Annotated in this window: 93 protein-coding genes, 17 pseudogenes and 1 riboswitch (2 of these 111 running past the window's edge); of the genes and pseudogenes, 49 read left to right on the forward strand and 61 right to left on the reverse strand. The window is 70.6% G+C overall.

Going from position 1 to position 114,815, the window contains the following annotated elements:
* Together OG306_RS02505 and OG306_RS02510 are read right to left on the reverse strand one after the other, a co-directional pair.
* On the reverse strand, positions 1-368 hold the 5' portion of the coding sequence (locus OG306_RS02505; RefSeq protein WP_266907474.1) for a hypothetical protein. Its footprint begins 571 nt before the window's first position; the window shows 368 of its 939 coding nt (coding positions 1-368); it begins with the start codon at positions 366-368; its stop codon lies beyond the left edge, outside the window.
* Positions 369-527: 159 nt separating this feature from the next.
* Complete coding sequence (locus OG306_RS02510) at positions 528-1,325, reverse strand: tyrosine-protein phosphatase (RefSeq protein WP_266744417.1); 798 nt, start codon at positions 1,323-1,325, stop codon at positions 528-530.
* A gap of 616 nt (positions 1,326-1,941) precedes the next feature.
* On the opposite strand from OG306_RS02510, the gene mutA reads away from it, so the two are divergent.
* The 5 genes from mutA (at position 1,942) to OG306_RS02535 (ending at position 9,783) form a co-directional block, all read left to right on the forward strand.
* On the forward strand, positions 1,942-3,807 hold the full coding sequence (gene mutA / locus OG306_RS02515) for a methylmalonyl-CoA mutase small subunit (protein ID WP_266907472.1): 1,866 nt from the start codon (positions 1,942-1,944) through the stop codon (positions 3,805-3,807).
* Positions 3,807-6,008: a methylmalonyl-CoA mutase gene (gene scpA, locus OG306_RS02520; RefSeq protein ID WP_266744419.1), complete on the forward strand. Its 2,202-nt coding sequence runs from the start codon at positions 3,807-3,809 to the stop codon at positions 6,006-6,008. The genes mutA and scpA overlap by 1 nt, the downstream gene beginning before the upstream one ends.
* 12 nt (positions 6,009-6,020) lie before the next feature.
* Positions 6,021-7,040 carry a methylmalonyl Co-A mutase-associated GTPase MeaB gene (meaB, locus tag OG306_RS02525; protein ID WP_266744420.1) on the forward strand — a complete coding sequence of 340 codons (1,020 nt, stop codon included), beginning with the start codon at positions 6,021-6,023 and terminating at the stop codon, positions 7,038-7,040.
* Between the two features lie 520 nt (positions 7,041-7,560).
* The gene (gene rho / locus OG306_RS02530; protein ID WP_266744421.1) at positions 7,561-8,700 is read left to right on the forward strand and encodes a transcription termination factor Rho; all 1,140 of its coding nucleotides are present in this window, start codon (positions 7,561-7,563) and stop codon (positions 8,698-8,700) included.
* An 84-nt stretch (positions 8,701-8,784) separates the two neighbouring features.
* Positions 8,785-9,783, forward strand: coding sequence for an aldo/keto reductase family protein (locus tag OG306_RS02535; RefSeq protein ID WP_266744422.1), 999 nt, complete (start codon positions 8,785-8,787; stop codon positions 9,781-9,783).
* A 102-nt stretch (positions 9,784-9,885) separates the two neighbouring features.
* Here the strand turns inward: OG306_RS02535 and OG306_RS02540 are convergent, their stop codons facing one another.
* The 8 genes from OG306_RS02540 to OG306_RS02575 form a co-directional block, all read right to left on the reverse strand.
* Positions 9,886-11,247 carry an NAD(P)/FAD-dependent oxidoreductase gene (locus tag OG306_RS02540; protein WP_266744423.1) on the reverse strand — a complete coding sequence of 454 codons (1,362 nt, stop codon included), beginning with the start codon at positions 11,245-11,247 and terminating at the stop codon, positions 9,886-9,888.
* Positions 11,248-11,380: 133 nt separating this feature from the next.
* Positions 11,381-11,722 carry a hypothetical protein gene (locus tag OG306_RS02545; protein WP_266744424.1) on the reverse strand — a complete coding sequence of 114 codons (342 nt, stop codon included), beginning with the start codon at positions 11,720-11,722 and terminating at the stop codon, positions 11,381-11,383.
* A 29-nt stretch (positions 11,723-11,751) separates the two neighbouring features.
* Positions 11,752-13,452 carry an aa3-type cytochrome oxidase subunit I gene (ctaD, locus tag OG306_RS02550; RefSeq protein ID WP_266744425.1) on the reverse strand — a complete coding sequence of 567 codons (1,701 nt, stop codon included), beginning with the start codon at positions 13,450-13,452 and terminating at the stop codon, positions 11,752-11,754.
* 454 nt (positions 13,453-13,906) lie between these two features.
* Positions 13,907-14,644 carry a glucose 1-dehydrogenase gene (locus OG306_RS02555; protein WP_266744426.1) on the reverse strand — a complete coding sequence of 246 codons (738 nt, stop codon included), beginning with the start codon at positions 14,642-14,644 and terminating at the stop codon, positions 13,907-13,909.
* A 256-nt stretch (positions 14,645-14,900) separates the two neighbouring features.
* On the reverse strand, positions 14,901-17,123 hold the full coding sequence (locus tag OG306_RS02560) for an NADP-dependent isocitrate dehydrogenase (protein WP_266744427.1): 2,223 nt from the start codon (positions 17,121-17,123) through the stop codon (positions 14,901-14,903).
* A 115-nt stretch (positions 17,124-17,238) separates the two neighbouring features.
* On the reverse strand, positions 17,239-18,351 hold the full coding sequence (locus OG306_RS02565; RefSeq protein ID WP_266907470.1) for a glutathione S-transferase family protein: 1,113 nt from the start codon (positions 18,349-18,351) through the stop codon (positions 17,239-17,241).
* Positions 18,348-19,862, reverse strand: coding sequence for an MFS transporter (locus tag OG306_RS02570; RefSeq protein WP_266744429.1), 1,515 nt, complete (start codon positions 19,860-19,862; stop codon positions 18,348-18,350). The genes OG306_RS02565 and OG306_RS02570 overlap by 4 nt, the downstream gene beginning before the upstream one ends.
* A 282-nt stretch (positions 19,863-20,144) precedes the next feature.
* The gene (locus OG306_RS02575; protein ID WP_266744430.1) at positions 20,145-20,867 is read right to left on the reverse strand and encodes a hypothetical protein; all 723 of its coding nucleotides are present in this window, start codon (positions 20,865-20,867) and stop codon (positions 20,145-20,147) included.
* Between the two features lie 339 nt (positions 20,868-21,206).
* Between OG306_RS02575 and OG306_RS02580 the strand changes: the two are divergent.
* The 3 genes and pseudogenes from OG306_RS02580 to OG306_RS02590 all read left to right on the forward strand — a co-directional run.
* A pseudogene (locus tag OG306_RS02580) lies at positions 21,207-21,419 on the forward strand (DUF2267 domain-containing protein); the annotation flags it as partial.
* 123 nt (positions 21,420-21,542) lie between these two features.
* The gene (locus OG306_RS02585) at positions 21,543-22,322 is read left to right on the forward strand and encodes a VOC family protein (protein ID WP_266744431.1); all 780 of its coding nucleotides are present in this window, start codon (positions 21,543-21,545) and stop codon (positions 22,320-22,322) included.
* A gap of 138 nt (positions 22,323-22,460) precedes the next feature.
* Positions 22,461-22,763 (forward strand): annotated as a pseudogene (locus tag OG306_RS02590) (IS110 family transposase); the annotation flags it as partial.
* 109 nt (positions 22,764-22,872) lie between these two features.
* Here OG306_RS02590 and OG306_RS02595 read toward each other — a convergent pair.
* Positions 22,873-24,273: a cytochrome P450 gene (locus OG306_RS02595; protein WP_371665090.1), complete on the reverse strand. Its 1,401-nt coding sequence runs from the start codon at positions 24,271-24,273 to the stop codon at positions 22,873-22,875.
* Positions 24,274-24,565: 292 nt separating this feature from the next.
* Here OG306_RS02595 and OG306_RS02600 point away from each other — a divergent pair.
* Positions 24,566-24,832: pseudogene (locus tag OG306_RS02600) on the forward strand (integrase core domain-containing protein); the annotation flags it as partial.
* A gap of 1,293 nt (positions 24,833-26,125) precedes the next feature.
* Here OG306_RS02600 and OG306_RS02605 read toward each other — a convergent pair.
* Positions 26,126-27,304 (reverse strand): DUF418 domain-containing protein, encoded by a 1,179-nt coding sequence (locus OG306_RS02605; protein ID WP_266744433.1) that lies wholly within the window; start codon positions 27,302-27,304, stop codon positions 26,126-26,128.
* A gap of 244 nt (positions 27,305-27,548) precedes the next feature.
* Between OG306_RS02605 and OG306_RS02610 the strand changes: the two genes are divergently transcribed.
* Both OG306_RS02610 and OG306_RS02615 read left to right on the forward strand, forming a co-directional pair.
* Positions 27,549-28,070: a hypothetical protein gene (locus OG306_RS02610; protein WP_266744434.1), complete on the forward strand. Its 522-nt coding sequence runs from the start codon at positions 27,549-27,551 to the stop codon at positions 28,068-28,070.
* A 309-nt stretch (positions 28,071-28,379) separates the two neighbouring features.
* Positions 28,380-29,711: a hypothetical protein gene (locus OG306_RS02615; RefSeq protein ID WP_266744435.1), complete on the forward strand. Its 1,332-nt coding sequence runs from the start codon at positions 28,380-28,382 to the stop codon at positions 29,709-29,711.
* A gap of 313 nt (positions 29,712-30,024) precedes the next feature.
* Here OG306_RS02615 and OG306_RS02620 read toward each other — a convergent pair.
* Together OG306_RS02620 and OG306_RS02625 are read right to left on the reverse strand one after the other, a co-directional pair.
* Positions 30,025-30,660, reverse strand: a pseudogene (locus OG306_RS02620) (site-specific integrase); the annotation flags it as partial.
* Between the two features lie 137 nt (positions 30,661-30,797).
* A pseudogene (locus OG306_RS02625) lies at positions 30,798-31,340 on the reverse strand (ARMT1-like domain-containing protein); the annotation flags it as partial.
* A 177-nt stretch (positions 31,341-31,517) separates the two neighbouring features.
* Here OG306_RS02625 and OG306_RS02630 point away from each other — a divergent pair.
* Positions 31,518-31,799, forward strand: a complete 282-nt coding sequence (locus tag OG306_RS02630; protein WP_266744436.1) for a hypothetical protein — start codon at positions 31,518-31,520, stop codon at positions 31,797-31,799.
* A gap of 132 nt (positions 31,800-31,931) precedes the next feature.
* Here OG306_RS02630 and OG306_RS02635 read toward each other — a convergent pair whose 3' ends face one another.
* From OG306_RS02635 to OG306_RS02650, 4 genes are read right to left on the reverse strand one after another with little or no spacing between them, the layout of a single operon-like run.
* Positions 31,932-32,600, reverse strand: a complete 669-nt coding sequence (locus OG306_RS02635; protein ID WP_266744437.1) for a response regulator — start codon at positions 32,598-32,600, stop codon at positions 31,932-31,934.
* On the reverse strand, positions 32,597-33,886 hold the full coding sequence (locus OG306_RS02640; protein WP_266744438.1) for a sensor histidine kinase: 1,290 nt from the start codon (positions 33,884-33,886) through the stop codon (positions 32,597-32,599). The genes OG306_RS02635 and OG306_RS02640 overlap by 4 nt, the downstream gene beginning before the upstream one ends.
* A 31-nt stretch (positions 33,887-33,917) precedes the next feature.
* A complete protein-coding gene (locus tag OG306_RS02645) occupies positions 33,918-34,757 on the reverse strand; it encodes an ABC transporter permease (RefSeq protein WP_266744439.1) in 840 nt (279 codons plus the stop codon).
* Complete coding sequence (locus OG306_RS02650) at positions 34,754-35,701, reverse strand: ATP-binding cassette domain-containing protein (protein WP_266744440.1); 948 nt, start codon at positions 35,699-35,701, stop codon at positions 34,754-34,756. The genes OG306_RS02645 and OG306_RS02650 overlap by 4 nt, the downstream gene beginning before the upstream one ends.
* A 202-nt stretch (positions 35,702-35,903) precedes the next feature.
* On the opposite strand from OG306_RS02650, the gene OG306_RS02655 reads away from it, so the two are divergent.
* From OG306_RS02655 to OG306_RS02685, 7 genes and pseudogenes are all read left to right on the forward strand, one after another.
* Positions 35,904-36,695: a COG4705 family protein gene (locus OG306_RS02655; protein ID WP_266744441.1), complete on the forward strand. Its 792-nt coding sequence runs from the start codon at positions 35,904-35,906 to the stop codon at positions 36,693-36,695.
* A gap of 101 nt (positions 36,696-36,796) precedes the next feature.
* Positions 36,797-37,452, forward strand: a pseudogene (locus OG306_RS02660) (nucleotidyl transferase AbiEii/AbiGii toxin family protein).
* A 325-nt stretch (positions 37,453-37,777) separates the two neighbouring features.
* Positions 37,778-40,021 carry a plasmid pRiA4b ORF-3 family protein gene (locus OG306_RS02665; protein WP_266744442.1) on the forward strand — a complete coding sequence of 748 codons (2,244 nt, stop codon included), beginning with the start codon at positions 37,778-37,780 and terminating at the stop codon, positions 40,019-40,021.
* A gap of 116 nt (positions 40,022-40,137) precedes the next feature.
* Positions 40,138-42,966, forward strand: a complete 2,829-nt coding sequence (locus tag OG306_RS02670; protein ID WP_327259698.1) for a DEAD/DEAH box helicase — start codon at positions 40,138-40,140, stop codon at positions 42,964-42,966.
* Positions 42,963-44,225, forward strand: a complete 1,263-nt coding sequence (locus tag OG306_RS02675; protein ID WP_266744443.1) for an SWIM zinc finger family protein — start codon at positions 42,963-42,965, stop codon at positions 44,223-44,225. The genes OG306_RS02670 and OG306_RS02675 overlap by 4 nt, the downstream gene beginning before the upstream one ends.
* 25 nt (positions 44,226-44,250) lie before the next feature.
* A pseudogene (locus OG306_RS02680) lies at positions 44,251-44,445 on the forward strand (LLM class flavin-dependent oxidoreductase); the annotation flags it as partial.
* Between the two features lie 222 nt (positions 44,446-44,667).
* Complete coding sequence (locus OG306_RS02685) at positions 44,668-45,528, forward strand: serine/threonine-protein kinase (RefSeq protein ID WP_327350216.1); 861 nt, start codon at positions 44,668-44,670, stop codon at positions 45,526-45,528.
* 211 nt (positions 45,529-45,739) lie between these two features.
* Here OG306_RS02685 and OG306_RS02690 read toward each other — a convergent pair whose 3' ends face one another.
* Positions 45,740-45,913 carry a hypothetical protein gene (locus OG306_RS02690; RefSeq protein ID WP_266744445.1) on the reverse strand — a complete coding sequence of 58 codons (174 nt, stop codon included), beginning with the start codon at positions 45,911-45,913 and terminating at the stop codon, positions 45,740-45,742.
* A 790-nt stretch (positions 45,914-46,703) separates the two neighbouring features.
* Complete coding sequence (locus OG306_RS02695) at positions 46,704-47,147, reverse strand: GtrA family protein (protein ID WP_266744446.1); 444 nt, start codon at positions 47,145-47,147, stop codon at positions 46,704-46,706.
* A gap of 370 nt (positions 47,148-47,517) precedes the next feature.
* On the opposite strand from OG306_RS02695, the gene OG306_RS02700 reads away from it, so the two are divergent.
* The 5 genes from OG306_RS02700 to OG306_RS02720 all read left to right on the forward strand — a co-directional run bounded on the left by OG306_RS02700 (position 47,518) and on the right by OG306_RS02720 (position 52,512).
* Positions 47,518-48,783, forward strand: a complete 1,266-nt coding sequence (locus OG306_RS02700; RefSeq protein ID WP_266752051.1) for a molybdopterin-dependent oxidoreductase — start codon at positions 47,518-47,520, stop codon at positions 48,781-48,783.
* Positions 48,784-48,785: 2 nt separating this feature from the next.
* On the forward strand, positions 48,786-49,289 hold the full coding sequence (locus OG306_RS02705) for a hypothetical protein (RefSeq protein WP_266744447.1): 504 nt from the start codon (positions 48,786-48,788) through the stop codon (positions 49,287-49,289).
* Positions 49,286-49,960: a class I SAM-dependent methyltransferase gene (locus tag OG306_RS02710; RefSeq protein WP_266744448.1), complete on the forward strand. Its 675-nt coding sequence runs from the start codon at positions 49,286-49,288 to the stop codon at positions 49,958-49,960. The genes OG306_RS02705 and OG306_RS02710 overlap by 4 nt, the downstream gene beginning before the upstream one ends.
* Positions 49,961-50,167: 207 nt before the next feature.
* Positions 50,168-52,066 (forward strand): glycoside hydrolase family 15 protein, encoded by a 1,899-nt coding sequence (locus tag OG306_RS02715; RefSeq protein WP_266744449.1) that lies wholly within the window; start codon positions 50,168-50,170, stop codon positions 52,064-52,066.
* A gap of 221 nt (positions 52,067-52,287) precedes the next feature.
* Complete coding sequence (locus tag OG306_RS02720) at positions 52,288-52,512, forward strand: hypothetical protein (protein ID WP_266744450.1); 225 nt, start codon at positions 52,288-52,290, stop codon at positions 52,510-52,512.
* 259 nt (positions 52,513-52,771) lie between these two features.
* Here OG306_RS02720 and OG306_RS02725 read toward each other — a convergent pair.
* Positions 52,772-52,870, reverse strand: a pseudogene (locus OG306_RS02725) (alpha/beta fold hydrolase); the annotation flags it as partial.
* Between the two features lie 413 nt (positions 52,871-53,283).
* Between OG306_RS02725 and istA the strand changes: the two are divergent.
* Positions 53,284-54,879 carry an IS21 family transposase gene (gene istA, locus OG306_RS02730; protein ID WP_371666206.1) on the forward strand — a complete coding sequence of 532 codons (1,596 nt, stop codon included), beginning with the start codon at positions 53,284-53,286 and terminating at the stop codon, positions 54,877-54,879.
* Complete coding sequence (istB, locus tag OG306_RS02735; RefSeq protein WP_266745168.1) at positions 54,876-55,646, forward strand: IS21-like element helper ATPase IstB; 771 nt, start codon at positions 54,876-54,878, stop codon at positions 55,644-55,646. Before istA ends, istB begins: the two co-directional genes overlap by 4 nt.
* A gap of 76 nt (positions 55,647-55,722) precedes the next feature.
* Here the strand turns inward: istB and OG306_RS02740 are convergent, their stop codons facing one another.
* From OG306_RS02740 to OG306_RS02750, 3 genes and pseudogenes are all read right to left on the reverse strand, one after another.
* Positions 55,723-56,265: a DUF6882 domain-containing protein gene (locus tag OG306_RS02740; protein WP_266745167.1), complete on the reverse strand. Its 543-nt coding sequence runs from the start codon at positions 56,263-56,265 to the stop codon at positions 55,723-55,725.
* 113 nt (positions 56,266-56,378) lie between these two features.
* A pseudogene (locus tag OG306_RS40870) lies at positions 56,379-56,597 on the reverse strand (transposase); the annotation flags it as partial.
* Between the two features lie 255 nt (positions 56,598-56,852).
* The gene (locus OG306_RS02750) at positions 56,853-57,068 is read right to left on the reverse strand and encodes a DUF6243 family protein (RefSeq protein ID WP_179879016.1); all 216 of its coding nucleotides are present in this window, start codon (positions 57,066-57,068) and stop codon (positions 56,853-56,855) included.
* Between the two features lie 552 nt (positions 57,069-57,620).
* Between OG306_RS02750 and OG306_RS02755 the strand changes: the two genes are divergently transcribed.
* Together OG306_RS02755 and OG306_RS02760 are read left to right on the forward strand one after the other, a co-directional pair.
* Positions 57,621-58,283: a hypothetical protein gene (locus tag OG306_RS02755; RefSeq protein ID WP_266744451.1), complete on the forward strand. Its 663-nt coding sequence runs from the start codon at positions 57,621-57,623 to the stop codon at positions 58,281-58,283.
* Positions 58,284-58,753: 470 nt separating this feature from the next.
* A complete protein-coding gene (locus OG306_RS02760; RefSeq protein WP_353963819.1) occupies positions 58,754-59,410 on the forward strand; it encodes a transposase in 657 nt (218 codons plus the stop codon).
* Here OG306_RS02760 and OG306_RS02765 read toward each other — a convergent pair.
* Positions 59,320-60,477: an IS30 family transposase gene (locus OG306_RS02765; protein ID WP_432762227.1), complete on the reverse strand. Its 1,158-nt coding sequence runs from the start codon at positions 60,475-60,477 to the stop codon at positions 59,320-59,322. The two genes, OG306_RS02760 and OG306_RS02765, sit on opposite strands and share 91 nt — an antisense overlap.
* A 49-nt stretch (positions 60,478-60,526) precedes the next feature.
* Between OG306_RS02765 and OG306_RS02770 the strand changes: the two are divergent.
* Positions 60,527-61,273: pseudogene (locus OG306_RS02770) on the forward strand (IS256 family transposase); the annotation flags it as partial.
* 292 nt (positions 61,274-61,565) lie between these two features.
* Here the strand turns inward: OG306_RS02770 and OG306_RS02775 are convergent.
* Positions 61,566-63,557: pseudogene (locus OG306_RS02775) on the reverse strand (hypothetical protein); the annotation flags it as partial.
* A complete protein-coding gene (locus OG306_RS02780; protein WP_266744459.1) occupies positions 63,554-64,414 on the reverse strand; it encodes a DUF4132 domain-containing protein in 861 nt (286 codons plus the stop codon). The pseudogene OG306_RS02775 and the gene OG306_RS02780, both read right to left, overlap by 4 nt.
* Before the next feature lie 967 nt (positions 64,415-65,381).
* Between OG306_RS02780 and dhaK the strand changes: the two genes are divergently transcribed.
* From dhaK to OG306_RS02800, 4 genes are all read left to right on the forward strand, one after another.
* Positions 65,382-66,374 carry a dihydroxyacetone kinase subunit DhaK gene (dhaK, locus tag OG306_RS02785; RefSeq protein WP_266744460.1) on the forward strand — a complete coding sequence of 331 codons (993 nt, stop codon included), beginning with the start codon at positions 65,382-65,384 and terminating at the stop codon, positions 66,372-66,374.
* Between the two features lie 21 nt (positions 66,375-66,395).
* Positions 66,396-67,010 carry a dihydroxyacetone kinase subunit DhaL gene (dhaL, locus tag OG306_RS02790; RefSeq protein ID WP_266744461.1) on the forward strand — a complete coding sequence of 205 codons (615 nt, stop codon included), beginning with the start codon at positions 66,396-66,398 and terminating at the stop codon, positions 67,008-67,010.
* Positions 67,007-67,417 (forward strand): PTS-dependent dihydroxyacetone kinase phosphotransferase subunit DhaM, encoded by a 411-nt coding sequence (locus tag OG306_RS02795; RefSeq protein WP_266744462.1) that lies wholly within the window; start codon positions 67,007-67,009, stop codon positions 67,415-67,417. The genes dhaL and OG306_RS02795 overlap by 4 nt, the downstream gene beginning before the upstream one ends.
* 524 nt (positions 67,418-67,941) lie before the next feature.
* On the forward strand, positions 67,942-68,469 hold the full coding sequence (locus OG306_RS02800; RefSeq protein WP_266744463.1) for an NUDIX domain-containing protein: 528 nt from the start codon (positions 67,942-67,944) through the stop codon (positions 68,467-68,469).
* A gap of 85 nt (positions 68,470-68,554) precedes the next feature.
* On the opposite strand, the gene OG306_RS02805 is transcribed toward OG306_RS02800, so the two are convergent.
* Together OG306_RS02805 and OG306_RS02810 are read right to left on the reverse strand one after the other, a co-directional pair.
* Positions 68,555-69,499, reverse strand: coding sequence for a M56 family metallopeptidase (locus OG306_RS02805; protein ID WP_266744464.1), 945 nt, complete (start codon positions 69,497-69,499; stop codon positions 68,555-68,557).
* Complete coding sequence (locus OG306_RS02810) at positions 69,496-69,945, reverse strand: BlaI/MecI/CopY family transcriptional regulator (RefSeq protein ID WP_266744465.1); 450 nt, start codon at positions 69,943-69,945, stop codon at positions 69,496-69,498. Before OG306_RS02810 ends, OG306_RS02805 begins: the two co-directional genes overlap by 4 nt.
* Positions 69,946-70,059: 114 nt before the next feature.
* Here OG306_RS02810 and OG306_RS02815 point away from each other — a divergent pair, with 114 nt between their 5' ends.
* The 4 genes from OG306_RS02815 to OG306_RS02830 are packed head-to-tail and all read left to right on the forward strand — an operon-like array spanning position 70,060 to position 73,174.
* Entirely contained in the window at positions 70,060-70,728 is a 669-nt protein-coding gene (locus OG306_RS02815; RefSeq protein ID WP_266744466.1) for a DedA family protein, read from the forward strand.
* Positions 70,728-71,330, forward strand: coding sequence for a phosphatase PAP2 family protein (locus tag OG306_RS02820; protein ID WP_266744467.1), 603 nt, complete (start codon positions 70,728-70,730; stop codon positions 71,328-71,330). Before OG306_RS02815 ends, OG306_RS02820 begins: the two co-directional genes overlap by 1 nt.
* A complete protein-coding gene (locus OG306_RS02825) occupies positions 71,327-72,031 on the forward strand; it encodes a phosphatase PAP2 family protein (protein WP_327259522.1) in 705 nt (234 codons plus the stop codon). The genes OG306_RS02820 and OG306_RS02825 overlap by 4 nt, the downstream gene beginning before the upstream one ends.
* Positions 72,032-72,079: 48 nt before the next feature.
* Positions 72,080-73,174: a bile acid:sodium symporter family protein gene (locus tag OG306_RS02830; RefSeq protein ID WP_266744469.1), complete on the forward strand. Its 1,095-nt coding sequence runs from the start codon at positions 72,080-72,082 to the stop codon at positions 73,172-73,174.
* Here the strand turns inward: OG306_RS02830 and OG306_RS02835 are convergent.
* The 10 genes and pseudogenes from OG306_RS02835 to OG306_RS02880 all read right to left on the reverse strand — a co-directional run bounded on the left by OG306_RS02835 (position 73,162) and on the right by OG306_RS02880 (position 80,772).
* Positions 73,162-73,483 (reverse strand): annotated as a pseudogene (locus OG306_RS02835) (DUF6191 domain-containing protein). The gene OG306_RS02830 and the pseudogene OG306_RS02835 sit on opposite strands and share 13 nt — an antisense overlap.
* A gap of 123 nt (positions 73,484-73,606) precedes the next feature.
* Positions 73,607-74,647, reverse strand: a complete 1,041-nt coding sequence (locus OG306_RS02840) for an NAD(P)-dependent alcohol dehydrogenase (protein ID WP_266907450.1) — start codon at positions 74,645-74,647, stop codon at positions 73,607-73,609.
* Between the two features lie 57 nt (positions 74,648-74,704).
* A complete protein-coding gene (locus tag OG306_RS02845; protein WP_266907448.1) occupies positions 74,705-75,478 on the reverse strand; it encodes an SDR family NAD(P)-dependent oxidoreductase in 774 nt (257 codons plus the stop codon).
* Positions 75,475-76,146 carry a TetR family transcriptional regulator gene (locus tag OG306_RS02850; protein ID WP_266744472.1) on the reverse strand — a complete coding sequence of 224 codons (672 nt, stop codon included), beginning with the start codon at positions 76,144-76,146 and terminating at the stop codon, positions 75,475-75,477. The genes OG306_RS02845 and OG306_RS02850 overlap by 4 nt, the downstream gene beginning before the upstream one ends.
* 99 nt (positions 76,147-76,245) lie before the next feature.
* Positions 76,246-76,493: pseudogene (locus OG306_RS02855) on the reverse strand (serine/threonine-protein phosphatase); the annotation flags it as partial.
* A gap of 233 nt (positions 76,494-76,726) precedes the next feature.
* A pseudogene (locus OG306_RS02860) lies at positions 76,727-76,945 on the reverse strand (GNAT family N-acetyltransferase); the annotation flags it as partial.
* Complete coding sequence (locus OG306_RS02865) at positions 76,942-77,862, reverse strand: NADP-dependent oxidoreductase (protein ID WP_266744473.1); 921 nt, start codon at positions 77,860-77,862, stop codon at positions 76,942-76,944. The gene OG306_RS02865 and the pseudogene OG306_RS02860, both read right to left, overlap by 4 nt.
* 205 nt (positions 77,863-78,067) lie before the next feature.
* The gene (locus OG306_RS02870) at positions 78,068-78,967 is read right to left on the reverse strand and encodes a TIGR03619 family F420-dependent LLM class oxidoreductase (RefSeq protein ID WP_266744474.1); all 900 of its coding nucleotides are present in this window, start codon (positions 78,965-78,967) and stop codon (positions 78,068-78,070) included.
* 93 nt (positions 78,968-79,060) lie between these two features.
* A complete protein-coding gene (locus OG306_RS02875) occupies positions 79,061-79,798 on the reverse strand; it encodes an SAM-dependent methyltransferase (RefSeq protein ID WP_266744475.1) in 738 nt (245 codons plus the stop codon).
* Between the two features lie 134 nt (positions 79,799-79,932).
* Positions 79,933-80,772, reverse strand: coding sequence for a hypothetical protein (locus tag OG306_RS02880; RefSeq protein WP_266744476.1), 840 nt, complete (start codon positions 80,770-80,772; stop codon positions 79,933-79,935).
* Between OG306_RS02880 and OG306_RS02885 the strand changes: the two genes are divergently transcribed.
* Positions 80,771-81,541, forward strand: a complete 771-nt coding sequence (locus tag OG306_RS02885; protein WP_371665093.1) for a cupin domain-containing protein — start codon at positions 80,771-80,773, stop codon at positions 81,539-81,541. The two genes, OG306_RS02880 and OG306_RS02885, sit on opposite strands and share 2 nt — an antisense overlap.
* An 85-nt stretch (positions 81,542-81,626) precedes the next feature.
* A complete protein-coding gene (locus tag OG306_RS02890) occupies positions 81,627-82,601 on the forward strand; it encodes a SigB/SigF/SigG family RNA polymerase sigma factor (protein WP_371665094.1) in 975 nt (324 codons plus the stop codon).
* A gap of 156 nt (positions 82,602-82,757) precedes the next feature.
* On the opposite strand, the gene OG306_RS02895 is transcribed toward OG306_RS02890, so the two are convergent.
* The 3 genes from OG306_RS02895 to OG306_RS02905 all read right to left on the reverse strand — a co-directional run bounded on the left by OG306_RS02895 (position 82,758) and on the right by OG306_RS02905 (position 84,632).
* Positions 82,758-83,666: an NAD(P)-dependent oxidoreductase gene (locus OG306_RS02895; protein ID WP_266744477.1), complete on the reverse strand. Its 909-nt coding sequence runs from the start codon at positions 83,664-83,666 to the stop codon at positions 82,758-82,760.
* A 53-nt stretch (positions 83,667-83,719) separates the two neighbouring features.
* Positions 83,720-84,427, reverse strand: coding sequence for an adenosylcobinamide amidohydrolase (locus tag OG306_RS02900; RefSeq protein WP_371666207.1), 708 nt, complete (start codon positions 84,425-84,427; stop codon positions 83,720-83,722).
* 67 nt (positions 84,428-84,494) lie between these two features.
* Positions 84,495-84,632: a hypothetical protein gene (locus OG306_RS02905; RefSeq protein WP_266752731.1), complete on the reverse strand. Its 138-nt coding sequence runs from the start codon at positions 84,630-84,632 to the stop codon at positions 84,495-84,497.
* A 356-nt stretch (positions 84,633-84,988) separates the two neighbouring features.
* Here OG306_RS02905 and OG306_RS02910 point away from each other — a divergent pair, with 356 nt between their 5' ends.
* Positions 84,989-86,020: a PRC and DUF2382 domain-containing protein gene (locus OG306_RS02910; RefSeq protein WP_266744478.1), complete on the forward strand. Its 1,032-nt coding sequence runs from the start codon at positions 84,989-84,991 to the stop codon at positions 86,018-86,020.
* A gap of 84 nt (positions 86,021-86,104) precedes the next feature.
* Here OG306_RS02910 and OG306_RS02915 read toward each other — a convergent pair whose 3' ends face one another.
* The 8 genes from OG306_RS02915 to OG306_RS02950 all read right to left on the reverse strand — a co-directional run bounded on the left by OG306_RS02915 (position 86,105) and on the right by OG306_RS02950 (position 94,294).
* Complete coding sequence (locus OG306_RS02915; RefSeq protein WP_266744479.1) at positions 86,105-86,890, reverse strand: ABC transporter ATP-binding protein; 786 nt, start codon at positions 86,888-86,890, stop codon at positions 86,105-86,107.
* The gene (locus OG306_RS02920; protein WP_266752054.1) at positions 86,887-87,921 is read right to left on the reverse strand and encodes a FecCD family ABC transporter permease; all 1,035 of its coding nucleotides are present in this window, start codon (positions 87,919-87,921) and stop codon (positions 86,887-86,889) included. Before OG306_RS02920 ends, OG306_RS02915 begins: the two co-directional genes overlap by 4 nt.
* Positions 87,922-88,001: 80 nt before the next feature.
* Positions 88,002-89,042 carry an ABC transporter substrate-binding protein gene (locus OG306_RS02925; protein WP_266744480.1) on the reverse strand — a complete coding sequence of 347 codons (1,041 nt, stop codon included), beginning with the start codon at positions 89,040-89,042 and terminating at the stop codon, positions 88,002-88,004.
* A gap of 61 nt (positions 89,043-89,103) precedes the next feature.
* A riboswitch (cobalamin riboswitch) is annotated at positions 89,104-89,293 on the reverse strand.
* A gap of 79 nt (positions 89,294-89,372) precedes the next feature.
* Positions 89,373-90,596: a beta-ketoacyl-[acyl-carrier-protein] synthase family protein gene (locus tag OG306_RS02930; RefSeq protein ID WP_266744481.1), complete on the reverse strand. Its 1,224-nt coding sequence runs from the start codon at positions 90,594-90,596 to the stop codon at positions 89,373-89,375.
* A complete protein-coding gene (locus OG306_RS02935; RefSeq protein WP_266744482.1) occupies positions 90,593-90,871 on the reverse strand; it encodes an acyl carrier protein in 279 nt (92 codons plus the stop codon). Before OG306_RS02935 ends, OG306_RS02930 begins: the two co-directional genes overlap by 4 nt.
* 86 nt (positions 90,872-90,957) lie before the next feature.
* Positions 90,958-91,125, reverse strand: a complete 168-nt coding sequence (locus OG306_RS02940) for a hypothetical protein (RefSeq protein WP_327350028.1) — start codon at positions 91,123-91,125, stop codon at positions 90,958-90,960.
* Positions 91,126-91,130: 5 nt separating this feature from the next.
* Complete coding sequence (locus OG306_RS02945; protein WP_371665095.1) at positions 91,131-93,002, reverse strand: acyl-CoA dehydrogenase; 1,872 nt, start codon at positions 93,000-93,002, stop codon at positions 91,131-91,133.
* Between the two features lie 14 nt (positions 93,003-93,016).
* A complete protein-coding gene (locus OG306_RS02950; RefSeq protein WP_266744483.1) occupies positions 93,017-94,294 on the reverse strand; it encodes a beta-ketoacyl-[acyl-carrier-protein] synthase family protein in 1,278 nt (425 codons plus the stop codon).
* A gap of 198 nt (positions 94,295-94,492) precedes the next feature.
* On the opposite strand from OG306_RS02950, the gene OG306_RS02955 reads away from it, so the two are divergent.
* Positions 94,493-95,800, forward strand: a complete 1,308-nt coding sequence (locus tag OG306_RS02955; protein WP_266744484.1) for a hypothetical protein — start codon at positions 94,493-94,495, stop codon at positions 95,798-95,800.
* 31 nt (positions 95,801-95,831) lie between these two features.
* On the opposite strand, the gene OG306_RS02960 is transcribed toward OG306_RS02955, so the two are convergent.
* The 4 genes from OG306_RS02960 to OG306_RS02975 all read right to left on the reverse strand — a co-directional run bounded on the left by OG306_RS02960 (position 95,832) and on the right by OG306_RS02975 (position 99,151).
* Positions 95,832-96,764, reverse strand: a complete 933-nt coding sequence (locus OG306_RS02960) for a carbohydrate kinase family protein (protein ID WP_266907444.1) — start codon at positions 96,762-96,764, stop codon at positions 95,832-95,834.
* 289 nt (positions 96,765-97,053) lie between these two features.
* Positions 97,054-97,317 carry a type B 50S ribosomal protein L31 gene (locus tag OG306_RS02965; protein WP_266744486.1) on the reverse strand — a complete coding sequence of 88 codons (264 nt, stop codon included), beginning with the start codon at positions 97,315-97,317 and terminating at the stop codon, positions 97,054-97,056.
* A 145-nt stretch (positions 97,318-97,462) separates the two neighbouring features.
* Entirely contained in the window at positions 97,463-98,350 is an 888-nt protein-coding gene (locus OG306_RS02970) for an ABC transporter substrate-binding protein (protein WP_266907442.1), read from the reverse strand.
* Positions 98,351-98,524: 174 nt separating this feature from the next.
* Positions 98,525-99,151, reverse strand: coding sequence for a GNAT family N-acetyltransferase (locus OG306_RS02975; RefSeq protein ID WP_266744488.1), 627 nt, complete (start codon positions 99,149-99,151; stop codon positions 98,525-98,527).
* Between the two features lie 76 nt (positions 99,152-99,227).
* Between OG306_RS02975 and OG306_RS02980 the strand changes: the two are divergent.
* Positions 99,228-99,428: pseudogene (locus OG306_RS02980) on the forward strand (RNA polymerase sigma factor); the annotation flags it as partial.
* A gap of 117 nt (positions 99,429-99,545) precedes the next feature.
* Here the strand turns inward: OG306_RS02980 and OG306_RS02985 are convergent.
* A complete protein-coding gene (locus OG306_RS02985; RefSeq protein WP_266744489.1) occupies positions 99,546-100,421 on the reverse strand; it encodes a LysR family transcriptional regulator in 876 nt (291 codons plus the stop codon).
* A gap of 80 nt (positions 100,422-100,501) precedes the next feature.
* Here OG306_RS02985 and OG306_RS02990 point away from each other — a divergent pair, with 80 nt between their 5' ends.
* Entirely contained in the window at positions 100,502-101,767 is a 1,266-nt protein-coding gene (locus OG306_RS02990; RefSeq protein WP_266744490.1) for an MFS transporter, read from the forward strand.
* Here the strand turns inward: OG306_RS02990 and OG306_RS02995 are convergent.
* Positions 101,757-102,074 (reverse strand): cupin, encoded by a 318-nt coding sequence (locus OG306_RS02995; protein ID WP_266744491.1) that lies wholly within the window; start codon positions 102,072-102,074, stop codon positions 101,757-101,759. The genes OG306_RS02990 and OG306_RS02995 overlap by 11 nt on opposite strands.
* A 164-nt stretch (positions 102,075-102,238) precedes the next feature.
* Here OG306_RS02995 and pgm point away from each other — a divergent pair, with 164 nt between their 5' ends.
* Together pgm and OG306_RS03005 are read left to right on the forward strand one after the other, a co-directional pair.
* Positions 102,239-103,879: a phosphoglucomutase (alpha-D-glucose-1,6-bisphosphate-dependent) gene (gene pgm / locus OG306_RS03000; RefSeq protein ID WP_266744492.1), complete on the forward strand. Its 1,641-nt coding sequence runs from the start codon at positions 102,239-102,241 to the stop codon at positions 103,877-103,879.
* Positions 103,880-104,073: 194 nt separating this feature from the next.
* Positions 104,074-106,179 carry a SpoIIE family protein phosphatase gene (locus tag OG306_RS03005; protein ID WP_371665096.1) on the forward strand — a complete coding sequence of 702 codons (2,106 nt, stop codon included), beginning with the start codon at positions 104,074-104,076 and terminating at the stop codon, positions 106,177-106,179.
* A 414-nt stretch (positions 106,180-106,593) separates the two neighbouring features.
* On the opposite strand, the pseudogene OG306_RS03010 reads toward OG306_RS03005, so the two are convergent.
* Positions 106,594-107,049 (reverse strand): annotated as a pseudogene (locus OG306_RS03010) (lamin tail domain-containing protein); the annotation flags it as partial.
* Positions 107,050-107,498: 449 nt separating this feature from the next.
* Between OG306_RS03010 and OG306_RS03015 the strand changes: the two are divergent.
* Both OG306_RS03015 and OG306_RS03020 read left to right on the forward strand, forming a co-directional pair.
* Positions 107,499-108,110, forward strand: coding sequence for a TetR/AcrR family transcriptional regulator (locus OG306_RS03015; RefSeq protein ID WP_266907440.1), 612 nt, complete (start codon positions 107,499-107,501; stop codon positions 108,108-108,110).
* 68 nt (positions 108,111-108,178) lie between these two features.
* Positions 108,179-109,879, forward strand: coding sequence for an acyl-CoA dehydrogenase family protein (locus OG306_RS03020; RefSeq protein WP_266907438.1), 1,701 nt, complete (start codon positions 108,179-108,181; stop codon positions 109,877-109,879).
* 61 nt (positions 109,880-109,940) lie between these two features.
* On the opposite strand, the pseudogene OG306_RS03025 reads toward OG306_RS03020, so the two are convergent.
* From OG306_RS03025 to OG306_RS03035, 3 genes and pseudogenes are all read right to left on the reverse strand, one after another.
* Positions 109,941-110,156: pseudogene (locus OG306_RS03025) on the reverse strand (DUF6629 family protein); the annotation flags it as partial.
* Entirely contained in the window at positions 110,153-111,247 is a 1,095-nt protein-coding gene (locus OG306_RS03030; RefSeq protein ID WP_266907436.1) for an XdhC family protein, read from the reverse strand. The gene OG306_RS03030 and the pseudogene OG306_RS03025, both read right to left, overlap by 4 nt.
* Before the next feature lie 87 nt (positions 111,248-111,334).
* Positions 111,335-111,634 carry a DUF1876 domain-containing protein gene (locus OG306_RS03035; RefSeq protein ID WP_266744496.1) on the reverse strand — a complete coding sequence of 100 codons (300 nt, stop codon included), beginning with the start codon at positions 111,632-111,634 and terminating at the stop codon, positions 111,335-111,337.
* A 194-nt stretch (positions 111,635-111,828) separates the two neighbouring features.
* Here OG306_RS03035 and OG306_RS03040 point away from each other — a divergent pair, with 194 nt between their 5' ends.
* Both OG306_RS03040 and OG306_RS03045 read left to right on the forward strand, forming a co-directional pair.
* Positions 111,829-112,659 (forward strand): PP2C family protein-serine/threonine phosphatase, encoded by an 831-nt coding sequence (locus OG306_RS03040; RefSeq protein ID WP_266907434.1) that lies wholly within the window; start codon positions 111,829-111,831, stop codon positions 112,657-112,659.
* Positions 112,660-112,740: 81 nt separating this feature from the next.
* Positions 112,741-113,736, forward strand: coding sequence for an MASE1 domain-containing protein (locus tag OG306_RS03045; RefSeq protein WP_371666208.1), 996 nt, complete (start codon positions 112,741-112,743; stop codon positions 113,734-113,736).
* A gap of 51 nt (positions 113,737-113,787) precedes the next feature.
* Here OG306_RS03045 and OG306_RS03050 read toward each other — a convergent pair whose 3' ends face one another.
* A protein-coding gene (locus OG306_RS03050; protein WP_266744499.1) for an FAD-binding protein crosses the window boundary here: on the reverse strand, positions 113,788-114,815 show its 3' portion. The gene runs 232 nt beyond the window's last position; only the last 1,028 of its 1,260 coding nucleotides appear in the window; the start codon falls outside the window, past its right edge — the gene reads right to left on this strand; it ends in the stop codon at positions 113,788-113,790.

Consider the following 114,815-nt stretch of genomic DNA (forward strand, 5'->3'; position numbering starts at 1 on the left):
CGGAATTCGGTGAGATCGGTCGAGGCGAGGATGAAATGCAGTTCCTTGCCGTGCTCCCGCTGATAGGCCGTGACCTTGCGGCCGGTGTCGTCCACGACGGCGAACCTGATCGCGGTCGGGGCTCCGGCTCGCACCGTGGGCGTTTCGAGGGCCAGCGTGTAGCCGCCGTCGGAGATCTGCAGCCCGGCCGCACGGTCTGCCCCACCGGTCGCTCCGCCCTCCTCCCCCTCACTGTGGCCGGCGTGCTGCCCTGCGGGACGGTCCTCCGCGGCCACCAGCGGGTCGACGCCCCTGCCCACGCCGTACGCAGTCCCGAAGGTCGCGGCGAGCGCAGCGGCGAAGGCGGTGATCCTCAGTGCGTTGTTCATGACGGTGTCCTCCATCGGGTCCATCGGAAGGCAGCGCTTCCCGATGAGTCACAACATACCCCCTAGGGGTATCCAGTCAAACCGGGAGTGCATCAACTACCGCCGCCTCCACGAGAAACCGGCCGGGGCGCCGGGGAGGAAACCGGAGGGCCGTTCGACTCAGACGGACACCATGAGTCCGCCGCGCAGCCGCTCCAGCGCGGCCTCGGGAATCCTCAGTCCGTCGCGCACGTATCCGTCGAGCCCGCCCCACCGCTCGTCCATGGCGTCCAGCGCCATGTCGAGATAGCGGGGGCGGACCTCGATGATCGCGGAGGCGATCTCCGGGTCACCGCCCGCGTCCAGAAAGCCCTGTACGTACGGGGCGTAGGCGACCCGCACGACCGGATTCACCGCAAGGAACTCGGCCCGCACCACGTCCCGTTCCGCACCGAGCATCATCAGCAGCAGCGCCGTGGCCCAGCCGGTGCGGTCCTTGCCGGCCGTACAGTGGAAGAGCACCGGGCGGGCTCGGTCGTCGGCGGCCATCTCGACGAAGGCCCGGTACGCGGCGGCGGCCCCCGGCGAAAGCACCATCTGCCGGTAGGTCTCGGCGAACATCTCCTCCGCCTTTCCACTGCCCAGCAACTGCTCCGCCTCGACCGGATCGGCGAGCAGCGCGCGCAGCCGGGCGGGCGCCACGCCCGGGTTGTCGCCGAGCACGTCGGCGACGAAGAGCCGCGCGCCCGGAGGCAGCCGGTCGGGGGCCGCCTTCCGCTCGTCGGCGGTCCGCAGATCGACGACGGTACGGATGCCGAGCTCGGCCACCGCCACGTCCAGCGCCGCGTCCAGCCCGCTGAGCTGGCCTGAGCGCAGTACGGCGCCCGGCCGGACCCGGTGGCCGGAACCCAGAGAAATGCCGCCCAGATCGCGCAGATTGACGACGGTGGATGCCGGGACGGCCCTGGCGGTCTGCACGATGAACTTCCCCTTTTCCCGACACGTATCCGAATTGATTCGACAGCTGGCCGGATCAAACGTCGCACGCGGCCGGGAATTCGACAAAGTAAAACGCCGCAGGGACGCGGATAGAGGACACCGAGGGAGACAGCGAGAATGTGAAATCGCCAGCTCTTCTCTTCAGTTCTCCCCCGCTCCTTCCGGTCGGAAATACTTCTCCAGGCCAGCGGTGCGGGAGCCGGTTGCCTGCCGCGATTCCCGGTACACCGCGACCAGGAACAGTTGCCCGCGCGCGACGGGGCGGCGGTTCCCCCGGGTCCGACCTCCTGCACGGAGACCGCTTCCGGCGCGGTGATCGCGAGGGCTTGCGGGCCGACGTGTACGAGGCGTCGCCCCGCGCCGCCTGCCCGATTGCGCAGGACTGCATGTGCCACAAGATATTCGAATGACTCTCGCAGTTGCAATCAATTCGGGTGATTCATGGAGCAAATGCCAGCCTCACTGGAGGAAGCACCAAGGAGTGGATCCGGGCCGGCTACGCGACCGTGTGTGAAGGATCAAGTGCGTTCGGAGAGGGCAAGGTCACAGACGGAGCCCCTGCTGCTCGTCCGAGACCTGACCTAGCATCTGGGCCATGACGGTCCAGCCTGCCGACGGGCTTTCGTTGGCCGCCGAATTCCCTCACCCCGCCCACGAGCAGTGGCAGAGCCTCGTAGAAGGCGTGCTGCGCAAGTCGGGCAAGGATGTTGCGGGTCCGGCCGCCGAGGAAGCACTGTCCACCACGGTGGAGGACGGGCTCATCACCCACCCCCTCTACACCTCGCGCGACAGCGCGCCCGATGCCGGATATCCGGGCTTCGCCCCCTTCACCCGCGGCGGCAAGGCCGAGGGCAACGCGGCGGGCGGCTGGGACGTACGACAGCGGCACTCCCTGCCGGATGCCGCCCGCCTCAACGAGGCGGTGCTCGCCGATCTGGAGAACGGTGTCACCTCACTGTGGCTGACCGTGGGCGGAGCCGGAGGCATTCCGGTGGCCGCTCTGGCGGCGGCGCTGGACGGCGTCTATCTGGATCTCGCTCCCGTGACACTCGACGCTGGAGGTGAACTCGAAGCAGCGGCAACCGAGTTGCTCCGGATCTACGCCGAGCGGGGCGTCGACGCGCAGGCCGCGCGCGGCAACCTCGGCGCCGACCCGCTCGGGCAGGCCGCCCGCAGCGGCGCCGGACCCGACCTCACGGCGGCGGTCCACTGGGCCGGGCGGTGCGCCCGGGAGTATCCCGGTCTGCGGGCGCTGACCGTCGACGCCCTGCCGTACCACGAGGCCGGCGGCTCGGCCGCCGAGGAGCTGGGTGCTTCGCTGGCGACCGGAGTCGCTTATCTGCGGGCACTGACGGAGGCCGGGCTCGGCGTCGATGAGGCCTGTGCCCAGCTGGAGTTCCGGTACGCGGCGACGGCCGATCAGTTCCTGACCATCGCCAAGCTGCGGGCGGCGCGGCGGCTGTGGGCCCGGGTCGCCGAGGTGTGCGGGGCCGCCGGCGCCGGGGCGCAGCGCCAGCACGTGGTGACGTCGTCGGTGATGATGACGCGGCGCGACCCGTGGGTGAACATGCTGCGGACGACGCTGGCCTGCCTGGGGGCGGGGGTCGGCGGGGCCGACTCCGTCACCGTGCTGCCGTTCGATCACGCCCTGGGTCTGCCGGACGCCTTCGCCCGGCGTATCGCCCGTAATACGTCGACGATCCTGCTGGAGGAGTCGCATCTGGCCCGGGTGATCGACCCGGCGGGCGGTTCCTGGTACGTGGAGCGGCTCACCGCCGAACTCGCCGACGCCGCCTGGGCGTTCTTCCAGGAGATCGAGCGCTCGGGTGGCCAGGCGGCCGCCCTGCGCTCGGGAATGATCGGGGAACGGCTCGCGGCGACCTGGGCGGCCCGCAGCAGGGATCTGGCCCGGCGCAAGGAGCCGGTCACCGGGGTCAGTGAGTTCCCGCAGCTGGCGGAGCGCCCGGTGGAGCGCGAGGCGGCCCCCGCCGAGGTGTCCGCCACGGCGCCGGGCGGTCTGCCCAGGGTCCGTCGTGACGAGGCGTTCGAGGCGCTGCGCGCCCGGTCGGACGCCCATCTCGCGGCGACCGGGCAGCGGCCGCGGGTGTTCCTCGCCGCGCTCGGCCCGGCCGCGGCGCACACCGCGCGGGCGTCGTTCGCCTCGAACCTGTTCCAGGCGGGCGGGATCGAGCCGGTCCACGACCCGGTCCCGGTCGACGCCGCGACGGCCGCCGACGCGTTCAAGGCGAGTGGGGCCACCGTGGCGTGCCTCTGTTCCAGCGACGCGCTCTACGCCGAGCAGGCCGGGGCGGTCGCCGAGGCACTGGGTTCGGCGGGCGCGCTGCGGGTGTTCCTCGCCGGCCGGCCCGGCGGGTACAGCGGCGTCGACGAGTACGTCTTCGCGGGCTCCGATGTGGTGGCTGTGCTCTCTTCCGTCCTCGACCGTATGGGTGTGGCGTAATGCGTATCCCTGACTTCTCCGACATCGGGCTCGGACCGGGCGGCGCCGCCGAGGTGTCCGAGGACCAGTGGCGCGATTGCGTAAAGGAGTCCTCCGGCAGTTCCGACGGCGATCTGCTGTGGGAGACCCCGGAAGGCATCACGGTCAAGCCGCTGTACACCGGCCGTGACCTGGAGGGGCTCGATTTCCTCGGTACGTATCCGGGCATCGCCCCGTACCTGCGGGGCCCGTACCCGACGATGTACGTCAACCAGCCCTGGACGATCCGGCAGTACGCCGGGTTCTCCACCGCCGAGGAGTCCAACGCCTTCTACCGCCGCAACCTCGCGGCCGGGCAGAAGGGCCTCTCCGTCGCCTTCGACCTGCCGACCCACCGCGGCTACGACAGCGACCATCCGCGGGTGACCGGCGACGTCGGCATGGCGGGTGTGGCGATCGACTCGATCTACGACATGCGCCGGCTCTTCGACGGCATCCCGCTGGACCGGATGTCGGTGTCGATGACGATGAACGGCGCGGTGCTCCCCGTGCTCGCGCTGTACATCGTCGCCGCCGAGGAACAGGGCGTGCCGCCCGAGAAGCTGGCCGGGACCATTCAGAACGACATTCTGAAGGAGTTCATGGTCCGCAACACGTACATCTATCCGCCGAAGCCCTCGATGCGGATCATCTCCGACATCTTCGCGTACACCTCGCAGAAGATGCCGCGCTACAACTCGATCTCCATCTCCGGCTATCACATCCAGGAGGCGGGGGCGACCGCCGATCTGGAGCTGGCGTACACCCTGGCGGACGGGGTGGAGTATCTGCGGGCCGGGCGGGACGCCGGTCTCGACGTGGACACGTTCGCGCCGCGGCTGTCGTTCTTCTGGGCGATCGGCATGAACTTCTTCATGGAGATCGCGAAGTTGCGGGCGGCCCGCCTGCTGTGGGCCAAGCTGGTGCGGGAGTTCGAGCCGAAGAACGCCAAGTCGCTGTCCCTGCGCACCCATTCGCAGACGTCCGGGTGGTCGCTGACCGCGCAGGACGTGTTCAACAACGTCACCCGGACCTGCGTGGAGGCGATGGCCGCCACCCAGGGCCACACCCAGTCGCTGCACACCAACGCGCTCGACGAGGCGCTCGCCCTGCCGACGGACTTCTCGGCGCGCATCGCCCGGAACACCCAGCTACTGCTTCAGCAGGAGTCGGGCACCGGCCGGGTCATCGACCCGTGGGGCGGCAGTGCGTACGTGGAGAAGCTGACGTACGACCTGGCGCGGCGGGCGTGGCAGCACATCGAGGAGGTCGAGGCAGCGGGCGGTATGGCGCGGGCCATCGACGCGGGCATCCCCAAGCTCCGGGTCGAGGAGGCCGCGGCCCGTACGCAGGCGCGGATCGACTCCGGACGCCAGCCGGTGATCGGGGTCAACAAGTACCGGGTGGAGACCGACGAGCAGATCGATGTGCTCAAGGTCGACAACTCCTCGGTGCGCACCCAGCAGATCGAGAAGCTGCGCCGGCTGCGCGAGGAGCGCGACGAGTCGGCCTGCCAGGAGGCTCTGCGCGCGCTGACCGTGGCGGCCGGGCGGAACCCCGGACCCGGCCTCGAAGGCAATCTGCTGGCACTCGCCGTCGACGCGGCACGTGCGATGGCGACCGTGGGCGAGATCTCGGACGCCTTGGAGAAGGTGTACGGGAGGCACGCCGGCCAGATCCGTACGATCTCCGGTGTGTACCGCAACGAAGCAGGTGAATCCCCCTCCGTGGACCGTACCCGGGCACTGGTGGAGCAGTTCGAGGAGGCCGAGGGGCGTCGGCCGCGCATCCTGGTCGCCAAGATGGGGCAGGACGGTCACGACCGCGGCCAGAAGGTGATCTCGACGGCCTTCGCCGACCTGGGCTTCGACGTCGACGTCGGCCCGCTGTTCCAGACGCCCGCCGAGGTGGCGCGGCAGGCGGTGGAGGCGGATGTGCACATCGTGGGCGTCTCCTCACTGGCCGCCGGGCACCTCACACTCGTCCCGGCGCTCCGCGAGGAGCTCGCCGCCGAGGACCGCGACGACATCATGATCGTGGTGGGCGGGGTGATTCCGCCGCAGGACGTCCAGGCGCTGCACGAGGCGGGGGCGGCGGCCGTGTTCCCGCCCGGCACCGTGATCCCGGATGCCGCGTACGACCTGGTGACGCGGCTCGGTGCCGCGCTCGGCCACGAGTTGTGAGCCGCTGAACCGATGGCTCCGCAGATCGACATCGACAGCTACGCGAAGGGTGTGCTCGACGGGAAGCGGGCGTACATCGCGCGCGCCATCACGCTCGTCGAGTCCACCCGCCCCGATCACCGGTCGCTGGCCCAGCAGTTGCTGCGCGAGCTGCTGCCGCACTCCGGCCGGGCCCGGCGCATCGGCATCAGCGGCGTGCCCGGGGTCGGGAAGTCCACGTTCATCGACGCCCTCGGCACAATGCTCACCGGGCTCGGCCACCGGGTCGCGGTGCTGGCCGTCGATCCCTCCTCCAGCCGTACCGGCGGCTCCATCCTGGGCGACAAGACCAGGATGGAGCGCCTCGCGGTGGACCCCGCCGCGTTCGTACGTCCCTCCCCCACTGCGGGGACCCTCGGCGGGGTCGCCAAGGCGACCCGGGAGTCCATCGTGGTGATGGAGGCCGCGGGGTACGACGTGGTGCTGGTGGAGACGGTCGGCGTCGGCCAGTCGGAGACGGCGGTCGCCAACATGGTCGACACGTTCCTGCTGCTGACACTGGCCCGTACCGGCGATCAGCTCCAGGGCATCAAGAAGGGCGTCCTGGAACTGGCGGACGCCATCGCCGTCAACAAGGCGGACGGTCCGCACGAACGCGACGCGCGAGCGGCCGCCCGCGAACTGGCGGGCGCGCTACGGCTGATGCACCCGGTGGACGCGGCGTGGACACCTCCGGTCCTCACCTGCAGCGCCCGGGAGTCGACCGGCCTCGACACGCTGTGGGAGCGGCTGGAGCAGCACCGTGCGCTGCTCGAATCGACCGGGCGGCTCGCGGCGAAGCGGCGTGCCCAGCAGGTCGACTGGACCTGGACGATGGTGCGGGACGAGCTGCTGGAGAGTCTGCGGGCCCATCCGGAGGTACGTGCCCTCACCCCGGGGCTGGAACAGCGGGTACGGGACGGAGAGTTGACGGCCACGCTGGCGGCCGAGCAGATCCTGGGCGCGTTCCGGGGCACGGCCTCGGCGGCGGAGGCCGGTGACGCCGCGGGCTGACGGGTGACGGCAGTTCGGCGGCCGGGTCCGGCCCCTGCCCGCGAAGTCCCGCCGCACGCCCGAGGGGCGTGACCCGCGGCGTCCGGTGCGGGCACTCGCAAGGGGAGGATCGTCCTCGTACGCGACGTACCCGGCCGGCTCCGGCTACAGATCGAGCTGATACGGCGGTCGGAACGGCGAGTGGGCGGGCCGGCGGCCCGGAGAACCACATCACTCCACGCGCCCCACGGCAACCGGATATCGTGGCCGCCGTCGCCGACCCGGTGCGCGTACGCCGTGGTACGGTGCAGTTGGTACATGTGTACGCCTCGATTCGGGGCGCCGGTGCCGTTTCACCTTCACAGAGCCGCTGCGCCCGTCCTTTCGCGACCGGCGATCCGGTTTTCCCGCACCACTTCTTCCAGTCCGGTTCGGGCTTTCACCGTCCGGGCTTTCCCGCCCGTCGTCCGGGGCGTGATCTCTTCCGCCCCCATGCCATCCGGGCCCCTTCATTCGCCATGTCCGCGAAAGGACCACTCGCATGACCAGCACCCTCGAACACCCCGTAGCCCAGCGGGAATTGACCACCGAAGCCGTCGGCGTCCTCGACATCACGCACCAGGGGCACGGCGCGTTGCGGGTCCGTGGCGGCCTCCCCTCCCCCGGCGACGTACAGGTATCCACCGCCCTGATCCGCCGGCACGGCCTGCGCAAGGGCGATGCCGTCGAAGGCTCCTGCGACCGGCCCCGCATCCTGTCCGGGGTCGTACGGGTCAACGGCCGCTCCCCGCAGGCACTGCGCGGCCGGCCCCACTTCGGTGATCTCACCCCGCTCCACCCTCGGGGCCGGCTGCGCCTGGAAACACCGTCCACCAGCCCGGCGACGCGCCTCGTCGACCTGGTCACCCCGATCGGCAAGGGACAGCGCGGACTCGTCGTCGCGCCGCCCAGGACCGGTAAGACCGTGCTGCTGCAACAGATCGCGGCAGCCGTCGCCGCCAACCATCCCGAGTGCCACCTGATGGTGGTGCTGCTCGACGAACGCCCCGAGGAGGTCACGGACATGCGCCGCTCCGTGCGGGGCGAAGTGCTCGCCTCGACGTTCGACCGGCCCGCGAAGGAGCACATCGCGCTCGCCGAACTCGCGGTCGAGCGCGCCAAGCGTCTGGTCGAGCAGGGCCAGGACGTCGTCATCCTGCTGGACTCCCTCACCCGGCTGTGCCGCGCCCACAACAACGCGTCGGCCGCGGGCGGACGCACCCTCAGCGGTGGCGTCGACGCCACCGCCCTGCTCGGCCCCAAGCGTCTCTTCGGTGCCGCCCGGCTCACGGAGGAGGGCGGCTCCCTCACCATCCTGGCCACCGCCCTGGTGGAGACCGGCTCCCGCGCCGACGACTACTTCTTCGAGGAGCTGAAGAGCACCGGCAACATGGAGCTCCGGCTCGACCGCGCGCTGGCGGACCGGCGCACCTATCCGGCCGTGAACATCCAGGCATCCGGCACCCGGCGCGAGGAACTCATCGTCCCGGCAAGCGAGTTGAGAGTGGTACGCGGACTGCGGCGCGCGCTGCACTCCAGGGATCCGCAGACCGCGCTCTCCACGTTCCTGGACCGCATCCGGAGCACTCCGGACAACGCGGCCTTCCTCCGTACGGTTCACCGCACCGTCCCGGACGCCTGAGCCTGCCCGTGCCGCGCGGGACGGCGCAATAGCATGGGCACCCTCGCATGATCCGTCCCCCACGAGCACAGGGAGAGCAGGCACATGGAATTCCGCCGACTCGGCCGCAGCGGCCTGACCATCAGTGAGATCGCCTACGGAAACTGGCTCACCCACGGCTCCCAGGTGGAGGAGGACGCGGCGATCGCCTGTATCCGTGCGGCACTCGATGCCGGGATCACCACCTTCGACACGGCGGACGTCTATGCGGAGACCCGGGCCGAAGCCGTCCTGGGCCGGGCTCTCAGGAACGAGCGCCGCGAGGGACTGGAGGTGTTCACCAAGGTGTACTTCCCGACCGGTCCCGGACACAACGACCGGGGACTCGGCCGCAAGCACATCATGGAGTCCATCGACAACTCGCTGCGCCGCCTGCAGACGGATTACGTGGACCTGTACCAGGCACACCGTTACGACCACTCGACGCCGCTGGAAGAGACCATGGAGGCGTTCGCCGACGTCGTCCGCTCCGGCAAGGCCCTGTACATCGGCGTTTCGGAATGGACGGCCGACCAGCTCCGGGACGGCCACACGCTGGCCCGCGAGCTGCACGTCCCGATGGTTTCCAACCAGCCGCAGTACTCGGCGCTGTGGCGGGTCATCGAGAGCGAAGTGGTGCCCGCGTCGGAGGAGCTGGGCATCGGTCAGATCGTCTGGTCGCCGGTGGCGCAGGGCGCCCTCACGGGCAAGTACAAGCCCGGCGCGCCGCTTCCGGCGGGCTCCCGGGCCACGGACGACAAGGGCGGCGCGAGCATGGTCGCCGGCTGGCTCCGCGACGACGTGCTGGAGCGCGTGCAGCAGTTGCGGCCGCTCGCCGACCAGGCCGGTCTGAGTCTCGCCCAGCTCGCGGTCGCCTGGGTGCTGCAGAATCCCAACGTATCCGCCGCGATCATCGGCGCCTCCCGGCCCGAGCAGGTGACGGAGAACGTCGGGGCGGCGGGTGTGACACTCGACGCGGAGCTGCTGAAGAGCATCGACGACATCCTTGAGCCGGTGGCGGAACGGGACCCGGGGCTGACGGCCGGGCACGAGGGCAACGGCTGATTCGGCCGGGAGTGCGCGCACGGGTCACGCCGCCCCGGAGCGGATGACCGTCCCGAGGCCTTCGGGCCTGGCATACCCCGCGTCCTGCCGAGCGGTTACGGGTCAGGTGCCGGTGTGCAGCGAGGCGGTGTGCTGGCGGACCTGTGCCGGGGTGAGGTAGGAGTCCGTGTACTCGAAGTCACGGAGCTTGGCCGGATTCCGGGCCTGGAAACCGGTGCGTACGAAGTCGTCGCCCGCGACGGCGTTGAGCATCCAGTTGGTCATCACCCGCACCTTGGCCACATTGGTGCGCAGCGCCGACCAGTGGTAGCCGCGGGCGACGGCCTGGGCGGCGATTCCGTGCATTTCGAAACCGACCGGCTTGGAGACCGCGTCCTTGCCGCCGAGGTCCACGACCAGGCCGAGGTCCTTGTGGACGTACGGCTTCAGCGGCTGGTGCCGCAGCGTGGCGATGAGGTTGTCGGCGAGCCTGCGGCCCTGGCGCGTGGCGTGCTGCGCGGTGGGCGGGCAGACCGCCCCGTCGCCCTTGCTCAGGTCCGGTACGGCCGCGGCGTCACCGAGCGCGAAGATGCCGTCGAAGCCCGGCAGGACCATCTCGGGCGTCACGGCCAGCCGGCCGCGTACCGTCTCCGCGTCGAAGGTGGAGACCAGCGGGCTCGCGGCGACTCCCGCCGTCCAGATCAGGGTGCGGCAGGGCACGACCCGGCCGTCGGTGAAGGTCACCTTCTCCGGTCCGGCCTCGGCGATGGACACCCCGAGCGACACCTCGATGCCGCGTCCGCGCAGCACCTCCAGGGCGCTCCGGCCGAGCTTGTCCCCGAGTTCGGGCATCAGCTTCGGGGCGATGTCGATGAGATGCCACTTGATCAGCTTCGGGTCGAGCCGCGGGTACTGTCTGAGCGCGTTCGTGGTGAGGCGCTGCAGACAGGCGGCCGTCTCGGTGCCGGCGTAGCCACCGCCGACGACCACGAACTGCAGGCGCGAGGCCCGCTCGTTCTCGTCGTGGCTGGCGTCCGCGAGGTCGAGCTGCGCGATCACATGGTCTCGTACGTACGCCGCCTCGGCGAGCGTCTTCATGCCGCGGGCGTGGTCGACCAGGCCGGGGATGTCGAAGGTACGGGTGACGCTCCCGGGGCTGAGGACGAGGTAGTCGTACGGCGTGTAGACGATCTCGTCGGTGATCTTGCGAATGACGCAGATCTTCGCCTTCGGGTCCACTCCGATGGACCCGCCCGGGATGATCCGGGTGCGGTGCTTGCGGCTGCGGCGCAGCGACACCGCGACCGACTGCGGGGTGAGGACTCCTGCCGCCACCTGGGGCAGCAGGGGCAGATAGAGCTGGTACGAGAACGGGGCGACGAGCGCGATCTCCGCCTCGCCGGGGATGAGCCCGCGCTCCAGGCGGCGTACGCATTCCACCCCCGCGAATCCGGCGCCGACAACGAGAATCCTGGGTCGTGCCACGGTATTCGTCCCTTCTCGGGCCTGCACGGTCGTCCGTTCGCCTGCCCCGTCGCACGCGCCCGTCATTTCTCATCTTCACGAGCCGCGTCCGACTTCGCCTGCTGAGGACGGCGGACGGACGACGTGACCGGGGTCAGCGCACCAGGAGCGTGACGGCCGTACAGGTGCCGCCGACCGCGCCGACGAGCACGACACCGGCGGCTGTACAGCGCGCCCGCAGCCTGCGGTATCGCGCATCGTATTCATCGCGCAGTTCGGCGGCGCGGACACAGATCCGGCAGAGCATGGCCCGCGACGCGGCGACATGGTCCGCGGTGTAGACCCGCTGCACGTCCTCGCGCTGTGCCGTGGTGAGCCAGGGCAGCTCGTCGGTGAAGCGGCCCGCCCGTCGTCGTGCCTCCTCGACCTCGGCGTTCCACAGCAGATAGCCCTCCAGCTGTGCCAGACCGCGGGCGGTTTCCTTGTCGTGGTCCACACGCTCCTCCTCTGCGGGTGCCACTGTGCTCACGCCTGCCGGTCACGGTGGACGGCTTCGTCGATGGCACGCACCGTGGGATGGTGCAGGTCGAACGCCGGGGATTCGGAACGGATCCGCGGCAGGGTGAGGAAGTTGTGCCGCGGCGGCGGGCAGGACGTCGCCCACTCCAGCGAACGGCCGTAGCCCCACGGGTCGTCGACCTCGATCTTCTTGCCGTACTTGGCGGTCTTCCACACGTTGTAGAAGAACGGCAGCATCGACAGGCCGAGCAGGAACGAGGAGATCGTCGAGATCGTGTTCAGCGCGGTGAAGCCGTCCGCGGCGAGGTAGTCCGCGTAACGACGCGGCATGCCCTCCACACCCAGCCAGTGCTGCACCAGGAACGTGCCGTGGAAGCCCACGAACAGCGTCCAGAACGTGATCTTGCCGAGCCGCTCGTCCAGCATCTTGCCGGTGAACTTCGGCCACCAGAAGTGGAACCCCGCGAACATCGCGAAGACCACGGTGCCGAAGACGACGTAGTGGAAATGCGCGACGACGAAGTACGAGTCCGAGACGTGGAAGTCCAGCGGGGGCGACGCCAGGAGCACACCGGTCAGACCGCCGAAGAGGAAGGTGACCAGGAAGCCGATCGACCAGAGCATCGGCGTCTCGAAGGACAACGACCCCTTCCACATCGTGCCGGTCCAGTTGAAGAACTTCACCCCGGTGGGCACCGCGATGAGGAAGCTCATGAACGAGAAGAACGGCAACAGCACACCGCCGGTGACGAACATGTGGTGCGCCCACACGGTCGCCGAGAGACCCGCGATGGAGATCGTCGCCCCGATCAGACCGAGATAGCCGAAGACCGGCTTGCGGCTGAAGACCGGAAGGATCTCGGTGACGATCCCGAAGAACGGCAGAGCGATGATGTACACCTCCGGGTGGCCGAAGAACCAGAAGAGGTGCTGCCAGAGCAGCGCGCCGCCGTTGGCCGGGTCGAAGACGTGCGCACCGAACTTGCGGTCCGCCTCCAGCACCAGCAGGGCCGCCGCGAGGACCGGGAACGCCAGCAGGACCAGTACGGCGGTCAGCAGGACGTTCCAGACGAAGATCGGCATGCGGAACATCGTCATGCCGGGGGCGCGCATGCAGATGATCGTGGTGATGAAGTTGACCGAACCGAGGATCGTGCCGAAGCCGGAGAAGGCCAGACCCATGATCCACATGTCGCTGCCGATGCCCGGGGAGCGGACCGCGTCGGTCAGCGGGGAGTAGGCGAACCAGCCGAAGTCGGCCGCGCCCTGCGGGGTGAGGAATCCGGCCACGACGATGATCGAGCCGAAGAGATACGCCCAGTAGGCGAACATGTTCAGCCGCGGGAACGCCACATCGGGGGCGCCGATCTGCAGCGGCATGATCCAGTTCGTGAAGCCCGCGAACAGCGGGGTGGCGAACATCAGCAGCATGATCGTGCCGTGGATCGTGAACGCCTGGTTGAACTGCTCGGTCGAAATGATCTGGATCCCGGGACGGGCCAGCTCGGCGCGCATGACCAATGCCAGCACACCACCGACGACGAAGAAGGCGAACGACGTGACGAGGTAGAGCGTGCCGATCGTCTTGTGGTCCGTGGTGGTCAGCCACTTGATGACGACGTTGCCCGGTTGCCTGGCGCGAACCGGAATCTCGTTCGCGTACGTCTCCTCTTCGTCGGCTGCCCCTGTTGTGCCCGTCGTCGTCACTGGGACGCTCCTTCGATTGTCATTCGCGGGTGGACCGCGCACCCGCCAGGGCGCCGCCTCCACCGGCCGGCCGACCGGCCGCTCCCGCGCACGTCACGCCAGATTCCAGGTGCAGCAAATCAGCCGCGGGGCCGCTCTGTGCGGCCCTGCGCCCGCCGTCGCGTGACTTTCACTCGTCAGGGCGCCCTCCGGTCCGGGCCCCCGCTCCGCACGCCCCCGCTCACCTTCGCGCGCTCCCGACGCGGGATGTCGGCGGGGGCGACGGACGACGGCATAGTCCGCGGCGCGGGATGCGGAGTTCTCCCGCTCAACCGGCCACGACCGCGCGCCGGTTCACTCCACCGGTTCGCCGCGGCGCCTCGGGGCAGCCCGAACTGCCTCACCGGGCAAAGTTGTTACCGGAGAGGGCGGTTAACGCCTGGACCGGGGACCGGTCCGGGCGCCCCGGCGTGCCTCAGACCAGCCCGCCCGTCGCGCGCACGTTCTGGCCGGTGATCCACCGGCCGTCGTGGCCGGCCAGGAAGGCAACCACATCGGCCACGTCCGCGGGTTCGCCCAGTCGGCCGAGGGGGGTCGTACCGGCGACTGCTTCGAGCGCCTCCGGCGGATTGGTGCCGCGCAGCAGCTCGGTGTCGGTCGCGCCGGGCGAGACGGTGTTGACCGTGATCCCGCGTGCTCCGAGTTCGCGGGCGGCGATGGCGGTGAGCTGCTCGACGGCACCCTTGCTGGCGGCGTACGCGGAGATGCCGGGGCCCGGCCGCACGGTGTTCGCGGTGGAGATGTTCACGATGCGGCCGCCGTCGCGCATCCGCACAGCCGCGTGACGGATCGTCATGAAGACCGCTCTGGTGTTGACCGTCATCACCTTGTCGAACACCTCCGGGTCGGTGTCCGCGATGAGGGCCGGGGGGAGACACAGTGCGGCGTTGTTGACCAGGATGTCGAGTCCGTCCAGCCGCTCCTCGGCGGCTTCCATCAGCTGCCGGGCCCCGTCCGGGTCCGCGAGGTCGAGACGGATGGCCGTGGCCGTACCGCCGTTGTCCCGCACCGTGCGAACGACCTCCTCGGCCGCTTCGTCGCTGGTGGCGTAGTTGAAGACCACGTGCGCCCCGTCGCGGCACAGGCGCTCGACGATCGCGCGGCCGATACCCCGCGATCCTCCGGTGACCACCGCGTTCTTGCCTGCCGGCACGGTCCCTCCCCCTCGACGAGCAGTTGATCCGGTCGTTCGAACCTACCGGCGCGGCGGCTCGTCGTACGCGATTACGCGGAGAACGAACGGCCGCGTACGCGACAGCGCGGCGCTCGTTTGGCGCCGGACGAGCGCCTTCGGCCGTTCAGGCCCCCGACACGCGACCGCCCCGGCCGGGCGTGATGCCGGCCGGGGCGGAAGGGGCGAGGGGTGAGGGGTGAGGGGCGCCGGGACGCCCCCTCCCGTACCGGTCTCGTCAGCTCAGGCCGGCGATGGCCTGGGTGAACGTCGCCGACGGACGCATGACGGCCGACGCCTTGGCCGGGTCGGGCTGGTAGTAGCCGCCGATGTCGACCGGCGAGCCCTGCACCGCGATCAACTCGTCGACGATGGTCTGCTCCTGCTCGCCCAGCGTCTTCGCCAGCCCGGCGAACGCCTGCGCCAGCTGGGCGTCGTCGGTCTGCGCCGCCAGCTCCTGGGCCCAGTAGAGGGCCAGGTAGAAGTGGCTGCCGCGGTTGTCGATGCCGCCCAGCTTGCGGCTCGGCGACTTGTCCTCGTTGAGGAAGGTGCCGGTCGCGCGGTCGAGCGTGTCGGCAAGGACCTGGGCACGCGCGTTGCCCGTGGTCTTCGCCAGGTGCTCGAAGCTGGCAGCGAGCGCGAAGAACTCTCCCAGGCTGTCCCAGCGCAGGTAGTTCTCCTTGACGAGCTGCTGGACGTGCTTGGGCGCGGAACCGCCTGCGCCGGTCTCGAACAGGCCGCCGCCGTTCATGAGCGGGACGACGGAGAGCATCTTCGCGCTCGTGCCCAGTTCGAGGATCGGGAACAGGTCGGTCAGGTAGTCACGCAGCACGTTGCCGGTGACGGAGATCGTGTCCTCGCCACGGCGGATGCGCTCCAGTGAGAACGCGGTCGCCTTCACCGGCGACATGATCTCGATCTGCAGGCCCTCGGTGTCGTGGTCGGCGAGGTACGTCTTGACCTTGGCGATCAGCTGCGCGTCGTGGGCACGGTCCTCGTCGAGCCAGAACACGGCCGGGACGCCCGTGGCACGGGCGCGGGTGACGGCGAGCTTGACCCAGTCCTGGATCGGCAGGTCCTTGGCCTGGCACATGCGGAAGATGTCGCCCGCGCCCACGGCCTGCTCCAGCACGACGTTGCCGCTGCCGTCGACGACCCGCACCGTACCGGTGGTGGGGACCTCGAAGGTCTTGTCGTGGCTGCCGTACTCCTCGGCCTTCTGCGCCATCAGGCCGACGTTCGGCACGGAGCCCATGGTCGACGGGTCGAAGGCGCCATGGGCGCGGCAGTCGTCGATGACGACCTGGTAGACACCCGCGTAGCTGCTGTCGGGGAGCACCGCGAGGGTGTCGGCCTCCTTGCCGTCCGGGCCCCACATGTGACCGGAGGTGCGGATCATGGCCGGCATGGAGGCGTCGACGATGACATCGCTCGGTACGTGCAGGTTGGTGATGCCCTTGTCGGAGTCGACCATGGCCAGCGCGGGGCCTTCGGCGAGCTCCGCCTCGAAGGATGCCTTGATCTCGGCGCCCACGTGCGGCACCGAGTCCAGGCCCTTGAGGATGCCGCCGAGGCCGTCGTTCGGGGAGAGACCGGCCGCGGCGAGCACCTGGCCGTACTTGGCAAAGGTGTTCGGGAAGAAGGCACGGACCACGTGGCCGAAGATGATGGGGTCGGAGACCTTCATCATCGTGGCCTTGAGATGGACGGAGAACAGCACGCCCTCGGCCTTGGCGCGGGCGACCTGCGCGGTGAAGAACTCGCGCAGGGCCGCGACGCGCATGACCGCCGCGTCGACGACCTCGCCCGCGAGCACCGGCACCGACTCACGGAGCACGGTGGTGCTGCCGTCGTCACCGGCGAGCTCGATCCGCAGCGAACCGGCCTCGGTGATGACCGTGGACTTCTCGGTGGAGCGGAAGTCGTCGACGCCCATGGTGGCGACGTTCGTCTTCGAGTCGGCGGACCACTTGCCCATGCGGTGCGGGTGCGTCTTGGCGTAGTTCTTGACCGAGGCGGGGGCACGGCGGTCGGAGTTGCCCTCGCGCAGCACGGGGTTCACCGCGCTGCCCTTGACCTTGTCGTAGCGCGCGCGGACGTCCTTGTCCTCATCGGTCTGCGGGTCGTCCGGGTAGTCCGGAAGCGCGTAGCCCTGCGCCTGGAGCTCGGCGATGGCAGCCTTCAGCTGCGGGATCGAGGCCGAGATGTTCGGCAGCTTGATGATGTTGGCCTCGGGCGTCTTGGCCAGCGCACCGAGCTCGGCGAGCGCGTCGTCGATGCGCTGGCTCTCCTGGAGACGCTCGGGGAAGCCGGCGATGATGCGGCCGGCCAGCGAGATGTCACGGCTCTCGACATTGACCCCGGCCGTGGAGGCGTAGGCCTGGACGACGGGCAAGAACGAATACGTCGCCAGGGCCGGGGCCTCGTCGGTGTGTGTATAGATGATGGTCGAGTCAGTCACCCTGTGCTCCGCTCCACGTCTGCAACATTGCTTGACATCAAGATATCTCGTGATCGCAGCCGACTCGACAGGGCCCTGCCCCCTGCTTCGGCGGGAGCCGCCGCGGGTGCCCGATTCAGGGACGCCCCGACGGCGGGACCTCCTCGCCGGGCGGCACCCGCCCGGGCGGGGTGCCGCCGCCGAACGGGCGTCCGCCCAGCTCTTCCCGGTGGTGCGGGGTCAGCCAGCCGGACAGCTCGGGGCCGACGGGCACGATGCCGGTGGGGTTGATGCCGGTGTGGACCCGGTAGTAGTGCTGCTTGATGTGGCGGAAGTCGACCGTGTCACCGAATCCGGGGGTCTGGTACAGGTCCCTGGCGTACGCCCACAGGACCCGGTCCTCGGCCAGTTTCGAGCGGTTGCACTTGAAGTGTCCGTGGTAGACGGCGTCGAAGCGCACCAGCGTGGTGAACAGCCTGATGTCCGCCTCGGTGAGGGTTTCGCCGACGAGGTAGCGCCGGTCCGCGAGACGCTCGGACACCAGGTCCAGGCGGCGGAACACATCCTCGTACGCGGCTACGTAGTCGGACTGCTCCGCCGCGAAGCCCGCGCGGTACACCCCGTTGTTCACATCACGGTAGATGCCCTCCATGACCTCGTCGATCTCGTCACGCAGGGCTTCGGGATACAGATCGGGGGCGCCGGGCCGGTGCAGCGCGGTCCACTCGGTCGCGAAGTCCAGCGTGATCTGCTGGAAGTCGTTGGTGACGAGTCTGCCGCTGGGTACGTCGACGATCGCGGGCACACTGACGCCGCCGGGGTAGTCCCGTTCCCGCGCGTCGTACGCCTCGCTGAGGTATCTGATGCCGAGCACCGGGTCCCGGCCGCCCTCGTCCAGGGTGAAGCGCCAGCTGCGGTCGTCCTGGATCGGATCGGTGACGGCCAGCGAGAGCGCTCCTTCCAGCCCAAGGAGCCGCCGGGACACGAGTGCGCGGCTCGCCCACGGGCAGGCGCGGCTGACGACCAGCCGGTAGCGGCCGGCCTCGACGGGCCAGCCGTCGCGGCCGTCGGCGGTGATCCGGTCGGCGAAGTGGCTCCGGGAACGTTTGAAGGCCTTGTGCCCGTACGCCGCGTTGCCGTCGGGCTCGATACCGTTCTCTGTGCCAGTGGTGTCCGTGCCGGTGGTGCCCGTGGTGCCTGTGCCGGTGGTGCCTGTGCCGGTGGTTTCGCTCGGCTCGCTCTCCTTCATGGCGTTCTCCCTGCCGATGGAATACGGACGGATCGTTGTGCACGGCTCCTGCCCCGGCGTTCCCCGAACACGTCTGCCAGCCCTATGACCAGCGCGGCCCCGATGAAGGCTCCCGCGACGACAAGTCCGTGGTCGTACGCGGTGGCCCACCCGTCGCCGCCGAGCTGGGCGAAGAACACCGAGCCGACCGCCGCGATACCGATCGCCGAACCGACGCGCTGGCCGGTCTGGAGGGTGCCGCCGGCGCTCCCGGCCGTGGCCACCGGCACCTCGGAGAGGGTCAGCGCCTGGTTCGGGGAAATGACCAGGCCACTGCCCAGACCCGCCAGCAGCAGCGGGGCTGCCATCACCCACCCCGCGTCCCGCCCCGGTACCAGGTGCACGGCGAGCGCGGTGCCCGCCAGCCCCACGACCACCGTGATCAGCCCGGCCACGACGAGGGGGCGTCCCAGGCGGCCGACCCATCGGCCGCCCGGGCCCGCCGCGACGGCCGAACCCAGCGCGAAGGGCGTGATGGCAATCCCGGCCTGCAGGGCGGAGTAGTGCAGTCCGTTCTGCAGGTAGAGCGTGGTGATGAAGAAGATCGCGGTGAATCCGCAGAAGTACAGCAGGATCAGCAGGCAGCCGAGCCAGTAGGAGCGGACCCGGAAGAGCGACAGGTCGACGACGGGGTGTGTGCCGCGCCTGCCGCACCGGGACTCCCAGCCGATGAAGGCGGCGAGCAGTGCCGCGGCCACCGGGATCAGCAGCCATTTCCGGTCGCCCGGCCACTGCTGCGCCTGGACGAACGGCAGCAGCAGCGTCAGTACGCCCGCGCCGAGCAACAGGACCCCGAAGGGATCCAGATCGCGCAGTCGCACCCGGCCGGCCGAGGGGGTGTCCGGGAGCAGCCGCCGGGCGAGGAGGAGGCAGACGGCCCCGAGCGGCAGATTGACGTAGAACACCCAGCGCCAGCCCTCCTGGGCCCCGGCCGCCTGGATCAGCAGCCCACCCGACAGCGGGCCCACAGCGGTGGAGATGCCGACCACCGTGCCGAACATGCCGAAGGCCCGGCCGCGCTCGTGACCGGAGAACATCTGCTGGATCAACGCGGAGATCTGGGGCGAGATCATGCCTCCGGCGAGGCCCTGGGCCAATCGGGCGACGACCAGCCAGAGACTGGACTGGGAAGCCCCGCAGGCCGCCGACGCCAGGGTGAACAGGGCCAGCCCGACCATGAACACCACGCGGCGTCCCCGTGCGTCACCGAGCCGTCCGGCGGGGATCAGGAACAGACCGAAGGCGAGTGCGTAACCGGAGAGGACCCATTGCAGATCGGACTCCGAGGTGTGAAGCCCTTCCCTGATCGACGGCAGGGCGACGTTGACGATGGATACGTCCAGCAAGGTCATGAACCCCGCGATCAGACACACCGTGAGCGCCTGCCATCGGCGCGGGTCGGGGGTTCCGGAGCCTGCGGCAGAGTGATCACCCCACCCCGCAGCACCCCGGTGAGCTGCACTCTCTGCCATGGCTCGCACCCTAGGACGAAGCGGCCCGATACTCATCCCGGCAGGGCCGCGACGGCGGTATTTCCGGCATCGGACGGCGGTCCTTCCCGCATCGGACGGCGGTCCTTCCGCATCGGACCCGCGCCACTGGGCGCGCACCCGGATGTGGCGCGGCTGGTACTGAAGCGCTTCGACGAGGCGTTCGGGGGCACGGCGCAGCGCAGAAGTACCGCCCGGCCGTTCCTGTGGCGGACCGGCCGGGCGCGTGGCCGCCGCGTGGCCGTGTACGCCGGACCCGTGGGCTCACCTTCGCGCGGTCCCCGGGTTCTGCCGCTCCGGGGGCATGGTCACTCCGCGCCGCCGGCTGGCGGTGTGCCTGCGCAGGTTGTCGACCTGCTGGACGAGGTGGTCGATGCGGTCGGCGAGGTCACGATGGTCCTCCAGGTGGAGGCGCGCGTCGGCCAGCGGCCCGACGAGACGGGCGGGGTCGTCTCCGCCGAGGGCGTCGTTGAGCTCGTCGACAGCCGCCACGGCCCGCTCGGGGAGGTCGGTGAGGGAGGTGATCCGGCCGGCGAGCCGACGCAGGTCCGCCGCATTGTCCCGCGCCCAGGCGGCGACCGTGCGGTTGGCGGCGCGGCGGTCGCGGGTGGCCTGTACCCGTTGTTCACCGGTGGTGCCCAGCGGCCCCGTACGCAGCCGCAGGTAGCGGCGCTCGGCGGCCTGCCGGCTGGTGACACCGAGCGGCTGGGCGATCTCGGCCCAGCTGGCTCCGGCCTCGCGGGCGACCTCGATGAGGGACGGCTCCCATGCTGCAAGCCGTCGGCTTACGTCCCGTAGCAGAAGGAGGGCGTCCAGCGCGTCCACGCGCTCGGGCACGGCGTCCGCGGGTTCCGGGCCGTCGGGTGTGCAGGCCTGCCGCAGGACGGCGTCGATCGTGCCGAGAGCGGTGGCGGCAGCGAGGAGCGAGGCCGGAACACCGGTGGTGCCGGGGATCTCGGCTGAGGCATGCTCGTCGACTTCGGTCACGGACCAGCCCTCCCGGACGTATGCGTGTCATCGTTCGCATGACATCACACTTGTCATCCTTTGGACGACATGTTACAACCGACTTGAGGCGTATGACGAAAATGTCCGGACTCCTCCCGGAGGTGGTGCGTGATGCCGATGCGCACCAGCCCCTTCCGTGAACTCGATCGGCTCACCCGGGAGATCGCGACCGGCCGGGCGCGTCGGCTCCGACAAGCGGATCACCGCCTGACGCGTTGGATCGGTGGACCGCGGAGGGCGGGGTACACGCCCTTTCCCCCTTCCTCGCCCCGCCCGCGGTCCACGGGAAGGGGCCGCCCTTGACGCACATGCGAAGGGCAGTCGTTCCTCGAAACGGTCCAGGAACGCGGCGCCTGTCCCACGCCCCAGGAAGCGGAAGGGGTCGCTCGCAAGGGCTTGGCACTGCTCGGGGCACATCTGGTCGGAAAGGAGCGGAGCGAGCCGACCGTACGGCTCCCCGGAACGTTCGCGCTGATCCTGCTCAACCCGCCGCAGGCCGCCGAACCACTCACCCCCGAACGGTTCGTGCGCCCCCCGTCCGGCTGAGAGGCCGGCGGTGACCGGTACGCCCTTGGACGTTCGAAGGCTCCGCCGACTGCCGGAAACGCCGCACGCGCACCGCGCGGGCGACGCGTCGACCGCAAGGAGCATCGAATGTCGGCCTTCGAACGGATCACGCCGGTGACCGGCGCACCGTGCTGGGTGAACCTGATGACACACGATCTGCCTGCCGCGCAGTCCTTCTACGCGTCGGTCATGGACTGGGACTTCCGTGACAGCGACCTCGGCAGCGATTTCTCGGTGGCAACGGCGCACGGCAAGCCCGTTGCCGGAATCGGATCGCGCTGCCCCTGCATCGGCCCGCCGACGGTCTGGACACCGTACTTCGCCGTGAAGCACGCCGATGAGACGGCGAACCGGGTCAAAGAGCGCGGCGCGACCCTCGCGAACGGGCCGCTGGACCTGGGCAAGGGGCGAGCGGCGCTCGCCACGGACCGCGACGGGGCCGTCTTCGGTTTCTGGGAGGGCCCCGCCCTGGCCTGGTCGGTCGGGTACGGCAGCGCTCCCGCCCGGCTGGACCTGCAGACGCATGACGCCTTCGAGGCCGCCGGCTTCTACACAGCGGTCCTCGGCTGGGCCAGACCGCCCGGCGGTTGCATGGTCGACTACGCGCAGGACCACGTCTTCGTCCAGGTCGGCGGACGTACGGTCGTCACGCTGCGCGGCGGGGGCGTCGAATCCGCCCCCGATCCGAGGATCCGGCCCCGTTGGATCGTGGACTTCCACGTCCCGGACATCGAGCGGACCGCAGCGGCCGCGACCGCCGCCGGGGGCGAGGTCTCACCGATCGCCTCCTCGCACGCCGGCTCCCCGAAGGCCGCGTCCGTCATTCGCGACCCGGACGGCGGCCTCTTCACCGTGTCCGAGGTGTAGCGAACGGAGACGTAGTACGGAGACGCAAGAGCGAACCGGAACTGCATCTGCAACGCCAGTAGCTCTACGCGCGGCTCCACCGGGCCTTCGACCTCCTGGGCGGGGACCCGACGGGAACGCCTCGGGCACTGGCCCTGCACCCGACGGATCAACCGTATGCGCGGCCAACTCACCAGTATTTTCCCGGCGTTGGAGCGCACCCTGGACTTGGGCAACATCGGCCCGCTGATCCTGTTGACCGGCTACCAGGTCCCGGCCGCCCTGCGCCGGACCGGCGCCAAGCGGCTGGAGACCTGGCTGCGCAACCGCAAGGTTCGCGGCGCCGAGGACCTTGCCGCAGCCGCCCTCGAAGCGGCCGAGCGCCAGCACACCGCTGTCCTCGGGGAGAAGATCACCGCGCGGGTGATCCACACCCTGGCGAAGGAGGTGATGGGCCTCAATGCCGCGACCCCACCGCCCGCCGACCTCGCCGCGATCGTGTTCCACCCGGAGACCGGCCTCACCCGCAGCGACTCAAGCGGGTACGCCCTCCGCGTTCCGCGAGGCACCCCTACCGAGGCCGATCCACGGGTCTTGAGCATTGCTCCTGCTCTGCGGGGGCGTTTCGTTGGTGCACGGTCATCAGCAGTGTGCTGGGCCGCACGGTTGCCTGGGCCACTGGCCGAACCGTCTGGTTCGGCGGGAGTTCGAACCGTAGGCGCCGGACGATCGTCGCGATGGCGGTGACCAGCTCGGTGAGGGCGAACCGGTCGCCGATGCACTTGTGTTTGCCTGCCCCGAAGGGGAGATACGCCCCCGGGGTGAACGCCTTGGTCTGCGCGTCCTCCAGCCAGCGGTCCGGGTTGAAGCTGAGGGGGTCGGGAAACAGCGCGGGGTCGCGGTGCAGGGCGTGCTGGCAGTAGGCGAGTTCCGTGCCGGCGGGGAGCGACCATGGCCCCAGGCGTGTCTGGGTGACGGTGCGACGGGTGACGAGCCACCCGGTGTGGTGCAGCCGCAGCGTCTCCCGGATGACGCGGTCGAGGTAAGGCAGGTGGGGAAGGTCCTCGAGCGCGATGGGTCGGCCTTCGAGGACCGTGTCGAGTTCGTCCAGGACCGTGCGTTCGATGTCGGCGTTGCGGGTGATTTCGTACAACGCCCAGGACAGCACCGAGGCGGTGGTCTCGGTGCCCGCCACGGCCAGAGTGAGGACCTCTGAAGCGATCTGGTGCCCGGTCAGCGGGCGGCCGGTCTCCTCGTCCGTGGCGCGCAGCAGCAGGGAAAGCATGTCGCCGGTGTCCTGCCCCGAGTCCTGGAGCTCGGCCACGGCCTGGGAGATGGTGGCCCGCACGGCGTCCCGGGCGGTGGTGAACCGGCGGTTGAAGGGCAGGGGGAGCCGCTCGACCCAGTCGGGCAGCATGACGCGTGCGCCGACACCGTTCATGACCACCGAGAGGTCCTCACGCAGCCGGCGGAATGTCACCTCGTCCAGGCTGCCGGAGAAAATGGTCTTGGCGAGCATGTCGAGGGATAGCTTGACCATGGCCTCGCGGACATCGAGCTGTCGGCCCGGAGCCCAGGTGTCGACGGCTGCGGTCGTCTCGCCCCGCATGATGTCGACGTAGCGGGAGATCTCCGGGCGGCCGAAGGCGGGTTGAAGCTGGCGCCGTTTACGGACGTGTTCCTGTCCCGCCGCGGTGACGACAGAGTCGCCCAGCAGCTGGCCCATCTTCTCGAAGAACCGTCCTTTGTCGAGGCTGGGGCCGAGGTCGGTCAGCATGGTGCGGATGAGGTCGGGGTCCTGGACGATCACCGTGCGGGTGCCGGGCTGGAGAGTGATCTCGACCAGCGGGCCGTAGCGGGTGCGCAGCGAGGCAATGAAGCCGAGGTTGTCGCGCATGAGCTGTATCGCGTGACCCAGGAGCGGGACCGAGCCCGCTGCCCTGGGTATGGAGGGAGGCGCTACGAGCGTCACGAGAACATGCCACCTTTCGAAGCGGTCTTGAGCGTCCTATAGCTTCCCTGTCCGCTCCCGTGGGTAATCGGTCCGGAGCGTGGTCAATGCCACGCGGGAGGGCGTTGGTGGTGCGTGCCGCAAGGGGAGCGGTTGCCCGGCGGCCGTGCAGGCAGGGCCGGGCGGGGGACTCCTGCCGTCGACGGGCCGCTCGGTGACGGCATGTGGGAGGGGCAGGCCGGAGGCGGCGCCGGTGTCATCCCCGATCAGGACGGCGTTCTTGTCACCGATGGTCTCCACGACGTAATCGCGCAGAGCGTGTGCCGTTTGCGAAAGGATCACCGGGACACTCCGGCGCGAGGCCCTTGACCACCTGCTGATCCTGAACGAAGCCCACGCTCGACGCGTGCTCGACGTCTACGCCTTCCACTACAACGGCCATCGCCCCCACCAGGCCCGGGGACAACTTCCTCCCCTCGCCCAGGAGCACCCGGCGTCCTCGACCGACTTGACCGCGCACCGACTCCTCCGCACCCGAGTACTGGGCGGCGTCATCAACGAGTACAGATACGCGGCTTGACCAGCAGCGATGAGTTTCTGAACGGCACAGGCTGGAACGTCCCCCTACACCACGTGCTGACGAGGCCCGGTGTACGCATAGACACCGACGTCCGGCCACAACCGAACGCATCCTGATTCGGACCTTGGCGCGCCCATGACGTTCTCGCACGTGCCCTTCGCTGCCGCAAGGCCGATACTGCCGACAGGAGCAGGTCAGCCGAGACCCGCCCGACCATCCAGCTAACCTGACGGCTCGTCACCAAAGTCGTGTCAGCATCAGTACCGCCAGAACCCGCTCACGACCGCCACGGACAGCCGAGATCACGATCTACCCATACTCACTCTGAACAGCGAAAACGCAGGACAACAACCCGCCTGCTCCCCTGCCTAGGAGATACCCGTGAGGATGCTCATCAACGTCCCGCAGTTTGGCGCGGCCGCAGGTCAGGCCCATGCTCGGAGGCCGTTGGTCAGCAAACTCCCAGCATGGGTCAGGAGACGTGTACTTGGCGACCCAGCTCGTCCGCGGAATGGGCAGCTTCTTCAAGAACTGCGCCTGCGCCCGCCAGAACCGTTGCGCCCACCCGTACGCCATTCGCTACCGCGATGCTGCCGGGCGCCAACGTGAGGAGACCGGGTACGCGACACAACAGTCGGCACTCGACCGGCTGACCAAAGTCTACGAGGAGAAGCGGACCACTCCTCGCGCCCAGGCCGACCTGAAGCGTGAGATTGGCAAGCAGCGCTTCAGGCACTACGCCTCCACGTGGCTCACCTGGCAACGTCATTACGCCCCCGGCAGCGTGCGCTCGGTCACTCAAGTGCTCAACGGCCAGATCCTGCCGGTGCTCGAGTCTCGGCGGATGAACACGTTCACGGCGACGGTCGTCGACGACTTCATCATGTCGATGGAGGAACGTTCCGTCGGGCTGGCGGCCCAACAGAACGCATTCGACACCCTGAAGAAGATCCTTCTCGACGCACGTCGTCGCGGCGGAATCACCGAGGACCCTTTCGAAGGTGTCATCCCGCCTGAGTACATCCCCCGCAAGATCACCATCCCGACGCTGGACGAGATACATGCCCTGAAGGCCGTCAGCAGCGACGGGCTCCGGCTCGTCATCGACCTCATGTCCGGCTGCGGTCTCCGCAACGGGGAGGCATACGCCGCACCCTCACTCGATTTCATAGCGCCTCGTGGCGCACCACGGGATGTCGCACAGATCCACGGAGACACGCGGCGCACCGCAGCGGTCGTCGCCAGGGGGCGTCGACCGCCGACGTCGGGGCGTCGATCCGGCCGGTTCTGCGCTCAGCGGATGTGCCGGGCCAGGCCCGTCGCCCTGGTCATCAGCCATTCGAGTGGTCCGCGCTGCTGGAAGCGCGACCAGACGGTCGCGAACACGATGGCGGCCGCGATGAAGCCGAGCAGGACATACAGGGGCGATCCGGGTAGTTCCTCGATGCCCAGGAACCGGATGGCGACGAGGTGGAAGACATACGCGGTCAGCGACATGGAACCGACTGCGATGACCGGCCGGGCAAGGGACTGGAGCCGCGGGAGGGCGTCCGTCAGAGCCAGACACGCGGTCACGGCCATGATCGCCACACCGGTGTTGCCCAGTATCGACAGGGTGGTCTCACTGTGCGGGGAGGCAGCCAGCAGCCAGGCGGGGGTGTCACCGGACGGAGAACCCGCGATGTCGGACCACCACACGCTCGCCCCACCCGCGCCGATGGCGTCGGCGGCGCCGGGAAAGACGTGCAGCGCCAGCCAGGAGCCTCCGTAGCCGATGATCATGAGGGCGGCACCCGTGAGGGCCAGGCGTATCCGGACAGCGGTGGCAGCCAGGTCCAGGCGGGCCACGGCCATGCCGGCGATCACGAACGGGATCCAGGTCAGGGCCGGGTAGGCGCCGGTGAAGAGCAGCGAGACGATGCCGTCGGGCTCACCGGGCGAGCGAACGTCGCTGTCGCCGATCGCCTGCTGCACCACGTAGAGCACCTGGGGCAGGACGACGGCCGTTCCCGCGGCGATCGCCGCCAAGGGGCCGGCGCCAAGCCGGTACAGCGGCAGTACGAGCAGGAAGTACAGGCCGTAGAAGGCAAGGATCACATCGACCGGGGTGCCGCTCATGGTCAGCACGGTGCCCAGGGCCAGAAGGATCACGGCCCGGATCACCAGCTTGGCCACTGCCTGGCGCCCGGCCCGCCCCGTCTTCGACGTCCTGCGCCCCGTGATGAGAACAACGGCGAAGCCCGCCAGGAAGGCGAAGAGCGCGGAGGACCTGCCGTGGGCCAGCTCCATCAGGAAGCCGGTCACACCGCCCTGGTCAGGGTCGGGCCCCACATGAGCCGCGTACATGCCGAACACCGCGAGCCCGCGGGCCAGGTCCAGCCCGATCAGTCGGCCCGCCGGTGCCTTCCCGCTGTCGCGCACGGGGGCCGGGGCGTCTACCACAGGAGCTGCGACGTCTGAGTACTGAGTCATGCCTTCCAGGTTTGAGAGTGGGCTGATCGCCGGGTATCCGGCAGATGTCCGGGCTACCCCGGCCATCCGGCGGAGGCCCACCTGCCGGGTGTCTGGAGCCGCTGCTCGCGGAGCCTCCCTGGTCATCCGGGGCTTGGGGCTCGGTGCTCTCGGTGCAGCAGTGCAGCAGGCATGGACAGCCATCGGCGTGTGTAATTCGAATGTACAGCCGACGGCCGCGAACAGACTGCGAGGTGGAACACATGTGATCCGCCTCGTGGTGGTGGACGGCGAGGCACTGCTCCGATCCGGCTTCCGGCTCATCCTCAACGCGGCCGACGACATCGAGGTCGTCGCGACCGCGACCGGTGCCGGCCGTCGACACCGTCCGCGCGGAGCGCCCGGACGTAGACCTGTCCGGCATCCGGATGCCGGACATCGCCAGCCTCACAACTGGAAACCGGCGGCACCGGAGTTCAGGGCGGCCAGGACGTACTCGTTGCTGCCCAAGCCGGTCGGCATGGGCATCACAAGTGTGTCGGGCATCATACGCAGCTCGCGCTGGAAGGACACCGAGCCGGACCAGCCGGCCCGTTTGGTGCCCACTCTGGCCGTTGGCCGCGGTGCCCTCGTCGCACAGGGCCTGTCCCACGCGATGCGGGTTTACGCGCCGCAGCCCCTCCGCGCTGAGCTTGATGTTCACCCTCGCTCGTCACCCGACCTGGTTTCGGGCGCACGTGACGCGGCCGCCCCCCGACGCTTCGAGATGTTGAGTGACGGAGGGTGAAGGAATGGTCGCAGAGCATGAACGGCCCTGCCGATGTACGACGCGGTCAATCACGGCCGGCTGGAGCCGTGCCGCCTGCGCAGGCTGCCGGCCTCCACGCCACCGAGGTGACGGCGAGACGGGCCGCTTTTGCGCGACACGCTGAGTGATGGCATTGTCGCATTTGGTCACTATGAGGGCAGGTAACGGATCCCATCCTCTGCCCGGAGTTGTGACAAATCCCGTGCACTGCCCGCCCGCTCCCACGTGATCAGGGATGGACTGTGGCGGGCCCGTGAACAACACCTACGCAGAGGCGGTAGCTGTCCCATGGCACAGGAAGCCAGGATCGACGTCGAACTGACGTGGAAGCAGGCCGAGGAGAAGTCCTCGGCGGACAAGGTGGCGGAGTTCGCCAAGAACCTGCCGCAAGGCCCTTGGTTCGGCACCCCGACGGGCGTGGCGCGCAAAAGCGACCGGCAGCCGAAGCACACCTGGCCGCTTCGGTCCGCCCGACCGTACCGGCGGGAGGTGGCCCTCGGCGAGGCTGCGGTCTACCTCGCCGACGGCCACGACGAGCTGGAGCGGCCGTTCATCTTCGCGGACGGCTTCAACTACGGCCGCAGTGACCTGCCGGGGCTGTTCGCCCACTTCAACGCGCCCTACCCGGGCAGCAACGTGGGCTTCCTCGAGCAGCTGCTCACCGCGGGCATCGACGTTGTCCTGGTCGGCTTCGAGGAGCGCCACACCTACATCCAGGCCAACGCCGGGGTGGTGATCAGCGCCATCAACAGGGTCATCCAAGAGAGGCAGGGCGGTGAGCCACTGATCGTCGGCGGGGTCAGCATGGGCGGCATCATCACCCGCTACGCCCTCGCCGAGATGGAGAACCAGCACCAGGACCACCAGACCGCGACCTACCTCTCCTGGGACTCCCCACACAACGGCGCCTGGATCCCGCTGATCCTCCAGCAGATGGCCTACTTCTTCGAGTCGCTGCCGGCCAAGCCCGGCAAGGTCAAGGAGGCCGAGCTGATCAGGAGCCCCGCCGCGCAGCAGCTGCTGTACGCATGGGTCCCGGACGCGAAGTACGAAGGCCCCGTCGCCACCTCCAGCGAACTGCGCACGCAGTTCCTGGCCGAACTGCGCGACCTCGGCCAGTTCCCGCGACGGCCGCGCAAGCTGGGCGTGGCCAACGGCACCGGCAACGGCACCGGCCGCGACCTGCCGGCCGGCACGGAGGTGTTCAAGCGGCAGGTGCCGCTGGTCGTCTACGCCCAGGCGAACTTCCAGCCCGACGGCGGAACACGCAAGCCGATCGGTGAGATGCGGGCCGTCGGCCAGGTCCGACGGGGCTTCACCTCGTATGTTCCCGGCCTTGACGGCACGCCCGGTGGCACCCTCGGCTCCTTCGGCAATATCGCCGCGGCACTCGGGGCTGACATCCCGGAGAAGTACAAGTTCAGCTGCTTCGTCCCTTCCGTGAGTGCGGTCGCGCTGGACTACGACCCGGCCAAGTGGGACGTCGACCCGTACGAGAAGGTCGAGGAAGCCGACGAGAAGAGCGCGCTCGACGAGTTCAAGTGCGACAGCGAGAACACCGAGCACAGCCAGGTGACCAAGCCACTGGTCGACTGGATCATGGAGCGAATCGTCCACTGATACCGACAACTTGGACAGTGCGCGACTTCGGCGGGCTACCAGCCCGGGGTGGCCGCACTGCGGCATTCCGGACGGCGGACCAAAGCGCAGGGCTGCGTCATTCTCGCGGCTGGGTGTCCGGTGGAAGACCACGGCAAGTCCGGGCTGGGACGTGGCCAAGCACGGTGTTCGACGATCGCTCCATCCATGCCACGGAGACTCGTCGGCACCGGCTTGACCACGTCCCAGCCCCTCAGCAACTCGCGCTAGGCACGACTTCTTCGACCGCTTCGAGCCTCCGGCTCCCGACAAGGAAGCGGTCATCTACACCGGCGCCCCGGACACCGTGCTCCCAGTGGACATCCCCCATGCAAACGCCGCACAGCTCCTCCGCACGGACACCGGACAGATATTCGTCATCACGTAGTCGCGGCAGGCGACCAGGTACTTCCGCGCCCAGGGCAGGTCCTCGCGCCAGCGGCCGAAGAACGCCTTCATCGCCGCCTGCGACGGCGGGATCTGCAACCCTAAGTCACCACGATGCCGGGGCCAGTTGAATGGGCCGGTTCGGCGACTCCACCACGGCGCCGAACCGGCCCAGGATCTCGCCCGCGTTCCGCTGCTCCAGGAACGCGAAGTACCCGTCGATCTTGACGATCTTGTACCGCATCGTCGACTGAGCCCGCTTCCCCGGCCCGGCGAAGTACCTATCGACCTCACGGGACGAGAGCTGCCACGGCACCGTGCCGTAGAACTCGCAGACCTCGATCACCGGCTTGATCAAACCGTCCAGCGTCTCCTGCGCCAGCCCGGCCGCGTCCCTGGCCCACTGATACTCCGACAGTGTGTCCAGGAAGGAGCTCTCCTCGTCGAACGCCGAGATCCGCGCCTGCCGGCGCCGTTGGAGCGTTACGACGTCCGCGAGCGCTGCGACCAGCAGGCCCGTAGCGTCGACGGGCTTCTCGATCAGGACGTCAGGGTGACCCACCGACCGGTGCCGCCTGTCTCGACGCATTCCTGATACGGATTCAGCGGACCCGGCTGTTCCCGACAGCTCCAGACAGATCCTGCGGCGTGGACGCTCGTGGCCCCTTCGCCGCCGCTGTCACGGTTCCCCCAGAGCGAGGCATGGAGCAGGACCGTGGCCCGCTCATCGGCTGGCGCGTCTGCGAGCGCGTCCAGGGCCCGCAGCTCCTCCCCCACCGCCTCGCCGCACAGTTCGGCCTGCTTGAACGGCGCGAAGGGGTCGACTCCCTGCCATGGCCCGTTACCGAAGTACCCGACCGCGCCGAGGAGCCTGCGGTAGAAGTAGCTCTCCGCCCACAGGAAGGGCACGTCGTACCAGGATCGCCCGAAGTGCTCCCGCCCCGAGTCCGCCCAGTGCTCGTGATAGTGGTCCTCGGGGTCGAGCGGTTCGACAGCACCGTTGGTGATCTCGTCCAGCAGGTCATCGAGGGCCTCGTGCTGCCGACGGCTGTACGGGAAGGCGGCTCGTACTTGCTGGATGAGGGCAGGGTGGCGGTTGGCAAGGACACCCCAGGCGAACGAGCCGGGCTTGTTGCTCATGATGACCGGCGGACTTGCCGCAACGGCCGGACCGGAGTCGGCTCCGGCCCCTTCGCCCGCGGTGTGGGGGCCTCTGTCTTCCATGGCGTCCAGCCCTTCGCAAATCGCCAACCGGAGCGTCAAGCTCCTGATTGCTGGTCTTCTCCAGGTCTCCCACATCGGCTTGCCCGCTGGCAACAAAAGTGTTGAGTCCCGGCAAGCCCCCTGCCGGCCCCGCCCGTCGAGGACCGCCAGGATGCGCAGCAGCGGACGGCCGGTGGTGTGCAACTGGTCGAGCAGCCGGGCCAGTTCGTCGGCGGTCTCCTCCACGAGGCCTTCGCGGCGGCCTGTGATGCCGGGCCGCAGGGAGTCCGTGCGCCACTGGGCGACATGGTCGCGGTAGGTGGCGAGCGGCTCGCTGATCTGCTCCTCCCAGGCGGCCCTTCCCGTTTCCAGGTGTGCGCGGGCGGCGGCGACGGCGGCCGGCGCGAGGGCCAGACCGGCCTGTACGTCCTGGACGGAGCCCTGATCTCCGGCACGACAGGAGCCTGCAACCCGTGGTGATCGTTGCCGCGGTGGCCGAGCGGGCCATGGACGCCATCACCGCACAGGACATCGGCACGATCATCCGAGCTGAAGCGCGGCGGGCCGCGGGAGGGATGCCTCAGAGCCGGCGGGCTGACCTCCGCCGTCCGCTCACCCGGCACCGGGGCCGGCGAGTCCGAGGTCATAGGCGAGGATCACGGCCTGGATGCGGTCGCGGGCGCCGATCTTGGCCAGGACGCGGCCCACGTGTGTCTTGACGGTGGACTCGGACACGACGAAGCGGGTGGCGATCTCACCGTTGGTCCAGCCTTTGCCGATGGCGACGAGGATCTCGCGCTCGCGTTCGGTGAGGGCATCCAGTCTCGGGTCCTCCTCGGAGTCGCTCCGGCGAGCGGGCACGTGCTGGGCGTACTCGTCCAGGAGGCGGCGGGTGAGAGCCGGCGCGATGACGGCGTCGCCGACGGCGACGGCGCGGATGCCGGCGAGGAGTTCCTCGGGGCGCGCGTCCTTGAGGAGGAAGCCGCTGGCTCCGGCCCGGAGGGCGGCGTGGACGTATTCGTCGAGGTCGAAAGTGGTCAGCACGAGAACGCGGGAGCGGCCGCCGGCGGCGGTGATCCGGCGAGTGGCCTCGATGCCGTCCATACCGGGCATGCGTACGTCCATGAGGACGACGTCGGGACGCAGCTCGGTGGTCTTGCGAACGGCCTCGGTACCGTGCGCGGCCTCGCCGACCACCTCCGTCTCGGGGATGGAGTCGAGCAGCACCCGGAAGCCGTAGCGCTGCAGCGGCTGGTCGTCCACGATGAGCACGGTGGTCACCGGGCACCGGCCCCGGGTGTCATGTCGAGGGTGGCCTCCACCGCCCATCCCCCGCCGGTCGCGGGTCCGGCGCTGACGTTCCCTCCGTAGAGCGCCACTCGTTCTCGCATGCCCACCAGTCCGTGTCCTTCCTCGTTCGATGGTCCGGGGCGTCCGGCCGGGCCGTCGTCCCGCACCCGGATGACCAGCCGGACATCCTCGACGACCACCGACAGTTTCACCCGCGTACCGGCCCCGGCGTGCTTCAGGCTGTTCGTGAGGGCTTCCTGAACGATGCGGTAGACCGTCAACTGCATCCCGCCGTCCAGGGCGCCCAGGTCGCCGGCGGTCCGGTAGACGACGTCCAGGCCGGCGGTGCGCACACCGTCGCACAGCGCCTCGATGTCCATGAGAACGGGCTGCGGACTCAGTTCAGGCGTGACGGGAGGGCCGTCCGACGCCTCCCGCAGCACGCCGAGCACGCGTCGCAGTTCGCCGAGAGCAGTCCGGCCTGTGTCGCCGATGAGCTGCAGGGCCTCTTTGCCGCGTTCGGGAGCCGCATCCGTGGCATACACGCCGGCGTCGGCGAGGGTGATCATGACGGCCAGGTTGTGGCCGACGATGTCGTGCATCTCACGGGCCACCCGCGTCCGCTCGGTGGCGGCCGCGAGCCTGCTGCGCTGGTCACGTTCGATCTCCAGGCGGGCCGCCCGCTCCCGCAGCCCCGCGAGCTGGGCCCTGCGGGTCCGTACCATCAGGCCGAGCGCCAGGGCCGCAGTCGCGGTGCTCAGCAGGAAGAACAGCGCGTCCCAGACGGACACCGCCGCCGACGCGCGCACCGCGACCAGCACTGTCCCCGCTGCCATGATCCCGCAGGCCCACGGCAACTGCCGCAGCTGCCCGTGCAGGGCGAGGCTGTACAGGGCGATGAACAGGGCGACGTCCGCGCGCAGCGCGGCGCCCAGCGACCACTGGAGGACGAACACGGCCGCAATGGTGCCGAAGGCCGCCAGGGGCCTGCGCCGACGCCACAGTAGCGGCAGCACCAGACCGGCCTGCAGGACCAGAATGACCGCCAGGGGAAGCCGGGTGAAGGCGAGTCGGAACCGGCGTGGACCGTCGCCGTCCCCAGCGCCGCCGTGCAACAGGTCCGGCAGGCAGAACATGAAGAAGACCAGCATCACCACCGTGGTGTCCAGCACCCATGGATGTGCCCGGTCCGCCTTCCGCAGCCGCTGGCCGCCCCGGGAAAGCCGGGCGACCAGCGGCCCCATCCCGCCGGCTTCGTCGGCGGACGTGGTCGTCATCAAGGAGGTCACCTGTCCATGATGCAGGCGGTCAGACGTCGCTGCGCACGAGCCGGTACGCCGCCCCCGCCAGGGCGAGTGCCGTCCAACCGAGGAAGACCAGCAGCCCGGCCGTGGGCGACAGGGTGGTGGTGTCGTGGGTCAGGGCGAACATCGACTCGCCCGCGTTGCTCGGCAGGTAGGGACTGATGTCGTCCTGCCAGGAGCTGGGGAGCAGCGAGACAAGCCCCGGGATCAGCATCAGGGCGGCGACCAGCACCGAGATGCCGCCGGCCACCGACCGCAGCAGCGCGCCCAAAGCGGTGCCGATCACGCCGACCAGAGCGAGGTAGAGCCCGGCGCCCAGCAGGCTTCGTACGACTCCCGCGTCCGTCAGGCCCATCGCGGCGGGGGTGCCGGAGACGATGCCGCCGCCGAACAGGAAGGCGAGGAATGCGCCGAACGTGCCGACCACTAGCGCGACCAACCCGAACACGGCCGCCTTGGACCACAGCACCGGCAGCCGGCGCGGTACGGCCGCCAGCGTCGAGCGGATCACGCCGGTGGAGTACTCCCCCGCCGTGACCAGCACGCCGAGCACACCCAGGGCGAGCTGGGCGAAGTTGGTGCCGAAGAGGGACAGGCTCACGGCCGTGGAGTCTGCGAAGTCCCGGTCCAGGTGACCGGAGCCGATGCCGGCCTTGTAGCGGCTCGCGGCGATCAGCCCGAAGGCGACGAGAAAGAGCAGGCCGAGGCCCACGGTGATCCACGTCGAGCGCAGCGACCACAGCTTGGCCCACTCCGAGGACAGCACGCGCCGTCCGGTCACCCGGTAGGCGGGGCGGGCGGGGCCGGACGGGGGCGCCTCGACGGTCGCGGTGAGGGTACTCATGCCGCCCTCCCGTCGGCCGCGAGGAAGTCGATGCCGGTCGTGGAGCCGTGGTACTCCACGGCATCCCTGGTCAGGTTCATGAACGCCTCCTCCAACGACACCGTCCGCGCGCTCAGTTCGAACAGCGCGATCCCGTGCTCGGCCGCCTTCAGGCCGATCTCGCGGGCGGTCAGCCCGGTCACCTGAAGTTCCTCGGAGCCGGCGCGGCCTGTGGCGTCGACACCGGGACCGGCCAGTACGTCCCGTAGCCTCGCGGGGTCCTGCGTGGCCACCTTCACCATGTCGCCGCCCGCCTCGCGGACGAGGTCCCGCACGGTCGTGTCGGCCAGCAGCCGGCCACGACCCACGATGATGAGATGGTCCGCCACCAGGGCCATCTCGCTCATCAGATGGGACGACACGAACACGGTCCGGCCCTCCTCAGCGAGCGCCTTCAGCAGGTTGCGGATCCAGAGCACGCCTTCCGGGTCCAGCCCGTTGACCGGCTCGTCCAGCATCACCGTCTGCGGATCGCCCAGAAGTGCCGCCGCGATGCCGAGCCGCTGGCCCATCCCGAGGGAGAAGGCACCTGCCCGCTTCTTCGCCACACTCCCCAGCCCCGCGAGGTCGATGACCTCGTCGACCCGGCGACGGGGAATCCCATGCGTGAGCGCGAGCGCCTTCAGGTGATTGTGGGCCGAGCGGCCCGGGTGAATCGATTTCGCTTCCAGAAGGGCCCCGACCTCCTGAAGCGGTGCCTCGTGCCGGGCGTAGTGGCGGCCGTTGACCGTGACGGAGCCGCTCGACGGGGCATCGAGCCCGACGATCATCCGCATGGTCGTCGACTTCCCGGCGCCGTTGGGCCCCAGGAAACCGGTCACCATACCCGGCCTGACGGCGAAGTCCAGCCCGTCGACGGCAGTCTTCTCCCCGTACCTCTTGGTCAGCTGCTGTGCGTCGATCATTCGCGTTTCTTCCTGTCGGAGACCGGCGCCCGTCCGTCGCCCCTGACGCCTCACCGACAACGCTAGGGACCAAAGCGCCCCGATTCGGTAGTACCGCGGACTGATCCGCGCCCGTCAGGTCGTACCCCGGTACTACGTGACGCCGCTCCGGCGCGCACGCTGTTCAGGTTGTGTTCAGGCACGGAGTGCCATCGTGCGGATCATGACCGCTGAGCACGTCCTCGACGACCGGCCCCTCGTCCCCGTACGCCGGATGGCGAACAAGGTGCCAGAGGTGACCGTCTACTTCTGGATCATCAAGGTGCTGACCACCGGCATGGGCGAGACGGCGTCGGACCTCCTGGCCCGGCTGCTCGGCCCGGTGCCGGCGGTCGTGCTCGGCGGCCTTGCCCTGGCGGCCGCCCTCGCCGTGCAGTTCGCTCTCCGCCGGTACGTCGCCTGGGCCTACTGGACCGCCGTCGTCATGGTCAGCGTGTTCGGCACCATGGCAGCCGACGTCCTGCACGTTGGCCTCGGCGTACCGTACGCCGTGTCGGCGCCGGCCTTCCTCGCCGTACTGGCCGCGGTCTTCGTCCTCTGGTACGCGAGCGAGCGGACCCTGTCGATCCACAGCATCCGCACTCGCCGCCGCGAGACGTTCTACTGGGCGGCCGTCCTCGCCACCTTCGCCCTCGGCACCGCCGCGGGCGACCTGACCGCCACCGTCGGCTTCGGCTACCGGGGCTCGGTCGCCCTTTTCGCGGCCGCCATCTGCGTGCCCGCCCTCGCCCACCGCTTCGGCGCCCTGAACGCGGTAACCGCCTTCTGGACCGCGTACGTCATCACCCGCCCCCTCGGCGCCTCCCTCGCCGACTGGATGGCACTCGGGCACGCCCGCGGCGGCCTCGGCCTCGGACTGTCGCCGGTCACCCTCGCGTGGACGGCCGCGATCGTCGGATTCATCGGCTACCTGGCCGTGTCACAGCGCGACACGCGCGCCCACGCCGCAGCCTGAGGGTCAGAACGCGCCACGGTACGGGTTGGCCACCGCCCGCGGATCCGCCGAGACCAAGCATCGGCGGCGATTCCCGAGCCGAACTCGAATGGTCATGGTCCATGAAGGCCGTCATCCGTCGACTGCTGGAGCCGACGGCGCACGCGCGTACCGTTCTCACCGGTGGATACGCCGTGCGGGCGCAGCGCCTCGTGAACCGCCCCAGCCAGGACCTCGATGTCGCCACCGAGAACCCGGCGCCCATGGCCGACATCGCGGCGGCGCTCCGTGGCGGTCTCGAAGCCCGGGGCTGGCAAGTGCGGGCACTGGAGACCGCCCCGCTGTCCGCCCGCTTCACCGTGTCCGACCCGGCCACCGGGCGGGAGTACGAAGTCGACATCCTCAAGGAGATCTTCTGGCGGCCGGTCGCCCAGAGCCCGTACGGCCCGTGCTCGCGGAGGAGGACGTGATCGGGACCAAGGTCCGTGCGCTTGCCGACCGTGGAGCGCCCCGAGATCTGATCGACGTGTTCGCAGCCTCCCGCCGCTGGACCACTGCCGAGCTCGAGGAGTTCGGCCGCCGCCACGCCCGTGGGCGCTTCGAGCGCGAGGATCCGGAGTCGAACCTCACGGGCGCCGAGTGGACCGACGACGAAGCCTTCGCCGCCTATGGGCTCGATGCCGCCACCATCACCGCTCTCCGTGCCTGGGCCGTGGAGTGGGCCGACGTCCTCGCGACCCGAATCCTCGAAGAGTCCGATGACCCGGACATCGACTGATCGAATCCGGACGAGACCGCATCTGCAAGCTGCCGACGAGACCGACCAGCTCCAAGAGCTCTCGGTCACCTGGACGAGCTACGAATCCCGGCATCACGCTGCGTCTGCACACGTCGAGGGCTGCGACAACCCTGGCCGGTAGGGGTGCTCCCGAGCGCCTGCGCCGCCCGCGAATGGTCGCGAGGACACAGGATATCCACTGCGGGCGACGTCGGGACCGTGTGTGCCCAAAAGGACGGTAGCCGCACAACCGGGTTTGAGCTGGGCACACGGACAGCGCCATGATGGGGCCGTTCGAGTGGCCCCGGAGCGGTGGGAGCAGCAGATGCGGCAAGGCGGGAAGACAGCCCCGTCCGATCTCCAGTTGAAAATCGTGCTGCACAGTACGAGACCGCCCCTGTGGCGGCGCCTTGTGCTGCCGTCCGACACGTCACTCGGGACGCTGCACGACGCCATCCAGGTCGCCTTCGGATGGCACGGTGGCCATCTGCACCTCTTCACCGACGAGTTCGGCCGGGGGTACGGCGACACGGCCCGACTCACCGACATCGATCTCGGCTTCGGCCGCGGGGTCGGCGACGAGGACGCCACCGCGCTCGGCGACGTGCTGGCCGAGGAGGGAGCACGGCTGCGCTATGTCTACGACTTCGGCGACGACTGGGAGCACGGGATCACGCTGGAGAAGACACTGCCCCGCCCGGACGGCGCGGAGCGGACGGTGCGCTGCGTCGGCGGGCGTCGTGCCGATGTACCGGCCGAGGACATCGGCGGCGTGTGGGGGCTGGCCGAGGTGCTGGAGTTCCTCGACACCCCGGACGGGGCCGGGGATGGCCCGTACGGTGAGCTCGTCGCCGAACTGCGGGCAGCCGGTTACGATCCGGCGGCCTTCGACCGGGACGGGATCACCGCGCGGCTGGCCCGGTTGACGCCGGACACGGTGTCCGGCAGAGCGAAGCCGCCGGCCGGTGATCGGGCCGGGCGCGGCGGTGTCCGTCGGCTGACCGCCGAGGACGTGGCGTTGTGTACCTGCGGGCAGTGCGGGGTGGGCGATCCGGTCGATGCCGGAGTCGACGGACCGGCCGAGGATGTGCCTGTGCTGCGCCCGGTGACCCTGGCACCGCAGGAGGACCTTGTCGCTGCCGTGCGGGGTGTTCCGCTCTTCGACGCGGCGCTGCGGCTCGCCGCCTGGTGCCGCGAGGGACGGCAGGTCACCGCCGGCCGGGTGCTGCGGCCCGCGCTCGCCCGTGAGGCTGTCGAGGAGCTCCAGCTGTGGAAGCTGGTCGACGACGACTCGCCGTATGCCGATGCCGTCGCGCGGGCTCGTGCGTTGAAATCGCTGCGCAGCGCCAAGGACGTTTCCGTTCTCGATGATCCGTGGTGGCTCGCCGTGGATGGCGGGTTGATCACGATCAGCGGGGGCCGCGCGTGGGGTGGCGCGGCAACCGACTTCACCGGTGAGGACCTTCCGGAGTTCTGGGCCGCCACTATGGGCGATCTGCTGGAGGAGATCGGTGAGACGGGGGTGCTGGACGGGTGGCACGGTGAGCTGGGCGAGCTGACGGCCGAGATCGCCGACTCACTGGTCGGCCTGCTGTACGACGCCCCGGACGACGCCTGGGTGGATGTCGACGACCTGCGTGCGAAGGCCCGCGAGGTGGGCGCGAACGGGCCGGAGTTGGATCTCTTCCAGGCGCTGTTCGCGGCGTCCTTCCGCGAGCTCGGGGAAGGGCTCGCCCTGCTGGGTGCGGTGGAGTACGAGCCCGGTGACGGCGGCGATTCGGCCGCGGAGACTCTGCGCACACTCCTGAACTCCGTGGTCGGACAGGAACTGGGCGGCGGTTCGGGAACCTCGACGGCGGCGTCGGACCGGTCGTGGGACGACAAGCGCGGGCACCGCATGCGGCTCACCCCGCTCGGCCGCTACGGGCTCCGCGCCTATCTGATGGAGTGCGGTGTGCCCGCGCCCCTGCTCGGTGAGTACGCCGAAGCCGACGCCGGCGTTCTGCTCCAGGGGCTCCTGGGCTACTCCCCCGAGGAGATGCGCCGGGAGGTCGAAGGGTGGCTGGCACACCGTACGGCGGCGGATGCCGCGGTAGGGCTGCTCGACGCATGCGCGGGAGACGGCTCCGAGGCAGCGGCGAAGCGTGCCGTGGCCCAACTGGTGCTGGCCGACCTCGACGACCCCCGGGCACGGCGCGTGCTGCGCAAGGCAGCGGACTCCGACGTCGAGGGGTGTCGCCAGGTGGCCGCCGCGACCCTGGGCGCACGCCTTGGGGCAGAAGCACACGTGGACCCGGCGTGGGCGGAGGAGGCCGGATTGTGGCTGCTCATGGACGGACTGTCGATCCTCGCCGGTGCTCAGGAGAGCGAGGAGCTGACCCAGGGCTTCCTGGAGAACTGGAACACGGCGCCGGAGGCGCTCGAACGGCGGGTGGACGAGCTGTGGCGAGTGGAGCACCCGGCCACCCCCCTCGTGCTCGCCGAACTGGGTGAGGGCCTGCGCGGCGTCGACAAGCGACTGGCCAAACGCATGCGTACCGCGGCGAACAAGGCTCAATCCCGCCGGTGACAGCAGCGGCGGGACTGCTGGTGGCCGAAGGCGCGGTGAAGACCGCCTGGACGACGGTGAGGCGAAAGAGAGTGGCACGAGTCCTCGTACGGGAGCAGGGCACAGGCACAAGGAGTGTGCCGCGATGGGCCGCCCCGGAGTCGGCTGCCTGGGCGCGGAGTCGACTCAACGACGGCTGGGCGGCGGTGTTCCTGCCCGGCGAGCCCGCCCGCCTCGGCCGGTTGCTGCTCTGGCAGCCCGCAGGGGCAGCCACTGCCGAGGGCATGGCACCCGCTGTCGTCGAAACCGAGGCGGCGGAGCTGGTGCTGCCGCACGGCCGCTCGGTCAGACGGCGCAAGGTGGAGGGCTACGCACTGCCCGTCGCCCTCGCTGTCGCCGCGCTGTCCGGGGCACAGCCGCCGCACCCGTCCGCCGCCGCCTGGCAATCCGCCGCCCGCTTGGCGCTGCGACTGCTCGCCGACGGCCGTCTCCACCCGGCCCTCACCGACGCCGGCTACGACACCTGGAAGGCGGGCCCCTTCACCGCCGCCCAGCGGCAGACCCTGGACGCCCTCGCCGCCGCGTTCCCGCCACACGCCCACTGCCTACCCGAGCCCGGGCCTGCGCCGCTGCGGATCGCCGAACCGGCCGCGCTGGTACGCCAGTTCTGCGACGCGGTCGCCGACGAACTGGTCCGTGCTCCCGCCGTTCCGCTCGCCATGGGAGCCCTGCCGTACGCCTGGCGAGAGACGCGTGCGGTGCCCGCGCTGCGCGAGTGGGCCGAGGAGACGGCCGCCGCGTTCACCGCCGACGTCAGGGTCTCGTTGCGGGTCGACGTACCCGAGGGGCGGCGTCGGCAGTTCCGGGCCGTCCTGCAGTTGCACACCGCGGCGGATCCAGCGCTCGTCGTGGAGGCCGCACGGCTGTGGAGCGAGCCGGCCGAGACCGAGCGCCTGCTCGGCCCGCGCGCCGAGACCGAGACGCTGCTCGCACTGCGTCGTGGCGCTCGCGTCTGGCCACCGCTCGACCGGCTTCTGAAAGACGCCGCTCCGGACCAACTGCGGCTGACCGACGACGAAGCCTTCGACCTGCTGGGCGACGCCACCGACACGTTGCGCGCCGCCGGTATCGACGTGCACTGGCCGCGCGAGCTGGTCAAGGCACTCACCGCGACCGCGGAGATCGGGCAGCGCACCGCGCCCGGTTCCAGCGCCGGCGGCATGCTCGACGCCGACGCCCTCCTCGACTTCCGCTGGCAGCTCTCGCCCGGCGGGGAACCGCTCACCGAGGCCGAGATGGACGCCCTCGCCGAGGCACGCCGCCCCCTCGTCCGGCTGCGCGACCAGTGGGTGGTCGCGGACCCGAAGCTGGTGGCCCGCGCCAGGCGCCGCCGGATGGAACCGCTCACCCCCATGGAGGCGCTGGGCGCCGCGCTGACCGGCGAGGTGGAACGGGACGGGGAAACTTTTCGCTGTGCGGCGGTCGGGGCGCTCGGCGACCTCGTCGCCCGCATCCGCGACCCCGAATCCCGCACCCCCGCCGCCCAGCCCGCCGCTCTGAAGGCCACGCTGCGCGACTACCAGAAGCGGGGCCTGGCCTGGCTGGCCGAAATGTGCGAGCTCGGTCTCGGCGGCTGTCTCGCCGACGACATGGGCCTGGGCAAGACCATCACCCTGCTCGCTCTGCACCTGCACCGCCAGACCGACCCCGCGACCGCGGGGCCCACGCTCGTCGTCTGCCCCGCCTCGCTGCTGGGCAACTGGCAGCGCGAGGCGGCCCGGTTCGCGCCGGCCACGCCGGTGCGCCGGTACCACGGGGGCGACCGCCACCTCGCGGACCTCGCCAACGACGAGATCGTCCTGGTCACCTACGGCGTCCTGCGCCGCGACCGGGAGGCCCTCGCCGAGAACGCCTGGTCGCTGATCGCCGCCGACGAGGCCCAGCACGTGAAGAACCCCTACGCCGTCACCGCCCGCGAGCTGCGTGCCCTGCCCGCCCGCGCCCGCGTCGCGCTCACCGGCACCCCCGTGGAGAACAACCTCTCCGAACTCTGGGCACTCCTCGACTGGACCACCCCCGGACTCCTCGGCCCACTCAACGCCTTCCGCGAACGCCACGCCCGTGCGATCGAGTCGGGCGAGGACCCGCAGGCCGCCGAACGGCTGTCCCGTCTCGTCCGCCCGTTCCTGCTGCGCCGTAGGAAGTCCGATCCCGGCATCGCGCCCGAACTGCCCGCCAAGACCGAGACCGACCGTGTCGTCCCGCTGACTGCCGAGCAGGCAAGCCTGTACGAGGCGGTGGTCCGCGAAACCATGGCGAAGATCGCCGAATCCAAGGGCATCGCCCGCCGCGGCCTGATCCTGAAGCTCCTCACCGCGCTGAAGCAGATCTGCAACCACCCCGCCCAGTACCTGCGCCAGTCCACACCGCTGCACAGCCGCTCCGGCAAACTCGACCTCCTCGACGAACTGATCGACACCATCACCGCCGAAGGCGAGTCGGCGCTGGTCTTCACCCAGTACAAGCAGATGGCGACCCTGCTGGAGAGGCACCTCGCGGAACGAGGCGTCCCCACCCTCTTCCTGCACGGCGGCACCCCCGTCACCGCGCGCGAGGAGATGGTGGACCGCTTCCAGCGCGGCGAGGTGCCGGTGTTCCTGCTCTCCCTGAAAGCCGCGGGAACCGGCCTCAACCTCACCCGCGCCACCCATGTCGTGCACTACGACCGCTGGTGGAACCCGGCCGTCGAGGACCAGGCCACCGACCGCGCCTACCGCATCGGGCAGGACAGACCCGTACAGGTCCACAAACTCCTGGCGGAGGGGACCGTGGAGGACAAGGTGGCGAAGCTACTCGAATCCAAGCGCGCGCTCGCCGACGCCGTGGTCGGATCCGGTGAGGGCGCTCTGACCGAACTGTCCGACGACGATCTCGCCGAACTGGTCGCCCTGGGGAAGCAGTCATGAGCCCCTCGGTCCCCGGCCCGCGCCGCGCGCCCACCCGCGGCAGGCGTGCCTTCGCCGCGACCTGGTGGGGCCAGGCATGGGTAACGGCCCTGGAGGACTCCACCCTGGACTCGGGGCGCCTGTCCCGCGGACGCACCTACGCCCGCCAGGGCATGGTCGGGCCCGTCACCATCGCCCCCGGCCAGGTCAAAGCCGCCGTCCAGGGCAGCAGGCCCCGTCCCTACCGCTCCGCCGTCCACCTGCCCGTCCTCACCGACGCCCAGTGGGACACTCTCCTCGACACCATCGCGGCCCGGGCCGGGCATCTCGCCGCCCTCCTCGACGGCGAGATGCCCGCCGAACTCGTCGACGACGCCCGCCACGCCGGCGTACCCCTGCTCCCGCAGCCCACCGAACTCGACCCCGAATGTTCCTGCCCAGACTGGGGCTACCCCTGCAAACACGCCGCCGCGCTCTGCTACGCCATCGCTGCCACCATCGACGCCGACCCCTTCGCGGTGTTCGCCCTGCGCGGCCGCGGACGGGAAGAGGTCCTCGGTCAACTGCGCGCCCGCCGTACGGCCTCCCAGGCGACCTCCACACCATCGGCCCCAGCCGGTCTCCCGGCCGCCGGCGCCTACGCAGCCTGGGCCGCCCGGGCCGAACACACTCCACCCCTCCCCGAACTCCCCGAACCGGCCCCCCACACCGCCGCACTGCCCGCCGCCCCACCTCCCGGCACCGGTCTGTCCAGCGCGGACCTCGAACGCCTCATGGCGGACACCGCATCACGCGCCACCCGGCTGCTGACGGGCGACACCACGAGCCTGCACCTGTCCCAGCGTGAGGACGCGGTACGGATCGCCGCGAGCGACTGCGGACCCGAGTGGGTCCACCACCTCGTCCAGAACACCGGTGCCAAACCGAACGCGTTCGCCCGCCTCACCCGAGCCTGGCGCCACGGCGGCCCCACCGGCATCACCGTCGCCGAACACCCCCACGCCCCCGACCCGACGGCGATGACAGCCGCCCGCACCGCCCTGACCGAGACCCTCACCGAAATGACCACCGCCCCGGTCTCCCTCAGGACCTGGCGCAACCGCCTCACCCTCACCGACCACGGCATCCAGCTGCGCCTGGGCCCCGACACCCGCTGGTACCCCTACCTCCAGGAGCACGACGGCGACTGGTGGCCGGCGGCACCTGCCGACCCCGACCCCGTCACGTCGCTCACCTCCGTCTGGCAGCGGACCGAGGTGACACGTACGACAGACCCGTGAACCCGCCTGCTCGGCCCACAGGTTCACGTCGCCGCGCTTCCGGCACGCGGTGACCCTCGCCAAGGACCTGATCTCCCTGGACGACATCTCCGGTGGCTGGTTGACCCTCGGCGTCGGCGCGGGTGGCACCGGCTTCGGCGCCACGGCCTTGGGACAGGTGACGTGGCCGCCGCGTGAACGGACCGCCCGTTTCGAGGAGTTCCTCGAGCTCCTCGACCGGCAGCCGGGTGAGGGCCCCGGACCATTCGCGCCCGCCTCCCGTTGTGCGGGAGATGCTGCCCGTGGGGCAGCACGGCGCGACGTGTACCCGCAGTCTCCCCCGCCTGCTTGAGTGGCCACGTGTGGGACTTGCGGGAGGACGACCCCAGGTTGATCGGCTCGTTCCGGCTTGTCGCGCGGCTCGGCAGCGGAGGGATGGGCACGGTCTATTCGGCCGTGCCGGATGGGCGGGGGTGGTCATGTCACTGTCAAGACCATCAGGAGTGAGGACGCGCAGGAGGAGGGCTTCCGGCGCCGGTTCACCCGTGAGGCGACGGCGGCGAGTTCGGTCAGGAGTCCGTACACGGTCCGCGTGATCGGCTTCGACACCCATGCACGCGATCCATGGCTCGCAACGGAGTACGTCGACGGCCTGTCGCTCCGTGACCACATACAGCGGCACGGCCCCCTGCGGCTCCACGCGACGGTGGACCTCGCCCTCGGCCTCTCCTTCGGCCTTGTCTCGATTCACAAGGCCGGCCTCGTGCACCGTGATCTCAAGCCTGGGAACGTGCTGCTCACGGCCGACGGCCCCAAGATCATCGACTTCGGGCTCGCCTACGCTGCAGACTTCAGTCACGCCACCCACTCCGGGGCGGTTCTGGGCGCTCCTGGCTACTTCTCTCCTGAGCAGGTCCAGGGTCGGCCGGTCAGCGCGGCCTCGGACGTGTTCGCCCTCGGCGCCGTCCTGACCTTCGCCTTGTCGGGCGACCACGCGTTTCGCGGCGTCACCCCTCTCACCGCCCAGTACCACGTCGTGCACGAGGAGCCGTGCCTTTCGGAAGAGCCAGAGGAGCTGCGGGGCCTGATCACCGCATGCGTGCACAAGGATCCGCGTGAGCGGCCACCTCTGAGCGAGATCATCGCTCACCTCACCGCCCTACGCCCCTACGGCCACGAGAGGGCTGCGGCTGCCTTCCGCCGGTCTTCTAGGGGTGACCCGGGAGGAACGGGATCCGCCGCGGAGCCGGTCACCGCTGTTCACGATCGTCCACGGCACAGTCCAAGCGTGCGGCGGGTTCCTCGGCTCCCTCAAGACAGATGAGCCCGTCGTCCCCTGACACGGGGTGCTGCTGATCCGGTGATCAGCATGTCGTTGAGGCGCCCCAGCACGCCGCACCGTGCCCCGGAGTGGGACGGTGCGACGCGATGTGCGCCTTGGGCAAGCCGTTGCAGCGCCAAGCCCAGCTGCGCACCACCGGACGCACGAACCTGCTCGAGCCTCGCACCGGCTCCGCCCACGACGTGTGGCGTGATCAACGCCTGAAGCTGTCCTTCGACCTCTCCTTGATGCCCCGGGCCTTGCCCCGGGCCTCCAGTGCGGCTCCCTTGGCTGCGGTGGTCTCGTTGCCCACCGCGTGGGCCACCTTCCTGACGGCCTTCCCGACAATCTGCTCGGTCTTGGCCTTGGCCTTCTCTCCGGCACTCATGTCGGTCCTTTCGTAGGCACTCACTCATGCGCCTGCCCCTGGCCCCGGAGCGGAATCAATGGGCATCGCAGCGCCGCCGCGCCTCCTCCGACGGCGGCCGTGCTCTCCAGCAACTCGCCGCGGTGATGCCCACACACTTCATTGTGTTCCCGGCAGAAGTGTTTGGTGGCGTTCGATTTGCGGTTTCTGGGGCGAGGTGCCTTGACCTCCCCGTTTCGGTTGGGTCGGCTGAGCTGGGTTGACTGTGGAGGTTCGTGGCTGTCGGCGGGTGGGAACGGCTGCGACCCGGCGCTCAGGTCGGGTGCTCCGGGTTCCTCGGGTCGTGGGTAGGCAGAGGCAGCGCCGCTGGTCGGGTGGCCGGCCTCGGCAGGACGGACACGGCCCTCCTCCGCGGGTGCAAGGACCAGACCGTCGCGGCACATGCCCGCGCGCACCTCTGAGCCGGCCGCACCGGCCTCGTCGACGTCTGCGTCACGCCGACACCTGCACTGAGCACCTGTCCGTCCACGTCGACGCGCCCCGCCCCCCATGTTGATATTCGACGCGGTGGGCGTCGCCGCCGCCCTCAGCCGGCCGGGCCATCCTCAGCTACTGCGTCACTGTCTGCGACGCCCACCCCGTCTTCGTGTCCTCACCCACGACGCCACGCGAACCGGACCTCTGCCGTGAGGTCGATGATGTCGATCAGATGGTCGGGCCCGCTGAACACCCCGTCGGGTGTGCGCACTTCGGCCGTCGAACCGTCGTCGAGTGCGGTCAGACGGTGTGGCGGGCACGTATGTGTGAGGACTCAGCGGCGGTGGCCTCCGACGACGACCAGTCGCAGCAGGGTGAAGCGCACCACGGTCACCAGAGTGAAGCTGGGTACTAGCACCAGGGTCTCTCGTGCAGGTGAGGCGGTGGGCCGGTAGTGGTGGAAGAGCAGGACTGCTCCGGATGTGACCAGGTATGCCAGGACGAACAAGGCGCCTGCCGCAAGGTGCGCCTGGACGGCACGGACCGGAGAGCCGCGGAAGGTCAGCCGCCGGTTCGCCTCGGTGTTGAGGACGGTGACGACGCCGAGCGAGGCGAGATTGGCCACGAGAGGAGGCGACCAGTGGCGCAGCACCCAGTACAGCAGGGCTTGACCGGCTGTGGAGGCGACGCCGATCACGGCGAACCAGCCGGCCTGCCTGGTCAGGGTGGCGTGGCCGGGCCGGTCGGAGACGCTGTGCCGTGCGCTGCGGCGTCGCACCTTTCCATCATGACCCGGGGCACGGGGGCCTGGGGGACTGCCTGAAGCAGTTGTTCGACCGTTCGGCTGGTGACAGACACCCGCATGCACCTCAGGCCCGGTCAGCCGGCCTGGCCTGTGTCAGCTTGTGAATGTCTTGTCTGTCAGGCATGGGGCGAGGCATGGGACCGCCCCGTCGTAGGGGCCGCTCAGCGACTGGAGGAGAGGGCCGATGGAAAGTGGCGGACGGCCGTCGGGGCCGGCACCGTCCGGTGGGCCGCAACGTCGGGGATCGGACGGAGAGCGCACGCGGGCGTGGCGTGAGCGCATGGAGGCTGCTCTGGCGGCTGCCACCGCGCGTACCCGGGCGACAGTGCGGCGCATCGGCCAGATGCCCCCGCCACCGGGTCCGTTCCGTCCCGGGTTCTGGCGTAGTCCGATCCGCGGGCCCTGGCTGACCTCGGTGTTCGGCCTGGTGCTGCTGATCGGCATCTCGCTGCTGTTCGTTACCGGACTGCTCTCCTACGCCTCCTACAACCCCGGGCTGAGCCCCCTCAATGACAAGACTCCCGACAAGGGCGTGCTGGGCTTCTATCTGTTCAGCTGGCCCACGCACCCGTATTGGCTGTACCGGCTGCTCCAGGGCGTGCACGTGACGTTGGGCGTGGTCCTGGTGCCGGTGCTGCTGGCCAAGTTGTGGTCGGTGATCCCGAAACTGTTCGAGTGGCTGCCGGTGCGCTCCGTCGCCCACGGACTGGAGCGGCTGTCCCTGCTGATGCTGGTCGGCGGGGTCATCTTCGAATTCGTCACCGGCATCCTCAACATCCAGCTCTACTACGTCTTCCCTGGCTCGTTCTATCGTCTGCACTTCTATGGCGCCTGGGTGTTCATCGCCGCCTTCGTCGTCCACGTATGCCTCAAACTCGGCCGGATGACACGTGCCCTGCGCTCTCGCAGCCTGACTGCCGAACTGCGCACCGACCTGGCCCACACCCGGCCGGAGCCCCCGGACCCCGACGGCTTGGTGGTGGCCGCCCCCGCCCCGGCGACGATGACCCGCCGCGGCGCGGTGGGCATGGTGGGAGCGGGATCGCTGCTCCTCCTCGTCGTGACCGCCGGACAGAGCATCGGCGGGCGACTGCGCGGCACCGCGCTCCTCGCACCGCACAACCGTGATCCGGGCAGGAGCCCGAACGGCTTCCAGATCAACAAGACGGCGGCGGCCGTCGGTGTCACTCCCGCGCTCGTCGGACCGGACTGGCGGCTGGAGGTGCGCGGACGCGGAGCGCCACTGGTCTTCACCCGCGAGCAGCTCCTGGCCATGCCGCAGCATGCCGCCGCACTGCCGATCGCCTGTGTGGAGGGATGGTCCACCGACGACCAGCACTGGAGCGGCCTACGGCTGGCCGACCTCGCCGCCATGACCGGCATGTCCGGCGCCGGAAGCGTCCTGGTCGAATCCATCCAACCGCCCGGCCCGTTCACCAGAGTGGTGCTGCGGGGCAACCAGATCCACGACCTCCGAGCGCTGCTCGCCCTCCGCGTCAACGGCGCACATCTCTCGCTCGACCACGGATACCCGGCCCGCATCATCGTCCCGGCCAACCCCGGCGTGAACAACACCAAGTGGGTCCACCGGCTCACCTTCAGGACGTGACCATGGCACGCTTCGTCCGCTGGTACGGCTCCGGCCCCCTGCACCTTCTCGTCCTCATCGCCTCGTTCGCGCTCACCGGCTACGCCATGGTGCGCCTGTTCGCCGTCCGGCCGCTGGAGGTGGCGATCTGGTTCGTCGGTGCCGCCATCCTCCACGACCTGATCCTGCTGCCCCTGTACTCGCTGGCCGACTTGTCGGCGCTCTCCGTACTACGGCATCGCGCTACCGCCGGACCGACGGTGCCGTGGATCAACTACCTCCGCGTCCCCGCCTTCCTGTCAAGTCTGCTCCTACTGGTCTGGTTCCCCCTCATCTTCCGACTGGCGGTCCCCTACCCCGGTTACACCGGGTTGTCCTACGACGTCTACCTCGGCCGATGGCTGGCGATCACCGGCGTGCTCTTTGCCGCCTCCGCGGTGGCCTTCGCGCTCAGGCTTCGCCGCGTCCGGCGGGCCGCCCGCGCCGACGAGGAACGCCCACCGCTCGACCCCGACGGTCCCCCGTGACGACCGAGGAGAACCGACCCGCACGCCAGGACCCCTACGCACTGGCCCTGCGGACCGGCGGCGGGCCGGTGTACCTACGGCTGACGGACGGACGGTGGACCTGGTTGCCGGTGCACCGCTGGTACGCACAACCCACCAGGGCCGACGAAACCCTGCTGGAGCGCTGCGCCGGCCCCGTTCTGGACGTCGGCTGCGGACCGGGCCGGCTGTGCAGTGCACTCCTGCACCAGGGCATCTTCGCCGTCGGTATCGACGTTGCCCCGCGGGCGGTCGCCAGCACCATCGCTCTCGGTGGGACGGCACTGTGCCGGTCGGTGTTTGCCCCCCTTCCTGGTGAGGGAGCCTGGCAGACCCTCCTGCTGGCCGACGGGAACATCGGCATCGGCGGCGCCCCCCGGGCCCTGCTCCGACGGTGTACACAGCTCATCGCACCGACGGGTGTCCTGCTCGTCGAGGTCGAGCCGATCGACGTTGCAGAGCGCTGTACCGCATGGGTGGAAGACACCCATGGCCATCGGGGTCCGCCGTTTCCCTGGGCACGTCTCGGCGCTCCGGCGCTCCGCCGCATCGCGGCCGAACTCGGCCTCGGCGTCACCGACGAGTGGCAGGGCGATCACCGGAGCTTCCTTGCACTGAGCCCTCAGTGCACTGCCCGGGGGCGTCCCAACTGATGGGGGATCGGCGCTCCGGTTGCGAGGACATCGGCCGGGCTCCGGTGATTAACGAACAGGTGGCCTCGCCGGATCGTGGCACTCCGCCATGACAACAACGGCGGCGGGAGGTTCGGCCCGCCGATGGTGCCGCTTGAGTGAGGTCAGTTCGCTGCGCAGGGAGGCTGTGATGGATCACCGACGGGCACCTGATATGGGCCTGCCCCGATGGCGGCGGCTCAGACCGTCCTGGCCGAGTCCGGGGCAGACGGGCTGCGGTCGGTGAGCGCGCGACCGATCGGTGACCATGCCCTGCTGTCCGACTGCCGCTCGGCCGCCCTGGTTACCTCCGAGGGCTCGGTGGACTGGCTGTGCCTTCCCCGCTTCGACAGCCCGGCGATCTTCGCCCGGCTCCTCGACGAGGACGCCGGCCACTGGTCCATCCGTACCGCCGGACCAGCCGACGTCAGCCGCCGCTACGTCGAGGAGACCCTCGTCCTGGAGACGACCTTCCGGGCAACTGGAGGCACGGCAGTTGTACGCGACGCGCTCGCCCTGGGACGGCGCGAGCGCGGACACGCACTCGGCGAGGCCTCCCCCGGAATTCTGCTGCGTCAGGTCACCTGCACCGAAGGACAGGTGACCCTCGACATCGCCTACGCGCCACGCCCGGAGTTCGGGCTGATCCATCCGCTCCTGACACCGGTCCGGGGCGGGCTCGCCGCGTACGGCGGCGCCCACGTGCTCCGGCTGTCAAGCCCCGTCGAGCTGACGGTAAGCGGTTCCACCGCGCACGGCCGGTTCACCCTGCGGGCATCGGACCGCCTCGGCTTCGCATTGCATGTCGGGCCGGCGTGGGGAAGCGAGCCGGTGCGCTGGCGGGCGGGGCGCGTCCGGCGGCGCCTGAACGACACCGTCGAGGGCTGGCGCTCGTGGTCCCGGCAGCACCGGGGCTACGTCGGCCCCTGGCAGAAAGAGGTGGCACACAGCGGACGCGTGCTGCGGGGACTGACCTTCGCCCCTACGGGAGCCATCGTGGCCGCGGCCACCACCTCACTGCCCGAACGCCCCGGCGGCACACGCAACTGGGACTACCGCTACACCTGGGTCCGCGACGCGAGCTTCACCCTCCAAGCACTCGCCACCGCCGCCTGCGAGAAGGAGAAGGACAAGTTCTTCGGCTTCCTCGCCCGCGCCGCGGCAACCCAGCTCCACCGCGGCGTGAACCTGCAGATCATGTACGGCATCGGCGGTGAACACGACCTCAGCGAGCGGCAGCTGCCCCACTTGGCCGGCTGGCGCGACAGCACCCCCGTGCGCACCGGGAACGACGCCTGGCGCCAACGCCAGCTCGACGTCTACGGCGAACTCCTCGACGCCGCCCACGAGACCCTCCCAACCGGAGAGCGCCTGGACCCACCCACCCGCGCCTTCCTGGTCGAGGCGGCCGACACAGCCGCCCGTCGCTGGACCGAGCCCGACCAGGGCATCTGGGAGAGACGCGGACCGAGCAGACACTTCCTGCACTCGAAACTGATGTGCTGGGTCGCCCTGGATCGCGCCATTGCCATGGCCCCGGCGCTTCAGGCCGACGAACGCGTACCCCACTGGCGGCATGAGCGGGACAACATCCGCCAAGCAGTCGAAGAGCGCGGCTGGAACGCCGGATTGGAGGCCTTCGCCCAGGCGTTCGGCAGTGACGAGCTGGACGCATCGGCGCTGATGCTGCCCATCGTCGGCTTCCTGCCTCCGCACGACCCACGCGTCCTGTCGACCGTGCTGGCCGTCGCCACCCACCTCACCGACCGCAACGGCCTGGTCCGCCGCTACCTCGGCGACGAGATCGAGGAAGCGGAAGGAGCCTTCCTGCTGTGCACCTTCTGGCTCGCCCACGCTCTCGCCCTGACCGGTCATGTCGTCCATGCACGGCAGGTGTTCCAGACCGCCCTCGCACACGCCAACGATGTCGGCTTGCTCGCCGAGGAAGCCGACACCGCCACGGGAGAAGCCCTCGGCAACTTCCCTCAAGCCTTCAGCCACATCGGACTCATCAACGCCGCCCGCGCCATCCGCGATGCCGGGCAGCAATCCGCTCCGCAAGGAACCGAACACTGGTCCCCGGCATGAATCGACGACTGCCGCGTGTACGCCGTCGGGGGTGCGGACCAGCGCGGATGACTCATCCTGCGCGCCCGTCTCCCTAGCTAGCCCCAGGCCCCGCAGACAAGCAGGACACCGGCCCACCGACGCCGAGAACGAGACCGTCGAACGACCGACGGGGCTGACGTGGCCGCTCCCTGAGGGAGGTCGGCGGCACGAGATTCGTCGGCACGGACCATGTCTTCCGTATGGGGTCCGTACGCATCGAGGCATTCTCCGGCATGGCCGAGCACCTGTACGAACTCATCAAGAAGGGCCGTGTGGAGGGATACCGTCAGGCCGCCTTCCAGAGCAGCTCGGCCCCGCACAACACCCACGGAACCGACAGATGGAACGGGCCGATTTCTTTCCACGACGACGGCACCGTCATGGCCCTGAGCGTCCTCCCTATCCGCAGAAGGCACCCTCGCTGAACGCACCGCAGCGTCGTCACCGCCTGCCCCGCAGCAGGAGCGACGTGGACGACCAGAGCCCGACAAGACCGCATAGAGCTCCCCAGAGCCGGACCCGCCGCCACACCCAGAGCCCCCGCCGGCACAATCCGACGGGGGCTCGCCACCTCTCACACGCCTATCACCAACAGCTTCGACGCACCTGGGCCACAAAAACCTGACCTGCACTTACGCGCCTCACATGAACCACCTGGACCGCACAGGACACGATCTACAACCTGTGCCATGTGGTGCCGAGGGAGGGGCCGATCACCAGGGTCGGTGCGTCTTCTGGCCCGTCAAAGCGGTATTGCAGGGTGTTCATCGGTGTCTCACTCACCCGCCTGACCCTTTCATCTGTCACGACAGCCCCTATGAGCGGGGTCCTGGCTGTAGCCATCTGACCAGGTGGAAGACCTCCCGGGCCGCATAGCGTTTGAGGCAACTGTCAGCGATCACGCAATTCCCCACTTCGTGCGGGTTCAGCGTCACGTAATTCCCCACCCCCGCGATCACGATTCCCCATGGGGACGGTGACCGCGGGCGAGGGCCTGGGGGCACCGGACCGGGCAGTTGTTATCCCTGTTCGAGTGGTTTGATCGCCTACTGGTCATCTCTGCCGATTCCTCCAGTTTCCCCATGGGCATGCCCGAGCCGGGTCGAGGGTCCTGGGCGTCTTGGAGTCGTCGTTGTCCTTCGGCCTGGAGACCGAGAGGTCGATGGACGAACCGGATGGCAAGGAGAACGTTCACCGTGGTCGACATCATCGAGATCTACGTCCACTGGTATGCGGGCCGCTCGAAGTCGCAGGTCGGCGCCTCGCTGGGGGTGGATCGCAAGACGATCAGGAAGTACCTGGCGCCGGCCGAGGCGGCCGGGATCGTCCCAGGCGGGCCGCCGATGGGTGAGGCGGATTGGGCCAAGCTGATCAAGACCTGGTTCCCGGGTCAGGCCGAACGGGGACTGAACCAGATCACCTGGCCCGAGATCGAGCAGCACCGCGACTACATCAAGGCTCTGCTGGAGACCACCACCGTTACCACGATCCATCAACGGCTTCGTGACGAGCGGAAGTTGAAGGCGTCGATCTCCTCTTTCCGCCGGTGGGTTCACGAGAACCTGCCCGATGAGGCGGCCAGGTCGAAGGTCACGGTGCTCCGCGACGACGTCGAGCCCGGCTCGGAAGCCCAGATCGACTACGGCTTCATGGGGCAGTGGATCAACCCGGGCACCGGCAAGCGCCACCGGATCTGGGCCTTCGTGATGGTGTTGCCCTGCTCGCGGCACATGTTCGTGCGCCCGGTGATCCACATGGACCAGCATGCCTGGACCGAGTCCCACGCCGAGGCGTTCAGCTTCTTCGGAGGCGTCCCGCGTCGACTGGTGCCGGACAACCTCAAGACCGGGGTGGACAAGCCCGACCTCTACGACCCGAAGACCAACAAGGCGTATGCCGAACTCGCCCTCTACTACGGCGCCCTGGTCGACCCAGCCAGAGCGGTCCATCCCAAGGACAAGCCGCGGGTCGAGCGCCCGATGCCCTACGTCCGCGACTCGTTCTGGAGCGGGCGCCAGTTCACCTCGCTCGAACACATGCAGGCCGAAGCCCTCATCTGGGCCAGGGAGACCGCCGGCGGTCGGCAGTGCAAGCCGCTGGGCGGGGCCGCCCCGCTGGCGGTGTTCGACGCGGTCGAGGCCCCGGCCCTGCTGCCGCTGCCGGACAAGCCCTTCGTACTGGCCCGCTGGTCCACCGCCACCGTCGGCCCGGACATCCACGTCAAGGTCGGCCGCACCCTCTACTCGGTGCCCTGGAAGCTGATCGGCCGCCGTGTCGATGCCCGCTCCACAGCGACCATGGTTCAGGTCTTCCACGAGGGTCGGTTGGTCAAGACGCACGCCGCCCTGGAACAGGGAAAACGCACCGACAAGGGCGACTACCCGCCGGAGAAGATCGCCTTCCAGATGAAGACCCCGCTCTGGTGCCGGACCCAGGCATCCGAGGTCGGGGACCGCTGCCGGGAGGTGGTCGACCAACTGCTGGAGGTGAACGCCCTCTACCGACTCCGCGCCGCCCAGGGGATCCTCGGACTGCGCAAGAAGTACAGCGACGTCCGCCTGGAGGCCGCCTGCGCGAAGGCCCTCACGGTCGGTGACCCCTCCTACCGCACCATCAAGGGCATCCTGATCGCCGGCACCGAGACCGACCCCGAGCCGGAGACCGGCGACGCCGGCGCCGCGGCCTTCCTCCACGGCCCCGGGGGCCTGTTCCCCACCGACATCCCCGCCCAGACACTGGGCGGACTCCACGAGGACCAGGGCCACGACGACGCTGAGGAGGCCGTGCGATGAGCGTGATGGACACCGCCCTGCGCGAGTCACTGAAAGTTCTCCGGCTGTCCGGGATGATGGAGACCCTTGACGCCCGCCTGGCCCAGGCCCACGGCGGAGAGCTCGGACACCTCGACTTTCTCCAGGTCCTCTGCCAGGACGAGATCACCCGCCGCGAGACCGTCGCCTTCCAACGCCGCCTACACCGGGCTAAGTTCGAGCAGCAGGTGACCTTGGAAGAGTTCGACTTCACCGCCTCCTCCAAGCTCCCCGCCGCCCAGATCCGGGACCTGGCCGCTCTACGCTGGCTCCACGCCGGTGAGTCCGTAATTCTGTTCGGGCCGGTCGGGGTCGGCAAGACCCATATCGCCCAGGCCCTGGGGCACCTCGCCGTCCGCCAGGGCGCGAACGTCCGCTTCGCCAAGACCAGCCGAATCGTGGCCGAGCTCGCCGGCGGCCACGCGGACCGGACCTGGGACAAGCGCATGCGCGAGCTGATCCGCCCCGACGTCCTGATCCTCGACGACTTCGCCATGCGCCAGATGACCGCCGCCCAGGCCGACGACCTCTACGAGCTGGTCAGCGAGCGGCAGGGACGATCTCTGATCATCACCAGCAACCGGGCTCCCAGCGACTGGTATCCCCTGTTCCCCAACCCCGTCGTCGCCGAATCGCTCCTCGACCGGCTGATCAACACCAGCCACCAGGTCATCATGAACGGTCCCAGCTACCGACCCAACAAACGCCCCAGGAACCCGGCCGACAAGAACGGAACAGCAGCCTCATAGGGCAGCTGACCATGGGAATCATCGGATCGGCGCCTGGGCCGTGGGGCTCAGGCGCCTCGGCCTCGGTTCGCCGACGCTAGTTGATATTGATGTTGAACGTGGAGACCTTGCCGTCCGCAGCGGTGAGGGTGACCGGCCCGAAGGTGATAATCACGGCCGAGTTGCCTCCCGGACCCTTGTAGTAGCCCGCCGCTCCGGTGACCCGGACAGCCAATGCCACGAGCGTCGACGCACCTTGCTCATCGGCGTTGATCTCCGGCTGGGCAAGGGCGGGATGCCCGTTGGCTTCTGCCCAGTCACGGAACCTGCGGGCGTCCCGGCTCATATCGGGCAGGATGCTCTTGTTGGCCCAGGCCCACAGCCATGAGCCCGAGCCGGGGCTGAAACTGCCGAGGATCTGAGCGGGCGCTGTCGCCGTCTTGTCGGGGAAGGTCCAGGTGATGATGCCGGTCGTCTGGTCCAGATCCCAGCGGTCCGCTGAACCCAGCCCCCAAGACATGTGGGCACGACCCAACTGTTCGATCATGTCTTCGCCCTGCAGAAGCAGGGGGCTCAGGTCGGCTCGCTCTCCAGCCTGACCAGCACTCTCCGGCTCATTGGCCCGCTTGAACATACCCATGCCGCGGAGTCTGCCAGAGGCCACCGACCAGTCGACGACGGCCTCTTACACCTGACACCTCGCCACCGACAGGGTGGGGAATTACGTGACCACACGGCCGGGGAATTACGTGATCGTCCACAGCAACGGACGATTTCGCGTCGGGTCTTGCCCTCCTTGATGCGGCGCTCGTAGTAGTCCTGGGTGCGCGGGTCGACCCGCAGGCGGGTGAACACGATGCGATGCGGCGCAGCATTGGCCTGCCGGTCGCCGCCGCGGTTGAGGCGACGGTACTGCCGGCGTCCCGAGGAACGCTCGACGGGACTGACCCCGCACAAAGCGGCGAAGGACGCCCTGCACGCTCTTCCTGACAGTGTCGCCCGGGCTGGGCACGGGGAACGCGCTGGTGGTGATGCTGCTGGTGCAGCTCGGGTGGTGGCGGTGACGGGGCTGCTGAATCTGCGGCCGCCCCGGGTGGTCGGCTGAGACGCGGGTGCTCGGCCGAGAGCTGAGCGGGACCGGCCGCGCCCGGTACGGCAGCAGGGCCCGGACCGCGCGTCGCGGTCCGGGCCCTGCCCCATGCGGTGCCGCCCTGCGGCGGCGGTGCGTCAGCTCTGTGCGGTGTCGTCGCTCGTCTGCCCGGCGCCCTCGGCTGCGCCTGCCTTCTCGCGCATCTTGCGCACCAGCTCCGCCTTCTGGTCGGCTGCACCCTGGCGGTCGAGGTTGCGGTGCGGACCGTTGTTCTGCCGTTCGGCGCGGGACAGCTTCTTGCGCTGGCCGCCGCCCATGCCCACGGGGTTGTTGATGTTCTTGCTCACGGTCACGGGTTCTCCCGGTAATGATGTGAAGTGATCTACGGATTCATCGGTGGGGGACGGGCGGCGACGTCGAAGGACGTCAGCAGGGGCCCATCACGCTCTCACTCGTAAATCGGCGTCTGGAAGAACATGACAAAGACGTTACCCGGTTCCGTCGGCCCCGCACACCAACCTTTTCGCCGCCCCGGCGTCGGCCGGGCCTTCGGCGAGCGCCCGGGGCCAGCCGTTTCCTTCCGGGAATCTCAGCACCGCCAGCACCCGCCGGAGGTCGCCGCCCGCCCGGGGCAGGTCCAGATGGGCGTTACTGGGCCGCCGCGGGCGTTGTCAGTGGTCGCGAGCACACTGACGGCATGAGAGACCATCTCACTTGCGCCACGCCGTTACGGCCAGCCTCGCTGCGGAACGTCTGCGCAGCGAGGCGTCGTTCGCGGCGCTGTGCGCGGTCAGCCCACCCTAGTGCGACCGACGACTCCGTGACACAGCTGGGAACTGATCACCGGGCTACGGAGTCCGTCATAGTGTGAACGGCCGGGATGCCAGTGAAGTGGTGGGGAAGTTGTGACGAACAGCAGCGGTAGCAATCCGTCGGCAGCGGGTCCGGGCACGTCTGCGCCGGGGCAGCCGCGCTGGGCCTGGTGGGTCGTAGGCATCGTCGTGCCCGTCGTTGGCATCGCAGCCACGGTGTTCGTGAGCAACCGGCACAGCTCTGCTGACGACTCGAAGCCACCCGCCGTCGCGGGGGCACCGTCTGCCACGCATGATCAAGCCAAGCCAGCCGCATCAGCGGATCCGGCCAGCCCGGAGAACACGGCGTCCCGCGCCATGTTCGGTCCACACGACATTCAGTTCCGGACCAGCGCCTACGGGGTTGACATCGACTTCGACACGCGCAAGCCGCTTGTTGCGGATGACCTCAAGGGCGCCGACTTGTCGGCCGTCACTGATGGAAGCGGGACGGCTGGTTCCACCAACTTCCATGGCGGCCCCCGGCTCGCGGCGATCATCGCGCCGATTTCGGGAAGTGATGCTGATCCAACCGAGGCGCAGTGCGCGGAGGCGTTGCGGAGCAACGGCGACCCCATGCTGCAGGACCCGCCTCAGGATGCGCAGTTCTGTGTTCAGACCACCGAGGGGCGTATTGCGTTCGTGCGTGTCGTGTCGGCCGCACCGGGTGGGCACACCATGAGGCTCACAGCGACGGTTTGGGACCTCGCCACCTAGGACTTGTCCGGCCGATCACCGGGCCTGCGTAGTTCTGGACGCGCGCTGCAGCGGATGTCATGATCACGCTGTCGTCGGGTGTGGGCCCGAGGCCCCGGGATCCGCTCCCGGGGCCCGGACTCAGGCTATGCGGACCCTGTTTGTTCTGCTGACTCGTCCCACACCTGGCTCTGGTAAGCGTGAGCCTCAGCGCACAGTTCGCCTAGATAGTGCAGCAGGGCCCTCGGGTCGGGGTTCACCAGTGCGATACGGACGACCGTACCCACGACCGTCGCGTCATCCAGGGACAACACCCATGCCTTGATCGTTTCTCGGTCAGCGCTCACTGGCGGCATGGAGAGAATTCCGGGAAGATCACGGCGAGCCTGTGTGGCCTGAATGCTCAGGGCGCCCCGTTCTGCTGCGGGCATGGCGCCTGCCGAGGGTCTGTACGGTAACCGGTGTAACTCCCGAGCTGGAAGCGACAGTTGATGACTGACGTGATGAGTGACATCAAGGCCGGGGAGGCCGCCGTGGGTGCGCTGGATGCTGTGGATGACAGTCTGGTTGCCGAACTGGTGGCCCGGGCCCAGGCCGGCGGAGTGAAGCTGACCGGCGAGGGCGGCCTTCTGGCGGAGCTGACGCGCAAGGTGCTGGAGTCCGCGCTGGAGGGTGAGCTGACCGACCACCTCGGACACGAGCCCGGTGAACGGGTCGAGGGCGGCCGGGAGAATTACCGCAACGGCCACCGGTCCAAGACCGTGACCACCGAGGTCGGCCCGGTGGAGATCGCGGTGCCGCGGGACCGGGCGGGCACGTTCGAACCGCAGCTGGTCAAGAAGCGCCAGCGGCGCCTGGGCGGCGTGGACGAGATGGTCCTGTCCCTGTCCGCGAAGGGCCTTACCCACGGCGAGATCTCCGCCCACCTGGCCGAGGTCTACGGCACGGAGGTCTCCAAGACCACTGTCTCCACGATCACCGACAGCGTGATGGCCGGCATGGCCGAATGGCAGAACCGTCCCCTGGACAGCGGGCGGTTTCTAGCGGTGATTGCGAATCACGGAAACTGTGATGCTATGCCCCAGTCTTGCATGACCTCGGACGGAGTACGGTCTCCCAGGACCATTCGGGGGCGCTCGTTGAGCTGACGGGCCACGGCCGTCAGGTTGCGCAGGGAGTGGACCGTAAGGTCGGTGCCCTTGGGGAAGTACTGCCGCAGCAGCCCGTTGATGTTCTCGTTGGTGCCGCGCTGCCAGGGAGAATGAGGATCGCAGAAATAGATCCGGAAGCCGGAGAGGGCCTCTATCTCTTCATGGAGGACGAGCTCGCGCCCCTGGTCCCAGGTCAGGGTCCGCCGCAACGCTCGTGGCAGATCGGCGGTCTGCGAGACCAGGGCGTCGCGCATCGGCTGGGCCTTCCAGCCGTGCGGCAGGTGGATCAGGCGAACGAAGCGGGTCGTGCGGTCGACGAGGGTTCCTATAGCGGACCGCTGAGCGCGTCCGATGATGAGGTCTCCCTCCCAATCGCCGGGCGTTTCACGATCGTTGACCGTGGCGGGTCGGTCATGGACGAGCGTCATGTTCTTGATCTTGTTGGGTGAGACGACGCCACGGCGTTGCCGCTTGCGGCGGGTGCGTCCGGTGCGCAGTCGGCCCTCACGCTTGCCCAGAAGGCCAGCGAACAGGCCACGGTAGATCGTCTCCGGACAGGCCCGCATGCGAGGGTTGTCCGGGTGCTCGCGTGCGAGGTGTCGAGCAATCTGCTGCGGGGACCACTTCTCGTCGAGCTTCTCGCGCACTGCCGCGCGCAGGGGTCCGTGGTCGCGGAGTTTCTCTTCTTTGGGGCGTTGGCGACGCAGGAGCGCCTGGTTGTGTGCCCACCAGGGTTCGTACTCCCCGTTCTCCTTCCGGCCGCGTCCAATCTCCCGGTAGACCGTCGAAACGCTCTTGCCGATCTCGGCGGCGATGACGACCGGGCTCCGCCCGGCGCGCAGACCGTCGGCGATGGCGATCCGGTCGTCCTGGGTCAGGAAGCGTGGCGAGATGGGAGGGTCAGGAATGATCATGCTTCCAGCATCGATGAACCAGTTGGACCCGCAGCTCACCGATACGCCCACTTGGCGGGCGGCCGCTGCCCCCTTCAGGCCCTTGCGCCGCAGCTCGAAGTACCGCCGTCTGGCCGACGACGGCATGCGATTGGCTCCTCCACGAGGCATGCGAACCATCTCCCCTTGGATGTTCGCAACCACCGATCGAATTCAAGGCGTGTATCCGGTCGTCTTCATCGACTGCGTGAACGTGAAGGTCAGGGATGGGCAGGTCGCCAACCGGCCCGTCTACATGGCCTTGGCCGTGACGGCGGAGGGGCATCGGGACATCCTGGGCCTGTGGGTCGGCGACGGCGGCGAGGGCGCCAAGTACTGGCTGCAGGTCCTTACCGAGATCAAGAACCGGGGCGCCCGTGATGTGCTGATGCTGGTCTGCGACGGCCTGACCGGTCTTCCGGACGCGGTCAACACGGTCTGGCCTGCGACGATCGTGCAAACGTGCGTGGTTCACCTCCTGCGGAACAGCTTCCGTTACGCGGCCAGGCAGGACTGGGAGAAGATCGCGAAGGCGCTCAAGCCCATCTACACCGCGCCGACCGAGGACGCCGCCCTGGAACGCTTCATGGAGTTCAATGAGGCCTGGGGAAGGAAATACCCGGCGATCGTGCGGCTGTGGGAAAGCGCCTGGGCGGAGTTCGTCCCCTTCCTCCAGTTCGATATTGAGATCCGGAAAATCGTGTGCACCACCAACGCAATCGAGTCCGTCAACGCCCGTATCCGCAAGGCCGTGAGGGCCCGCGGGCACTTCCCCACTGAACAGGCCGCGCTCAAGTGCGTCTACCTCGCGGTGATGAGCCTGGACCCCAAGGGCACCGGAAGCAAGCGCTGGACCATGCGCTGGAAAGCCGCACTCCAAGCCTTCGACATCACCTTCGACGGCCGGCTCACTGCCGGACGCCGGTAGAAACAATCAACCGAGTCCCACCGTTCGCTGTACAGACCCGCGTCCTCGGCTAGAGGTGTGAGAGAACCCTTCACTGACAGTGAACTGTCGGCACTGAATCCCGCCGCGACAAGTGCGGTTTGCCAGGTGTCGGTGCATGTCGGCATCGTGACTGAGATGCGGTAGTTGCCGTGTGTTCGGCGCAAGGTCGCTACAAGTCGCGGAACCATTCGTGTGGCAAGGTCCGCGTCTCGTCGGGTGTTTCCACCGGCGAGTAGAGGCACGCTGATTACGACTCGTCCGGCCCCTGCAGCGGCCTCTGGAGGGTGTGCCGCAGCAGAACGCCTTCGGGGCCGATGACGACGGCCCGTTCGAGAGTGTTCAGGATCAGCGCGGGCCAGGCGCCGGTGACACCGACGCTCTCCGACCGGTGGCGCCGCTGATGCGCGGCGGCGGCCTCAGCGGCCAGTTCGGCGTAGGTCTCGTCGAGCGCGGGCCAGCCCAGTTCGTCGAGGACACCGGTACGCAGGGTGGAAGCGAGCAGCGGCACGACATCGTGGCCCTTGAGGAGTCGCACGGCCTCCGGGGCGACGTCTGCGACCACGGCGCGGAACGCCGAGGCCCTGTTGAGAGCGGTCTGCAGCCCGGGGAGCCCTCGCGCGGCCGTGTACTCCTCGGCGCAGGCGGTCAGCCACTCCCGCAGCATCTCGGAGAGCACCGGGTGCGCCGCCAGCTTCGCCATGCCGGCTTCGCTCAGCCGCTGACCGTGTCCGTCGCCGAGGCCGCCGATGTTCCGGCGCAGAAGGGCACGGAAGACCGGCCGTTCGGCGACGGCGGTGAGATCCCGCGCGCCGGGCGCGGTGTCGGTGAGCCACTGGCCGAGCGGAACACCGGGGGACTGCGTGGTGCCCGTGTCCTGGTCGTCCGGCTCGGCGACGGGGACGCCGGAGGCCAGGCAGAGGTCGAGAAGGTCCAGGTCGGCGGTGCGCTGCCAGCGGCCCTGGAACAGCTCGACGGGGCGCCCGTCGGCGCGCAGCCGGTCCGCCATCCGGGCGGCCAGGTCGAGGGTCTGCGGGCTGCGGCCCGACGTGACCCGGTTGCGCCGGCGGTGTGCCTCCCAGCGGGCGAGCCAGTCCGCCGGGGAGACGGACGGGTCGGTGGGGGCGGCGGAGCCGGAGGGAGCGTTGTCGGAGGTGCCCCGGAGGGCGGTCAGCAGGTCCTCGGCGCCGGACTCGGTCAGCAACTCCAGCCAGCCGGGTTCGCCGTCCGCGTCCCGGCCGCTCTCGCTGAAGGTCTCCGGGAAGAAGCCGAGGAGCCGGGCCCGCACGGCTGCATCCCGTCGAGCGAGGGCGATGAGCGCTGGGCGGTAGGCCGCCCAGAACGAGGCGGGGGCGCGGACGACTCCCGGGGAGCCGATCAGATCTGCCACCAGCTCGCGTTCGGCCGCCTCGCGGTCCAGCCCGGCGGCCTTGACCAGCGCGCGCACGTCCTGCGGCAGTGCCGCGTACGGTGGCATGCCGGCCGCGCAGCGCTCGACCAGCAGACGGCGGAACTGCGCCCAGGCGTCCGCCGGTGCGAGCCGGGCCACCAGGTCCCGCACGTACTGCCGCAGCGCCTTGACGGTCAGCGCGCCGGCGAAGGCGAACTCCAGGAAGACGGCCCGCTGTCGGTCCTCGTCCACGACCAGCCCGTGCACCCGCTCGGCCTCGCGGGCCTTGCCGAAGAAGGATGCGGCGTAGGTGGTGTTCTCGGCCTGGAGGAAGAGGCGTGCCACCTGCTCGTAGTAGGTGGGGAGGAAGTGGGGCACGGCCCGGCCGAGCCGGGTGCCCAGTGCGTCGAAGCCCTCCTTTGCCGCTCCGGCGCGGGTCCTGGCCTGCCGGCCCAGCCGCTCGATGTCCTTGACCAGGGCCAGGGCGTGGTGCCCATTGGCCGGGTCGTTGACCAGCGCCCAGGCCGGGAAGCCCAGCGTCTCGCGGCGCACCTGGCCCACGACGGGGGCCTCGGCGGTCCGGGCCAGCCCGAGGAACTCCAGGGCCAGGTCCTCGGCTTCGCCGAGAGTGCCTGCCACGAGCCGGACCACGGGGCGATCGCCGAGGGCGGTGTGCGTGTAGGTGCGGGCGGTCAGCGCGTCGGCGTCGTCCCGGTCGGTGGTGCCGACCGGGAGGATCGCGCCCGCGTCCAGCAGGGCTGCCGCGCGGGCCTCGGCGGCGGGGGTGGAGGTGCTCTCGCCCCGGGCCTGGGCGGGGAGGAACGCCACGCCCGCTGCCGTGGTGTTCGCGTTGGTGTTCGTCGTCGTGGTGCTCATGCCGCCCGCTCCTCGTCCTCCACGTCGCGGCCGGCGTAGAGCGCCGCCGCCATGCGCATGCCCTCGGACCACGCGACGGGGCCGACCTCGGCGGCCGTCAGCGCGCGCCCCGCAGGGTCGGTCCAGCCCAGGGGGCCCGTCTCGGTGCCGTACGCGTCGTATCCGTCGTGCTCGCCGATCCAGATGCGCGCCTCGGCGGTAGCGCCGTCCTCGACGACCGGGCAGACCGCGTATCCGCCGCGCGATCGGTACCCGAGTTGGGTGACACGGCCGTGCAGGAAGCGCAGTTCCTTGAACACGCCGCCGGCGTAGGTGTCCACGGAGGTGGTGTCCGGGGCGAGGCCCGGCGGGCGGCGCCACACCTCGCGGAACAGCTGCTCCACGTTCTGGCGCACCTCCAGTTCGACCGCGAACTCCCGCAACTCGTCGAGGTCGTCGAGGAGGACGGGGTGGGGCACGCTGACGACGTCCGGGGTGATGCGGACCGTGTCGCCGTCCAGGTCGACGAGGCCGAGACCGCGGTGGGGATCGACATCGCGCAGGAACCCGGCGACCCCACCGTCCGCGCCGGTGACCACCACGTCCCGCAGGGCCGCCTGCCACGAAGGGTCGGGCCAGACCCGGACGAGCACGGCCGTGGGGACGGGCAACGAACGCACCATCCACTGCTCGACGTCGGTCAGGCACTGGTGTTCGTGCCGCTCCAGCCACTCGGTCAACTGCCGGAGCCCGACGACCGCCGGGTCGTCCTTCAATCTGGCCGGGACGGACTTCAGCCGCCGGCCCTTCCCGTTGCGGCAGACCACCTTGCCCGCCTCCAGGGCGACTTCGTAGTCGCCTGCAGGAACCCACCCCATACACTGTTCTCCCCGTTGTTCCGGACAGCCGCCCGAACCGGCGGCACGCTGATGAAACCCGTCAACGGCAACGCACCGTGGCGAGTGGGAGAGACTCTAGGCGGCACCAGTGACAATCAGTTCGGGCGCCTCCGCTTCGTCGTACGTGCCCGCACCCCAGAAGGGACCGTCCGGCCGCGCCCACCATCCCGCAGAGGCCCGCGACGCCACGGAACCCGCGGGCGCAACCGACGGAACGTCAGGCATGGCCAGCCGGCTCACCCTCGGGCGCAGGAGCTTCGCTCATGCTGCGACAGGTGGCGGTGGTCCTGTGCCAGGTGGGACCGTCACAGCTCAAGGACAGTGGTCACCACCCTGCATAGCCGGTCTTGCTGTCCGCGGCCGAATGCAGATGCCGTCGGAAGCATGGGCCCCTCCAGGGCGGCATGGGTGTCCGTGCCAGCGGGCTCGGCATCAGCCAGCGACCCCGCCAAGGTCTCGACGGGCACTATTTACGCTGGTCAGCATGGGTGCCGCTGCTGTACCACGAGCAGACGAAGAATCTGCCGGGATGGCACCACGGCCGGTCCGCACAGCGAACGCCGCCTCGCAATCCCTCCCGCCGCAAGCAAGGGGCTGGAACGTCCCCGTACACCACGTGCTGACGAGGCCCGGTGTACGCATAGACACCGACATCCGGCCACAACCGAACGCATCCTGATTCGGACCTGGGCGCGCCCATGACGTTCTCGCACGTGCCCTTCGCTGCCGCAAGGCCGATACTGCCGACAGGAGCAGGTCAGCCGAGACCCGCCCGACCATCCGGCCATCCTGACGACCCGTCACCAAAGTCAGCATTAAGTCAGCATCAGTACCACCAGAACCCGCTCACGACCGCCACGGACAGCCAAGATCACGATCTACCCATACTCACTCTGAACAGCGAAAACGCAGGACAACAACCCACCAACCTGCCTAGGAGATACCCATGAGGATGCTCATCAACGTCCCGGAGACCGTTGTCGCGGACGCGCTGCGCGGTATGGCCGCCGCCCATCCGGAGCTGACCGTGGATGTCGGGAACCGTGTCGTCCTGCGGCGTGACGCGCCCGTGGCCGGGAAGGTGGCGCTGGTCTCCGGGGGCGGGTCCGGGCACGAGCCGTTGCACGCCGGGTTCGTCGGACCCGGGATGCTGTCGGCGGCGTGTCCGGGAGAGGTGTTCACCTCGCCCGTGCCGGATCAGATGGTGCGGGCCGCAGCGGCAGTCGACAGCGGGGCCGGGGTGCTGTTCGTCGTCAAAAATTACACCGGCGACGTGCTGAACTTCGAGATGGCCGCCGAGCTCGCCGAGGACGAGGGCATTCGGGTCACCCAGGTCCTCGTCGATGACGACGTGGCCGTGACCGACAGTCTGTTCACGGCGGGGCGGCGGGGCACGGGCGCGACCCTGTTCGTCGAGAAGATCGCTGGGGCCGCCGCCGACGAGGGCGCGCCGCTGGAACGGGTGGCGGCCATCGCGCGGCAGGTGAACGAGGAGTCGAGGAGTTTCGGGGTGGCGCTCAGCGCCGTCACCACGCCCGCCAAGGGGTCGCCGACCTTCGATCTGCCGCCGGGCGAACTGGAGCTGGGCATCGGGATCCACGGCGAGCCGGGGCGGGAGCGGCGTCCGATGATGACGTCGGGGGAGATCGCGGACTTCGCGGTGGACGCGGTGCTGGCGGACCTGCAGCCACGCGGACCCGTGATCGTGCTGGTCAACGGGATGGGCGCGACTCCGCTGCTGGAGCTGTACGGGTTCAATGCCGAGGTGCAGCGGGTCCTGTCCGAGCGGGGGGTCGTGACGGCTCGTACGCTCGTGGGGAACTATGTGACCTCGCTCGACATGGCGGGCTGTTCGGTGACGCTCTGCCAGGTGGACGAGGAGCTGCTGCGCCTCTGGGACGCGCCGGTGGAGACGCCGGCGCTGCGCTGGGGCCGTTGACCCGTCAGACAAGGAGATCACGTGCTCGACGCCGATTTCTTCCACCGTTGGATGACCGCGGCCGCGACTGCCGTGGATCGCGAGGCGGACCACCTCACCGAGCTCGACTCGGCGATCGGGGACGCCGATCACGGCAGCAACATGCAGCGCGGGTTCGCCGCGGTGACCGAGACCCTGGGCCAGGAGCGGCCGCAGACCCCGGGTGCCGTGCTGACGCTCGCCGGACGGCAGTTGATCTCGAAGGTCGGCGGGGCCGCGGGGCCGTTGTACGGGACGCTGCTGCGGCGTACGGGGAAGGCTCTGGGCGACGCGCCCGCGGTGACGCCGCAGCAGTTGGCCGAGGCGCTCGGGGTGGGCGTCGCGGCCGTGGCCCAGCTGGGCGGGGCGCAGGCCGGGGACAAGACGATGCTCGATGCGCTGCTGCCGGCCGCCGAGGCGCTCGGGACCTCGTTCGGGGCGGCCCGGGAAGCGGCGGAGGCGGGGGCGCTGGCGACGGTTCCTCTCCTGGCCCGCAAGGGCAGGGCGAGCTATCTGGGCGAGCGCAGCATCGGGCATCAGGATCCGGGGGCGACGTCCTCCGCCCTGCTGATCGCCGCGCTGGCCGAGACCGGCGGCGTGCTCGTGGGTGAGGCATGAGCGACGGGAAGCAGGTCGGGATCGTGCTGGTCTCGCACAGCGGCCCGGTGGCCGAGTCCGTCGCCGAGCTCGCCAGGGGGCTGGCCGCCGGTGGATCGACGGCCCCGGTCGCCGCAGCCGGTGGTACGCCCGCGGGTGGGCTCGGGACCAGTGCGGAGCTGATCGCGGAGGCCGCCAGGTCGGTGGACGGCGGTGCGGGGGTGGCGTTGCTCGTCGATCTGGGCAGCGCGGTGCTCACGGTCAAGACGATGCTGGCCGAGGGCGACGAACTGCCGGACGGCTCACGTCTGGTGGACGCGCCGTTCCTGGAGGGTGCGGTGGCCGCCGTGGTCACGGCGTCGGCGGGTGGCGACATCGCTGCGGTGGCGGCCGCGGCTTCGGAGGCGTACGAGTACCGCAAGGTGTAGGCAGGTCGAGTCCCGCGGTCCGTGAGGCCGCCCCGCACCCGTTGTCCGTGGGTGTACGGGGCGGTCTCACGCCTGTCGTCCGGGAGCGATTTCGCCGGACGGGTCCTCGGTCGGTGAGACCGCACAAGGAAGTCCGGGTCGGCCGCCTTGATCTCGCGCAGGGTGCGCCGTGCCTGGGCGACGATGGCGCTGTCCGGCTCCCGGGTGACGAACTGGGCGTCGGACATCACCGCGAACTGCCAGTCCCTGCGCCCGGTCACGGCGGCCGGGTCGATCAACGGGTCTGCGGGTGCCGCCTGTTCGGGAGAGGGCCACAAATCCCCTGGAATCAGGTTGGTTGCCCGGTCCGTTCCACGGGCGGTACACGCTGTCGGCGGACAGCATGGCCGCGCGCGCAGCCCCGCACCAGGGGGCGTCGGGAACCTCGGGGGAAACAGGGCGAGTCGCCTCGATGACGGAAATGATCAACAAGGCAGGGGTGTCGTCCGGGGTGGTGTGCGGGGCCGGCCCGCAGACTTGACGGCATGTCGCCCCAGAAGCACGCCAGGCGCAGTGCGGGTCTCCTGCTGTTCCGCCGGCCGGCCGGTGCCGTGGACGACGGCGCCGGTTTCGAGGTGCTCATCGGGCATATGGGTGGCCCGTTCTGGGCGGGCCGGGAGAGCGCGGCGTGGTCGATCCCCAAGGGTGAGTACGGCCCCGACGAGGAGCCGGCGGCCGCTGCGCGCCGTGAGTTCGAGGAGGAGTTCGGCCGCGCGGCGCCGGACGGTGAGTGGGTGGCGCTCGGTGAGTCCCGTCAGTCCGGCGGCAAGACCGTGACGGTGTGGGCGCTGGAGACGGATCTCGATGCCGCGACGGCCGTTCCCGGGACGTTCACCATGGAGTGGCCGAGGGGGTCCGGGGTGCTGCGGGAGTTCCCGGAGGTCGACCGGTTCGCCTGGTGCACGCCCCAGGAGGCGGCGGGGCGGCTCGTCACGGGGCAGCGGATCTTCCTCGACCGGCTGCGGGAGCACGTGGAGGGCGGGCGGGTGACGCCCGCTCAGGACGGGCCCTGAGCGGGCTGTTCGCCGGCCGTGCGGTTGATCTCAGGGCGGTGCGGGTGGTGTCCGACGCCGCCGTGGCGCACAGCGGCCGGGGGCGTCAGCGCTGCGCGCCCTCACCCTGAGCTGCCTCGATGCTGCTGTGCAGATCGTTCGTCGCGTCGAGCGCGGCGGCTCCGGAGAGGACCATGCAGGCCAGCAGCGCGGCAGCGGCCGCCCGGCCGAAGCGGGGCCGCGGGGCGTTCCGGCCGAGCAGTGCGGCGACGCGGCGCGGTACGGGGCCGGCCGCCGCGGCGAGCGCCGTCCGGGGACGGGGCTGCGGAGCTCCTTCGGCGGCGCGGGCGGCGAGGGCGGCGCGGCCGATGGCGCGGGCGGCGATCCGTCGGTCGCCGACGGCACAGGCCGCCGCCTCGTCGGCGCAGCGCTCCAGGGCGTAGCCCATGGGGGCGCGCAGGGAGCGCAGTGCGGGGTGGCAGAGTGCCGCGATTTCGGCGGCTGCGATGAAGAGGTGGTGGCGGCCTGTGAGATGGGCGCGTTCGTGTGCCAGCAGGGCGTCGCGTTCTGCGGGGTTCAGGGCGCGGAGCATTCCCGTGGTGACGACGATCCTGCCCGGCGTGCCCGGACGGCCGGGCAGCGCATACGCGTCGGCGCGGCTGTCGCGCAGGACGGCCAGCTCGCCGCCTGCGTGCTCGGACGGCCGCGCCGCCCGGTACAGCTCCGCCCAGTGGCGGTGGGCGGCGCGGGCGACCGCAGCGGCGCAGCCCGCGAGCAGCGCCAGCGCGGCGGCCGCGAGGGGGACGGCGGCGGCGGGAGCGGCGTCGGAGAGCGGCCTGACGAGTTCACCGAAGGCGGAGACGGCGGAGAACCGGGTGGCGCCGGGTACCACCAGCAGGACCAGGGCGAGCAGGCTGCACAGGGCGAGACCGATGCCCGTCGAGGCGAGCAGCCGTACGGCACGCACCGGCGACAGGGCGTCCGCGAGGCGACGGGCGGCGGGTACCGCCACGAAGGGCATCAGCAGCGGAACCCACACGGCGTAGATCATCGGTTTTCTCCGTCGAGCAGGTCCCGGAGCAGCTGCTCGTCCTCATCGGTGAGTTGTGACACGAATCGTGCCAGTACCGTGCTGCGGTCCTCCTCCTTCCGCAGCTCGCTGTGCATCCGGCGGGCGGTCAGACCCGGCGCGTCCTCGGTGGGGGTGTACGCGAATCCGCGGCCGGCCCGGGTGCGGGTGACCGTACCCTTTTCGTAGAGACGCGACAGAATTGTCGTGACGGTGGTGCGGGCGAGCGCCGCCCCGATGGCGCCCTGCACCTGGCCGGGGGTCAGGGGCGTGCCGGCCGCCCACAGGGCCGCCAGGATCGTGGATTCCAGCTCGCCGGACGGGCGCCGCTCCGATGAGGTGTGGTGCTCCGGCCCGGCTTCCGGTGCCGGGTCGTCGTGCGGGCGGGGGGCGGGTTCTCCGCTCGATATCCCCTTCACCTGCGACATGGGAACCCTCCTCCCCCTTCGGGCGTCTACAGTGACGTAGACCGTCTACATCACTGTAGTCAGTCCGGGCGTTCCGTCGGGTCGCCCGCTCACCATTATGGGAGACCTTCCACCGTGTCCGTATTCTCACTGGCGGCCGCGCCACAAGCGGTGAACGTGCTGGACGCAGGTTCACTGCTCGGAGCGTTCGGTGCGCTCGGCATCGCCGTCGTGCTCTTCGCCGAGACGGGACTGCTCGTCGGCTTCTTCCTGCCCGGCGATTCCCTGCTCTTCACGGCGGGCCTCCTCTGCGTGTCGGGCACCCACGGGCCGGTCGAGCTGTCGTTGCCGCAGGTGCTGATCGCCGCCGTGGCCGGCGCGCTGCTCGGCGCGCAGGCGGGATACTGGATCGGCCGCCGCGGTGGCCGGGCCCTGCTCGCCCGCAGCCGCGCCAAGCGGCTGCACGAGGGCGCCGCTCGCGCCGAGGAGCTGCTCGGCAGGTACGGCCACGCCCGGGCGATCGTGCTGGCCCGCTTCGTACCCGTCGTACGCACGGTGCTCAACCCGCTGGCCGGAGCGCTCAACATCCCGGCCGGGCTGTTCACGCTGTGGCAGATCGTCGGCGGGGTGGTCTGGACCGTGGGGCTGGTCCTCGCCGGGTACGGGCTGGGCTCCTCGGTGCCCAACGTCGACCGCTATCTGCTGCCGATCGTCGCTGTCGTGGTCGTGGTCTCCCTCATTCCCCTCGCCGCCGAACTGCTCCGCTCCCGCGGCCGGCGCACCGCAGAAGGAGACAACAGCTGATGCCACTCGCCTCCACGGCCACCTCGATCGACGGTGGCCTGTACACCTGGATCACCGAGCTGGCCCAGCGCTCCCCCGCCGCGCTGGATTCCGCGATCCGCGTCTGGTCGGATTACGGACTGGCCCTGTTCGCCCTGCTGATGGTCATGTCCTGGTGGCGCTCGCGCTCCTCGGGCCCCGCCCGTACCGCCATGGCGCTCTGCACCCCGCTCGTCGTGGTGGCCGCTTACATCGTCAACGATCTCGTGAAGTCGGCGTTCCATGAACAGCGGCCGTGCCAGACCCTGCATGTCGTCACGGTGGAGGCCTGTCCGGCGCTCGGTGACTGGTCCTTCCCCAGCAACCACGCCGCCATCGCGGCGGCCGCCGCGATGGCCATCTGGCTGACCGATCGCAGACTCGGGGCGATCGCGGTGCCCGCCGCTCTGCTGATGGCGGCGTCCCGGGTGTGGATCGGTGTGCACTACCCCCACGATGTACTGATCGGGCTGGTCACGGGCGCGCTCGTCGCCTGGCCGTTGACGATCGCGGCGCGGCGCTGCGCCCCGGTGGTGGTCCGGCTGCGCGAAAGCCCACTGCGTCCCCTGGTGGCGAACCGGTGACCGAGGGCGCTTCGACGCTCGCGCGCGGCCGGTCCGGACCCATGGGCTTACGGCTCCGTGCACCGCTGGGAGCCGTTCTTGTCGGGCTGCTCGGACTCGTCGGGCTGGCGGCTCTCGTCCTGACCGCCCGGCACGGCTCCCCGCCCGCCCTGGACCGGGCCGCCCATGACTGGTCGCTGCGGCACCGGCCGTCGGGCCTCGTGGCGGCCGCTCGGGCCGTCACGGCGACCGGCACCGGAGTGTTTCCGTACGCGGCGGCGGTGATCGCCGGGCTGATCGCGGGCCGTGGCACCCGTCGGCGGCTGGAGTACGCGGTGGGCGCCCTGGCCTTCCTGCTGCTCGCACAGGGTGTCCGCTACGGTCTCATGGAGCTGATCGCCCGGCCCCGCCCACCGCTGGGCGACTGGGCCACGCATGCCTCCGGCTTCGCCTTCCCCTCCGGGCACGCGACGACGTCCGCGCTGATGGCCGGCCTGCTGCTCACGGCCATCGGTCTCCGGACGCGCGGCAGGACGGGGCCGCGTTCTCTCCGTACCGCCGTCGCCGCCCTGGTGATCTGCTGGGCGGCGGCCGTCGGCCTGAGCCGGATCCTGTTGGGGGTGCACTGGGCGACGGATGTGCTCGCCGGATGGCTGTTCGCCGCGGTCTGGGTGGGGCTCGGGACCGCGCTGATACGGAAGGCACTGCCGCTCCCGCAGTGACCGGTCCGTTCAGGTCCACCCTCATCGAGGTCCCGTGCGATGCCCCTCATGTCTCCCCTGCGTGCCGCCCGTGTCGTCCGTCCGCCGGTGGTGCCGCGTGTGCTCTCGCTCCTCCAACGCCGGCTGACCTGGGTGACGGTGACCGCATACGCGGCGGCCGCGCTCCTGCCGGGGGCAGGACTGGCCCTGCGGCGGATTCACCTCGCCGCGGTGCCCGTCCCCGGAGGCGCCCGTACGCAGCTCACCCTGCCGTCGCTCCTGCTGGCCCATCTGCTCTTCACCGCGGCGTTACGGGTGCCTGCCGGGGAGCTGCCGCGGCTCGTCCGCCGGCCGTTGTCACTGCTGGTGGGAACGGCCGCCAACACACTCATTCCGCTGGCCCTGCTGCCCTGTCTCGCCGCGGTGCTGGGGCGACTCCCCGATACGGACGGCTGCAGCGGGCTGATCACCGGGCTCGCGCTCGTGGGAGCCATGCCGGTCGCGGCAGGTGCCACGGTCTGGGGCGGCCGGGCAGGCGGCAACCACTCACTGGTCGTGGGGATCGTGCTCGCCTCCACGCTGCTCAGTCCGCTGACCATCCCGCTGATGCTCTCGGTGGCCTCGACGGTGACGCGTGGCCACTACGCCCACGATCTGTCGCGCATGGCCGCGACGGACGGCGGAGCGTTCGCAGTGATCAGCGTCGTCGTGCCGTGCGTCGCCGGTCTGGCCGTCCAACGGATGACGCCCCGCCACGTACTCGAACGGCATTTGCCGTGGCTGGGGCTGCTCGGACTCGTCGACGCGGTGCTGCTCACGTACAGCAACGCCTGCGGGGCGCTCGGCGGCTTTCTGTTCCACCCGCGGCCCGCGCTGCTGGTCGCGGCCGTCGTCGTGGCCGGGGCGCTGTGCGCGGCTTCCTTCGTGATCGGCTGGTGTCTGGCCCGTACGGTACGGGCCGACCGCGCGGACACCGTGGCGATCACGCTCAGCTGCGGAATGAACAACAGCAGCGCCGGTGCGGTGCTGGCGGCGACCAATCTGCCCAGCAGCCCACAGGTGCTCCTGCCGGTTCTCGCGTACAGCCTGTTGCAGAAGTGCGGGGCGGGGCTGGCGGACTCGGTGCTGCGCCGCGGGGCAGACCCGCCCCGTCAGGCCTTGTGAGCGGGCAGACGGATGACGGCGTGGCCGCGCCGTCGAGGTCGACGGTGGACCGGTGGGGCGGGGCGCCGTCCTCCTCGTCGTCGCGCAGCAGCAGGGCGCTCCGGTGCTCCTTGAGCTCGCTCTGCTTGCCGGGCGAGAAGGTCCCGTGCAATTGCTCGGACCCGGTCGCCGACACCTGGCCCTGGCGGGCGCTGTTGCGCCACGGCAGCAGACCCGCCCGACCCGCCCGCAGCATCAGCTGATCGAGGAGGGCGACGAAGGTCAGCCCGATCACGAGTCCGGCAGCGTCATCAGCGCGACGAATTCCATCCGTACAGACTTACACCGAACGGCAATTGGGTGGCGGCGTCGCGCATCCGTCGCGAGAACGACCGTGCGGGCCGTCGCGCAGTGCGACGGCCCGCACGGTCCTGGCGGGTGAGGCCCCGGAGGTCAGCCGTTGGGGAGGATGACCGCGCGGCCGTTGATCTTGCCGTGGTGCAGCCGCTCGTAGGCCAGCGGCGCCTCGTCCAGCGTGTAGGTCTCGACGTGCACCTCGACCGATCCCGCGCGGGCCAGGTCGAGCACCTCGGCGAGTTCGGAGCGCGATCCCCAGTACGGGGAGGTCACCGTCGTGTTGTACGGCAGGGAGCCGAAGCCCACCGGCAGCGCGCCGCCGCCGATGCCGACGATCGTGACGTCCGAGTCGATGGCGGCCGCGGCCCCGGCCGTGACGACGGTCGGCGGTGCTCCGACGAAGTCGAGGACGACCTGCGCGCCGACGCCACGGGTCAGCTCGCGTACCTTCGCCGCCGCGTGCTCGTCGGAGAGCACGGTCTCGTGGGCGCCGACGGTGCGGGCCAGGGCGAGCTTGTCTTCCGAGACGTCCAGGGCGATGACCCGGACGGCCGTCATGGCGCGCAGCAGTTGGATAGCGACGTGGCCGAGGCCGCCCGTGCCGATGACGACGGCGGTGGCACCGGGTACCAGCTTGGGCAGGGACCGCTTGATCGCGTGGTACGGGGTCAGGCCTGCGTCGGTGAGCGGTACGGCCTGGACCGGGTCGAGGCCGCCGAGCGGAAGCAGGTGGCGCGGGTCATCGACGATCATGTACTCGGCCATGGCACCGGGCGACCCCAGTCCGGGCGGGGTGATGCCCAGTTCCTTGGCCCGAAGGCAGTAGTTCTCCTTGCCCTCGGCGCACTTGACGCACGTACCGCAGCCCCAGGGGCCATAGACCGCGACGGGCTCGCCGATCGAGAGGCCGCTCACTCCGTCGCCGAGCGCCGCGACGGTGCCCACGCCCTCGTGGCCGAGAGTGAGCGGCAGCGGGAAGGGGATCTGCTCGGCGGGCCAGCTCATCACGGCGATGTCGGAGTGGCAGACACCTGCGGCGGTGACCTTGAGCAGCACCTGGCCGGGGCCGGGCTCCGGGTCGGGCACGGTGACGACCTCGGGTGCCGCGCCGACGGTGCGGTACTGAACGGCCTTCATGGGGTCTCCTGACTCTTTGTGTTTCTCTGCTTGCCCCCGTTACCGCCTGTCCGTCGCTCACGGAGCGGAGTAGCCGCCGTCCACCAGGTGGTAGCTGCCGTGGATGAAGGAGGCGCGGTCGGAGAGCAGGAAGGCGGCGAGTTCGGCGACTTCCTGGGCCGTGCCGAGGCGTCCGGCCGGGTGCAGCGAGATGAGGTGGTCGCGGGCCGGGCCGTCCGTGTCACGCAGCAGCGGTGTGTCGATGAAGCCGGGGCCGACGGCGTTGATCCGGACGTTCTGTGCCGCGTATTCGAGGGCGGCGGTCTTGGTGAGGCCGACGACACCGTGCTTGGCGGCCACGTACGCGGGCGATCCGGCGAAGCCGTTGGTGCCGAGGATCGACGACATGTTGACGACGGCGCCGCCGCCCGCCGCGACGATCGCGGGGAGTTCGTAGCGCATCGAGTGGAAGACGCCGCTGAGGTTGGTGGCGACGACCCGGTTCCAGTCCTCGATGGCGTACTCACCGGTGGTGTTGCTCGGACCGCCGATGCCCGCGTTGTTGACGGCGAGGTGCAGGGCGCCGAACGTGTCGACGGTGAAGCGGACGCCCGCTTCGACGGACACGGGGTCGGTCACGTCCATGGCGACTGCGACGGCCTTGGCGCCGGCGCTCTCCAGTTCGGCGACGGCCTTGCGGGCGTTGGCCTCGTCGTAGTCGGCCACGACGACGGACGCGCCGCCTGCGGCCAGCCGGTGGACCAGGGCCAGGCCGATGCCGGAGGCGCCGCCCGTGACGAGGGCGGTCCGGCCGGCGAACTCCTGGTCGGCCGGGGTGAGGGGGGTGCTCATGAGCGTGCGTTTCCTTCCGTGGTGCGGTGCGGCGCCGGCCCGGCGGGAAGCTGCGTGAGCAGGTCGCCGGAGAGGGCGTCGAAGGCCTGCGCGACCAGTCGGGGCAGGCCTTCCGGCTGCCCGCCGCGGACCCAGGCCGCCTGGGCGGCGAGGAGTGCTCCGGCGCCCGCGGCGACCGTGACGGCGGGGCGGATGTCCAGCCGCGGGTCGACTCCGAGCCGGTTCGCGACGATGACGATCGAGTCCTCCTGCGCGTCCACCCGGATGTGGTGGAACGCGGCGTAGAGGGTCGGTTCCTGCTCGGCGAGAACCAGCACGTCGAAGATCCGGGCGCGCCGGTGCCAGGCCTGCGCGTCGGGGTCGTCCAGCCAGTCGAGGACGGCGAGCCGGTAGGCGGTGAGCGGGGGCTCGTCGGCGGGGCGGGCGCGCAGGGCGTCGTTGATCCGGTCGCCGTCGCCCCGGATCGAGTCCAGGACGGCGGCTTCCTTGCTCGTGAAGTACCGGCTGAAGGTCCGCCGGTCGACGTCCGCGCGTTCCGCGATCTCCTCGACCGTCACATTCTTCAGGCCCCGGTCGAGCACGAGCTCGAACGCGGCCTGCGCCAGTGCGTCCCGGGTCCTGCGGGCCTTGCGGCTCCGTCGCTCCGGGGTCTTCCGTTCCGGATTCATAAGTGCACCGTACACCCAAAATGTCCCGCCGCGACAAAAGTCCCGATGGGACATTGGATCGGCGGGGCGTCGGATCCGCGGGGCATCGGATCGGTGGTGCATCACCAGGGCCGTGACGAAGCGTTCGACGTCCCCGGTCTGGGCGGAGAAGGCGTTGTGCCGGGCGAGGCATCCCCCAGGGCGTCGGCCACACCGGTCAGGGTCGGCTCACGAATGGCCGCTTCCCGAAACACCCCGAGCGCGGCGAGGCCCTTGCCCTGGACGTCCCCGAAGATCACCCGGGTGCCGTAGGGCGACTGGACGACCTCGTAGATGTCGCCGCCGACCAGGCGGTCCTCCTCGATCGGCGAAGCCGGCCGCCTCCCCCGCGTCCGTACCCGGGAGCGTCACTCCTCGCGTCGCCGGCCGGCGCCGGAACCCGATCGTCACAGCCCATTTCTCCCGGGACCGCCGGCCCCGCGCCGGCGTTCCCGGGACAGTCCAGCCGGGTCGCGGGGGCCCCTGTCGTCTTTCGTCAAGCGAGGCGTGGGGTTCGGGGTGCGTAGAAGGTGCCGTCGCGGAGCATCGCGAACAGCACGCCGAGGGTGATGGCGCCACCGGGTCCGGCGAGGCCGGCGGCGTCGGCCCGGTCCGCGGCCTCGGTCGGGTCCGGGACCGCGCCCCAGGGCGCCACGTCCGCCGGGTAGCGCAGGACGCGGCCGCGGTGCTCGGCGAAGTGGGCGTGCGGACCGGTCAGCACGGCGCGGACCGGGTTGTCCAGCGGGTGCGCGTCACCGGCGGCGGCACGCGGAGCACTCACGCGTCCACCTCGATCACTGTCTTCCCGCGCGCGTGTCCGCTCTCCACGGAACGCAGTGCTTCTGCCGCCCCGGAGAGCGGGAAGGTCGCGGTCACATGCGTCCGCAGAACTCCGGCGACGACGAGGTTCGCCACCTCGTCGAGGACAGCCGCGGTACGGGCGCGGGCGACGGCCGCCCCGCCGAGCTCCACCGCCAGGGGCTTGCCCCCGGCACTGATCAGCGTCGCCGGGTCGGCGAGGAGCGGGGCCACGCTCCTGAGGGTGTCGCCGCCGACCAGGTCGAAGATCGCGTCGACGCCGTCGGGCGCCGCCGCCCGCACCCGGTCGGCGAGACCCGGGCCGGATTCGACGTGCACCGCGCCGAGCGACTCGACGAAGTCCTTCTTGGCCGCGCTCGCGGCGGCGATGACATGGACACCGGCGTGGCGGGCGAGCTGGACCGCGAAGACACCGACCCCGCCTCCGGCCCCGGTGATCAGCAGGGTCGAGCCGGGGGCTGGATCGAGCTGGCGCACACCGTCGTACGCGGTGGCAGCGGCGACCGGCAGCACAGCCGCGTCGGCGAACGACAGACCGGCCGGCTTGTGCGCGGTCACGGCGACGGGAAGCAGTGTGTACTCGGCGTAGCCGCCGGTCACCGGGTTGCCGAAGACCTCGTCCCCGACCGCGAATCCTTCGACGTCCGGGCCCACGCCCTCGACGACTCCGGCCGCCTCGCTGCCGAACACGGTGGGAAACGGCTGGGGCTCGCTGCCGGGCCTGATGTACCCCGTACGCAGCTTCCAGTCGACCGGGTTGACCCCGGCCGCCCGGACGGCGACGAGCAGTTCGCCGGGACCGGGCACCGGCACATCCTGTTCGACGAGGGCCTCGACCTCCGGTCCGCCGTTGCGGGTGAACACGTACGCCTTGGGCATGAGCTTCCTCTCTCCCGGTTGATGTTTCCTGGCGGTGACCGTGCACGGCACCCGGGCCGGTCACCGCTCGCCACAGCAGCAGAAAGGCGCCTTCGCGTGCGTGTATTCCCGTAACGCCGGGGTGTTCATCGGTCCGCAATACTCGCCGTGACGACCTCCGTGCCGTCTCGCGCGCCCCCCGCTTCTCCCACTTCTCCCACGCTGTTCAGCGGACTCCACCCGTGACCGGGTCCACGACCTTGTTCACCAGCAGTTCGAGAAGCCTCCGGTCGTCGCCCGCGGTGCCGCGCTCGGCGGGTGTGTCCGGGTTGACGTCGAGCAGCACATGGGTGGCGCCCAGCTCGCCGAGCTCCGCCAGATCGGCCCGGATCCGGTCGATCGTGCCATGTCCGGCGGGACGTTCACCGCTGAGGAGGGCGTCGGTGACGCGGATCTGCAGCCGGGGCACGAGCGCGGGAACGGGGCGCTGCTCGCGTTCGGCCTCCTCGCTGATCAACGGCAGCCCGGCCCGGATCGCGTCGAGCGGCAGCCGGTACGGGTGCCAGCCCTCACCGAGCCGGGCGGCGCGGCGCTGGGCGGCGGCCGAATTGCCACCGACCCAGACGGGCAGGCCGGGAGCGGAGGCCGGCGCGGGCGCGGTCCGTACGCCTTCGTAAGAGACGTAGTCACCCCGGAACGTCACGGGGTCCTCGGCCCAGGCGGCCCGGATCGCGGCCAGATATTCATCGGTGATGCGCCCCCGCTCGGCGAAGGGCACGCCCAGCGCGTCGTACTCGGCCCCGGACCAGCCGATCCCCGCACCGAGGATGAACCCGTCGGCGTTCAGGTTGTCGATATTGGCGGCGAGCCGGGCCGTCTGCAGCGGGTGACGGTACGGGATCACGGTGACGGTCGTACCGAGCGCCAGACCGGGTACCCGTCCGGCGATGTGCGCGGCGAGCACGAACTGGTCGTAGAACGGGGCCGGATACGTCTCGTGCACATCGGGGGTGACCGCGATGTGGTCGGAGATCATCGCGAAGGAGTACCCCAACTCACGTGCGTCCACAGCTTGTTGGAGGAGGCTTGCCGGGGTGGTTCCGACACCGAAATTGAGTATGTTCACGCCGAATTTCACAACGAGAGCCTAAGCGAGTTACGTGTCTTCTTGACGGCGAGTCACGGGTCGGCCTGGAAGATCCCGGAGACCGGCCGTGGCTCAGTCGGCTGTACGTCGCAGGACCAGAGTGACGAATCCCCAGGTGTCCCGGTAGACACGCAGCCATTCGGTGCGGCGGGCCGCGGCCGTCTCCAGCACCTGCGGGCTGTCCGGGTGGTCGGGGTGATCCAGGGCCCAGGAGGCGAGCGAGCCCCAGTTGGACCACTCGTAGTCGTCCAGTTCGCGGCGCGTGCTGACGTGACCGTGGACCGGAGTCCACCCGTCGGCGGCGACGTGGTCCAGGGTGGTCGCGAGGTCGGTGAAGTCGCCGAGCATCTCGATGGCCTCCTGCGACGGCTCACGTTCCCAGAAGCCGTCACCGATCAGAACGCGTCCACCCGGAGCCAGATGTGTGCGCGCCGCCGCGAGCGTGGGCACCAGTCCGCCGAAGGCATGCGCGGCCCCGACGCTGAGCACCAGGTCGAACGGGTGCGCGGAACGGAACTGCGCGGCGTCCTGATGGTGCAGTGCGAGGCGTTCCTGGACTCCGAAACGGCTCGCGGACTCATGGGCCTGCCGAAGGGCGTCCTCGGAGGTGTCGACGCCTTCGGCGAACAGCCGCGGGTGCGTGGTCAGGGCACGCAGCAGCCACTCTCCGCCGCCGCAGCCCAGGTCGAGCACCCGCTCGTCCCCGCGCGGGGCGCCACGCGCCAGGAGCTGTCGCACCGATTCGTCGTCGAGCGGGGACTTGATCGGGTGTTCGGCATGGGCGAGCCTGGACATCTCTTCACGGTTCACCGGCGCATCCTGACAGCACCGAAGTCCTTACGCACGCCGTTTTGCCGGTACCGGCCGGCCGCTGCCCGCTTGCGACGTGGGAGCGGCCAGCGGGAACACGAACGGGCCTGATCCCTTCAACTCCTGCATGTCCGTCAGCGCTTGAGGCGGTCCATGAGATCGCGCATGTCGCTGATCATCGCGGACTGGTACGGGGAAAGATCGGGGAGGTCCGGTCCGTCACCCACCGGCGCTCCACCGAGGTCGTCCTCGTACTGCAGGGAGGAGGAGAGAGACAGCGAGAGGACCGCGCCGCCCTCCAGTACGCGCAGTTCCGCGATGCCGTTGTCCGAGGTCAGCAGATACGCCTTGTCGCCGAGGTCCGAGACCACCTCCACCTTCACGCCGGGATCAACGCCGAAATCGGTCACCCCGCGCTTCGCCTCGAACTCGGCAGCGGGGTCGGTCTTCTTGTGCAGTTCCACCATGACGCCGACGGAGTAGCCGGTGGACCAGCGCTTCAGAGAGCGCTTCGGCCTGGCGGAGGAACGAAGAGGAATGAAACACCTGACCTGATCCAGCGCCGGGTCGGTCAGAACCCCTGATTCCACCTTGCCCGTTGATTCCCCCTCACCCGTGGACTCCCTCGGTGCGATCGCCGCACCGATCGCCTTCAGCGGCAGCGCCGGGCAGGGGGCTTCGTTCAACCGGTATCCGTGCATGTCCGGTCGTCGGTCACCCCATGGGAACGGGAACAGGAGCAGCGCCGCCGCCCACACGGCCGAAGCCACCACGGCTCCGCCCAGCGCCCACCGCCACGGCCTGCGTGGCCGCGGCTCCCCCATGCCCCCCTGGCCGAAGTTCATATACCCCTGACCGAAGTCCATGTGCCGCCGACCGAAGGAGTCCAGCACCTCGCCGGACACTCCCCCGTCCTGCGCCTCGCCGCCCCCGACTCCGCCCGGTTCGCCCGCCATTTCCGGCTCGGAAATCATGACGCCCCCCATTGATCGCATCTTCCCCTGCTCCGCCCATGATCCCAGCACCCGACCCCGTCCGCCGAGTGCCCGAGGTCGGGTACGCCGGGGGCGGGTACGCCGGGGCGGATCCGAGCCGTTCCTCCGGATCGTCAGGCGTTGCTGGTCGCCACCGCGGGTCGACCGCACGTTCCGGTCCTCCAGCTGCTCCGTCAGCCGCTGCTCGGCCCGGAGATCGTCCACGCCACGTCGCTGGACGAACCCGACGACGAGACCCTCGGGCAATCTGCTGTTCTCCGGCCACGAACAGGGCCGCATCGAGATCTACCGGACCCGGCTTCATCCGCAGGCCCGGAGCCAAGTCGGCTCGCACGGTGCGGACTCGGTGGAGTACGTGCTGGTGATGTCCGGCCGGGTGACACTGGTGGTGAACGACGTCCCGCACCTTCTGGAAGCGGGGGACACGGCCCGGTTCTCGGGACTCAGCAGTCACTACTACACCACCGAGGACTCCCCCGCGGTCACGCACACCATCGTCGGCTACCCTCGCGACTGCCCCGTCCGGGCAGCGGCCCCGAGTCGGGCCGCCATCGATTTCGACTCAACTACCGCTGGATATGCGTCGATCGGTCCCCATTGCACCGTCGGCTGTGGCAGTCTGGAGACGACCGCCCCACCGGGCTCCCCCGTACCGGTGGGGCGGTTTTGCTGCCCGGCCCGTCCGACCTCCGTACGAACACGACGGCCGATCACGGCGATTGCCGGCCATTACTGCGGTGTGACCTGATCAACTTCCCCCTTTTCCGCATGGGAACCTCCCGCCGGGGCAGACGCATGTACCTCATGGCCTACGACCAGGGGAGCGTGACGAGATGACGGCGCACACTGCGCGGACCGCCGGTGCGGAGCGGGCGGAGGGCGCACGGTCGACGCGGGCCGACATGCCGACAGGAACCGGAAGGTACAGGGTGGTTGCCGTGGAGCCGACGGAGATGGCGGGGTTCGCGGAGGCTGCCGCGGACAGCGGCAGTCTGCCGTGGATCGAGGACGCGGCAAAGGTCGCGCCTTGCGACGCGCGGGAGTTGTCCAGGCTGTTCTTCGATCGTCTGCGGGTCCTGGAGGAGGGGACCCCGGCCCACCAGTACGCGCGCAACACCCTCATCGAGATGAACCTCTCCCTCGTCCGGTTCGCCGCCGGGCGGTTCCGGAGCCGGGGCGGCGGCGACATGGAGGACATAGTCCAGGTCGGCACCATCGGGCTGATCAAGGCCATCGACCGGTTCGATCTCTCCCGCGAGGTCGAGTTCGCCTCGTTCGCGGTCCCGTACATCACCGGCGAGATCAAACGATTCTTCCGCGACACCAGCTGGGCGGTGCATGTCCCGCGCCGGCTTCAGGAGTTGCGGGTCGACATCGCCAGGACCAAGGAGTGCCTCACCACGGACCTCGACCGCGAGCCCACCGTCCCGGAACTCGCCAAGCAGTTGGGGCTGAGCGAGGGAGAGGTCACCGAGGGCATCGTGGCGGCCAACGGATACACGGCGGGTTCGCTGGACATTCCGGCCGATCCGGCCGACGCGAGTCGGCGCAATACGGCGGCCCGCACCTTCGCCGACGTCCTGGGCGGTCCGGATCCCGCCATGGAAACGGTGGAGAACCTGCATGCGCTGGCGCCGCTGCTGGGCGGTCTGGACGAACGTGAGCGCCGCATCGTCGACATGCGATTCGGTCAGGAGATGACACAGTCCCGGATCGGCGCGGAGCTCGGCATCTCGCAGATGCATGTGTCCCGGCTGATCAACAGGATTCTGCACAAGCTCCGCAGTGGAATGTTCGTCGAGGAGTGATCCCGGCGATCTCGCGGCCACTTGTTCGACCTGTTCGGCCTGTTCAACCTGTGCGGCGCCGTGGTCCGGCACGAGGTGCGGGTGGTCCGGCGGCCTCGCGGGGGCCTGCGGTGCCGGAGCGGATCGCTCCGGCACCCGGAGGACCGGCCGGCGGGCTCAGTGGCTCTCCTTCTCCGGGGCGCGGCCCGCGTAGTAGGTGGCGATCATGTCCTCGCCGCCGTGCCCTGCCGCCTCGGCGCGGGTGAATCGGCCGGCCGACGCCGCGACCAGGTCCAGCCGCACCCCCGACTTCTCCGCCGCGTCCAGGATGAGGCGGGTGTCCTTGAGCGCGGTGGACAGGGTGAAGCTGGGGGTGAGGTCGCCGGAGAGGACCGCGGCGGACTTGCCCTGGAGGTACGGGGAGTCCAGCGGGCCGCCCTTCATGACGTCGAGAAAGGTCTGCGGGTCGATCTCCAGGCCCTCGGCGAGGTTGAGGCATTCCGCGATGTTGTTGACCAGGTTGATCACCCAGGTGTTGACCACGAGTTTCAGCCGCGACGCCGCTCCGGGGACCTCGGCGACCCAGACCGTGCGCTGCCCGATCGCTTCCAGCACGGGGTCCACCGTCGCCCGGACGGTGCTGGGGCCGGAGACGAAGACCGTCAACGCGCCCTGTTCCGCAGGCTGTTTGGTGCCGGAGACCGGCGCGTCGAGGTAGACCAGACCCAGGTCCGCGGCGCGCCGGGCGAGATCGGCGGTGGCCTCGAACCCGACGGTCGAGCTCTGGAGCAGCACCTGGTCGGTGTGGAGCCCCGGCGCCGCGGCGACGAGCGTGGCGGCGACGGCGGGGCCGTCGTTGAGCATGGTGAGGATGACGTCGGCGCCGCGTACTGCTTCGTCCGCCGTCTTCGTGACCGTGGCGCCGTCGGCGGCGAGCGGGGCCGCCTTGGCCTGCGTCCGGTTCCAGGCCCGGACGTCGAGTCCGGCCCGCAGCAGGCTCCGGGCCATGCCGGACCCCATGATCCCGGTTCCGAGGACGGCGACGGTCGGCCGCTGCGGGGTGGCGTTGGCAGCGCTTGAGGACATGAGGGACTCCCTTGATCGGCCGCACCCCGGTCGGCTCGCGGCGCGGTGGGTTCTCAGGATTGCCGCAGCGCACCGTCGAGTACGGCAGCGTGCACGGCCCTGGCGAGTCGCGCGCCCCAGCGCGAACGTGGTCCCGCGAAAGGTTCGCCGAGGTCCGGCCCCGGCGAGGGGGCGGCGACGCAGACGGCGTCGGTGGGGGTGCCCGAGCAGTCGAGTCCCGCGTCGAGGAGTGCCTGGACTTTGGCCTCGGTGGCCGTGGCGACGGCGTTGACGAGTGCGGCGTCGGAGAGCGGCACGGGAAGTGTGACGACGATGTTGACCGTGCCGGGCCGAGGCGGGCCGCCGGTGCCCTCGGCGGGGGTGGCCGCCCAGCCGCGTACGCCGAGTCCGCAGGTGGCGGTGGCCGTGACGCCCTCGTCGTCGGCGACCGTGTACGCGGTGACATCGGCAGCCGTCATCAGCCCGGCACCGGGTCCCGTGAGGTGTTCCGCGGCGGCGATCAGGGCGAGGTGGCGGTCGGGGTCCATACGCGGATAGCCGCCGGGCACCTGGGCGTTGAGGATCCAGTCGCGCGGGCCGATGCCGCCGCCGAGCACGGCACTGCTGCACACCCGCCACCCGTGCCCCAGCCGCCACACCAGATGGTGCAGGTCCTCCCCGTCCTCGCGCCGGGTCAGCAGTTCGCCGCGTTGTTGGGGCAGCCGGATACGTACGGAACTGATGGGGCACCCCCGGTGGCGCGGCAGGACGACGGTCGGCAGTTGGCCGGTCGATCATATGCGCCGGGGCAGGGCGCCCCCGAGCGGTGCCCCACCCCGGTACGGACGGTCAGGCTTCGTCCCGGGCCATGGCGATCAGCCGGTCCAGCGCCTCGGCGTCGGCCCGTACCCCGTCGTGGGCATAGGAGTCGGTCACCCAGCGACACCGTTGCGTTTTCTGGATGCGGGCGCCCCCAGCGGGTGTCAAGGGTTTGCCGCGAATTCGCCTCCGCGGCGCGAATGTGCTGCTCACAGGCGGTGGCGGGACAGGTCGCAGCGGTGGCGTCGGCGCGAAAGCGGGCCGCCCGCAGGCATGCTTTCTCCGCACGGTCAGGAGTTCACTAACGGGCGCACACCCTTCACACTCACTCGATTGGCCTAACGGGAAGGTGGTGTCCGCACCGCCGTGACGGGCGGCCAGCGCCGAAGCGCCGCGCATGTGACGGCCGGGTTGCGCAGGCGGGGAGGTTGCAGCGTCCATCCGGGTGAGGCGCGATGGAAATCGGACGCGCCTCCCCTGATGGATCCAGCCACAGGACGCGCCCGGGCGAGGAGGGATCGGCCATGGGAGCCGCTGACGGTTTCACGGATTCCGGAGAGCTCGACGGCCTGACGGTGTACGACACCGCGGGCGAGAAGATCGGCAGTGTGGGCCGGGTGTACGTCGACGACAACACCGGCCGCCCGGACTGGATCACGGTGAAAACCGGCCTGTTCGGCATGAAGGAGAGTTTCGTGCCGCTCGCCGGGGCCCGTCGCGTGGGCTCCGACCTGCACATCACGCATCCGAAGGACCGCGTCAAGGAAGCCCCCCGGGTGGACGCGGACGCGCATCTGTCCGTGGCGGAGGAGGAGGAGCTCTACCGCCATTACGGCCTCGCCAGGAACACCACCACCCGGCTCGGCGGACGGTCCGGCACCACGACGTCCGGGACCGGCACCACGGCCGCGGGCGCGGCGGGAGCCGCCGGCACCGGAGCCGTCGGCGCGGCCGGCACCTCCGCCTCCGGTACGGACACCTCCCGCACCACCACGTCGGGCACGACCGGCATGGCCGGCGCGGGAACCGGTACGGGTCCGGGCAGGCACCGCGACACCGGGACGGCCGGCACGGCCCGGCCCCTCGTCGGCGCCGGGGCGGGTGCCGAGCGGTCCGCCGCGGACCTCGGCGGCAAGGAGGAGTTGATCCGCTGCGAGGAGCAACTGCTCGTCGGCACCGAGGAGTACGAGAGCGGCAAGGCACGCCTGCACAAGTACGTCGTCACCGAGAACGTGACCAGGACGGTGCCGGTGATGCACGAAGAGGTACGGGTCATCCGTGAACCGCTGCGGCCCGGCGACAGGGCGACGGGGCCCACGGACATCCGCGAGCAGGATGTCGAGGTGACCCTGCACGCCGAGCGCGCCACCACGCGCAAGGAGACCGTGCCGGTCGAGCGGGTGCGCATGGAGACCAAGAAGGTGACCGAGCAGAAGGAGGTCTCCGCCGAACTCCGCAAGGAACAGATCGACTACGCGGACGACAAGAGCATCGGGGGCGGAGACATCGGAGGCAAGGGCATGGGTGGCGAGTCCGGCCGAGGGCGCCGCCGCTGACCCCCGCGCAGAGCGGCCGACAGCCGCACGAGAACGCGAGTGAGGGGCAGGCCCCGTGAGGTGCCGGGGCCCGCTCTCTCGCCGTCAGGGCTCCGGCAGGAAGCGCACCGTGGGCCGCCCGTCGGGGCCGTCCGGAGTGACCAGCGCCCGCACCCGGTAGACGTCGGCGATGAGTTCCTCGGTGATCACTTCGGTGGGGGTTCCGGCGGCCACCACACGTCCCTCCTCCAGGACGACGATCCGGTCGCAGAACATCGCGGCCAGGTTGAGGTCGTGCAGTGCGATCACGCAGGTGAGGGGCAGCGAGGTGATCAGTGACAGCAGTTCCAGCTGGTGCTGGATGTCGAGGTGGTTCGTCGGCTCGTCGAGGAGCAGTTCACGTGGTTGCTGAGCCAGTGCGCGCGCGATCTGGACGCGTTGCCGCTCGCCTCCGGAGAGGGTGTGCCAGGACTGGCCGGCCCGGTCGGCGAGACCGGTCCGCTCGAGGGCCTCGCGCACCGCGTCGTCGTCCTCCCGGCCGGGCGCCGACCAGGCCCTGCGGTGCGGGACGCGCCCGAGGCGCACGACGTCCAGGACGCTCAACTCGACCTGGGTGACGGCATGCTGGTCGACCACGGCGACTTGCTGGGCCACGGCCCGGCGGCCGATCTCGTCGAGCCGCCGGCCGTCGAGGGTGACCACGCCCGTCTCCGGGGCGAGCACCCCGGCGAGCACCCGCAGCAGGGTGGACTTGCCGGAGCCGTTCGGTCCGATCAGCCCGACGGTCGCGCCGGGCGGCGGGGCGAGGTGGACCCCGTCGAGGATGAGGCGGCCGCCCGCCGCCCGGCCGACCCGCTCGGCACGCAGCCCGTCCGTCGCTCCCCCCGTCATGTGATCCTCCGGGTGCGGTACAGGACCAGGACGAACGCGGGCACGCCGATGAGCGCGGTGACGACACCCACCGGCACCTCCTGCGGATCGAGGACCGTCCTGGCGAGCGTGTCGACCCAGACCAGGAACACAGCTCCGGCCAGTGCGGTGACCGGCAGCAGCCGCCGGTGCTTGGAGCCGGCGAGTGCCCGGGCGGCGTGCGGCAGTACCAGTCCGACGAAGCCGACGGCGCCCGCCGAGCTCACGAGCGCGGCGGTCAGCAGCGCGGTCGTGCAGAGCAGCACGATCCGGGTGCGGGCGACCTGGACGCCGAGCGCGGCGGCGGCGTCCACGCCGAACGCGAAGGCGTCGAGCGTACGGGCGTGTCCGAGGCAGACCAGCAGCGTCAGGACGAGAACGGCTGAGCAGACCCACACATCGGTCCAGCCGACCCCGCTGAGCGAGCCGAGCAGCCAGAACAGCACCCCGCGGGTCTGCTCGGCGTCGGCGGAGGTCATCACCACGAAGGAGGTGAGCGCGGAGAACAGCTGCATGGCGGCCACACCGGAGAGAACGACCCGGTCGGTCGTGCCGCCCAGGGTGTGGCTCAGCAGCAGAACGAGGGCGAACGAGCACAGTGCGCCGATGAACGCGCCGGCCGAGAGCGACACCGCTCCCCCACCGACCCCGAGGACGACGACCACGACCGCGCCGGTCGACGCACCGGAGGAGACGCCGAGGACGAACGGGTCGGCGAGCGGGTTGCGGAGCAGGGACTGCATGACGGTGCCGCACACCGCGAGCCCGGCGCCGCACACCGCCGCGAGCAGGGTGCGCGGCATGCGCAGGTTCCAGATGATGCCGTCCCGGATCGGGGTGAGCCGCGTCCGGCCCCAGCCGAGGTGGGCGGCCACCGTGGACCAGACGTCGGCGACGGAGATTCGGGCGGGGCCGACGGTGACGGCGACTGCGACGGACAGCACGAGCAGCGCGACGCCGCAGGCCCACAGGATCCCGCCGCGCAGCTTCCATACACCGTCCTCGCCACGCAGCTTCCGTACACCGTCCCCGCCCCGCGCGGTCGGTTCGCAGGCGCGCCGTGCGTCCGCCGCCGTGGTCCGCCCGGTGTCCGTCACCCCGCGAGCCCGAACGTGCGCAGCCCGGCGGCGACGCGTTCCACGCCCTCGACCGTCCGGATGGACGGGTTCATGGCCTGGCCGCTCAGCAGGATGTACCGCTTGTGCCTGACGGCGTCCATGTTCTTCGTGACGGGGTTGGACTCCAGGAATTCGATCTTCTTCGTGGCGCTCTCGGCGGTCTGTGCCTTGCGGGTCAGGTCGCCGATGACCAGGACGTCGGGGTTGCGGTCGGCAACGGTCTCCCAGCTGATCTGCGGCCATTCCTCGTGTGTGTCGTCGAAGACGTTCTTCGCGCCGAGTTCCCCGGTGATGATCCCGGGTGCTCCGCAACAGCCGGCCAGGTACGGGGCCTTGGAGTCGGAGAACCAGTAAAGGAGGGTGGCACCGGAGGCGTCGATGGACCCGGTCGCCTTCTGTACCCGGGCCCGCAGCCGCGCCACGAGCGTGTCGCCGCGCTCCTGCACGCCGAACACCCTTGCCAGGTCGCGCACTTCGCCGTAGACGCTGTCCATGGTCAGTGGCTCGGTACGGGCTCCGTCGCCGCCGCCGCTGTTGTCCTTGCCGGTGCAGTCGGCGGGCGAGACGTAGGTGGGGACGCCGAGTTCCTCGAACTGTTCGCGGGGGGCGACGCCGCCCTTGGCGAGGGTCGACTCGAACGACGCGCTGATGAAGTCGGGCTCCTGGTCGAGGACCTTCTCCGACGAGGGCCGGTTGTCGGCGATCCTGGGGACCTTGGCATTGGCCTTCTCCAGGCCCTTCATCACCGGGTCGGTCCAGGTCGCGGTGGCGGCCAGCCGGTCGGCGAGGCCGAGCGACAGCAGGATCTCCGTCGACCCCTGGTCGACGGAGACGGCGCGGCGCGGCGCGGATTCGACGGTGACGGTGCGTCCGCAGTTCTTCAGCGTCACGGGATATCCGTCGGCGGAGCCGGACTTCGCGGCGGAGTCGCTCGTTCCGCCGCCGCAGGCGGTCAGCAGGACGAGTCCCGTCGTGAGCAGGGCGATGGTGCGGACGGGGCTGGATATGGACGGCACGGAGTCCCTCTGCGTCTCTGGGCCCATGCGCGGAGCCCGTTGTACGGAGTTCTGCGCCCGGTACCGGGCGCAGCCGCCAGCAGGTCTTCGGACTCGGGTTCTGTCGGACGGGACGCCTTCCCAGGACACCCGAGGGTGGTTCCCAGTGGCCGTGGCCCCGCCCGTCCCCCTCACCGCTGCGCGTCAGTTCCGGATTCTCACCGGATTCCCTGACTCCTACGTGGAGTTCGACTGGCCCAGGCAAGCTATCACGCGCGTCTGCGCAGTTCATGGGCGGTGTGGCCGGTGGTACGCCGGGCTGTGCTGCCCGTCGCACCACCTGCCTGATGCCTACGGACGCTGTAGAGCGATCACGGCGTTGTGTCCGCCGAAGCCGAAGGAGTGGCTGACGGCGCGCCGGACGGGCAGCCGCAGCGGTTCTTCGGTGACGCAGTTGATGTCGAACTCGGGTGCCGGGGCGTCCAGGTTGGCGATCGGCGGTACGACTCCGCGCTGGAGCGTGAGGACGGTCAGTCCGGCCTCGATCGCTCCGGCCGCCCCCATGCAGTGCCCCAGTACGCCCTTCGGGGCGGTGACGGGCGGCCGGTGCGGGTAGACCCGGCCGATGAGGGCGGCCTCAGTGGCGTCGTTGATGGACGTCGCCGTGCCGTGCGCGTTGACGTGCTCGACGTCCTCGGCCGCCCAGCCCGCGTCGCGCAGCGCGGCCTCGACCGCCGCCTGGGCGACCGCGCCGGACGGGTGCGGGCTGGTGGGGTGGTGGGCGTCGGTGGTGGCGCCGGTGCCCGCGAGCAGCGCCCGGGCTCCGGCGCCCCGGGCCGCGGCGTCGGCCGCCCGTTCCAGCACCATGACGGCGGCGCCCTCGCCCATGACCAGCCCGGCACGGTCCGCCGAGAAGGGCCGGCACCGCCTGGCCGGGTCGCCGTGCGCCCGGGCCGCGGCTCCGGACCGGGCGAACCCCGCCATGGCGGCCGGGTAGACGATCGACTCGGTGGCTCCGGCGATCGCGATGTCGCACTGCCCGGTGACCAGGAGATCGCGGGCGACGGACAGGGCGGTGACACCGGACGAACACGCGGTGCAGGGTGCCATGCTGGGACCGGTGGCCCGCAACTGGATCGCGATCTCGGCCGCCGGCATGTTCGGAATGGTGAGCAGGATGCCCGACGGCGAGACGGCGTCCGGTCCGTGCCGGTCGAGTACGACGGCCTGCTCGGTCAGCGAGGCGGAGCCCCCGCTGCTGGTGCCGACGACCACCGCGACCCTGCTGCCCTCCCACCGCACGGGGTCGAGTCCGGCGTCGGCGACCGCCTCCCGGGCGGCGAGGACGGCGAACTTGACGTACCTCCCCATCCGGAAGGACGTACGGCCGCCGATCGCGGCGTCCAGATCGATTCCGTCGACGGTGCAGGCAAAGTCGATCGCGCATCCTTCGAGTGCCGCGACGGTACGCACCGGCGAGACTCCGGCGCACACACCTTGCCAGGTGGATTCGGTGTCGTTGCCGACCGGGGTGATCATTCCCAGGCCGGTGACAGCAACGGCGGGCCTGTTCATCGGGCGTTGCTCACCGACGCCGAGCCGCTCACCGGCGTCCCGCGGCCCGCTGTCGCGTCGATGAAGCGCGTGATGTCGGCGAGGGTGGCGTCCTTGGGGAGCCTGTCGAAGTCCCCGCCGGCGCCCGCCGTCTCCCTGATGAGGACGGCGAACTCCGCGACGGCGAGGGAGTCCATCTCCAGGCTGTCCATCGTGGAATCCGGGCGGATCTCGGCGGCGGGCACTTTGAAGGTGTGTGTGAGCACCTCGGTGATCTTGGGATGAATCGCACTCATGAGCTTCCTCTCCATCATTCGGTACGGCTGCCGAGGACGGCGGGGCATCGTCCCGACGCCGGATCAACTGGGTGGCGTGCCTCCAGTTACGCCTTGTGGCGAACCGATTCGGCACCGTCCTTCCGCGGGGGTCCGCACCACCGGGCCAGGACGGCCGCCGTACCCCAGAAGGCGAGCAGCACGACCCGGACGCCGAGGGTTCCGGCCGCCTCCCGTACCCGGCCGGTGCGCGGGCCCGTTCCGGTCCTGGTCACGGCCCTCATCGAGGTCCCTGAACCGTCGTCGGGCCGCCGTGTCTTTGCCAGGCGGCCGCCGAGTCGTCGTACGCGTCGATGTAGTCGGCCCCCGCGATGGGCCAGTCGGCGAGCAGTTCCTGCGGCAGCGCGAAGGCGTCGACGAGGGCGGGCAACCGGGGGGCGACGGCAGTGATGAGCTGATCCACGGCCGCGGGCAGCGCATTGACCTGGTCACCTGTCAGATGACCTGCGGCCAGCAGGTCGCCGCTGTTCCGGGCGATCCAGTCGAGCGCGAACAGTCGTTGCAGTGTGATGAGTTGCTCCCGGGCGGGCCCGTCCGGCAGACCGGCCACCGCGTCCGCGTACGCCTCGGCCGCCTGCCGGTGGGCGTGGGCCTCGACGCCGCGCAGGGCGGGCCCGGCCGCGGCGTTCCACCGCCCCAGCGGATCGCCGTGCGGTGCGCGGCCCATCCGCTCCCTGGCCCGGCCGAACCAGATCCCCTCCAGGGCCGCCAGGAGGCCGCCGAGGAACCGTGGGTCGGCGAGATCACCGGACGCTCCGCCGGAAGGGGTTGCGCACCCGGCGGGTTCGGTGGCGAAGAGCATTTCCGCGGCCGCCTTGGCGTGGATGGCCAGGTTGTCGCCCTCGGCGGTGATGGCGCCCTCCACTCCGGTGAGGAGTTCGCTCATGCCGTTGTTCTCCAGGAGCGCCTGGGCGCCGCACCGTTCACGGCATTCGACGATCACGGACCTGGCCCGCCAGGTGATCCACCCCTTGGCCACGGCGACCAGCCGCTCCGCCTCCTCCGGGCCCGCACCCGAGCCGTCCTCCCGCCGCTCCCAGCGGTCCAGGGCCCGGCGGTGCAGCAGGCTCATCGCGAACACGGTCGCCATGGCCACGGCGAGGGGGCCGTGGTGGCTGCGGTGGGCGATCACCGGTACCGGCCGCGAGCCGCGCGGCCCGGAGATGTACCGGTGGCCGCCGTAGCGGACGGCGACGGCGAGTGTCGCGCGCGCGGAGCCGACCGCGCACGCGCTCATCGAGATCTTCCCGGAGGTGACGCGCCCGATCGACATGCGGAGCCGATGCCTCCGGTTGCCGACGGTGCTGCTGAACCCGCCGTCGTCGCCGATGCGTCCGTGGTCCCCGCCGAGCAGCGCGTCGCGCCCCACGAAGACCTGGTCGAAGGAGGTCAGGCAGTGGTCCACCGGGCTCCCCATGCGTGCGGGAAGCCTGCGGACCCGTACACCGGGCAGGGCCCGTACGGCATCGGTGAGCGGCACGAGAAAGAGGAAGACCCCCTGATCCGTCCCGTCGACGAGCAGGCGGGCGGCCACGAGCCCCGTCTTGGGGCCGCCCGCCGTACTGGTGTTGGGCATGAATTTCTGGGCGCCGGCGTGCGGGGTGCGCAGCACGAAACCGTCGCGTGCGCGGTCGTAGGCGGCCACGGTCTCGACGGCCGCCACATCGTTGCCGTGCGCCACCTCCGTACAGAGAAAGGTGCCGATGCTGCGCAGCCGGAGGAAGTCCGACAGATCGCGCCGGGTGTCGCCCTCGTGGTCGAGGAGGGTGCCGAGAAAGAGGTTGTAGTGGATGCCCGCCACCGTGGCGAGTGCCGGATCGACCGGCCCGAGCCATTCGTGCAGGGCCGCGAGGGCGCGTGGGTCGGCGGCGAGCCGGGCGCCGCTGTCGAGGCAGTCGTTGAGGACGCGCAGCCGCTCGTACGTGAGGCCCAGGCGCTCACCAGGCGTGCGGCGCTCCGGGCGGCGGAACGGTTCCGTGCTGATCAGACGTTGCCAGAAGCCGTGCTCGCGGCGGTAGTTGTCGCCGAGGAGCACAGCGGTGAGGAGGTCCGTGGACGGTTCGGTGGAGGGGCCGTCGATCGTTGCGGTCATGCGACAAGAACGACTCAGCCGACGGCGAGGACACCGGGGGCCGTGCGCCGCGGACCGTCCGGTTCGACGCGCTGGAAGGCGAGCGCGACGTTGTGCCCGCCGAATCCGAAGGAGTGGCTGAGCGCCCGCTCGACGTGCTGCGTGCGGGGCTCCTTGACCACACAGTCGAGGTCGAACCCGTCCGGCAGCGAGTCCAGGTTGGCGATCGGCGGGACGAGACCCTGCTCCAGGGTCAGTACGGTGGCCACCGCCTCGATCGCCCCGCCGGCCGCGAGGGTGTGCCCGAGCACGCCCTTGGGCGCCGTCACCGACGGCCGGTGCGGGAACAGGTCCGCGATGAGCTCCGTCTCCATCGCGTCGTTCAGCGGCGTCGACGTGCCGTGCGCATTGATGTGATCGATCTCGTGGCCCGCCCAGCCCGCCTCGTGCAGCGCCGCCTCCACGGCCCTGCGCGGCCCGGCTCCGTCCGGGGCGGGGGCCGTGGGGTGATGGGCGTCGGTGCCGGAGCCCGCACCGGTCAGCAGGGCGCGCGGCCGCCCGCCGCGGGCGTACACGGCGGGTGTCCGCTCCAGCACGAGCGCGGCGGCTCCCTCACCGATCACGAATCCGTCCCGGTCCGCGGCGAACGGCCGCGATGCCCCGGCCGGATCGCCGCTCCGCCGGGAGAGCGCACCCATGCCCGCGAAGGCGCTCACCACCAGCGGAGTCAGGACGGATTCCGCGCCGCCCGCCACCACCACATCGCATTGGCCGCTCCTCAGCAGGTCGCGGGCCACGGCGATCGCGGTCGCCCCGGACGCGCACGCCGTGGCCGGTGCCAGGCTCGGGCCGTACGCCCGCAACGCGATGGCCACCTCCCCGGCGGCCGCGTTGGGCATCATCATCGGGACCAGGAGCGGCGACACCGCTTCCGGTCCCTGGCCGTCCAGCCTGCGCACATTGTCGACGAGCGCGGACACCCCGCCCACACCGACACCCAGCACCACGCCGACCCGGCCGCCGTCCCACCGCTGCGGTGACAGCCCGGCGTCCGCCACCGCCTGCCGGGCGGCGACCAGCGCCATCTTCACGAACCGTGCCATCCGCCACACCGCGCGTCCGCCGACGGCCTCGTCGAGATCGATCCCGTCCACCGGACAGGCGAAATCGACGGGCAGCCCCGCCAGTTCGTCGCAGTGCCGGGCCACGGACACGCCGGCGCACAGTCCCGCCCAGAAGGTGTGCTCGTCCGCGCCCGCCGGAGTCACCAGCCCCATTCCCGTCACCGCGACATCCATGTCCGCCCGCCCCATGTTCCGCCCCCTCCGCCGTAATCGATCACGCCTAACGGTTGTCGAACGGCAGTAGCCCCGGCGAGGATGCGCTCACTGGGCCGAACGGGTCACCGATGGGCCGGGTGGACCGATCCGCGCGGCACGTCCGGTGCGCGCGTTCACCCGTCCGCAGCAGCCCACCGCGCTGTGCGCACCGGTGGAGCATCCCCTTGGGTCATGGAAGCGGACGACAACCGGTCGGAATCCCCCGACGCGCGCACGGAACCGACGGAACTGGAGGCGCTGCGCGCCCGGGTGACGGCACTGGAGGCCCGTGCCCCGGCGCGGCACCGGCTGCGGGCCCGTTCGTTCCTCGCCGTGCTGCTCATCCTCGTCGCGGCCGTCCTCACACCGCTGAGCATCGTGTCCACCTGGGCGAAGAACCAGATCGGCGACACGGACAACTATGTGGCGATGATGGCGCCCCTCGCCTCCGATCCCGATGTGCAGGCAGCGGTGAGCGACCGCGTCACCGGCGCCGTCATGAAGCACCTCGACGTGAAGGCGTTACTGGCCGATGTCGCCCCCGCGGACCGGCCGGTGGTCGACAAGGCGCTCACGCGCCTGAGCGGCCCCCTCACCACGGGCGTCACGGGCTTCGTCCACGAAACCGTGGAGAAGTTCGTCACGAGCGACGCCTTCGCGACGATCTGGACCGATCTCAACCGGGCCGCCCAGTCCGCGGCGCTCAAGGCACTGACCGGCAGCGGCAACGGGGCCGTGAAGCTCACGAACGACACCGTCACCATCGACCTGGCGCCCGTCATCGACCGGGTGAAACAACGCCTCGTCGACCGGGGGCTGACGATCGCCGCGAAGATCCCCGAGATCCACACCGACTTCACGGTGCTGACCTCCGACGCGGTCGGCAAGGCCAAGAAGGGGTTCCGGGCACTCCAGATCCTCGGCTTCTGGCTGCCGCCGGTCACCCTGGTCCTGGCCGCGGGCGGGGTGCTGCTCGCGGTACGCCGCCGACGCGCCCTGGTCACGGCGGCGCTCGCGATCGCGGCGGGTGCCGCGGTGCTCGCGGTGACCATGTGGCTGGGCCGCGCGTTCTATCTCGACAGCCTCCCGCCCGACGTGTCCCAGCCGGCCGCCGGTTCCGTCTTCGACGCCCTGGCCGGCCCGGCACGCACCCTGGTACGGGTGGTGATCACGCTCGGCATCGTGGTGGCGCTCGCCGCGTGGCTCACCGGGGCCGGCCGCGCCGCCACCCGCGTCGAGGCCATGTGGAGCGGCGGCATCGGTGCGGTACGGGACGCGGCCGGTGTCACCGGCGGCCCGGTCGGCAGCTGGGTGCACCGGGCCAGGGCCTGGCTGAACTGGACGGTGGTCGTGGTGGCCGCCGCGGTCCTTGTCGTGTGGGACCGGCCGACGGGCCTGGTCACCGTGTGCATCGCACTGTGCGCGCTGTTCGCTCTCGCCGTCGTCGAGTTCCTCGACGGCGACCGCACGCCGCGTCCGGCGGTGCCCGGACTCCGGTGAGCTCGGAGCAGACCCTGCGGCACCGTCGTGTTCAGCTCCGGGCGAGGGCCGCCTTCAACTCCCCCTCGTCCGGCGGGTTGGCGCCGGCCCGTGCGACGGTCACGGCGGCACAGGCCGCGGCGTGGCGCAGGACCTCGGTCACGGTGGCCCGGTCCAGCGAACGCAGCCGTTCACGGCCGGCCGCGCCGAGCAGTCCGTGCGCGGCGAGGGCGTGCAGGGTGCCCGACATGAACGCGTCGCCCGCCCCCACCGTGTCGACCACGTCGGCGGGCAGCGCGTCGACCGTCACCTGCCCGCCGGGAAGGACGGCGAGGGCACCGTCGCGTCCCCGGGTGACGAGGACGAGGGCCGGGCCACTGGCGAGCCACCGCTCAGCGACCTCCCGCGCGTCCCGGCCCGGGTAGAGCCATTCCAGGTCCTCGTCGCTGGCCTTGACCACGTCGCTGAATGCGACGCAGCGCTCCACCTGGCGGACGGCCGCGTCGTGGTCCCCCATCAGTTCGGGTCGCACATTGGGGTCGTAGCTGACGGTCGCGGCCGCCCGCAGCGACTCGACGGCGGCGAGGACGGTGGCCGCACCGGGTGCCATCACCGTCGCGAGGGATCCGGTGTGGACATGGTGCGGCGGCCGGTCCGGGGTCACCGGGGCGAGCGTCCAGGTGATGTCGAAGGTGTACGCGGCCCGGCCGCCGTCGTCCAGGGTCACGGCGGCGGACGGGGTGGGCGCCGTGGCACCGTCCGTGCGGACCTCGACCCCGGCAGCGGCCAGGTGGTCCCTGATCAGCCGTCCGTTGCCGTCCGGGCCGAGCTGGGTGAGCAGGGTGGTGCCGTACCCGAGCCGGGCCAGGCCGTACGCCACGTTGGCCGGACTGCCTCCCGGGTGGACCTGATCGGCCGCACCCGGCAGCCGGACGATGTCGGCGACGCATTCGCCGATGACCAGCAGGTCGAGTCTGTCGAGCATGAGGGTGGGGTCTCCTGGAGTGCGGTGACGAGGGTGTCCTGGTCCCGGGCCCGGATGTTGTGGGCAGGTCACGACGGCCGGACGGTATCAAGGGCGTGACGGACGAAGTCCCCCGGCCCTGTGGGGGGCCGGGGGACTTCGTCCGTCACGGGGTCGGGTTCAACTCCGTACGCGATCGGGTTCAGGTCCGTACGCGGGTCGCATTCAGGTCCGTACGCGATCGGGTTCAACTCCGTACGCGGGTCGGGTTCGGGTCCGTACGCGGGTCGGGTTCAGGTCCGTACGCGGATCAGGAGGCGTCCTTGCGCCCCTCCTCCCCGTACCGCCGCTCGAACTTGGCCACCTGTCCTTCGGAGTCGACCACACGGGCCTTCCCGGTGAAGAACGGGTGGCTCTCCGCGGAGATCTCCACGTCGATGACGGGGTAGCTGTTGCCGTCGTCCCAGTCGATCGTCTGCTCGCTCGACGCGGTGGACCGGGTCAGAAAGGCGTAGCCCGCCGAACGGTCACGGAAGACCACGGGACGGTAGGGCGGGTGCTTGTCCTGCTGCATGCCTGCTCCTGGGGACGTACGGGATCGGCTCGGGGCGCTCCTGCCCAGCCTCGCGAACCGGGGCGCCGGGCGCGATCGCTGACGTCCGTACGGGGCATCGCCACACGCGGACGGGGGGGGGCGGCGACGCCTTGGGCCGCGTACGTCATCGCAGGTGGGCGGCGGCCTCCAGCGCGTCGGCCACGACTGTCAGGAATCGTGCGTGGGCCTGCGGACTGCAGACCGGCTCCGGGTTCCAGGGCAGTACGTGGGCGGCGCGCTCGATCGCCGCCCACCCCGCGTTTCTCCGGAGTTCGTGGAGAGGGGTGGCGTTGGACCGGATGTCGGCGAGCACGACGGCGGGGCGCAGCACCGCGGCCTCCGCCCAGCCGACCGTGGACCAGTTCGCGCCGGGCCCGTCCGCCGGTTCCACGAGGTCGACGCCGAGTTCGGCCAGCACGCGCAGCTCGGGCCACATGCGGGGGCGGGCGAGATGCGTCCGGTCGTCCCCGGCCGGAGAGAGGGCGACCACCCGGGGCCGGTCGGGTTCGGCGGAGAGCATGCGCAGCCGCTCCCGGGCGGCGTCCAGGTCCCGGGTCGCCGTCGTGGCTCGCCCGGCGCCGAGCGATCGGGCCAGTTGTGCGAACCGGTCGCCGATCTCCGCGAGGGTGCGTGCCTGGCCGACGTCGATGGCGACGATCGGGACGTGCTCCTCCAGATGCTTGGCGGTCTCCGGGGCGAGCCCGTAGACCTGCCCGCCGCCGTAGCTGACGGCCACCACGAGATCCGGGTCACCGCCCAGCAGGGTGTCCACGTCCAGGGTACTGCCCGCGCCGAGGTAGCGGACCTCGGTCAACGACAACGATCCGGTCTTCGCCGGGTCCGGCACGGTGCGATCGTCATGATCGGAGCCGAATATCGCGCTCGGGCGTATCCCGTGGTCCCACAGGGTCGCTCCGGCCTGGACATAGGCGAGCACCCGCGTCGGGCGCCGCCCAGCGGTCGACAACTGTCCACGATCGTCGGAGAACTGCCACACGGTCTGCTCCCTCACGTCACACGTACCTCGCCGGCGGCCACTGCGCCCCGTCTTCCGGGCCGCACACCAGTACCTGCCCAGTGAACCCTCGCGGCACCCCCCCTGCGCGGCCCGTCCGACGCATGTGACGCGAAGACTTCCGCGCACGGCCGGGACACGGGGCCTCGCCCCGCCTATGGCGACGGTCCGCTACAGATCCGCTTCGGTGGTGCGCCCCAGGTAGGTGAGCGGCCCCGGGTCAGGTACCTGGAGCTCGACGAAACCGAGCCGGTCGTAGAAGGTCCTGGCAGGGGTGTTGGCCGTGAGCATGGACAGGTGCACGGCCTCCACTCCCTTGGCCCGCAGGGCGGCCAGGAACCTGCGCATCAGCGCCTTGCCGTACCCCTTCCGCTGCCACTCGGGCAGCAGATCGATGTGCAAGTGGGCGGGGTGGGCAGCCAGTTCGGGAACGATCATCCGCTCCGGGGCGTGCAGGAGGACGGTCATTTCCTCGCTGGGCGTGCGCGGCGGGCCGTCCGGTTCCGGGAAGCGGTCCGCCACGAGGGGCAGCCACCGCTTGCGGAACTCCGTCACGAAGCGCTCCGTGTCGGCGGTCCCCAGGATGTAGCCGACCGCCCGGCCCGTACCGTCGTCGATCACGAAGGCCAGATCGGGTTCGAGGTACGCGTACGGCGCGGCGAAGATCGACGGCATCAGCTCCGGGTCCGGGTACAGATGCCGGGAGTCGCCGCCGTTGTCGGCCGTCCGGACGCAGATGTCCGCGAGGGCCGCGCGGTCGTCGGGGTGGTAGGCCCGTGGGCCGGCGGGCTGGGTCATCGCCTCATCCTGCCGATTCCGGGAGCGCTCCCACAAGCCTCGGTGAGAATTTCTTCGTACCGGGCCGTGTTCCGTATCGACGGCGCTCGACCGGTGGCCGTCGGCCGGGGTGCCGCCCGCCCCAGCCGGCTGGATCATCACCACGGCGTGCAACCGGGCGATCGACCGCCTGCGCCGCGAGGTCTCCCGGGCCGACCGGCACGCCCGGGCGGCGCTGGTTCATGCCGGGAACGAACCGGCCGAGGAGGGCCCCGTGCAGGACGACCGGCTGCGTCTGGAGCAGCTCGACCTCGACGGGTACCACGTGTTCCACGCCGACCGTACGGAGAACACGGCCGAGCAGGACTTTCTGCGGCGTCGCCGCCGGGCGCTGCCGGAGGACTGAACGGAATCCTCAGCCGGTATCGACACCGAGCCCGGTCAGGAACGCCGCAGCGGCCGGGGCGGGGCGGAAGCGGCTCCAGACCAGCCGTTCCGTGCGGGCGGGCGCGTCACGGACGGGCAGCACATGTACGCCGGGCAGTTCCGCCGCGAAGGCGGCCGGCAGCATGGCGATGCCGAGCCCGCTGCGGACCAGCCGGACGATGAAGTCGGTGCCGCTGACCTCGAACGCCACCTCGCGGGTGAGCCCCATCGCAGCGAACGCCTCCTCCGACTGCGCCCGGGCCGCCGTGCCGTCGGGGTAGTCGACGAACATCTCCTTCGCCAGCCGTTCCAGCCCCACTTCCGCCTTCCCGGCCAGGGGGTGGGTGGGGGCTACGACGGCGACCAGTTCGCCCGTGGCGAGCTCGTGATCGCTCACGCCCTTCGGCCGGTAGCTCGGCAGCACGCCCAGGAACGCCACGTCGAGCGTCCCGTCCCGTACCTCCTGGACCAGGTCCTTGCTCGCCCCGTCCCGCAGGACGATGTGCACCTTCGGGTAGCGGAGGTGGAACGCGCGCAGCGCGGCCGGGATGTCGACCGCGGAGATGGTCGGGATGGCTCCGACCGCGAGGCGGCCGTGCACCTCCCCGGTCGTGGCGGCGACCTCGGCCCGGGCCCGCTCCGCCGCGTCCAGCGCCTGCCTGGCCTCCGGCAGGAACGCCTCGCCCGCCGCAGTAAGCCTCACCTGACGGCTCGTGCGGTCGAAGAGCCGGGCCCCCAGCTCCTTCTCCAGCCGGGCGATCTGATGGCTCAACGCGGACTGGACGACCAGACACCTCTTCGCGGCGCGGGTGAAGCTGCCCAGTTCCGCCACCGCGACGACGTACCGCATCTGCTGAAATTCCATCCATCCATCGTGAACCACGATCGATGGAATGAAAAACATGTATTGGACTCATCGATGGCGGATCCCCGACGCTGAGGGACATGGCTCATTCCACCCACGGGACCCGCAGTCGCGCCGTCCCGCGCACGCTCCCCGATCCATCCGCGCCCGGTCGCGGCCTAGTCCTGCTGATGGCCCTCGCCGCCGGGCTCTCGGCCGCCGGAAACTACTTCGCGCAGCCGCTACTCGACGTCATCGAGGTGAATCTGCACATCGGTGTCACCGCGGCGGGGCTGATCGTGACCGCCGCTCAGGCCGGGTACGCGCTGGGCCTGATCCTGCTCGTTCCCCTCGGGGACGTCATGGACCGCCGGCGGCTCGCGGTGATCCTGTTCGCGCTCACCGCCTTCTTCCTCCTGGTGACGGCCGCGGCCCCCACCGGCCCACTGCTGATCGCCGGAACCCTGCTCACCGCGCTGACCTCCGTCGGAGCGCAGGTCGTGGTGCCGTTCGCGGCGGCCCTCGCGGCTCCGGCCGAACGCGGCAGGATCGTCGGGGTCGTCATGTCCGGTGTTCTGCTCGGCGGCCTGTTCGGACGACTGGCCTCCGGTGCGCTGTCCGAGCTCGGCGGCTGGCGGACGGCGTACTGGGTGAACGCGCTGCTCATGGCCGTCATGGCGATACTCCTGCACAACCGGCTCCCCCGGCTGCCCCGGCCGCGCGACGCGGCGCCGATGCCGTACACCGGACTGCTGCGCTCCACGCTGGCCCTGTTGCGACAGGAACCCCTGCTGCGGTGGCGGGCGGCCATCGGCGCGTTCTCCATGGCCTCGTACAGCGTGCAGTTGACCGCGCTGACGTTCCTGCTGACCCGGCCCCCCTTCCACTGGAACGCGGCCGCCATCGGGCTGTTCGGGCTGGTGGGCGTCATCGGTGTCGTGGGCATGAACATCGCGGCGCGGCTGAGCGACCGCGGCCGGGTGCAGGCGGTGTCGGGCACGGCGGCCGCGCTCCTCACGCTCTCGTGGCTGCCGCTGCTGGCCGGCGAGTCCTCGCTGCTGTGGCTGGCGGTCGGGGTGATCTCGCTGAACATCGCCCAGCAGGCGGGGCTCAACAGCGGTCAAACCGTGATCTACGCGCTCCGCCCGGAGGCCCGCAACCGGATCAACTCCGGATTCATGACGCTGTTCTTCCTGGGCGGTGCGGCCGGAGCCGCCCTGGCTTCGGTGGTCTGGTCGCGGGCCGGCTGGAGCGGCATCTGCCTTCTGGGTGGTTCGCTGGCCGCCGGAAGTCTCGTCCTGTGGGTTCTGGAGCGTGTCCGGATGGCCTCCGCCGCACGTCCCGGGGCCGGCTCCGTCACTCGTTGACGGCTGTCAGCAGCACCACGGCGTCCTCCAGCGCCAGCAGTCCGTGCCGCTCCTGCGGAACCGGCTGGAGCTCTCCGGCGTTCAGCTCCACATCGCCCGAGGCCGCCGTAATGCGCACCCGGCCGCGGAGCACCTGGAGGGAGGCCGCGGCGGGTGCGTTGTGCTCGTCGAGCGCGAAGCCCGAGGCGAGGGCGATGACCGTCTGGCGCAGGGGTTCCTGATGCAGCAGGCGGTGGGCGCTGCGGCCGTGCGCGGCGGCGCGGGCAGCGGCCAGATGCTCGTCGGCGAGGGCATTCAGATCGTCCATATGCCCACTGTGCCGCAGCCGCCGCGCCCCCGCGTCCCCGGAACCCCGTTCCCCCGTGTCACGTCGACCGCGCCGACGGCGGGGCAGTGGCGGAGCGGTGCGGGCCACCCGCGAAAATGGCGCGGGGAAGACCGCAACGACCGACCGATACGGAGGAGTGGCAGATGCCGCACGAACGAGCTGGACAGCCGGCCCGGCCGGAGGATCTCACCGATGTGGCCCGGCTGGTGACCGCGTATTACACGCTGCACCCGGATCCGTCCGTGCCGGACCAGCGGGTGGCGTTCGGTACCTCCGGCCATCGCGGGTCGTCCACGGCCACCGCGTTCAACGAGGACCACATCGCCGCCACCAGCCAGGCCATCAGCGAGTACCGGGCGCGGCAGGGCACGGACGGGCCGCTCTTCCTCGGCGCCGACACCCACGCCCTGTCGGAACCCGCCAGGATCACGGCCATCGAGGTGTTCGCCGCCAATGACGTGACCGTGCTCATCGACCCGGCCGACGGCTACACCCCGACCCCGGCGGTGTCGCTCGCCGTCCTCACCCACAACCGGGGCCGGACCTCGCGGCTCGCCGACGGTGTGGTGGTCACGCCGTCCCACAACCCGCCCGGCGACGGCGGATTCAAGTACAACCCGCCCAACGGCGGCCCGGCCGGGTCCGAGGCCACCGGCTGGATCCAGGAACGGGCCAACGAGATCATCGCGGCCGGCATGAAGGACGTACGCCGGCTGCCCTACGCCCGCGCTCGGGCGGCGTCGACCACCGGGACGTACGACTTCCTCGGCAGCTACGTCGCCGATCTGCCGTCCGTGCTCGACCTGGACGCGATCCGCTCGGCCGGGGTGCGGATCGGTGCCGATCCGCTGGGCGGCGCGTCGGTCGCGTACTGGGGCCGGATCGCGGAGCAGCACCGGATCGATCTGACCGTGGTCAATCCCCTGACCGACCCCACCTGGCGGTTCATGACGCTGGACTGGGACGGAAAGATCCGGATGGACTGCTCGTCGCCGTACGCCATGGCCTCGCTGATCGGCCGGCGCGACCGGTACCAGATCGCGACCGGGAACGACGCGGACGCCGACCGGCACGGCATCGTGACGCCCGACGCCGGACTGATGAACCCGAACCACTACCTCGCCGTCGCCATCGACTACCTGTACACCCACCGCGAGCAGTGGCCGGCCGCCGCGGGCATCGGCAAGACGCTGGTCTCCTCCGGAATGATCGACCGGGTCGCCGCCGGTCTGGGCCGTGAACTGGTCGAGGTGCCGGTCGGCTTCAAGTGGTTCGTCGACGGACTGGTCGGCGGATCGCTCGGGTTCGGCGGCGAGGAGTCGGCCGGGGCCTCGTTCCTGCGCCGCGACGGATCGGTGTGGACGACCGACAAGGACGGCATCATCATGGCGCTGCTCGCCTCGGAGATCCTCGCGGTGACGGGCACGTCGCCGTCGGAGCACTACGCGGCGCTCACCGGCCGGTTCGGCGAGCCGGCGTACGCCCGGATCGACGCCCCCGCCGACCGGGAGCAGAAGGCGGTGCTCGGGCGCCTGTCCCCCGCGCAGGTCACGGCCGACACCCTGGCCGGTGAACCGGTCACGGCCGTGCTGACACAGGCGCCCGGCAATGGCGCACCCATCGGCGGCATCAAGGTGACCACCGAGAACGCCTGGTTCGCCGCCCGCCCCTCGGGCACGGAGGACGTCTACAAGATCTACGCCGAGTCGTTCCTCGGCAGCGACCATCTCGGTCGCGTGCAGGAGGAGGCCAAGGCCGTCGTCTCCGCGGCCCTCGACGTCTGAGTCCGGCCGGAGCCGCCCCGAGCCTGTGCCACGGCAGGGATCGACGACAGGGATCGGGAGGCTCCGGCCGTTCGGCGCGATCGGTGGCGGTTCACCCGTCTGCCACCGGCCGGTGGCACGGCACGCGGGGTGCGTCGACGCTTGTCCCTACCCGCCGATCCAGCAGGCGGGCAGAGCCTCATGGGGGTGGATCCGTGTCGGACGCCGCTGCACCGGACCCCGTGTCACAGGCGGTCGAGGGCATGGAGGCAGCGGTCCTCGACACCCTGTTCGCCCAGTCGGCGGTGGGCCTGCACGTGCTGGACACCCGGCTGCGGGTGATGCGGGCGAACACCCTGTCCGGCGCCGTCCCCGACGAGCGCCTCGTGGGGCGTCACTTCACCGAGGCGTACCACCTCGAAGAACCGGACGAGGCGGAGCGCATCCTGCGCAAAGTGCTGGACAGCGGTGTGGCCGTGCGCGACCGGGTGGTCCGCGGTCGGCCCGCCGACTCCACCGGCCGCAGCCGCAGTCTCAGGGTGTCCGTCTACCGGCTGAACGATGCGGACGGTCGCACCCTGGGGCTGCTCGCCGCCGTCGTCGACGTCGATGAGCAGGAGAAGGCCCGCATCCGGGCGGCCTGCCTCACCGCGGTGCGCACGCAGGTGGGCAGGTCACTCGATGTGGCGGCCACCTGCGAGGGACTCGTCGAGGCCGTCGTTCCGGCATTCGCCGACCTCGCCGTGGTCGAGGTGGTGGATGACGTCCTGCGCGGCTCGGATCCGAAGCCGGGGCCGCTGGAGCCCGATGTCCCCCTGCGTCGCGCGGCCGTTCGAGGCCTCGGCGCGGACGAGTACCGGAGCGGCCTCGTCGGAGAGATGCGCCGGCTCCCCGACCGTACGCCGTACGCCCTGGCCGCATCCGACCTGAAGCCCCGTCTCGTCCAGATCGACGCCCGGACGCCGTGGCTCGAAGCGGACCCCGACAGCGCCCGGCTCGTCGAAGCGACCCGGGCGCACTCCTTGATCGTGGTCCCGCTGAAGCTGCACGGCACGGTTCTCGGCCTGGCGAGTCTCTTCCGGTGCCGGGGGACGGAACCCTTCGAGGAGAACGATCTCCCGCCGGCTCTGACGGCGGCCGCTCACGTCGCCCTGAGCATCGACAACGCGCGGCGCTACGCACGCGACCACGCGATCGCGTCGACGGTGCAGCGCCGGCTCCTTCCCCAGAACAACGGCGGCGGCATCGCCGTGGAGACGGCACATGTCCTGCTGCCCGGGCGCAACAGCGGCTGCTGGTTCGACACCATCGGCCTCTCGGGCGCGCGCACCGCTCTGATCGTCGGTGATGTCGAGGCGCCCGGCCTCCAGGCAGCCATCACCATGGGGCAGTTGCGGACCGTCATCCACGCGCTGGCCGGTCTCGATCTGGAGCCGGACGAAGTGCTGGCCAGACTGGCCGACACCGCCGGCCGGCTGGCCGGCGAGCGGGCCGCGCTGCCGCCCGGCGACTGGCTGCACAGGCAACCGCCCACGGCGACCTGCATGTATGCCGTCTACGACCCGTTCTCCCGCACCTGCACCGTGGCTCGGTCCGGTCATCCGTCCCCCGTCCTCGTCACCCCCGACGGCACCACGACCGCCCTCGATGTCCCCGACGGGCCCCCGCTCTTCTCCACCGACACTTCGCCGTACGCCGCCGCTGCGTTCGAGCTCGACGAAGGAAGCGTTCTGGCGTTCCTCACCGGCCCTTTCCCCACCGACGGGGACTCCGCGGATCAGGTACGGCAGGCACTCGCGCGACCCGGCCGGAATCTGCAGGACCTGTGCGACGACGTGGTCTACAACCTGCCGGCCGAGGCCTGCCCTGAGGGCGCCATGCTCCTCCTCGCCCGTACCGGCGTCGTTCCCCCCGACCGGGTCGCGACCTGGGAGCTGGCCCATGACCGGACCGCTCCCGCCATCTCCCGTACGCTCGTGCGCGACCGGCTCGACGGCTGGGGCGTGGACGAGGCGACGACCGACGCGACCGAACTCATCGTGAGCGAACTGATCACCAATGCGGTCCGTTACGGCACCCCTCCGCTGCAGCTGCGGCTGATCCTGGACCGCACACTCACCTGCGAAGTACACGACAGCAGCCGGGTGTCGCCCCATCTGCGCCATGCGCGCACCGTCGACGAGGGCGGCCGCGGACTGTTCATCGTCTCCCGGCTCGCCGCCCACTGGGGCACCCGGTACAGCAGCGACGGCAAGGCACTGTGGACCGAACAGGAGCTCCCGTCCGGCAGAGACGACCCGTCCGTGGCCGACGATTCCTGACCTCGGTGTGCGGCGCCCCGTGGCCGGTGGGCCACGGGGCGCCGCGATCAGGGTGGTGGCGGCCGCTCCGGGGACGGGGAGCGGGCGCCGGTCGGGTCAGTCGCGACGGTCGTGGTGGTGACGGCCGTCGCGGTTGTCGCTGCCTCCGTGGTCGCGGCCCTGGTGACCGTTACGACCGTCGTGGTCGTCGTTGCGCCCGTGGTCGCGGCCCTGGTGACCGTTACGGCCGTCGTGGTCGTCGTTGCGCCCGTGATCGCGGCCCTGGTGACCGTTACGGCCGTCGTGGTCGTCGTTGCGCCCGTGATCGCGGTCCTGGTGACCGTTACGGCCGTCGTGGTCGTCGTTGCGCCCGTGATCGCGGTCCTGGTGACCGTTACGGCCGTCGTGGTCGTCGCGGCCGGCCCGGTCGCGGTCGCGGCCCCAGGACTTCGAGTCGACGCTGCGGCCATTCGCGTCCCGCAGTGTCGCCGTGTCGCGGGCGTCCCAGACGTGCCTGCGGAGGTCCTGGTAGACATCGCGGTCGGTGTCGCGGCCGATTCCGGTGTGCACGCGCACGGAGGAGCGGCCGGCCAGGCGCAGATTGAACCGGTAGCTGCGGCGGCTCTCGTCGCTCAGGGTCCAGCCTCGGAGGTTGACCGCGTGGCGGCCGGTGTTGGTGACAGTCACCCATTCGCTGTTGAGGCTGCGGTTGGAGCCGCTGTCACGACCGGGGCTGTTGTACTGGATCGCACCCAGAACCACCGCCGGACGCTCGTCGGCCCGGCTGTGACCGTGGCCGTGTTCGTCTGCGGTCGCCGGAAGTGCGGCGGCGGCCACCAGAGCGCCGGAAGCGAGAACGGCGGCGGTGAACCGCCGTGCGGAACGGGACATGAATACCCCTCGGGTACGGGCCCGGACCCCTGCGGTCCGAGCGTTGTTCGGTCCCGGCCTGTTGCCGAGAACGCACACTGTGGCCCGATGGCCCCAGCCACGGAAGGCGCCCCGATACGTGTGACGAAGTACGGACATTTCCGTCACGCGCGTCTGCACCGGGCACACATTCCGGTCGTCCGAGTACCTGTCAACCACTGCCTGCTACATCCACCCGCCCGGCACCGCGCCGGCGCAGCCGGCGGTGGCCCCGAGAGCGGGGCGCACGACCGCGCACACCCCGCGCGAGCCGCCCGGGAATTCCGTAACAGCCGCCGCCCGCACAACCTTGAACCCCCGTTCCCTTACCCACGGAAACGAGAACGGCAGTTCTGCGACAGGGCCGTTGCGCGGTGCGAACAACAGTGGTTCAGTGACAGAGGAAGATATGAATCGAGGTTCAGAACATCATGGCCTACCGCCCCACCGCCCGCACGGAAGCGACCCGGCTCGCGCACCGCGAACGGTTGCTGGAAGCCGCCCGGCAGCTGCTGGCCGAGGGCGGGTACGCGGCGGCCGGCATCTCCGTGATCGCCGACCGGGCCGGCGTCGCCACCGGCAGCGTCTACAACCACTTCGCCTCCAAGCAGGAACTGCTCGCGGCAGTCTTCCGCCATGTCGCTGGTCATGAACTCGGCACGGTGCAAGAGGCGGTGCGGGCGCGGAGCGGTGCGGCCGAGCAGGTGCGCGCGCTGGTCGAGGTCTTCGCGTACCGTGCGCTGCGCAACCCGCGTACGGCCTGGGCGTTGCTGGCCGAACCGGTCGATCCGCTGGTCGAGCAGGAGCGGCTGACGTACCGGCGCGGCTATCACGCCCTCGCCGAGTCGGCCGTCGCCGCGGGAATCGCCTCGGGTGAACTGCCCGCGCAGGACGCGCGGTTGTCGGCCGCCGCCGTGATCGGGGCGGTCGGCGAGGCACTGCTCGGCCCGCTGTCACCGGTCGGCGGGCGGACCGAACCGGAACCGGTCGTGGCAGGCATCACCACGCTGTGCCTGAGAGCGGTCGGAGCCCACGGCACCTGATCGCGAGCCGCCCCCGCTCGCCCGCTTCCTCGCCGCCCCCGCCCACCTCCCCAGGACAGGAACCCGCGATGACCGTCACCCCGCACCGGACCGGCCTTCGGCCCGACGCCCCCGCACCGCACCCCACTCACGAGGTCACCAACCAGGCCCCGCCCAGGAAGGATCTCGACGAGTACGGCACGAACCTGCCTCTCACGGAGGCCGTCCGGGCGTTCGGCGCGGCCTGGCACGAGAAGGAGCTGCACGAGATCGGCACCCTGGTCGGTTCCGAGCGGTTCCAGATCGACGCGGAGCTCGCCCACGCCTCCCCGCCCGTCCTGCGCACCCATGACCGTTACGGCAACCGCGTCGACGAGATCGACTTCCACCCCGCGTACCACGAGGTCATCGGCGCGGCGGTGAACCACGGCACGCACACCGCGGGCTGGGCCGACCCGAAGCCCGGAGCGGCGGTGGCGCGGGCGGCCTCCTTCATGCTGTTCGCCCAGATCGAACCAGGCCACGCCTGCCCGATGTCCATGTCGCATGCCGTGGTCCCGGTCCTGCAACGCGATCCGGACGTGGGGCGGGACTGGCTGCCGGGCCTGCTCAGCCGCTCGTACGACCCCCGGCTGATCGCCCCGGGCCGCAAGTCGGGGCTCACGTTCGGCATGGGGATGACGGAGAAGCAGGGCGGCTCCGACGTCCGCGCCAACACCACGCGGGCCGTCCCGCTGGCCTCCGGCCCCGAGGGCCGGGCCCATCTGCTGACCGGGCACAAGTGGTTCTTCTCGGCCCCGCAGTCGGACGCGTTCCTGGTCCTGGCCCAGGCCGAGGCCGGGCTCACCTGCTTCCTCGTGCCGCGTGTGCTGGCCGACGACACCCGTAACACCGTCCGTATCCAGCGGCTGAAGAACAAGCTCGGCAACAAGTCGAACGCCTCCTGCGAGGTGGAGTTCGACGGCACCTGGGCAGTACGGGTCGGCGAGCCCGGCCGCGGCGTCCCCACCATCATCGAGATGGTCAACCACACTCGGCTCGACTGTGTGCTCGGCACCACCGCGGGCATGCGCCAGTCGGTGTCCGAGGCGATCTGGCACGCGCACCACCGCAGCGCGTTCGGTGCCCGGCTGGTCGACCAGCCGGCCATGACGGCGGTCCTCGCCGATCTGGCACTGGAGACGGAGGCCGCGACCTGGACCGCGCTTCGCCTGGCCCATGCGTACGAGGCCGACAGCGGCGAGTCCGAGGCGATGTTCCGGCGGCTGGCCACCGCCGTGGCCAAGTACTGGATCTGCAAGCGCGGTCCGCACCACGCCTACGAGGCGCTGGAGTGCCTGGGCGGCAACGGCTACACCGAGGACTGGCCGCTGGCCCGGCGCTACCGCGAGCAGCCGGTGATGGCGGTGTGGGAGGGCTCCGGCAATGTCATCGCCCTCGATGTGCTGCGGGGCATCGCCAGGACCCCGCAGTCGCTGGACGCCTTCTGGGCCGAGCTGGAGACCACGTCCGGTGCGAGTTCCGTGCTGGACGCGCACATCCGCCGGGTGCGCCGGGAGCTGGCCGAGGACCTGCGCGACCCGCTCGCCGCGCAGACCCGCGCCCGGGCGACGGTCGAAGGCATGGCCCTGGCCCTGCAGTCCTCGCTGATGCTGCGTCATGCCCCCGCGGTAGCCGAGGCGTTCGTCGCCGCCCGGCTCGGTGAGGAGCGTGGCCACCAATACGGCATCCTGCCGCGCGGCACCGACGCCGCGTCGATCGTGGAGCGGCACTTCGGCCGGGCCGGCTGAGAGGGCCACCGCCGAAGCTCCCCGGTGTACGGCACGAGGGCGTGGGCCGGCCGCCGACGAGCAGTTCGGAGCCGGGAAGGTCGAGTGCGTAGCCGAGGGTGTGCCCGCGGATCCCGGCGGTCACGGGACGGGGCGCCGGCCCGTACGCGAGCGGGACGGCGGTCGCGACTCCGGCGGCGGCAGCACAGCAGCCGGCGCCGCCGTGGACAGCTCTTCCGCGAGCCGGCAGCCCTCGCGAGGAGCCGTCGGCGGACCGGTCTACGCGTTCGTCGCTCACCGGTGGATCGCCCCGGTCGTTTCCGTGAGCGGGCTGCCGGTGCCGCCCCAGCGCAGTGCGACGATCTCCGCCGCGATCGACACGGCCACTTCCTCGGGGGTGCGCGCGCCGAGGTCGAGACCGATGGGCGAGCGCAACCGGGCCAGTTCCGCTTCGCCGAGACCGGCCTCGCGCAACCGGGCCAGGCGGTCCTCGTGGGTCCGCCGGCTCCCCATCACCCCGATGTACGCGGCCGGGGTGCGCAGGGCCACCTCCAGCAACGGGACGTCGAACTTCGGGTCGTGGGTGAGTACGCACATCACGGTCCGTGCGTCGGTGTCCGTGTCGCGCAGATACCGGTGCGGCCAGTCGACGACCACCTCCGCACCGTCCGGGAAGCGGCGGGGGTCGGCGAAGGCGGGGCGGGCGTCACAGACGGTGACGCGGTAGCCGAGGAACGCGCCGATCCGGGCCACCGCCGCGGCGAAGTCGATCGCGCCGAAGACCAGCATCCGGGGCGGCGGGGCGAACGACTGGAGGAACACGCTGACATCGTCCTCGCGCCGTTCGCCGCCGGGGCCGTAGTGCCGCAAGCCGGTTGCGCCGCGGGCGAGTTCCCCTAGCGCGTCGGCGGTGACGGCGGCGTCGAGTCCGCTCGCGCCCAGCGAGCCGGAGACGGTGTCCGGCCCGACGGCGAGGGCGGCGCCACGCGGGGCCGGGCCGTCGGTCACGACGGCGGCCACCACTGGGCGGTGAGCTGCGACCGATGCGGCGAGTTCACCGAAGGAGACGTCGTACGCGGCCGTCACGGGGCGCACCAGGAGAGTGATCTCGCCGCCGCAGGTGAGACCGACGGCGAAGGCGTCCTCGTCGCTGTAGCCGAAGGTACGGAGCTGGGCATCGCCGGTCTCCATGACCTCCTTGGCCAGTTCGAAGACCGCACCCTCGACGCAGCCGCCGGAGACGCTGCCGACCACCTCGTCGTCCGGGCCGACGGCCATCGCCGCCCCGGGGCCGCGCGGCGCACTGCGGCTGACCGCGACGACGGTGGCGAGCCCGAACGGCGCCCCGGCGGCGTACCAGCGGCTGAGCGCCGGAAGAATCTCCCGCATCGGCCACCTCCGCCAGGGCCGGGATGTGTGCAGTCCTGCCCGCGCCCGCTGTGCCCTCATGGCCCGGCGGCCGGTGCGGTGCGAGGCTCAGGCCGTGGTGTCGGACCACGCGTACGGCGGTGTGACGGGCCCGGTAGCGGGTCCGGCCCCGACCGATTCCAATTCCTGGTCGGCGGCCTTCATCAGCTGCGCGGCGATGTCCTTCATTGCACGGCTCGCCGCGAGTTCGTCGCCGATGGCGGGGACGTCCACGTCCTGCGGGTTGCAGCGGGCGACCCCGTGTCCCACGAGCTTTTCGGAGCCGGTGTCCAGCACCGCCTCCGCCCTGGTCGTACCGTCCTCCTCGGACAGGCCCACCCGGACCTTCCATTCCAGCCTGCGAGTCATCGCGCACCTCCTGCGACCGCGCGCGGACTCGGTGCGCCGCCACGACGCGGTCCTGTGATCAGGATCCCCCCGCCCGGGCCCGTCCGCGCGTTCCGGACCGTCCTGCCGGGATCACGGCGCCGCTTCTCGTCCTGCGGGGCTCGTGGCGCCGAAATAGGATGCGGGAGTCACTTCCCCCGAGTGCGGAGCCGCCCATGAACCGGCGTCGTCCTCCCCGTGCGGCGAGCACCGGCGAACTGCTCACCACTCTGCAGCAGCTCACCTCACAGGCGCGCCAGGAGGTGGAGCTGCACCGGGCGCGGGTGGAACTGGCCGAGGCCTTGCAGCGCGAGATGCTCCCTTCGGCGCTGCCCGCCCTGCCGGGGCTGCAGACAGCTGCCCGGTACACGCCGGCCCGCAACGGGCTGGACATCGGTGGTGACTGGTACGACGGGTTCGTGCTGCCGGACGGCTCACTGGCGTTCGCCATCGGGGACGTTCAGGGCCATGACGTCGAGGCGGCCGCTTTCATGGGCCAGATCCGCATCGCCATGCGGGCGATAGCCGCCACCGCCACGGATCCCGGCGAGGTCGTGGGCCGGACCAATGATCTGCTGCTCTCGGTGGACTCGGGCCTCTTCGCGACCTGCACCTTTGCCCGCCTCGACCCGGTCACCCAGGAGCTCCGCAGTGCCCGCGCCGGGCATGTAGCCGCTGTCTGGGCCACCACGGACGGGCGCTGCGGTGTCACCGACGACGAGGGCGGTCTGCCCCTGGGGGTCCGGGCGGGCGAGCGCTATCCGGTCACCCGACGGCGCCTGACGAGCCCCGGTGCGTTCGTCCTGGTCACCGACGGGGTGATCGAGGGTCCTTCGTTCCCGATCGACGAGGGACTGGACGCGGTGACGCGGCTGGTGGTCTCCCGGGTGGCCGCCGACGCCGACGAGCTGGCCGACGCGGTGCTGCGCGCGGCGGCGAGGACCGGGCACCAGGACGACGCGGCCGTTCTCGTCCTGCGCCACGGGGCGGCTCCCGGCGGGAACTGACGCCCGGGTCCAGGGTGAGCGTGTCAGACAGCCGCCACCCGTCCGGGTCGGTGTCTGATGAGATGTGTGATCCGCAGCAAGGTGTCGAGCAGCGAGAGAACGATAGCCACGGCCTCGGCCGTACTGCGCGTCCTGGCCGTCGCCGCCGCCTACTACCTGGCCGGTGGGCTCGGTCTGATCCGCGGGGTGTCCGTCCACGGCGCGGTCGTCACCCCGCTCTGGCCGCCCACGGGCATCGCGCTGGGTGCCCTGCTCTTCCTGGGACTGCGCGCCTGGCCCGGTATCGCGCTGGGCTCCCTGTCCGTCGTCGCCACGCTCAGCGACTCGGTCTCGCTGTTCACCGTCGTCGTAGTGGCGGGCAACACCCTGGCTCCCGTCTGCTCGTACCTGATACTGCGGGGGGCCGGTTTCCGCGGGGAGCTGGACCGGCTGCGCGACGGCGTCGTGCTGGTGTTCCTCGGCGCGCTGGCGGGCATGGTCATCAGCGCGACCGTGGGCACGTGCATGCTCGTGGTGGACGACAATCTGCCGCCGAGCGGTTTCTGGCCGGTCTGGACGGCATGGTGGTCGGGGGACGCGATGGGTGTGCTCGTGGTCACCCCGCTGCTGCTCGTGCTCCGCAGCGTGCGGATGCCGCGGGCCACGGACCGGTGGATCGAGGCGAGCGCGCTGGCGGTGGCCTCCGTGGCTGTCTCCCTGGTGGCAACCAGGACCTCGCTGGCGATGATCTACCTGGTGTTCCCGCTGATCATCTGGGCGGCTCTGCGCTTTCGGCTGGCAGGAAGCGCGCCGTGCGCCTTTCTGGTGTCGGTCACGGCGGTCGTCGCGGGAACGCAGGGCGTGGGGCCGTTCGAGGGTCACAGCATCCTTCACGTGATGGTGAATCTCGCCGTGTTCAACGGTTCGGTGGCCCTGACCGCGCTGGTGCTCGCGGCCGTCGTCACCGAGCAGAGCAACATCCGCCTCAGAATCCAGCGTGCCTGCGAGGAGCTGGCCGAGGTGGTGGAGCGACTGGCGCCCGGACGGTCCCCGGGCGGCCGGCCGGCCCGGCCCGACGACGAGCCCGACGGCCTCTGACCTCGATCCCACGGACGGCCGGGCCACGGCCGCCGCGGGAGGCGGGGCGGTTCACCGCCGGAAGTGGCGTGCCAGGAAGTCGTTGCGGAACATGCCCTCCGGGTCGAACCGGGCCGTCAGCCGCTCAAAATCGGCGTACTTCCCGTACAGCGCGCGCAGGCTCTCGGGGGCGGTCGTGAACACCTTGCCCCAGTGCGGTCGCGCGCCGAACGGTGCCAGGGCCTCCTCGATCGCCCCGAGCACGGGGGTGACGGCGGCGGTGTCCGGTGCCCAGGTGAAGTGGAAGGCCACCGAGTCCCGGCCGGACGCCGGGCTCAGCCACAGCTCGTCGCGGGCGACGGTACGGATCTCGGAGATCTGCAGCAGCGGCGCGATCCGGTCCCGGAGCCGGGCCAGTGCCTCGTACGCCGCGGCCGCGTCCCGCCGTGCCACGAAGTACTCCGACTGCAGCTCGTCCCCGCTGCTCGGGGTGAACTCCGGGCGGAAGTGCGGAAGCCGGCGGTGCCACGGTCCGGCGACGCCCTGCTGACGGGTGCAGTTCTCGGCCGGCATACCGGCGATCGGATGGCGGGGGCCGTCCGCGAGCCGCGCGCCGAGCCACTCCCCGGGCGCCCTCCGTGGCCCCTCGGGGCCCACCCGTTGCTTGAGCCACACCTGGTTGAGCGGCCCCGCACGCCAGTCGGTGAAGACACTCACGCTGTACGCGGCCGCCATCACCTCGTCGAACCCGTCGGTGAACCGGGACTCCGGCAGCTCCTCGTAGACCCACTGCTGTACGTCGAAGGCGGGCACCAGGTCCAGCGTCAGCGCGGTCACCACGCCCAGCGCGCCCAGCGCGACCACCGCTCCGGGAAAGTCCGCGTCACCGCGCCCCAGTGACACGGTCCGGCCGTCGGCCGTGACCATCTCCAGCGCCCGGACGGCGCCCGCTATGGAACTGTTACCGAGCCCCGAGCCGTGCGTTCCGGTGGCGCAGGCCCCGGCGACCGAAATGTGCGGCAGCGAACCCAGGTTGTGCAGGGCGTACCCGTTCTCGTGCAGTACGCCGGCGAACTCCCCGAAGCGCAGCCCCGCGGCGA

It is taken from the genome of Streptomyces sp. NBC_01241, from assembly GCF_041435435.1.
In the GTDB taxonomy this organism is placed as follows: Bacteria; Actinomycetota; Actinomycetes; order Streptomycetales; family Streptomycetaceae; genus Streptomyces.

What these genes read in the sequence shown, in the direction of transcription:
- OG306_RS02685 (WP_327350216.1), top strand. Translation starts at nt 44,668, where the DNA reads ATGGGCGGGGGTGGTCATGTCACTGTCAAGACCATCAGGAGTGAGGAC.
- OG306_RS02690 (WP_266744445.1), bottom strand. Translation starts at nt 45,913, where the DNA reads ATGAGTGCCGGAGAGAAGGCCAAGGCCAAGACCGAGCAGATTGTCGGG.
- dhaK (WP_266744460.1), top strand. Translation starts at nt 65,382, where the DNA reads ATGAGGATGCTCATCAACGTCCCGGAGACCGTTGTCGCGGACGCGCTG.
- OG306_RS02810 (WP_266744465.1), bottom strand. Translation starts at nt 69,945, where the DNA reads ATGTCGCAGGTGAAGGGGATATCGAGCGGAGAACCCGCCCCCCGCCCG.
- OG306_RS02760 (WP_353963819.1), top strand. Translation starts at nt 58,754, where the DNA reads ATGACTGACGTGATGAGTGACATCAAGGCCGGGGAGGCCGCCGTGGGT.
- OG306_RS02945 (WP_371665095.1), bottom strand. Translation starts at nt 93,002, where the DNA reads ATGACCGCAACGATCGACGGCCCCTCCACCGAACCGTCCACGGACCTC.
- OG306_RS02705 (WP_266744447.1), top strand. Translation starts at nt 48,786, where the DNA reads ATGGCACGCTTCGTCCGCTGGTACGGCTCCGGCCCCCTGCACCTTCTC.
- OG306_RS03035 (WP_266744496.1), bottom strand. Translation starts at nt 111,634, where the DNA reads ATGACTCGCAGGCTGGAATGGAAGGTCCGGGTGGGCCTGTCCGAGGAG.
- OG306_RS03015 (WP_266907440.1), top strand. Translation starts at nt 107,499, where the DNA reads ATGGCCTACCGCCCCACCGCCCGCACGGAAGCGACCCGGCTCGCGCAC.
- mutA (WP_266907472.1), top strand. Translation starts at nt 1,942, where the DNA reads ATGACGGTCCAGCCTGCCGACGGGCTTTCGTTGGCCGCCGAATTCCCT.
- OG306_RS02840 (WP_266907450.1), bottom strand. Translation starts at nt 74,647, where the DNA reads ATGAAGGCCGTTCAGTACCGCACCGTCGGCGCGGCACCCGAGGTCGTC.
- OG306_RS02890 (WP_371665094.1), top strand. Translation starts at nt 81,627, where the DNA reads ATGACGGCGCACACTGCGCGGACCGCCGGTGCGGAGCGGGCGGAGGGC.
- OG306_RS02795 (WP_266744462.1), top strand. Translation starts at nt 67,007, where the DNA reads ATGAGCGACGGGAAGCAGGTCGGGATCGTGCTGGTCTCGCACAGCGGC.
- OG306_RS02715 (WP_266744449.1), top strand. Translation starts at nt 50,168, where the DNA reads ATGGCGGCGGCTCAGACCGTCCTGGCCGAGTCCGGGGCAGACGGGCTG.
- OG306_RS02950 (WP_266744483.1), bottom strand. Translation starts at nt 94,294, where the DNA reads ATGGGGCGGGCGGACATGGATGTCGCGGTGACGGGAATGGGGCTGGTG.
- OG306_RS02985 (WP_266744489.1), bottom strand. Translation starts at nt 100,421, where the DNA reads ATGGAATTTCAGCAGATGCGGTACGTCGTCGCGGTGGCGGAACTGGGC.
- OG306_RS02880 (WP_266744476.1), bottom strand. Translation starts at nt 80,772, where the DNA reads ATGATTTCCGAGCCGGAAATGGCGGGCGAACCGGGCGGAGTCGGGGGC.
- OG306_RS02960 (WP_266907444.1), bottom strand. Translation starts at nt 96,764, where the DNA reads ATGCTCGACAGACTCGACCTGCTGGTCATCGGCGAATGCGTCGCCGAC.
- OG306_RS02765 (WP_432762227.1), bottom strand. Translation starts at nt 60,477, where the DNA reads ATGCCTCGTGGAGGAGCCAATCGCATGCCGTCGTCGGCCAGACGGCGG.
- OG306_RS02845 (WP_266907448.1), bottom strand. Translation starts at nt 75,478, where the DNA reads ATGAGCACCCCCCTCACCCCGGCCGACCAGGAGTTCGCCGGCCGGACC.
- scpA (WP_266744419.1), top strand. Translation starts at nt 3,807, where the DNA reads ATGCGTATCCCTGACTTCTCCGACATCGGGCTCGGACCGGGCGGCGCC.
- OG306_RS02930 (WP_266744481.1), bottom strand. Translation starts at nt 90,596, where the DNA reads ATGAACAGGCCCGCCGTTGCTGTCACCGGCCTGGGAATGATCACCCCG.
- OG306_RS03040 (WP_266907434.1), top strand. Translation starts at nt 111,829, where the DNA reads ATGAACCGGCGTCGTCCTCCCCGTGCGGCGAGCACCGGCGAACTGCTC.
- OG306_RS03020 (WP_266907438.1), top strand. Translation starts at nt 108,179, where the DNA reads ATGACCGTCACCCCGCACCGGACCGGCCTTCGGCCCGACGCCCCCGCA.
- OG306_RS03030 (WP_266907436.1), bottom strand. Translation starts at nt 111,247, where the DNA reads ATGCGGGAGATTCTTCCGGCGCTCAGCCGCTGGTACGCCGCCGGGGCG.
- OG306_RS02535 (WP_266744422.1), top strand. Translation starts at nt 8,785, where the DNA reads ATGGAATTCCGCCGACTCGGCCGCAGCGGCCTGACCATCAGTGAGATC.
- OG306_RS02965 (WP_266744486.1), bottom strand. Translation starts at nt 97,317, where the DNA reads ATGCAGCAGGACAAGCACCCGCCCTACCGTCCCGTGGTCTTCCGTGAC.
- OG306_RS02565 (WP_266907470.1), bottom strand. Translation starts at nt 18,351, where the DNA reads ATGAAGGAGAGCGAGCCGAGCGAAACCACCGGCACAGGCACCACCGGC.
- OG306_RS02605 (WP_266744433.1), bottom strand. Translation starts at nt 27,304, where the DNA reads ATGACTCAGTACTCAGACGTCGCAGCTCCTGTGGTAGACGCCCCGGCC.
- OG306_RS02915 (WP_266744479.1), bottom strand. Translation starts at nt 86,890, where the DNA reads ATGACGGGGGGAGCGACGGACGGGCTGCGTGCCGAGCGGGTCGGCCGG.
- OG306_RS02665 (WP_266744442.1), top strand. Translation starts at nt 37,778, where the DNA reads ATGCGGCAAGGCGGGAAGACAGCCCCGTCCGATCTCCAGTTGAAAATC.
- pgm (WP_266744492.1), top strand. Translation starts at nt 102,239, where the DNA reads ATGCCGCACGAACGAGCTGGACAGCCGGCCCGGCCGGAGGATCTCACC.
- OG306_RS02895 (WP_266744477.1), bottom strand. Translation starts at nt 83,666, where the DNA reads ATGTCCTCAAGCGCTGCCAACGCCACCCCGCAGCGGCCGACCGTCGCC.
- OG306_RS02640 (WP_266744438.1), bottom strand. Translation starts at nt 33,886, where the DNA reads ATGACGACCACGTCCGCCGACGAAGCCGGCGGGATGGGGCCGCTGGTC.
- meaB (WP_266744420.1), top strand. Translation starts at nt 6,021, where the DNA reads ATGGCTCCGCAGATCGACATCGACAGCTACGCGAAGGGTGTGCTCGAC.
- istB (WP_266745168.1), top strand. Translation starts at nt 54,876, where the DNA reads ATGAGCGTGATGGACACCGCCCTGCGCGAGTCACTGAAAGTTCTCCGG.
- OG306_RS02885 (WP_371665093.1), top strand. Translation starts at nt 80,771, where the DNA reads ATGACGCCCCCCATTGATCGCATCTTCCCCTGCTCCGCCCATGATCCC.
- OG306_RS02830 (WP_266744469.1), top strand. Translation starts at nt 72,080, where the DNA reads ATGTCTCCCCTGCGTGCCGCCCGTGTCGTCCGTCCGCCGGTGGTGCCG.
- OG306_RS02700 (WP_266752051.1), top strand. Translation starts at nt 47,518, where the DNA reads ATGCCCCCGCCACCGGGTCCGTTCCGTCCCGGGTTCTGGCGTAGTCCG.
- OG306_RS02615 (WP_266744435.1), top strand. Translation starts at nt 28,380, where the DNA reads ATGGCACAGGAAGCCAGGATCGACGTCGAACTGACGTGGAAGCAGGCC.
- OG306_RS02655 (WP_266744441.1), top strand. Translation starts at nt 35,904, where the DNA reads ATGACCGCTGAGCACGTCCTCGACGACCGGCCCCTCGTCCCCGTACGC.
- rho (WP_266744421.1), top strand. Translation starts at nt 7,561, where the DNA reads ATGACCAGCACCCTCGAACACCCCGTAGCCCAGCGGGAATTGACCACC.
- OG306_RS02850 (WP_266744472.1), bottom strand. Translation starts at nt 76,146, where the DNA reads ATGAATCCGGAACGGAAGACCCCGGAGCGACGGAGCCGCAAGGCCCGC.
- OG306_RS02910 (WP_266744478.1), top strand. Translation starts at nt 84,989, where the DNA reads ATGGGAGCCGCTGACGGTTTCACGGATTCCGGAGAGCTCGACGGCCTG.
- OG306_RS02720 (WP_266744450.1), top strand. Translation starts at nt 52,288, where the DNA reads ATGGGGTCCGTACGCATCGAGGCATTCTCCGGCATGGCCGAGCACCTG.
- OG306_RS02865 (WP_266744473.1), bottom strand. Translation starts at nt 77,862, where the DNA reads ATGCCCAAGGCGTACGTGTTCACCCGCAACGGCGGACCGGAGGTCGAG.
- OG306_RS02650 (WP_266744440.1), bottom strand. Translation starts at nt 35,701, where the DNA reads ATGATCGACGCACAGCAGCTGACCAAGAGGTACGGGGAGAAGACTGCC.
- OG306_RS02995 (WP_266744491.1), bottom strand. Translation starts at nt 102,074, where the DNA reads ATGGACGATCTGAATGCCCTCGCCGACGAGCATCTGGCCGCTGCCCGC.
- OG306_RS02675 (WP_266744443.1), top strand. Translation starts at nt 42,963, where the DNA reads ATGAGCCCCTCGGTCCCCGGCCCGCGCCGCGCGCCCACCCGCGGCAGG.
- OG306_RS02570 (WP_266744429.1), bottom strand. Translation starts at nt 19,862, where the DNA reads ATGGCAGAGAGTGCAGCTCACCGGGGTGCTGCGGGGTGGGGTGATCAC.
- OG306_RS02585 (WP_266744431.1), top strand. Translation starts at nt 21,543, where the DNA reads ATGTCGGCCTTCGAACGGATCACGCCGGTGACCGGCGCACCGTGCTGG.
- OG306_RS02820 (WP_266744467.1), top strand. Translation starts at nt 70,728, where the DNA reads ATGCCACTCGCCTCCACGGCCACCTCGATCGACGGTGGCCTGTACACC.
- OG306_RS02780 (WP_266744459.1), bottom strand. Translation starts at nt 64,414, where the DNA reads ATGGGGTGGGTTCCTGCAGGCGACTACGAAGTCGCCCTGGAGGCGGGC.
- OG306_RS02645 (WP_266744439.1), bottom strand. Translation starts at nt 34,757, where the DNA reads ATGAGTACCCTCACCGCGACCGTCGAGGCGCCCCCGTCCGGCCCCGCC.
- OG306_RS02990 (WP_266744490.1), top strand. Translation starts at nt 100,502, where the DNA reads ATGGCTCATTCCACCCACGGGACCCGCAGTCGCGCCGTCCCGCGCACG.
- OG306_RS02935 (WP_266744482.1), bottom strand. Translation starts at nt 90,871, where the DNA reads ATGAGTGCGATTCATCCCAAGATCACCGAGGTGCTCACACACACCTTC.
- OG306_RS02740 (WP_266745167.1), bottom strand. Translation starts at nt 56,265, where the DNA reads ATGGGTATGTTCAAGCGGGCCAATGAGCCGGAGAGTGCTGGTCAGGCT.
- OG306_RS02975 (WP_266744488.1), bottom strand. Translation starts at nt 99,151, where the DNA reads ATGACCCAGCCCGCCGGCCCACGGGCCTACCACCCCGACGACCGCGCG.
- OG306_RS02805 (WP_266744464.1), bottom strand. Translation starts at nt 69,499, where the DNA reads ATGATCTACGCCGTGTGGGTTCCGCTGCTGATGCCCTTCGTGGCGGTA.
- OG306_RS02955 (WP_266744484.1), top strand. Translation starts at nt 94,493, where the DNA reads ATGGAAGCGGACGACAACCGGTCGGAATCCCCCGACGCGCGCACGGAA.
- OG306_RS02800 (WP_266744463.1), top strand. Translation starts at nt 67,942, where the DNA reads ATGTCGCCCCAGAAGCACGCCAGGCGCAGTGCGGGTCTCCTGCTGTTC.